We start from the raw sequence: 104,011 nt of genomic DNA on the forward strand, positions 1-104,011 counted from the left end.
GGCGACGGGTCGGTTTTACTTCAGCACTCTCTTCCATGATGTACACGTGTCCATTTCGTTCGTTAGTGGACACGATCCTCGCCGATCAGCGCGTTTCGTTTCAAGGTGCCTTCGCCGAGCGCTTACGGTAATTCGGCCGCCCCTTGCGGCCCTTCGATATCGTCTCTGTTGCCAAAGTAGTCTCCGCCAAATAGTAGTGGGCACTACTTGGGCGTCTTCAGCAAATTGCGTCCCTACGTCGTTGCCGTCACGCTTACTGCTGGTGCATGACTGGCCACAGGATGCAATTGCTCAAGCGGTACCCTACGGCGTCTATGAAGACTCCTCAAACAGAGGCTGTATGTATATCGGGGTCTGCTTCGACGCACCTCGCTTTGCTGTCGATGCCATTACCGACTGGTGGTTTGGTAATGGGCAAAAGCGCTATCGCGATGCTCATCGGTTGCTGATTCTGGCTGACGCGGGTGGGTCTAATAGTTGTCGGTCCAGGGTATGGAAAGCACAATTGCAGGAATTGAGTGATATCTCCGAGCTCTGCATCACGGTATGCCACTACCCGCCAGGCTGTTCGAAATGGAATCCCATTGAACATCGTCTGTTCAGCCATATCAGCATCAACTGGGCAGGCATCCCGTTACGCTCGTTCGATACGATGCTTCGATATATCGAGGGAACCGAGACTGAAAAAGGATTGCAAGTGAAGGCGTACTTGAAACGCGGCGGTAATGAGACAGGCGAACGTGTCTCTAATGAGGAGATGGCAAGGTTAAGCACTACTCCCCATGACGTTTGCTCGGCATGGAGTTATACAATCCATCTTCGCCCTTGCACGATCGATGAATACGACCAGGTTGTTTACTGCTGAGCCCTAATCTGAACAAATCACCAGGTTGTTGTAGGACAAGCCGAAATAGCGACGCACCAGGGCGATCGTATCGGAGAAGGTTGCGACCTGCTTTTCATACCAGGCCGCCGTGCGGATAGCGACCAAGCCTTGTTCGAACAATGGCTTGGCCAGCAATGTCACCACCGAGTACAGGGCCAGTATCGGCGGGGTAGTACGGGAAATCGCCGGGGACGACCACTGTCGCTGCCTTTCCATGCCCAGGTGTGCACGCGTTTCTTAAAACGTTACCTCAACCTGCCAGCGCCGCACGAACCAGCCGAGAATTTGGGACGGCGTCATATCCTGGTCGGTGCACAGCAATGCCTGTGGCGGGTAATTGGAAGCTTCGTCAGATGCTTACACATCAACGGACCGGTTGCTCTATGAGCATCTCGCGCACGCACGGAAAAGCCGGCCGAAAAAAGCGCGGTCGCCCGCGCTGAAGTACCTTGATGATCAATCAATGGGATGACGGCGTCAGAACAAATGACGCACGCCGACGTTGAACGCGCGGTCGCCCGTGCCCTGGCTAGAGCCGTTGCCGACGGTGTAGAAGCGCACCGAGTCAACTGGCGCGTCGTTCTTGATACGCGCGACCGACGCATACAGATCGGTGCGCTTGGAGAGGCGATGCGAGATACCGAGTGCCAGCTGACGCGCGTCGCCATCAGCGGCACTGCGGTCATCCTTGTGAGTATAGGACACGAGCAGACTGTTGGCCCCGAACGGTACGGTGGCGCCGATGATCAGGTCACGGGTATCCGTATCGGCGATCGGGCGGCCGTTGATGATCACGAGGCCCTTGTTCGCTTGCATACCCAGATGTGCCTTGGCGACCTTGAAGTCGTAGGTGCCGCCGATCATCGCGCTGCGGCCGTCGTCGGTGCCGTCGGCGTTGTTGTTACGGTGGTAGCCGAACCGGACATCCACAGGTCCGCTCTTGTAGCCCAGCATTGCACCCATGTTGCGGTTGGCGCTGCTGTCGCCCGGGGTTTCGCCGAAGCCGTACGCCACCTCTGCGACCAGGGGGCCGGTTCCGACTGCGGCAACCTTGACGGTGTTGTTCATGCGAATGCCGCCTTCAGCAAGCATGTTGTTGCCGGACCCGGCCATGCTCGCACCGCCGAAGGGGTCAATTGCATTGACGGTGTTGAACAACGGGGTGTACTGACGGCCGAGCATCACGTTGCCGACACCGTTTTGCTGCAGACCGACCCATGCCTGACGGCCGAAGAGCGCGCCCTGTCCCGAGACGCCGGTGTCGATGTTGAATCCCATTTCGAGTACGAAGGTGGCTGCCAGGCCGCCACCAAGGTCTTCCACACCGCGGAAGCCGAGACGCGACCCGGCGGCAATGCCGCTGCCCAACAGCGTAACGCTGTCGGTTACGCCGCCGCGTTCATGCACGATGCCAGCGTCCACCAGGCCGTAAATCGACACGTTGGTCTGCGCGATCGCGCTGCCGGCCAGTGTACTGGCTCCCAATAGCAAAAGTAGTGCCTTTTTCACCGCATCTCCTTGAATTGTCTGCTCCTGTTATGGTCGCCCTTATTCAATGCTAGGCGACCTCTGTTCGGCAATGCGCGCACTGCCGGGCGCGGATCGCGGCACGCGATCCTCCGCTGCGTAAAGTTTCTACTGAAGCCATGCATCCAACAAGCCACGGAGTGGAATAGCAGTTATTCCGTTGCAGAACAGGTCCTGCGATGCGTGCGAACAGCGCACCGTACGCTGCCGGAGATCGGACGTGTCAGAAGATGGCGACGGTACCGGGCCGCCATCACAGTTCGTACCTGATCGTCGATCTCGGCCGCAATGCGCGCATGGCGGTGCGCTATTGCGCTTCGATATTGGCGCGCTTTAGTACCTTGCTCCAGCGTTGTTTCTCCGCCTGGATGTAGCTAGTCGCCTCGTCCACGCTGCCTGTCTGCGGATAGGTCGCGAAGTCCTTGAGGCGTGCAGTGATCTCGGGCAGTGCAAGCACCTGGTTCACGTCGGCATTGATCTTTCCCGTCACCGCCTTCGGCATGCCGGCCGGACCCATCATTGCAAACCACCCGTGCATCACCATGCCCGCTGTGGATGACTTTGCTAGCGTCGTGCCCTCCAGTCCATCCGGCACCTTATCGGAGAACACCGTCAGCAGCCGCACGCGGTTACTGCGGATCATGGGCATCAGGGGCGCCAGTCCGTCTATGTAATACTGGATGTCGCCGGCGAGGACGCCCTTGAGGCCGTTGGCTGCACTGCCCATGTTGGCGAGGAATATCTTCGCACCCGCCTCTTGGCCGAGTAGCTCCGCCGACAGGTGTGCCATCGTGGCATGCCCGGGATGGCCCATTGCGAGCTTGTCGGGATTCTGACGCGACGCTTCGATCAGTTCCGCGAGGTCCTTCTCCCTGGATTGGACGGAGGCGACGATCGCCATGGGCGTATAACCGATCACCGCTATTGGAGTGAAATCCTTTTCGACGTCGTACTTTGCCGCGCGGTAGACATAGGGCGTGACTACAGCGGCCGATGTGTGGGTGAGCGTGAGCGTGTGGCCGTCGGGTGCAGCCGACGCCGTGGCCCGCATCGCGATCAGCCCCCCGGCGCCGGGGCGATTTTCGATCACCACCGGATGTCCCCAGATGGGCGACAGCTTGTTGGCCAGGAGACGCGCCACGATGTCCCCGGACGAGCCAGGCGCAGTGGGCACGATCAGTTTGACGGTCTCGGTCGGCCATGCGTGCGCCGGCTTGCCGCTCTGGGCGGATGTAAGGTCCGGTGCCGCGGTGGCGGCCAGCATGACGGCCCCCGCAGCCAGCCAGGACCGTTTCAGGCCTTTGAGTCTTTGTATGGAATGTGCCAGCATGGTGGTGTCTCCTCCGTTGATGATGCGTTAGTGTTGACCTGTTGACCGGCCGTCGGGCTCCGCCCGTATCGAGGGCGTCCCGGCCTAACCCGGCACGGCGTTCTGTCCCGCTGTCTCGCTCGCGTGTGCAGTCATCCGTGTCAATCCCGGACCAGGAGCACGATCTTTCCCACGTGGGTGCCGCTTTCCATTAGCCGATGCGCAGCGGCAGCCTCCTCGAGAGGGAAGCAGGCATGGACCACTTGCTTGATCGCTCCTGCTTCCAGAAGCGGCCAGACATGGCGGCGGAGGCTGACGGCAATTGCCGCCTTGACCGGGGCGGCGCGCGCACGCAGCATCGAGCCGGAGACCGTCAGCCGGCGGCGCATGAGTTGCGCGAGATCGATGCTGCCGGCCGGGCCGCCCAGCATCGAGATCAGCACGACGCGGCCATCATCGGCCAAGCAGTCGACATCACGTTGGAGATAGTCGCCGCCGACCATGTCGAGGATCACGTCCACGCCGCTCCCGCCGGTGCCCTCTCTCACCACCTGCCCGAAATCCTCGGTGCGGTAATTGATTCCGCGCACCGCGCCGAGTGCTTCGCATGCGCGACATTTCTCGTCGCTGCTGGCCGTCGCCCACACGCGGCTGCCGAGCGCCGTGGCGATCTGTATGGCGGCCACGCCAATACCCGATGCGCCGCCATGTACGAGCAGCGTCTCTCCGCGCTTCAGGTGCGCGCGGTCGTAGACGTTGCTCCATACCGTAAAGAAGGTCTCGGGAAGGGACGCGGCCTCGGCCATCGACAGGCCTTCCGGAACCGGCAGGCACTGACCCAGCGGCACGGTGCAGTATTCGGCGTAGCCGCCTCCCGGCAGCAGCGCGCAGACGGCGTCTCCCGGCGCGAACCGGCTACCGGCGAGGTCGCCGGCGACTATGGTGCCCGCCACTTCCAGCCCGGGGATGTCGGTCACGCCCGGAGGGGGCATATGCTTGCCCATGCGTTGCGAGAGGTCCGGCCGGTTGATGCCCGCCGCATGCACCCTGATCAGCACCTCGCCCCGTGCGCACGTGGGCACCGGCCGTACGCATGGCCGGAGCACGTCGGGAGGACCGGATGCTTTGATCTCGATCGCTTTCATCGCGTCCGCACAAGGCAGGTCCTGCGCTGCGGTCACAGCCCACCCCGCGCATCCAGCAGGGCGCCGGTCACGTAGGATGCGGCCGGGGAAGCCAGCCACAGAACGGTTTGCGCCATCTCTTCAGCAGTACCCATCCTCCCCATTGGAATCGCCGCCACCATCTGCGCCAGCAGTTGCGGCGGGCGGTCGCGCTGGATCTCGGTATCGATCAGGCCCGGGCGTACCGCATTGACGCGGATGCCTTCCCGCGCGACTTCCCTGGCCAGCCCGATGGTCATCGTGTCCATCGCACCCTTGCTGGCCGCGTAGTGGACCCAGGTATGCGCCGAGCCGAGCACTGACGCGGCCGACGACACGTTGACGATCACGCCGCCGGCGCCACCGCGTGCGGTCGACATGCGCCGCACCGCTTCTCGCGCGGCAATGAACGCGCCGGTGACGTTGACCCGCCAGACCTCGGCCAGCGTCTCGGCGCGCACCTCGTCCACCCGCGCGGTGCCGCCGGTGACGCCGGCATTGTTGACCAGCACCGCGATCGAGCCCAGCGCATCGATTTGCGCAAACGCGTCCGTCATCGCCGCCTCGTCGCCGACATCCGCGCAGATTGCCCATGCCTGCCCGCCGGCAGCCTCGATGTCCCGCACTAGCTTCGTGGCCTCGTCGGCCCGACTGCGGTAAGTGATCACGACCGGATAGTGGCGGGCGGCCTGGCGCGCAATCTGCGCGCCAATCCCGCGGCTACCGCCGGTCACCACGAACAGATTTTGCATTGTCCAACTCCTTCTCTGCGCCGTCCGGTCAGACGCTCAGATGCGTCGAGAGCACCGCGTCATTGCCGCGCAGCGAGTCGCTGGTGCCGGTGAAGCAGACCTCGCCCTTGGATAGTACGTAGTGCATGTCGCCCAGGTCCAGCGCCGCCTTCAGGTTTTGCTCAATCAACAGGATCGCCAGTCCCTCGTTCTTCATCTTACGCAGGATCTCGACAATCTCATCGACGATCAGCGGCGCAAGACCCTCGGACGGCTCGTCCAGGATGATGACCGACGGATTGAGCAACAGTGCGCGCGCAATCGACACCATCTGCTGCTCGCCGCCGGAGAGCTGGAAGCCGCGGTTGTTGCGGCGCTCCTTCAGGCGCGGGAACAGTTCATAGATCCGGTCCAGCGTCCAGCGCCCGTCGCGGCCCGGACGCGCCGCGACCGTCAGGTTTTCCTCGACCGATAGGCTCGGGAACACGCCGCGCTCCTGCGGCACGAAGCCCAGGCCCATGCGCGAGATCCGGTGCGACGGCAGTCCATTGATCGGTTTCCCGTCGTATACGACCGTGCCATGGCGCGGCTTCAGGTAGCCCATGATGGACAGTACGGTTGTGGTCTTACCGGCCCCGTTGCGGCCGAGGATCGAGGTGACCTCGCCCGGCTTGACCTGCAGCGAAACGCCGCGCAACACGTGGCTGTCGCCATAGTAGCTGTGTATGTTGTCGACTTCGAGCATTTAGTGTTTCCCCCCAAGATAGACCTCTCGTACGCGCGGATGGCCCTGAATTTCGGCCGGCGAACCGGAGGCCAGCACCTCGCCGTAGTACAGCACCGTGATCCGGTCGGCCAGCGAGAACACCACCTTCATGTCGTGCTCGATCATCAACACGCCGAGATGCTTCGGCAAGCCGCGCACAAGATCGATCATGCGGTCGGTCTCGGCCGGCGACATGCCCGACGTCGGCTCATCCAGCAGCAGCAGTGTCGGCTCGGCCGCCAGCGCAATTGCCACCTCCAGCTGGCGTTGCTCACCGTAGGACAGCGCCGACACTGCACGGTCGTAACTGCCGACCAGTTGCACCTGCTCGAGGATCTGGTCAGCACGCTCCCACTGTTTGCCCCGCGATGCGACACTTCGGATCGCCTCGTACCAGCCACCCTGCTTGGCCTGCACCGCCAGCCGCACGTTCTCGCGCACCGACAGCGACAGGAACAGGTTGTTCTTTTGGAAAGTGCGGCCCACGCCCATCTGGCAGATCGCCTCGGGCGCCGCGCCGGTAATATCCGCCCCGTTAAACAGCACCCGACCCGAGGTCGGGCGCAACTGGCCGGTCAACTGGTGCACGAGACTAGTCTTGCCGGCCCCGTTCGGCCCGATGATCACGTGTTTCTGCCCGACCTCGACCGCGAGGTCGACGTCCTTAGTCACGACCAGGCTGCCAAACGCCTTATGCAGCTTTTCCGTCTGGAGTAGTGTCGTCATTTCACTTCTCCTGCCGAGCCATTGGCTCGCGGCGCCGGTGCCGCTCCGCCGAGCGCCCTCGCCACGGCGAACTTGCCCGCCACGAATCCCCATACGCCTTGGCGCAGGAACATCACGCACAGGATGAAGATCACGCCGACCCATAGTGACCAGTACTCGTTGTAGGAACTGATGAAGTTCTTAAGCAGCAGGAAGATCGCTGCCCCAACCGCCGGCCCGATCACCGTGCCGCCACCACCCAGCACCACCATGATCAGCGCATCGCCGGATAGGTGCCAGTGCAGGATGTCGGTGGACACGTAGGCATTGAACAGTGCGTACAGTGCGCCGCCCACGCCGGCGAGGCCCCCGGCGATCGTGAAGGCGATCAGCTTGAAGCGCTGCACCGGGTAGCCGACCGCGCGCATGCGCTGCTCGTTGTCGCGAATGCCGATGAAGATCGATCCCAGCGGCGAACGCACCAGCGCCCACAGGAACGCCAGCACTAGCACGAAGCCGATCGCGACCACTGCATAGCGTGCGGTCGCCGAAGCGCCCAGCGACACGCCGAACAGTTCTGGCGGAGTGAAGCCGATCAGGCCGTCTGTGCCGCCGGTGACGCTGCGCCATTTCAAGGCCGCGGCAAACAGCAGCTGCGAGAACGCCATCGTCAGCATCAGGAACGGGATCCCGGAAACCCTAATGCAGAACACGCCAACAATCGCTGCCAGTAGGGTCGAGGCCGCAATGCCGGCCAGAGCTCCCCACCAGCCTGACAGGCCAAGGTGCACGCCGAGCGCGATGACCGTATAGGTCGCCATCCCGAAGAACGCGGAATGCCCGAACGACATCAGTCCGGTGTAACCGACCAGCAGGTTTAGGCTCATCGCGAAGATTGCGAAGATCAGTATCTCGGAGACGATCCCGAGCACGTAGTCTGAGGCCAGCGGTACGATCGCCAGCACCACGCAAAGCAGGACGAACAGGACCGGTTTATTTGAGAGTTTCATGGTTACCCTTTCGTCAACCCAAACAATCCCTGCGGACGCGCCAGCAGCACCACTACCATCAACAGGTACACCAGGAACAGCGCGTAGTCCGGGAAGTACGCCTTGCCGAACGTGTCGATCAGCCCTACCAGCAGGCCCGCGACCAGCGCCCCACGCAGGCTGCCCATGCCACCAACCACAACCACGATGAACGCCGGGATCAGGATCTCGATATCCATCCCTAGGTAGATGCCCATGATCGGGCTGGCTACGATACCGCCGATGGCCGCCAGCGCCGCGCCCAGCGCGAAGATGCAGCCAAACAGCAGCGGCACGTTAATGCCGATGCCAGACGCGGTTGCCGCATCATCGACGCCGGCGCGCACCATCGCGCCTACCCGGCTACGCTCGAGGAACCACCACAGGCCTGCGGCGACCACACCGCCGAAGAAGACCAGGAACAGCCGATACTTAGGCAGAATCGCGCCGGCCACTTGAAGGCTGCCGTCGAGAATTTCAGGCGGTGCAACGTTGCGGATATCGGCGCCCCACAGGTACTTGGCCAGGTCGCCGAACACGAAAATGAAACCGAAAGTCAGGAGCACTTGGTCGAGGTGTCCGCGGTTGTACAACGGTCGGATGAAAATGCGCTCCATCAGGATAGCGCAGGCAACCGCCGGTACCCAGCCGATGGCCAACGCCAGCCAAAAATTGCCGAACATCTGGACCAGGGTAAAGGCAGTGAACGCGCCGATCATGAAAAACGAGCCGTGGGCGATATTGACCACGTTCATGAGCCCGAAGATCAGCGACAGACCCGCTGACATCATGAACAGCAGAACGCCCAGCGCCAGACTGTTGAGTAATTGGGAAAAGATGAAATCCATAACGACTTTCTATGCGCGTGAGATCGCCCGGCACAGTGTCCGCCGTGCCGGGTCAAGCCTGGAGCGTCAGATTGGCTGCTTGTCCGGCTCCGCCACTTCTTTGATCGAATGCAACACCTTGTTCGTGATGCGGCCGTTGACCTCCGCGACTTCGCGAATATAGATGTTGTGGATCGGGCTCTGAGTGACCGGGTTGAAGCTGAACGGGCCGCGTGGGGCCTCGAACTTCACGCGGCGCATAGCCTCGCGCAGCTTAGCCTTGTCGCTTGCGTTGCCGTCAACCGCTTCCAGTGCAGCATGAATGACCCGTGCGGCGACGTAACCGTACTCGGTGTACACGCTCGGGAACTCCTTGTGCTTAGCCTGGTATTCGGCAACAAACTGCTTGTTGGCTGGGTTGTCCAGCGTGTCCGCATAGTGCAGCGAGTTAATCGCGCCGAGCGCGGCACGGCCCTGTGCGGGTAGCGTGTCGGAGTCGAGCATGAAGCCCGAGCCGGTCAGGCGGCACTTGCCTTTCAGTCCATACTCGTCGTATTGCTTGATGAAGCGCACTGCGTCGGTGCCGGCATAGAAGCTGAAAGTGGCCGGCGCGTTGCTGTTGCGGATGTCGGCCAAATAGGGGCTGAAGTCACTATTACCGAGCGGCGGGTAAATTTCCTTGATAATCTTGCCGCCTTTCTTCGTAAAACCGGCCTTGAACTCGGCCAGCGAGCCACGGCCGCCGGCGAAGTCTGAGGCGGTCAGCAGCACTTCCTTCGCGATATTGTCGTAAAACCATTCACCCATCGCGGAGTGGGTGGTGTAGGTGGTAGTCGAACAGCGGAAGAAGTACGGCAGACCGGTGTAAGACAGGTTCGAAATACCGGCGCCCGAGCACAGCATGAACGCGCCGCTCTGGCGCAGGTATTGCACCGCTGCCATTGCGACGTTGCTGCCTTGGATGCCGGTGATCAGGTCGCACTTGTCCGATTCGACCAGTTTCTTGAGCTTTTGCAGGCCCACCTGCGGGTTGAGCTCATCATCCTCGCGCACGATCTCAATCTTGCGACCGGCGATGGTGTTGCCGATCTGGTCGAAATACATCTGCATGCCGTTCAGGTTGCCATTGCCGAGCGCCGCGTACACCTTCGAATAGGTGTTGAGGGCGCCGATCTTCAACGGCGCCTTCGACTGCGCCAGCACCCCCGGCGCGACGCCAAACAGTGCACCGGCACCGGCCGCGCCAGCGCCCTTGATGAAGTTGCGGCGCGATAGGCCGGGTCCGGTGGTTTTACTTTGCTTGTCCATTGTCTCTTCCTGTTTGGATAAAGTGATGCGTGGCGGTGAGCCGCCCCTGTTTCTACGTGCCCTTGCGGGTGCTCAGTACAACTTCACAATCTGTTTGCCGAGGTTCTTTCCCTCTATGAGTCCGATACAGGCCGCCGGAGCCGACGCGATGCCCTCGCTGACGGTTTCCAGCACCTTCAGTCGCCCGGCACACACCAGGGCCGCAAGCTCCGCGCGGGCCTGGGGCCACAGCGGGCGGTGGTCGTACACGATAAAACCCTGCGCGCGCAGGCGCGACAGCAGCAGAAAGCCGTGGTTGGAAAGGGTCATCGGTTGCTGTCCGTAGCGGGCGATCATCCCGCACAGCGCGATGCGGCCGAACGGCTTCATTAGCGGCAGCACCGCGTCCAGCGTCATGCCATTGACGTTGTCGAAAAAGGCATCGACGCCATTGGGCGCGAGGTGGGCGATAGCCCCTTGTAGCGCTGCAGCATCGGGCGCGCCCCGGTAGTCCACACAAGCGGCTACGCCGAACTCGCGGATTACTGTGTCACACTTCAGACGGCCGCCGGCAATTCCGATCACCCGGCAGCCCCGCTCCCGGGCCAGCTGCACCGCGACGCTGCCCACAGCGCCGGCCGCACCGCTGACCACCACGGTTTCCCCCGGCCGCGGCTCGCAGATCTGGTGCATCCCGTACCAGGCGGTAATCCCGGTCATGCCGATCGCGCCCAGGTAGGTTGACAGGCCGATATCGGCGTCGTTGATCTTGTCCAGGTTGCCGCCGTCGGAAACTGCGAGCTCCTGCCAGCCCAGCGGACCCACCACGGTGTCGCCTACCACCAAGCGCGGGTGGCGCGTGGCGACAATCTTGCCGACCGTCTCCCCGATCATCGCCTCGCCCAACGGGTGTGGGGTCGCATACGATCGGGCGTCGAACATCCGGCCCAGCATGTAAGGGTCGATCGACAGGTATCGGTTGCGCACCAGAACCTGCCCGTCCGCAATGGAGGGCGTCTCCACCGTTTCAACGCGGAAATGCTCGACCGACGGGCGCGACAGGGGGCGGGATGCCAGCACCACCCGCTGGAAACTCTCGGGTACCACGGGAGCCTGGCGCAAGACCTCGCTCATATGTCCATCATCTCTCGGTAGTGCTTGTAGAAGGCGCGGATCAGCACCTCGGTCACCATGTGGTCCTGCTTGTCCACTTCCCGTCCGCCCATCTCGACCACCGCGCGGCGGTGCCCGTAGTGGTGCGCACCCAGTTGCGACTCCGACAGCACTTCGCCATCCTCCATCGCGACGAAACCGGCGGGGCCGTACAGGTTCGCGTGGCGAACGCGCAGCCGAGTCATCTCCTCGTCATCGTCCTCATAGCCGAAGAAGGTCCAGGCCAGCTCAAACGAGCCGGCACCCTTCGGGATCACGTGGCGCATGCCAAAGGTGTTGGCCTGCTGGTGGATCACGCAGCTTGGGAAATGGGTGATCGCGACCACCTTGCCGTCCTCGAATTCCGGGCGTGGAGTCACCGTATCGAGGTCGTGCAGCTCCAGCGCTTCCTTGAAGCGCGCGATTTCCGCGGCCGCCTCCGACTTCTTCTTGCCGACGTTGCGGGAAATCATGATGCTGTGTCCGGACTCGGCCGGGATCGACTCGCTCTGGGTATCGGCGCGCCAAAGGCCGAAGGTAATCAGGAACGAATGCAGCAGCGTCGCGTGGTACGGATCCTTCAGGTTCTCGAAATACAGCTTCCAGTTGCCCGGGATCCGCTGCCGGTTGTAGCCCAGCAGCTTGAGCTTCTTGCCCGGGAACTGGCGGCGCAGGTTCGTGATCACTTCCTCGCCGCAGTACTCGGCGAACGGCAGCGGGTCCGGCGAGAAACTTGCCCAGATCGAACCGCCCTCGACATGCACTGACAGCGCCTTCAACCCGTGCTTGCTGTTGTCGAAGTCGGACGGCATGCCGCCCTTTTTCAGCACGCCGCGCTTCAACGGCACGCCCTGCAGCGAGCCGTCCAGGCCGAAGTTCCATTGGTGGTACGGGCAGGTAAAGGATTCTTCCTTGCCCTTGTTTTTCCAGCACACGCGCGCGCCGCGGTGCGCGCAGCGGTTTTCCCAGACGTGAATCTGGTCATTCTCGCCACGCACCACCACTACTTGGCGCTCGCCGATCCAGCTGCGCTTGAACGAGCCCTTTTCCGGGATCTCGCATTCCAGCGCCACGTAGTTCCAAGTGCGCCCGTAGAAGAAAGTATCCAGCTCGCGCTGGTAGATATCAGGGTCGGTATAGACCCAGAACGGCACGCGGGTCCAGCCTTCCTGCGGCCACTCACGCTTGGCGACGCGAAGCGCGGCCAAGGATACTGTCTGTTCCATATTGTCTCCTGTGTTAGACCGGCACGATTAGCGAACGGTGGACGTGGTGGTTGTCGTAGACCGCCAGCCGCTGCCTGAACTTGAGCCGCTCGCCGTCGCGCACCAGCACGTCGAGGTACTGGCCAACCAAAAACAGCGTCGGGTCGGCGTCCGACATCGCTTCAGTCAGCATGAAGTTCGCGCGCACGTGGACTGCGCCGTCATCGATCGCGGTGATCCGGATCCCGCTGATGAAATGGCGCCAAGTCCGGGGCACGTAGACCTGGGTTTCGCGCAGCGCGATCACCCGGTCACGCACCATGCCGATGCCGTCGCAGTAGATCGCCGCCTGCGGCAGGTTCTCCGAGTAGTTCTCGCGCGACACGACCTGGTAGACGCAATCGTCGATGAAGTAGTCGGGAAAGCGCTCGACCTCGTCTTGGTCGAGCAGGTCTGCCACCTCATCGTACAGCCGACGGATTTCCTGCTCCAACGCGGCGGTCTCGACGCTGGGCGCCACCGGCGCGACGATCAGTTCGATGCGGTTGTTCATCGGCTTACTCCGCGACCGTCGCTAGGTTGGTCTGGATCCCATAGTCGGTGCCCAGTTTGAGGATCGGCGACTTCATCGTCTCCTGCCACAGCAGCGACTCGTTGGCGATGTGGAGCGGATGGTCCTGGATCGTCAGCGCCATGAAGCCCTGCTCGCGCGAGGCGTGGTTGTGGATCGACCAGCCGGGGGCGGAGAAGTGCAGGTCGCCTTCCTGCCATTCGATCTTCTGGCCATTGACCGCGCTCTTGCCGTGCCCCCACATGATGTAGTTGATCGCCGCCGACGTGTGGCGGTGCGGCTTGTCGACTTTACCGGGTGGCAGCTTGGCGATCGTCGCGAAGAAGCTCGGCGATGTGCCGATACGGCGCTCAGTGGCCGGGTTGTACAGCACGTACAGGTGGCGGCCGGTGTAACCGAGGTCCATGCTGTAGACATTGCCCAGGTGCGGCTCGACTTCCTTCCATGGCCAGTGCAGCGCTTTGGAGTCGATCGTGTCGATGTCGACCAGCCATTCGTAGCCCAGCATCTGCGCCCCATCGCTACCGATCGGAATCGGTTTCGACGCTTCGCGCGCGCGGCGCTGGTTGGCCGCCAGCTCACGACCTTCATCGCTCTGGCCCGCGATCTGCGGATTCTCGTTCACATAGTGCACCTCCAGCCGCTCCAGCAGCGGCGCATTGCTGTAGGACAGGCGCACCATCAGGTCCTGGCCGTCATTTCGCACTACCTGCGGCTGCATCGACGGCGTGTTCCAGACGTCATACTTCTCCACGCGGAATTCCTTGTTGCCGGTCTTGACGACGCCGGTGCCGCGGATGCATATGTCGACGCGGCTTGAATTGCGCAGGTCGGGGGTGGTTTCCTCGCCCGGCTTCAACACCATGATGGCTACGTCGATCCCGGGCGCAAAGCACGGCACCGGACCGGTATTCATCGGGTGATTGACCGAGGCAGCGCGGCGGCCGTTGGCCGGCCGTGCGATCGAGGCCAGCCGCTCGACCTCGGCCTCGATGGCCGCGCGCGGGAGTACCACGGTCTGCCAGAACGCCTGTTCACGCGGCGACTGGTAGCTTATATCTACGAGGGTGATGCCATTGTCCATTGCTGTCTCCATCGGTTGTGTGGGGGGCGGGTCGCCCAAGATTACTTGTCGGTCCAGCGGACCGGTGCTTTGGCCACCAGCGGTATTGGCTCGCCGATGCCACGTTCGTTTGCCCGGCGGTAGGCCAGCGCGGCGACCGTCAGGTCGGAAATGCCCATACCCATCGACTTAAACAGCGTGATGTCGCAGCCAGCCGGCGCTTTTTCACCATTGGCAATTATCTTGCCCAACGGGCGCACGCGGTCCCAGTTGCCGGCGCCGGCTCCCTTGTCGAAGTACTCGATCAGCTCGCGCGAAGCCTTCTTCGCATTTGGCACGTCGTCGACGCCGATGAAACCCACACGCTCGAACACTTCCTGCTCGAACTCGGCGCTGTGCGGCAAGATCGCGCCGACCGCGTTCAGGTGGGCGCCGTGGGCGAGCATCGATGATTTCAGGAACGGCTCGCGGGCGCGGGTTACCGTGGTGACGATCGGTGCGCCCTCGGTCGCCTCTTCCAGCGTCTTCGACTCGATCACCTCGATATCGAACTGCGAGGCTACTTCCTTGCAGAACGCCTGACGTTTTTCGGCGGTCGGGCTCCAAATCCGGATCTGCTTCAGGTTCTGCACCAGGTGCACCGCGGCGACTTGCGCCAGCGCTTGGCGGCCAGTGCCGATCAACGTCATCTCGCGCACGTCCGGGTTCGTCATCCACCTGGTGCCCAGACCCGTCATCGCCGCGGTGCGCATCTGGCCCAGGCAGTTCGCCTCCATCATTGCCAGCAGCCGTCCCTCGTTGGCGTCGAACAGGATGAACAGCGCTTTGGCACCCTGCGGCGTGTTGATCCAGTTCTTGAAACCGCAGACGCCTGCGCCCAGCATGACCGAGCCCAGCGAATGCAGCGACGACGCGTCATGGAAATTGGCCAACGCCTTCGGGATGTTGAATGCGGTGTCCTCGCCCAACTCGCGCACGCCGGCCTCCAGCACGCCCAGCGTGTCCTTCAGTGACACCAGCGATGCGACGTCGGCTTCGCTTAGCCAGATCGCAGATTGACTCATAATTACTCCTGTAAAAATTACGATTCGTTGTGGACGGGGTTGCGCAGCACGCCCAAGCCCGTGATCTCGACCTCAAACACGTCGCCGTTGCGCAGGTAGCACGGCGGCTTCTTCGACATACCCACGCCGGCGGGCGTCCCGGTAGCAATGATGTCTCCGGGCAACAACTCAGTGAAGGTGGACAGGTAGGCGATGATCTGCGCGACCGTGAAAATCATGTTGGAGGCGCTGTCGTCCTGCACTACCTCACCGTTCAGTCGTCCGACGACTTGCATCTCGTCCGGGCCGGGCGCTTCGTCGGCGGTGACTAGGCAAGGCCCGAGCGCACCGGAATGCATGAAGTTCTTCCCAGCAGTGGCTTGCGTGGCGTGCTTTTGCCAGTCGCGGATCGAGTTCTCGGCCATGCACATATACCCGGCCACATACTGCATTGCGTCGGCTTCGGTCACGCGCCGCGCGGGACGTCCGATGACGACCGCCAGCTCGGCCTCGTAGTCGAACTGCTCCGACTCAAGCGGGCGCAGCACCGGCTGATCGGGCCCGGCGAACGATGACGCAAAGCGCACGAACACCGACGGGCGAGCCGGGATTGGCATGTTTGCCTCTTTCGCGTGCAGGTGGTAGTTCAGGCCAACGCAGAGGATCTTGTCGGGATTGGTCACCGGGGGCAGCAGCGTCGCATGTTCCAGGGGCACGGCAGATTTGTCTTTGCCGCGCTGCGCCTCCAGTTGTTCGGCCAGCGTCGACAGAGAGCCGAACGTCAGCGCGTCGCGCACGGTGCTAATGTCGGTCGTGGACAGATCGATGATGCTGGCGCCCACCAGCGCGCCGAACGAGGGCGCCGGGTCAACCTTGCGGCGGTCGATATAGCTGACCAGTTTCATGTGAAGTCTCCTGCTTGCGGTGCGGTCGTTCGTATTTTTATTTCGTTCAGTGTGCGCCAGGAGATCGGGTGCGGCAATGCCGGCGCCGGAACAGCACCTGTTCCGAATCCGATCAGGCGGCGGCCTACGCCGGCATGATGTTAAGCAACACCCGGTCGCCGTCAGTTTTAGCCGGGTAGATCCGGATATCAGCGGTCAGCGGTGCGCACATCGCGCGGCCGTTGCGCACGTCAAAGCGCCCCTGGTGCAGCGGGCACTCGATCTCGTGGCCTTCCAGGTAGCCGTCGCAAAGCCGCGCGTTGCCGTGGCTGCACAGGTTGTCGGTCGCATAGATCTGGCTGTCGATCCGGTACAGCGCGATTTCACGGCCGTCCACCGACACGGCCAGCGGCACCTCTTCGTCAATTGCTTCCACTGCGCACACGTCGCGCCATTGTTCGCTCATGTCGGTCTCCTTTGTTATTCGCCATGCGGCCTGCACGGCTATGGTTGCCGCCATCGTGCAAGAAGCGCCGCGGCCGGACAAGGCACCTCACGGAAAAAGAGCTTTTCCGTAACGGAACGGTGGACGCGGCTCGCCGATGTCATAATTGCAGGCGGAGACTGGTGGGCCGGATGCAGGCCTCCCAACAAGAAAAGGACTCAACGTGACACCTTCAACTTGGCATCCCACCACGCGGGCCGCACTCTGGATGGGCGGCGCCCTGCTCTCGTTGGTAGCCATGGCGCTAGCCGCCCGCCACCTTTCGGCAACCCTCTCGGTCTTTCAGATCCTGTTTTTCCGCAGCGTTCTGGGGCTGATGATCATCTCGCTACTGCTGAACAAGTACGGCTGGCACCAGATTAGAACGGCCCACCTCGGCGAGCACCTAATGCGTAACATCAGCCATTTTGGCGGCCAGTACGGCTGGATCTATGGCATCGCCTTCATCCCGATGGCGCAGGTGTTTGCGATCGAGTTCACCGCGCCGGTCTGGTCGGCGCTGCTGGCCGCGGTGATCCTCGGCGAGCGCCTGACCCTGCCGCGCATCGTGTCGGTGGTGCTGGGCTTAACCGGCGTGTTCATCATCGTGCGCCCGGACACCGGTGCCGTGCATCCGGCGGCCCTCGCGGTCCTCATGGGCTCAGTGGCGTTCTCGCTGTCGTACGTGATGACCAAGAAGCTGTCGCCGGTGTCGACGCCGCTGAGCATCCTGTTCTACATGTCGCTGATCCAACTCCCGCTGGGTCTGGTGCCGTCGGTCATGCACTGGGTGACGCCCACGTTGGTGCAGGTCCCGCTAATCTTGCTGGCCGGCAGCATGGGGCTGATCACGCATTACTGCCTGGCGCGGGCGATGAAACTGGCCGATGCAACCGTGGTGATCCCGATGGATTTTCTGCGCCTGCCCTTGATCGCGGTCGTTGGCGCGGCGTTCTACGGTGAGCCGCTGCAGGGACTGCTCTTCGTAGGTGCGGCCTGCATTTTGGGCGGCAATCTCTACAGCATCGTCGCGGAACGCCGCCGGGCAGCCGACAAGGCCACGCAGGCTTAGGCGCGGATCGGGCGTTATGATTGCGACGCGTCGTCAAGGGCCGGTGGCAGCGCCTTCGGACGCGCCGGCAATGTGCGTGGCAACCAGGCTGTGGCCTTGCCCCGCGCCCGTCGTCGAGACGAGATGGGGCCATGAACCTGGTTTACCGCTAGCGCATGCCGGCGAAGCAGTTCTTGAGGAAGTCGACTGCGGTTTGCAGTTTGGCGGAGGTGCCGGTGCGCTGCAGCAGCACCGCGTAGACGGCGCGGTTGTCCGGCAGGTAGTCTGCCAGTATCTCGACCAGAGTGCCACGCTTTAAGTCATCCTCGGCCATCCAGCGCGGGCACATCATGACGCCCAGTCCGGCACGGCAGACGAGCAGGCCGGCTTGGCCGTTGTCGGTCGTGAAGTTACCCTTTACATGAACGTGGCCAATCTCGTCCTCGCGCTTGACCGGCCAGCGCGTATTCAGACTCGAACCGCGGGTGATCAGGCAGCTATGGTTCATCAGGTCTTCCGGGACCAACGGCACGCCATACTGGCGAAGGTAGTCCGGCGACGCGCAAAACGCCCGGCTGTACGGCGCCAGCTTGATGGCGATCATTCCTGGGTCGATGACATCGGCGATGCGCACCGCCACGTCGATGCGTCCCTTGTACAGGTCAAGCTTCTCCATCGAGAAGTTGATGTCGACCGACAGCAGCGGGTTGTCGCGCAAGAACCGGGGCAGTTGCGGCGCGATCACCGCCTGCCCGAGCATCGCGGGCGCGGTCAGCCGCAGGTGGCCGGTCGCGGTATCCTGAATCGACGACATCTCCTCAGCCGCCAAGTCCAGTTCGAGCAGCGCCCGCATTGCGCGCTCGTAGAGCATCTGGCCCACCTCAGTGACCATCAGGTGCCGGGTGTCGCGGTTGAACAGGCGCTGCCCCGCCTTGGCCTCGAACGCGGCCATGCGCTTGCTGACCATCGCGGGCGTGACATCCATGCGCCGGGCGACCTCCGAAAAATTACCAACCTGGACCGTGCGCACAAAAATGCGCAGCGTGGTCAAGTCCTCGAAAATGCTAGCGCTTTGCGCCGTCGCTTCCATGAACTGGGTCATCACGCTGGCCATCTCCTGCTGTCTCCTTCAATCCTTGCGGTGTATCTTTGCATAAATCCTGTTGGGTCGGAGCAAAGTTGTCGGAGGCTGTTGCAATCAGTCGATGCGGGCACCGGACTTTTCGACCGCTGGTTTCCACATCTGCAACTCCTTTTCGATGTAGGCCGCATGCTCTTCCGGGGTGCCCGCCATCGGCTCCGACCCGCGCTCGATCAGGTTCTTGCGCAGCTCCGGCTCCTTCAGCACCTTGATGATCGATGCATTCAGCCGGTCGACGATCGGGCGTGGGGTGCCGGCCGGGGCGTAGATGCCGTCCCAGGCGACGACGTCGAAGCCGGCGATCCCGGACTCGGCGATCGTCGGCAAATCCGGGTGGCTTTCCAGCCGCTTGGCTGACGACACCGCCAGTGGCCGCACGCGGCCGGCCTTGGCCTGCGGCGCGGTATTGGGCATCACGTCCAGCATCATGTCGATGCGCCCGCCCATCAGGTCGGCGAGCGCCTGCGCGCCGCCGCGGTACGGGATGTGCTGGATGTCGAGGCCTGCGGTCTGCTTCAGGATTTCCATCGACAGGTGCGAGGTCGTGCCGTTGCCGGCGGAGGCGAACGTATACTTGCCGGGGTTGGCTTTCACCAGCGCCAGCAGTTCGGCCATCGTTTTCGCGGGAAAGTCGTTACGCACGACCATCATCGCCGCGATCCGGGTCATCTTGGTTACCGGCTGGAAGTCCTTCTGCGGATCATAGCCGATCTGCTTGTACAGCCACTTGTTGATGCCGTGCGTGCCATTGGTACCGTAGAGCAGCGTGTAGCCGTCGGCCGCGCTCTTGGCGACGATCTGCGCCCCCAGGTTGCCACCTGCGCCGGGGCGGTTGTCGATCACGATGTTCTGTCCGAGATCGACCGACACGCGCTGCATCACCAGGCGCGCCAGGGTATCGGCGCCGCCGCCCGGCGGAAAGGGTACCACCAGGCGGATCGGCTTGTCCGGATAAGACTGCGCGAACGCGCCCAGCGGGGCCGCGGCCAGCACGGCGGTCGCGGCGATAGCGGCGATCACGCCACGGCGGGTAGTACTCATCATTGCTTTGCTCCTCTTGGATTGGGGTGACCGGTCTGTGCCGGCCTGTTTTTAATATCGGTTACACGGCCAGGCAGACGTACTTCAACTCCAGGTAGTCGTCGATCCCGTAGTGCGAGCCTTCGCGGCCCAACCCGGATTCCTTGATCCCGCCGAATGGCGCGACCTCGGTCGAGATCAGCCCGGTATTGACGCCGACGATTCCGTACTCGAGGCCTTCGGCGACCCGGTAGATGCGGCTGATGTCGCGCCCGTAGAAGTACGAGGCCAGTCCGAACTCGGTGTCGTTGGCCATCGCGATCGCCTCGGCGTCGGTGGTGAACCGGAACAGCGCGGCGACCGGGCCGAAGGTTTCCTCGTGGGCGATCTTCATGTCCGGGGTGGCGCCGGTGATCACCGCCGGCTCGACGAAATTGCCGCCGAGCGCATGGCGCTGGCCGCCCAGCACCAGCTGGCCGCCCTTTTGTACCGCGTCTTCGACATGCTCCAGCACCTTTGCGACGGAATTGTCGTCGATCAGCGGGCCGATCGTCACGCCCTGCTCCAGGCCGTAACCAACTCGCAACGCCTTGACGCGTTCAACCAGGCGCCGCGCGAATTCGTCGTAGACGCCGTCCTGCACCAGCAGCCGGTTCGCGCAGACGCAGGTCTGGCCGGCATTGCGGTATTTCGACGCGATCGCGCCCTCCACCGCTGCGTCCAGGTCGGCATCGTCGAACACGATGAACGGCGCGTTGCCGCCCAATTCCATCGAGGTCTTCTTGACCGTTTCCGCGCACTGGCGCAGCAGGATCTTGCCAACCTCGGTCGAGCCGGTGAAGGTCAGCTTGCGCACTAGCGGGTTGGACGTCATCTCGCCGCCGATCCCCGAGGCACTGCCGGTCACCACCGAGAACACGCCGGCCGGCACGCCGGCGCGCTCGGCCAGTTCCGCGAGCGCGAACGCCGAATACGGGGTCGCGGTCGCGGGTTTCAGGACCATCGTGCAGCCGGCGGCCAGCGCTGGTCCAGCCTTTCGGGTGATCATCGCCGCCGGGAAGTTCCACGGCGTGATCGCCGCGCAAACCCCGATCGGCTCCTTGGTGACGTGAATGCGCTTATCGGCCTGGTGGCCAGGAATCGTGTCGCCATAGACGCGCCTCGCCTCTTCCGCGAACCACTCGAGAAACGATGCCGCGTAGCCGATTTCGCCGCGCGACTCGGCCAGCGGCTTGCCCTGCTCGAGCGTCATCAGGATTGCCAAGTCTTCTTGGTGCGCCAGCATCAGCTCATACCAGCGGCGCAGGATCGTTCCGCGTTCCTTGGCGGTCTTGGCGCGCCAGGACGGCCAGGCGGCGTTCGCGGCAGCAATTGCGCGGCGGGTCTCGTCGGCACCCATCGCGGGCACGGTGCCGATCGTCTTGCCGGTGGCGGGATTGGTGACGGGGATCGTCTTGCCGCTGTCGGCGGCGCACCATTGGCCGTTGATGTAGCAGGCCTGCCTGAACAGCGTTGGGTCGTGCAGCGGCGGGGCTGCGGTGTCGTTTGCCATCATGTCTCTACTCTTTATCAATGCGGATCAATAGACGGAGGGGCCGTCGCTTTTCGGCGGGGCCGGGGCTTCCTCACCCTTGAAGCGGCGCGCCAGCGCCTCGGCACTTTTAACCAGGAGCGTGGTGTCCACGCCGACCGCGGTGAAGGTGGTGCCCAGTTCGATGTAACGGCGCGCGAGCGCCTCGTCGGCGATCAGGATGCCGGCAGCCTTGCCCGATGCGACGATCCGGCGGATGCCATCCTCGACCGCACGCTGCACATCCGGGTGGCCGGGGTCGCCCAGGTGCCCCATGTCGGCGGCCAGGTCGGACGGGCCGATGAACACGCCGTCGACGCCATCAACCGCGCAGATCGCTTCGATCTCGGCCATCGCCGAAACGGTTTCGACCTGCACCAGCACGCAGATCTGGTCATTGGCCCGCTTCAGGTAGTTCGGCGTGCGGTTCCATTGCGACGCGCGCGCCAGTGCCGCGCCGACACCGCGCACGCCCTGCGGCGGATAGCGGGTCGACGCCACCGCGCGCTGCGCTTCGTTGGCGTTCTGCACCATCGGGATCAGCAAGGTGGTGGCGCCGACGTCGAGCAGGCGCTTGATTTCGACTATGTCGTTCCAGGCGCTGCGCACCACCGGGTGCGCCGGGTGCGGGGCCAGTGCTTGCAGTTGCGCCAGTACCGAATCCAGCGTGTTGGGCGCGTGTTCGGCGTCGATCAAGAGCCAGTCAAAGCCGGCGCCGGCCACCATCTCGGCGGCGTAGCCGCTGCACATTCCGAGCCACAGGCCGATCTGGGATTGCTTTTGCGCGAGCGCGCGCTTGAAGGTGTTTTCCATGGCCATCATCCGAAATGGCAGGACACGGCGCCCAGCGGGCCGTAATCGACGAACAGGGTGTCGCTCTTTTTGGCGAACACCGGGCGGGTGAAGGAGCCGCCGAGGATCACCTGGCCCTTTTCTAGCGCTACGCCGTGCTCGGCCAACCGGTTGGCCAGCCAGACGACGCCATTCGCCGGGTGGTTCAGCACGCCGGCGGCCACCCCGGTCTCCTCAATAACCGCATTTTGAGAAAGGATCGCCGATACCCAGCGCAAGTCGACCTCGTTGACGCGCACAGGGCGTCCGCCCAGCACCACGCCAGCATTGGCGGCGTTGTCGGCGATCGTGTCGAACACCTTGCGCGTGCGCTTGGTCTCCGGGTCTACCATGTGCGAGCGCGAATCAATGATTTCCAGCGCCGGCGTGACATATCGCACCGCGTCCAGCACATCGAACAGCGTGATGTTCGGGCCTTCGAGGCGCCGGTCCATGATGAACGCCAGTTCCACTTCCACACGGGGAGCGATGAAGCGGTCGGTCGGGATAGTGTCGCCGTCATGGAAGAACATGTCTTCCAGCAGCGCGCCGAAATCAGGCTCGTTGATGCCGACCGCCTGCTGCATCGCTCGGGAGGTCAGACCGATTTTGTGACCCTTCAAGGGGTTACCGGCGTCGATCTTCTTCTGCACCCAGGCTTTCTGGATTGCGTAGGCGTCGGCGATGGTGATATCGGGATGGCGCAGCGAGATCTGTCTTATCTGGGTGCGGGTCTGTTCGGCCTGCAGGAATTCGCTGGCCAGTTGCTCGATGATGTCGGGGGTAAGCAAAACGGTCTCCTTGGGGGGCGCAGGGGCGCTTACTCGGCGGGCAGGAAGCGGTGGCTGGTCTTGGACTGGATCCGCCACTGTCCGTCCTCCATCACCAGCTCATCGATGCAGGCGCGCACGCCCAAAAACTGGGGCGCGCCCGGCTTGCCGTCCTCGCTGTTGTGGGTCTCGTAGGCGCTCATGTAAAAGCGGACGCGCGCGGTGGTTTCGGTCGCGTCCTCCAAGAACAGGTTGGTCACGATATGCGCGGTCTGGCGCTTCGGATCACGCTTGTCCAGCGCGGCCAGCACCCCATCTGGGCCGGTCAGTTCGATGCCGGCGCGGTTCCAGACGCCGTCTCTGGCGATCAGGCCGGCCGAGATTGCATGCTGGCGGGTGTCCAGACCGGCGAAGAACCGGTAGACCACGGCAGCGATGTTGTTGTATTCGTGGGAAGTCATTGCAGCGTCTCCTTCACGGGGCGCTAGCCCCTAGTTAGTTCGAATAAACGAGCGCAAACGAGCGCACACGCCCGCCGTTGATCGTGCCTTATTGCCGTACCGCCAACAACCGCCGCACTGGAACAACACTTATTCCGGGCAGCAGAAGATCCGGGCGGCGATCAGGCGGCGATCGCGAGCTTGGCCAACGGCATGGCCGGATCAGCGAAGCGTCCGGCATCGATCCGGGTGCCGTCGGACACGAACTTGCGCAGCGTCCTAAAATCACGCGGATTGTTGGCGACGATCGCCGACAGCACCCGTCCGTCCGCCGTCAGATCGACGACCATCATCCGGCTGGCGTCGCCGCGCGTCACCTGAATCGCCCCCGGCGCGCTGCGGCCGGCCAGCTGCACCATCGTGTCGTACTGCTGGGACCAGAAGTACGGCACCGGCCGATAGTCGACCGCCTGCCCCAGTACCGCACGCGCGGCGGCAATGCCCTGGTCCTGGGCGTTCTGCCAGGACTCCAGCCGCAGCAGTCCCTGGTCCTCGCGCATCGCGGTAACATCCCCGGCGGCGAAGATGTCGGGGTCCGAGGTGCGGCACTGGCGATCGACGATTACGCCATGGTCGCACTCCAGCCCCGCCTGGGACGCCACCGCATCGTTTTGGATCAGGCCGATCCCGACCACCACGAGGTGAACGTTCACGCTGCTGCCATCCGCCAGCACGGCTCTGCAGCCGGCGCTGCTGGTGTTTTCCAGGGCGGCGACGCCGGATGACAGGCGCAGATCGACGCCGTGCGACGCGTGCAGGTCCGTCAGATAGGCCGACAGCGCGGGTGATCCTGTGCGCCCGCACAAGGTTGCGCCGGATTCGACCAGCGTCACATTGCATCCCAGCTGACGCGCCGAGGCGGCCACCTCCAGCCCTATCCAGCCACCGCCAATGACCAGCAGGTGCGCGCCGGGCTTCAGGGCCGAGCGCAGGCGCTGGGCATCGTCCAGCGTGCGCAGCGTATGGACGCAGGGGGCATCGATGCCGGGCAGTGGTGGGACGCGCGCGATGCCACCGGTAGCCAGGATCAGCTTGTCGTAGCCGATCGTCTCGTCGTTGGACAGGACGATCTGACGGGCGACACGATCGATGCGTACACAGGCGAGCGACGGCAGCCAGTCGATGTCCAGATCGGCCATCTCGGCCGCCGACAACAAGCTGTCCATTTGGGTCGGATCGGGTTGCAGTTGCTCCTTTGACAACGGCGGGCGTTCGTACGGCGGGTGCGCCTCGTACCCGACCAGCACCACGTGCCCGGCGAAGCCCTCGTTGCGCAGCGTGCGGGCCGCCCAAGCACCGGCCTGGCCGGCACCGACAACCACAATTGTTTGCTGGCTCATCGCGCGCCCTCTTCCAAGTAAATCACCCCGTCCTCCACCTTGACTGGATAGGTCGTCAGGTTGACCGTGCACGGCGGCGTCTTGACGACCCCGGTGGCGATGTCAAACATCCCCTGGTGCAGCGGGCACTCGATCATGCCATCGACGATATAGCCCTCGGCCAGGCTCGCATTGCCGTGCGGGCACCGATCCTGGGTTGCGCAAACCTTATCGCCGAGCAGATACAGGCAGACCGCCTCGGTGCCGTGGATCACCCGCATCGTACCGGTTTCTTCCGGCACGTCGGCGACCTTTGCAATCGGAATCCAATGGCCGCTCATCTCACAGCCCCATCGCATCGCGGTAGTACTGATAAAACGCGCGGATCAGCACTTCGGTGACCATGTAATCGGTCGGTTCAGTGTCGCGCCCGCCCATCTCGACGATGCCCTTGGCTTCCGGGTAGCCGGTCACGCCGATCTGCATCTGGTTCAGCATCTCGCTGTCGTCCATCGACACGAAGCCGGCCGGTCCCAGCAGGTTCGCGTGTTTCAGCCGCAGGCGCTGCATTTCCTCGTCATCGTCGGCGTAGCCGTAGTAGGTGAACACGAGTTCGTGCTCGGTCGGGCTACGCGGGATCACGTGGCGGGTCTTGAGCGAATTGGCCTGGATGCCCATCTGCGCGGCCGGGAAGATCCACGCGCCGCCGACGCGGCCGCGATTGAACTCGCGGCGCGGTGTGACCGTTTCCTTGTCCAGCAGCTCGAGGTCGGACCGGAAGCGCCCCATCTCTGACGTCGCCTCGGTCACCTTCTTGCCCTCGTTATGCGAGATCATCACGCTGTGCTTGCCGCCGCCGGTCGGGATGTTCTCCGACTTCGAGTCCGCGCGCCACAGGCCGAAGGTGATGTAGAACGTGTGCAGCAGCGTCGCGTGGTACGGATCTTTCAGGTTTTCCAGGTACATTTTCCAGTTGCTGGGGATGAGCTGGCGGCTGTAGCCCAGCAGCGTGAGCTTCTTGCCCGGGAACATGTGGTCGATCTCGGCCAGCACTTCGGGGCCGCAGTATTCCTCGAAGCTCGGCGCGTCGTCCGAAAACGTGGCCCAGATCGAGCCGCCGCGGTTGACCGAGCGCAGCTTCTTGAGGCTGTTTTCCTCGTTGCTGAAATCCTTGGGCATCCCGCCCTTGCCGAGCGCGCCGCGTTTGAACGGCAGCCCTTGCAAGTTGCCGTCGAGGTCGTAGTTCCACTGGTGATACGGGCAGGTGAAATCCTTTACGGTGCCGGTGTTCTTCCAGCAGATCTGCGCTCCGCGGTGCGCGCAGCGATTCTCGATCACGTTGATCTCGCCGTTTTCCTTGCGCACCATGATCACCGGGCGGGTGCCGATCCACTGGCGCTTGAAATTGCCCGGCTCGGGCACCTCGCACTCGAGGCCGATGTAGTTCCAGGTCTTGCCGGCGAAGAAGACGTCCATCTCCTTCTGAAAAATCGCCGGGTCGGTATAGATCCAGTTCGGGATCCGGGTGAAGCCCTCTTCCGGCCAGCGGCGGTGGATCGTGATTGGGGCCTGGGCCGCCGGCTTGGCGGCGTGGTCGTGGTCGTGTTCACACATGATACGGTTCTCCGGGGCGGCAGTTAGACGGGGATGATCAGCGAGGTGCGCACGCGATAGTTGTCGCAAACGCAGTCGCGGTCCTTGAACAGGAAGCCGTCGGTGGTGCGCACGACGGTGTCGATGTAGCGGCCGACCATGTTGACCACCGGCTCGCGGTCCGACAGCGATTCGAGGATCGTGAAATTGGACTGGGTCTCGATCGTGTCGCCGTCAATGCGCTTGATGCGCACGCCGCTGATAAAGTGCCGCAGCGAGCGCGGCTCGTACATCGTGGTCTGGCGCAGCGCCAGCACGCGGTCCTTGATCATGTCCTTGTTGATGCAGTAGATCAGGCCGTACGGCAGCTTCTGGTCGTAGTTCTCGCGCGCGGTGACCCGATAGCGGCAGTCCTCGGTAAAGAAGTCGGGCCAGCGCTCGAGCTCTTCCTCATCGAGGCAGGCGGCATACTCTTCATAGAAGTCGCGCAGGTCGGCGCGCAGCGCCGCGTGTTCACGGGAATAAGTCATGGTGATGAAGTCTCGTTCGGGTGACGGGTGTGGGTCAGAGCGACGCGCGGTTGCTCTGGAAGCCAGGCTGGCTGCCCAGCGCAATGATCGGCTCGTACGAGCGCTCCTGCCAGATCAGCGACTCGATGCCGATATGGAACGGGTGGTCCTGCACAGTCAGCGCCGACACAGTCTCGGTGCCGGAGTTATGGGCGTGCATCGCCCATCCCGGGGCGGACAGCAGCAAGTCGCCGGCCTTCCAGTCGTAGCGGTGGCCTTCGACCATGCTGTGGCCATTGCCGCGCAGGTAGTAGTTGATCGCCGACGAGCTGTGGCGGTGCGGCACGTGGGTGTTGTTCGGCGGCGACGACGAAATGGTCGCAAAGAAGCTGTGGGTGGTGCCGTTGCGGCGCTCGGTTGCCGGGTTGTAAAGCACAAACAGGCGGCGTCCGTTGTAGCCCTTGGCCAGGTCCTCGACCGTCGGCAGGTGCTCGGCGACCTTTGCGTACGGCCAGTGCAGCGGCTTGGATTCGACCACGTCGATATCGATCAGCCATTCATAGCCCAGCAGGTGAGCGCCATCCTCGCCGATCTGCTTCCTGAGCGCCAGGTCGCGAGCGCGCGCCAGGTCGGGATTGACCTGCGAGGGCTTAGAGTTGCGGTCGGCCGGCGGCACCGATCCCTCGAACTCTTCGACGAAGTGCACCTCCAGCTTTTCCAGCACCGGCGCATTCGAATACGACAGGCGCACCCACGGCGTTTTGCCCGTGTTGCGGTACGAATGAATGTTCATCGCCGGCGTGTTCCAGACGTCCCACTTCGAGACCGCGATCTCACGCTGGCCGACCATGGCGACGCCCTCCCCTGCTAGGCAGATCTCCAGCATGTTGGAATTCTTGCGCAGGTTGAGCGTGCTTTCGCCGGGGTTGATCACGTTGATCGTGACATCGGTCGACGGCGCAAAGCCGAGGCCGGGCGCGATCGCCTCGGGATGGGTAATCAGCGTCGCGCGGCGGCCGTTGGCCGGGCGCGGCAGATCGATCAGGCGCTCGATTTCCAGGTCGATCGCTTCCTTCGGGACGACGATGGAGCGCCACTTGTTTTGCTCGCGCGGCGCGGCGCCGCTCACGTCGACGAATTTGTGCTGGAGGTCAGTCATGGTCAGGTCTTGAAGGTCTAGGAAAGTTCAGGGTATGCGCCCTAGCCCGGGGCTTGCCTGGGCCGGGTGGCGGACCGTGGGGTGGAAGAAGGTTAGGCCGCATAGGCCTGCGTTTCGTGGATCACCGGGTTGCGCAGCACGCCGATGCCGGAAATCTCGATCTCCAGCACGTCGCCCAGCTTCATCCAGACCGGTGGCGTGCGGCCGGCGCCAACACCGTCAGGGGTGCCGGTGGCGATCACGTCGCCGGCACGCAGGGTGGTGAAGGTCGACACGTAGGACACGATGCGCGCGACCGAAAACAGCATGTCGGAGGTCTGGCCGTTTTGCATCTCGGTGCCGTTCAACCGGCTCATCACGGTCAACTGTTGCGGGTCGGGGATCTCGTCGGCGGTCACGATCCAGGGACCAATGCTGCCGCTGTGCTCCCAGTTCTTGCCGGGGGTGACTTGGGCTGCGTGCTTCTGGAAGTCGCGCACCGAGTTGTCGCCCAGGCAGGTATAGCCGCCGACATAGTCGAGCGCGCGCTCCGGCGTCGCGTGGCGGCAGGTGCGGCCGATCACAATCGCCAGTTCGGCCTCGAAATCGAACTTGTTGGACGCGGCCGGGCAGACGATCGGCTGGCCATGGCCGACGAAGGAATCAGCAAAGCGCACGAACACCGACGGGTTGGCCGGCACTTCGCGCCTCATCTCGGCGATATGCAGCCCGTAGTTGATGCCCACACACAGGATCTTGGTGGCCGGCGCGACCGGCGCGGTGAAGACGACATCGTCCAGCGCAATCCGCTGCGACTGTTTCGCCAGTGCCGCGGCCAAGGCGGCGCTGCCCGCGGCCAGCCCCTCGCCAATCGTCGGCCAGCTCTCGAACAACGGCGCGATGCCGGTCTCGGTGACGACGCCCCAGCCAGGCAACTGATTGCGAGTGTAATTGGCCAACTTCATTCAGGTCTCCTACCGTTGATCGCATTGTTTTTATTGTTGTCTGCAAATTGTACGCATTTTGCTGGGGAAACAGCGCTTTATCAAACTTTTTATTAATTATTGCATGCAATCTGGTCTACGGCAACTGGTATTTATCAATTTAACTGCTAGAATTGCATGCAATCAATCTCACTGCGCGCACCACTTATGGCCACCCAAATTGATCATGTTGTCTCCCGCCTGCGGGACATGGTGCTCTCCGGCGAACTCGCGCCGGGCGAACGCATCGTTGAAATCCCGTTTGCCGCCCGTCTCGGGGTCTCGCGCACGCCACTGCGTCTGGCGCTGATCGAACTCGAATCCGAGGGTTTGCTGGAGCGTCTGCCGACGCGCGGCTACCGGGTGCGCGCCTTCTCCTTGGACGACATCGCTGATGCTGTGGATGTGCGGGGTGTGCTGGAGGGGATGGCCGCACGCATCGTGGCCGAGCGCGGCGTGTCCGAGGCTGAACTGGTGAACATGACGGAAGCGGTCACGCGCGGGCGCGAATTGCTCGACGTCGCTGCCTGCACCGGGCGGGTGCTAGATGCCGAAGCTTGGCGCGCGGTCAACGAGCAGTTTCACCGCGTACTGGTTGCGGCGGCGAACAACCGCGCCCTGGCCTCGGCTCTGGCACACAACAACAAGATCCCGATGGCGGGTCCCGGCGCACTGTCCCTGCCGGAGACACCTACCGATCTGGAGATTACCTTCGTGCGTCGTGCACAGGACGACCATGAAGATCTGCTGTCGGCCATCATGCAGCGGGAAGGCGCACGCGCCGAGGCCGTCATGCGTGAGCATGCCTACCGCAGCCGCGAAAACAAGCGGATCCTGATCGCACGGATACAGGATGAGGCGGCCAACAACAACACCGCGCCACACACACGCAGGCGCGAAGCGTCATTGCAGGAGTAATCGCCGGTCGGCAGGAGGAACGGCGCCCGCACCGCAGACGGGGCTCACGCCTTCGATCAGCGCGTCGGCTCCCTCGATCAAGTGCAGCACGGTGAAGAGCAATCAAAACCAGAGGCACCGCTAGGCAACACATTGCCAATGATCGTCATGCTTTTACTCTGCGAGGATTCGCCGCCGATCAGGCATGTCGCCCATTTTAAGCGTGTTTCAGGTACATGGAGTCGGTCGTTCCGGTAATCAAGTCCTCAGAAGGAAGTTGCGTCGTAGTGAAATGCATCGCTTCTTTACTGCATTACCGCCTTGTTTGATTGGTATAGATGAGGTAGCCTGACATTTGTGGACACTCCCGTTTGATACACTGAGTAAATGGGAGAAAGCATGAAGAAAGAAATCAGAAGCTACACGCCCGAGTTTCGGGCCGAAGCAGTAAAGCTGGTGCTGGAGCAGGGATTGTCCCTGGAAGCGGCGGCGCAGCGGCTAAGCGTGCCCAAGGGAACGCTATCGAACTGGGTAATGGCTGCCAAGCGTGGAACTAGCGCAGGCACTGCAGCGCCAGGAAGCCGGAGCGTAGTCGAGCTGGAAGCCGAGGTCGCCAAGTTGCGCAAAGAATTGGCCACAGAACGCATGGAAAAAGAAGTGCTAAAAAAAGCGACAGCGTACTTTGCACGGGAGTCGCTGCCCGGTACGCGCAACTGAAACATCTGCGACTCGACTACCCCATTGCCTTGCTATGCCGGGTGTTTGGCGTATCACGCAGCGGCTTTTACGCCTGGCTCAACCGCAAACCCTGTGCACGCCAGCAGGCCGATGAGCGACTGAAGGTAGCGATCAGAGCAGTACATCGGCAGAGCCGGGAAACCTACGGCGTACGGCGGATGCAGCCGGAATTGAAAGCCCAGGGGTTTGCTGTCGGCCGCGACCGCGTTGACCGGTTGCGGCGGGAACTGGGACTACGCTGCAAGCAAAAGCGCCGGTTCAAGGCAACAACGAATTCCCGACATGACTTGCCGGTAGAAGCCAACTTGCTGGAGCAGCGGTTCGATCCGACAGCACCTAACCAGCAGTGGCTGGTGGATATTACTTATGTGCCGACCGAAGAGGGCTGGCTATACGTGGCCGAAGTCAAGGATGTGTTTACTTGCGAAATCGTTGGATATGCCATGAGCGAGCGAATGACGCAGGAACTGACCGCACAGGCTCTATGGCATGCGGTACGCAACAAGCGCCCCGCGGCCGGGCTGATTCACCATTCGGACCGCGGGTCGCAAGGCGGATTCAACCGGTCGTCGCAACACCTTTAATCGATGAGGTGTTTATGGGACGACCAGCGGGGTGGATGCAGAAGTTGACGGGGCGAGGAGCGATGCGCTCGCCGGGTGCACCGTCGCATCGGCGGGAAACCGAGCGGCGATTCTGGGAGCAAATCGCGACAGGCATTACAAGTGAGAAGGCTGCAGAGGCGGTTGGCGTGTCACAGGTAGTGGGGACTCGCTGGTTCCGGCATAATGGAGGCATGCCACTTTCCATGTTGAGCCCGATATCCGGGAGGTACCTGTCGTTTGTGGAGCGAGAAGAGATTGGACTACTTTCGTGCCAGGGCGTCGGGGTACGAGAGATTGCGCGCCGTATCGGACGCAGCCCATCAACGGTTTCGCGGGAACTAACACGTAACGCTGCAACTCGTGGCGGCCGACTTGAGTATCGCGCTTCGGTTGCGCAGTGGAAGGCGGAGCTGGTTGCCAAAAGACCCAAGCCATCCAAACTGACGACTAATCCACGGTTGCGCCACTACGTGCAAGACCGGCTGGAGGGCAAGGTTCGGGACGCTAAGGGCCGTAACGTTTCTGGACCTGTGCAAGCGCCGTTCATAGGAAGAAACAAGCCACATCGCGGTGACCGCAAATGGGTCAATGGTTGGTCGCCCGAACAGATTTCCAACCGACTGCAGACCGACTTCCCGGGTGACGAATCCATGCGCATTTCTCACGAAGCCATCTATCAGGCTCTCTACATCCAGGGCCGAGGGGCTCTCAAGCGTGAGCTGGTTAGCTGTCTGCGCACCGGACGGGCGTTGCGCGTGCCCAGGGCCAGGGCACAAGCTAAGGCCTGGGCACATGTTAGCGAGGATGTGATGATCTCTAACCGGCCTGCAGAAGCGCAGGATCGCGCTGTGCCGGGGCATTGGGAGGGTGACCTGATCATCGGCCTGAACAGGTCCGCGATTGGAACGCTGGTTGAGCGGTCAAGCCGATTCACTATGCTTGTTCACCTGCCTCGCGAGGAAGGCTACGGGCTCATTCCCAGGACAAAGAATGGTCCTGCGCTGGCTGGCTACGGAGCTATCACGATGGCCAACGCGCTCAAAAAGACCGTGACTGAGATGCCTGCCCGGTTGTGGCAGTCATTGACCTGGGATCGTGGCAAAGAACTCTCTGATCACGCCCGCTTTACGGTCGAGTCCGAGGTGAAGGTATTCTTCGCCGACCCGCACAGTCCATGGCAGCGCGGCACGAACGAGAATACGAACGGCCTCCTGCGGCAATACTTCCCAAAGGGTACAGACCTGTCTCGTTGGAGCGATCGAGAGATCCAGGCCGTGGCTAACACACTGAATTCCAGGCCCAGGAAAACGCTTGGCTGGAAGACACCGGCCGAAGCACTGGACAAGTACCTAAAATCTGTTCAACAATCTAATGTTGCGACGACCGGTTGAATCCGCCCAATATTGTGCGCATGCCTATCGCCAGTTGTTACGCCAGTTCGGCATGCGTGCGTCTATGTCACGCAAAGGAAACTGCCATGACAATGCCCCCATGGAGAGCTTCTGGGGCAGCCTGAAAAATGAATTGACGCACCATCAGCGCTATCCGACTCGAGCCCATGCCAAGGCAGCCATTCGTGAGTACATCGAGATCTTTTACAACCGCCAGCGGCGTCATTCTCGCCTTGGCTATGTAGCACCGGCAGTGTTTGCAGATGCCTTCAGGTATATGCAAGCCGCCTGAAACACGAGTGTCCATTATTGACAGGACACCTCAGGCCCAGCGGGTGTGTCCCGGGCAGACGCAGCAACTCCACCATTTCGTGTCGACATCGACCTGGTCCACTGCTCCGCTGGAACAGGTATTGCGCAAGACGGCTGACACCTTGGTGGGCAGCAAGGACGCCGCGCTGATCGTGGACGACACGGCGCTGCCCAAGCAGGGCAAGCACTCGGTCGGCGTCAAGCGTCAGCACTGCGGCGTGCTGGGCAAGCAGGCTAACTGCCAAGTGCTCGTCTCGCTTACCTTGGCGCGCAAGGAGGTGCCAGTGCCGATCGCCCTGCGGCTGTACCTGCCTGAGGATTGGGCACAGGACGAAGCACGTCGTGCAGCAGCCAAGGTGCCCGAGTCAATCACGTTCGAAACCAAGGGAGATATCGCGCTGGCGCAGATCGATGCCGCGCTGACGGACGGCGTGCGCTTTGGCATGGTGCTGGCCGACGCGGGCTATGGCAGTTCGGCAGGCTTTCGTGCCGGGCTTACGCAGCGAGGTCTACGATGGGCAGTAGCTGTGCAGCCGACACAAAAGGTCTATCCAGCAGATGTGACGCTGAATATGCCGGCGAATCCTCCGCTGGGACGCCCCGCCAAGTATGCAAAACCCTCTGTACCGAGCGTGTCGGTTGTGCAGATGATTGAAATGTTGGGTCCCAAGGCCCTGCGGCGCTGTTCGTGGCGCTGTGGCACTAAGGGCATGCTCAGTGCGCACTTCGCTGCGGTGCGGGTGTGCGTTGCAGACGGTGTGCTGGCTTCACATTGGCAGCATCTTCCTGGCCAAGTCGCATGGCTGGTGTGCGAAGCGCGTTGCAGCGGCGAGCGCAAATATTACTTCACCAACCACCCGCCTGACACGCCGCGTAGGACGCTGGTACGTGCGATTAAGGCCCGCTGGGCATGCGAGCAGGCGCATCAGCAACTCAAGGATGAACTTGGCCTGGACCATTACGAAGGCAGATCCTGGCTCGGGCTGCACCATCATGCGTTACTGACGATGATTGCGTTTGGCTTTCTGCAGCACCGACGCCTGGCCAGTGCCTTACAAACGGGGGAAAACCGGCAACCAATGCACCGGGTCCGCCACCCCAGCCATCATTGCCGGCGGTACGCCGCGCCCTTATCGCCGCGCTTCGCCCCGTAATTTGCATCCAGTGTCCCCAATGCAGCGCCACCATACACTTACATCGGCGTGAGTAACATGGCAGAGTAGTGTTAGTTGCGCAAGAAGAAAGGAACATGGTGTACCGGTCAGACCGGCGCTTTCAGATCCTGATGTATCCGTAGGCTGCGGTATGAAGCCTTAAGGCCGAAAAGGAGAAAGTGCACGGATTTCCATGTTGGCTCGATGCGGTGACTGCTGCATCAATCAGAAGCCGAATATACGGATGCAACTACGACCAGCACCACATTCTGAGTACCTCTTGCACAAAAGCGGGAGTCCATATACGGATACATTAAGGCAAACTGTTCACGTCAGAGAAAATGGGCCTTGCAAATAGGGACGGACCATACATTTTTTCGAAATCCGCTTGTCGGACTGGATCGGCGTACGGGCTTCTTGAGCGTGCCGAAATCCACACAGTCCCCAGGCGCTTGAGAAGTTCATATACACCGTTGAGGGAGTAGGCCACGTCAAACTGCTGCGCCAGCAATTGGCGGATGTCTTCGCCGCGGATACGCCCACCAGCACGTTCCTGCTGCAGCTGCTCGATGGCCAACCGAAACGCCTCTTCCTGTTGCCGTGGCAATCGCTGATTACACCAGTAGCGGGGCTTGCTACCCAAGCCCTTGAGGCCATCACGTTCGAACCATCTCTCCCAACGTGCGACGGTATGACGGGTGGTACGCAGAGCGGCGGCCACCTCGGTATAGCTCTTGCCTTCCTTCAAATGCGCCAGGGCGATATAGCGCAGCCGTCGTCGCCCGTTCGGTTCTTCCCTAGCAAGCAAGTCGAAGTTGTTCTGTTGCAGTCGCTGCAACGCTTCTGGCGTCAACATGGCCGCCTCCAGCACAGAACCGTGTCTTCTTCAGACCTCCACCGCCACACGCGGTTCGCTTAACCGTGGGCTTGGTATTATTTCTTAAACAGACGATGGCAACTGCTTCAAGTGGAGGTTGATCTCTAGTGGGTCATTTGGCAACTAGCTTGGCTTAAGTATTGTTGCAACTTGCTGGGCCCGGCGTCGTATAGGATGCCGAGTAAAGGCCCCCGATCCACCCAGGGCATGTTGCCGTTGACGATAGCGCATCCGGCGCGCATGCCGTTTGCCACCCCAATGAAATGGCGTGGGCGCCCGATTCCATCCATTGACCGTCGCTTCGAGCAACGCAATGATTTGCTCCGGCGTTTGCGGATACTGCCCGGCCAGCGCACGTCTAACAATAATGCGTTGCACTGACTCCGCCATATTTAGCCATGATCCACTCAACGGTGTAAATAACGGCATCACTCCATGAGAGAACAACCATCCGATCAAGTCAGGTGTCCAGTGTCCTCGCAGGTTGTCCCAAATCAGAAGCAGGCGTAATGCCGGAAGTACCGGTGGCAACGTAATGCGGATCTCCAATCCTTGTTGCCACGACTCCCACACAGCGTGGGTCACGTTCGCATCTGTAATCGGAGAAGGCTGAGGCAAGCCCTCCAGAATTGCGGCCAGTTCTTGCTGCAGCCACGGATGAAGCACCGCATTGGTGGCGTGGGTGACGCCGCATGCGCGTACCTCGCCACTGCCTGGACAGAACAAGGTCAATAGCTTGGCCGTACCGTTGCGTACGTACTCATGTGGCTGCTGTTTGGGCCGGCCTTGCTCAGCCCAGCTTTGCCCAGCATAGGGACGTGTTGAGTACGGACCGGCCTCATCTTCTGCCCAGACCGCCAGGCCCAATCCGGCTCCTTCACAATAGGCCCGCTCAATGAGATTTTTTTTTAGCTTCTGCATCGGGATCGCAGACCGTCACAGTACCGCTACAACGTACGCGTACCGCTTTACCGGTGTCACACCAACTGCGCGCCGCCACCCAGCGAAAGCCTGCCGCATGCAATACCTGAGCGATGGTATAAGTGCTGACATGGGGTAGCCCATCGGGAGCACGGCGCAGGGCGTTACGCAGTGTCATCAACGACCATGTTGCCGTGCCATCTTGTTGAGGATCGGGTGTGCGTCTGGCCTCAGCCAGAATCCGTTCGCGCGCAGCGGCGTCATAAGTCGGTTTGGGGCCGCCCTTACCATGGGGTTCAAGCGCAGCTAATCCATCCTGATTGAAGCGTGCTACCAACTTGCTGACCGCTTCGTCGGAACGCCGTCCGACTAGCGTGGCCGCCTCAACATAGGTCTTGGCCTCGGCAACCGCCAACAACTCTCGGGCCCATGTCACCACATCAGCGCGTTGACTACGCGCATGAACCAATTGCTCCAAAGCCTGCCGCTCCCTATCAGTTAGTGAGCGTAGTGGATGTTGCCGGATGCGACTCATAGTGGCCTCCTACAGTGATCTTAACGTTCGACCGTCTTATCCTGTTTTTGTTGCCAAATGACCCACTAGTCGAGCGACACACCAGTTTGCTTGACAATCTTGGACCAGCGAGCCAACTCCGCTTTTAAATATGCACTATATTCGTCCGGCGTCGAGCCAATTGCTATCGCCCCCTGGGCGCCCAGCTTCTTTTGTACATCGGGGCTTTGAAGCGCCTTCATCAACTCGCTGTTGAGCCGCTTGATGATGGGCTCAGGCGTCTTAGCCGGAACCATAAGCCCTTGCCAGGCACTGACTTCAAAGCCTGGCATGCCGGATTCCGCAACCGTCGGCACATCCGGAAATATGGCAATGCGCTTTGGTGTGGTCACCGCCAGCAGGCGCATGCGCTTGTCGCGCACAAAGCTTGCGACCGAATTGATCGTGTCGGTCATGAATTGAATCTGCCCGCCAACAAGATCGGCATCCGCCGGCGCGCTTCCCTTGTATGGAACATGCACTGCCTCAATACCGTTAGCTTGCAGGAACTGGAACGCGCCGAGATGGGTAATGTTGCCGCTGCCGGCAGAGCCATAGGACAGCTTGCCGGGATTGGCCTTGGCGTAGTCAATGAACTCCTTCATGGTATTGACCGGAAGCGACGGGTTCACCACGAGCGCGAGAGGTACCGTTGCCGTGAGGGCGACCGGGGCCAGATCGCGCTGCACATCATAGGACAGGCTTTTGTAGAGCGCGGGGCTCAGAACGATGGACGACGTGTTGTACAACACGGTGTAGCCATCGGCCGGCGCCTTTGCCACCAGCGCTGAACCGATATTACCGTTCGCGCCGCCCCGGTTGTCGACGATGATTTGCTGTCCCATCTGCTCTCCCATCTTCTGGGCGAGAACACGCGCAACGAGATCCGTCGGCCCGCCGGGTGGAAACGGTATGACCATCGTGATCGGCTTGCTGGGGTAAGCCGACTGCGCCTGTGCTGCAGGCACTGCGAGCACAGTAACGCCGAGGGCCGTCACGGCGAATGTTTGCATCAAGCGTGACCGAAATTGGCCGAAGCTGGGTAATTTCATGTTGTCTCTCCTTGGATTGGCATGCGTCGCCCGCAAATGCGGAGTGTTACTTTGGTGCGCCGTGGCAGCGCTTAGGTTATCGTTTCGGGCCTGTTCCTCATGCCACGTGGCCGCGTCCTGCCAGCATTCGCCGCGCGGTATAAGTCATGACTAGTTCTTCCCGCTGATTATGGACCGTGATGGTGGAGTCGACGATTGCCCTGCCCCCTTTCGAGGTCGGACGAATATTGTCGATCTCAACTACGGCGTAAATACGGTCGCCCACCAGAACGGGAGCATGGATCTTCTGCGTCAGCTCAAGCATTGCAAGGCCGGTTCCCTGGATCATGGTTTGGAGGAGCAAGCCTTCGATCAGCGTGTATGTGAGCGCGGCAGGCACTGGCCGGCCGGCAATGCCCCCTGGAAGAGGTTCGCTGTCGATGAACATGACTTCCAGCATGCCGGTGACACCGATGAAGCCGACCAGATCGGCTTCAGTCACAGCACGGCGGAATGTCTTGAACCGCTGGCCCAATTCCAGATCTTGCCAGTAGTAGCCTTGTCCAAGTTGCTGCATTGGTTTTGTGTCACTCATGTCATCCTTTCAGTCGTCAGCAATGTGTGGCTTGGCGATGCCAAGTTCCGTCATGATCTGCTCGGTATGTTCGCCCAGCCGCGGCGCCATTCGGACCGGCGGTCGCTCATGGTCGAATTTCACAGGAACACCGGGAAAAGCAAGTTTCCCCATTTGGGGATCGCTCAAGGTTTCGAAAAAGCCTGTCTCTCTCAAATGCTCGTCCTGTTGCAACTCATCCAGCCGCCGCATGGGGGATGCGGGTATTTCAAGCCTGTTGAAGGTCGCCAGCCATTCCTTCGTACTTCTGCCGGCGATGACATCCGCCGCTATCTCGTACAGGTCCACGATATGGGTAGTGCGGGCAGCAATGTTGGTGAAACGCTCATCGCCCACAAGTTCAGATCTACCGGACTCCAGGAAGAACCGCTTCCAGTGCACGTCGGTATATGGCATTGCGCAAATATATCCATCGGTCGTTCGATAAGGACGCCGCCATTGGTTTAATACGCGTGGGTAGCCTGCCTTAGCGAGCGGTGGTTCGAAATGCTGGCCATAGAAATGCTCGACCAGATTGAAAGCCACCATGGATTCCAGCATCGGTACTTCAACGTAGGAGCCTGTACCCGTACGTTCGCGCTTGAACAGTGCGGCGAGGATCGCATGCGCGGCGACCAGCGCGCAGGTTTTGTCGCCGGCGATGGTCGGGAAATACTGAGGCGTTCCGGTTTGCATTTCCATCAGCGCGGCGCAGCCGGAAAGCCCTTGGATAATGTCGTCGTACGCCGGCATGCCGCCGTAGGGACCGCCCTCGGAAAAGCCGAGCAGGCCGACATAGACAAGGCGCGGGTTGCGCTGACGGAGAGTCTCGGGGTCCAGCCCGATCGCGGCAAGTTTTTGCGGGCGAATGCTATGCATCAGCACATCCGCTGTATCGACTAGTTTAAGCAGTGCGTCTCGTGCCGCCGGCGTTTTCAGATCCAGTACGATGCTTCGTTTTCCTCGATTCACGCCAAGGAAGATAGCACTCATGCCGGCCTCGGTTGTCGGTCCGGTCTTGCGGGTAGAATCGCCTTCCGGCGCTTCGATCTTGATGACGTCCGCACCGTAGTCCGCTAGAACTTGGCTGGCATACGGACCGAACACGACAGTGCTCAGATCGAGTACACGAATGCCGTTCAAAGGAAGCATCAGTTCTCCTTAATAAGGCTGATTTTGGCCGAGATCGGGCCCACATTGTCTTTGGCAGGTAGCTATGTCTCCAGCACGACCTTGCCGATGGTATTCCCTGCTTCGACCAGTGCATGGGCCTGCCGAAGGTTAGTCGCGTTGACACCTGCAAAACATTCTTTCACGATGCTGCGCAACCGACCCGCATCTACCAATTCTGCGACACGGTTCAATATGCGGTGCTGTTCAATCATGTCTGGTGTCGCGTGGAGTGAACGGGTGAACATGCCTTCCCAGCTGAAGGAAACGCTCTTCCCTCGCAGTTCATTCATGGGCAGCGGCGACATGCTTTCCACCAGACAGCAGATATGCCCGTGAGGCTTGATCAGCGTAGCCATGGTCGAAAAATACCGGTCCGTGTCTGACAGGCAAAGAATGAAGTCAACCGCTCTTATTTCGCTCGCATGCAGCTGTGCCGCAAGATCACCACGATGGTCGACGACAAGATCGGCGCCGAGATGCCTGCACCAAGCCTGCGATTGCAGCCGGGATGCAGTCGCAATGACATGGAGTTGTCCAACTGTCTTCGCCAGCTGAATTGCCACCGATCCAACCCCGCCTGCGCCACCGATGACCAGCAGGGATTTTCCGGCGTCGCTGCCATCGTCCGAAATATGCATGCGTTCGAATAAGGCTTCCCATCCGGCCAGTGACGCGACCGGGAGAGCTGCGGCTTCCGCAAAACTCATTGAAGTCGGCATGGCGCCAGCCAGACGCTCGTCCACCAGGTGCAATTCCGCGTTGCAGCCGGGGCGCACGATGCTGCCTGCATAAAAGACACGGTCGCCCGGAGCGAACAGCGTTGTTTGAGGCCCGACATCTACCACGGTACCAGCAGCGTCCCAACCGAGAATGCGCGGCTGGCCGTCGCGATGCGGCCGTGCGCTGCGCATTTTTATGTCGATCGGATTGACCGACACCGCCTCGATTCGGACCAGGAGATCTCGTGCGCCGGCTACCGGACACGCGAGGTCGAGGTCGACCAGTGAATCGGCACCGTGGCTGTAGAGGTCGGCAGGAGTTCCGATTGCCTTCATGTCGGCTTGCCGCTTATTGCTGCTCGACTTTGGCCTTGACCACGATCTTTTTCCACAGCTCGATCTCCGCAGCCTGGAATCGGCGCATTTCCTCCGCCCCGCCGCTCATTGCCTCCGCGCCCTGCCGTTCATAGAACTCGCGCGTTTCCGGCATCCGGGCGATTTGTGTCAGGAGCGACGCTAGCTTCTCGGTTTCGGCTTTCGGTGTCTTCGCCGATACCATTGCCCCTACCCAGACATAAGCCTGATATCCGGGCAAACCCTCCTCCGCTGCGGTTGGCAGGTCAGGCAGCGCCGGCGCGCGTCGTTCGGAGGCGACCGCAAGCGCACGTACCTTGCCACCCTTGACCAGTCCTTGTGTCGCGGTGATGTCCGAAAAGGTCAGGTCGACTGTGCCGGCCGCAACCCCGGCAAGAGCTTCCGAAGCGCCCTTGTAAGGCACGTGTACGGTACTGACGCCGGCGACGTCATTGAACAGTTCAGCCATCAGCTGATAGCCGGCTGAACCCGACGCATAGTTTAGCTTTCCCGGCTGTGCCTTGGCGGCCTTGACGAGGTCGGACACCGTTTTGTAAGGCGAATTTGGCGGTACCGCGAGAACCGCCGGCGCGCGCATCATCATTGTTAGCGGGGCGAAATCGGTCTGCGGGTTGTATGGCAGCTTTTTGAACAGAGCGACGTTGACCGCCAGCGTGGAGTTACTTCCGACGAACACCGTATAGCCGTCGGCAGGTGCAGCCAATACGTTCTGGACGCCGATGAAACCGTTTCCACCAGGTCGGTTTTCAACGACCACCGGCTGTCCCGTCAGTTCGGACAGCTTCTTGCCGAAGTAACGTGCCGACGTATCCGTTCCACTGCCTGGAGGAAAAGGCACAACCAACTTGATGACGCGGGAGGGAAATTCCTGGGCGATCGCATGCAGTGCGGGCATCAGAATTGTGGCGCATCCGATTGCAGCCGATATTACCATCCTGCGATAAGGTTTTTTCAACATCTCTGGTCTCCTCCGGCATTGTTGCCGTGTCGGTTATAAATGATATTTACACGCTGGCTGTACGAATGAAATCAACGATCCGCTCTTGGCCTGACTGCAATACGCGCTGCCCCACGACCTGGTTCCAATGGGCTTCGGAACCATGCGCAATCCGCCATTCATGCAGACGGCGCGTCAGTAGTTGCAGGTCATATTCTTCGGTTACGCCAATGGCGCCGTGTACCGCATGCGCAATCGATGCAACTAGTACGGCGGCCTCGCTGGTACGCGATTTTGCGATGGCGCTCGCCAGCGGTGCAGGCATGCGAGCATCGCCCTGGAATGCCGCCTCGGCCGCAATCAGCGCAGCCGCGACGTGTTCAGCCATGACGCTGATCTGGTGCTGTATCGCCTGGAATTTGCCGATCGACTTGCCGAATTGCGTCCGGTCGTTGGCATACTGCAGTGTCATGTCGAATACGCGGCGCATGGCGCCGGCCAGCAGTGCGGCGTGCAATGCCGCGCCCAGTTCGGCCAAGCCGCCCGCGGCCAAGGTCGTCTGCGCAGTTTGGCTCTCTGGCTGCCAGGTCATGGTCGCAACCAGGCTGCCATGTACGCCCGTTAGCGTCCGTACCGCACTGGCTCCCGGCAGCACCAGCACCTGGTCCTCATTCTGGACGACGACATGATCGGCGATAGCGCCATACGGTACCAGCGGACAGGTCAGACTGCCATCTTCCGCGCAGCGTAAAGCCGGTGCAAGCGTGAGCATGCCGGCCGGGATCTCGGTACGTCCTGCCAGTACTGTGCGGGCGGCGATGCTCTGCGCCAGCGGCAAGGGCATCGCATAAGCACCCAGCGCGGTCAGGACCGGAAACAGGTCCGGCAACGGCAGCATGGCGCCGCCGAGATCTTCCGGAGCGAGCAGTTCGAGAAAGCCCGCATCCGCTATTGCATCCCATAATGCTTCGGCCGAGCCGCCGGCTTGTATGGCGCGCACGGCTGCCGGAGTGCACTGGTCCTTCAGAATCTCTTCAATGGCTTCTGCAAACATTGCTGGTTCCTTTAACGCAAGCCGAGCCCGCGGGCAATCATGCCGCGCAGGATTTCGCGAGTGCCACCTCGCAGGGAGTAAGTCGGCGCAACCTGGCTAACATATGCCACCGTCCGGTACAAATCCGCATCCACGATCTCCTGCGGATCGGCCGAGATCGCTGCCTCGATCACCGCAGGAAGCGTTTGCTCGAATTCCGTCCCGATATCCTTGACCAGTGCAGCCTCGACAACCGGACTGGCGCCCTTGACCAGCTGGCTGGTAACAGTCACCGACATGTTGCGCAGCGTCGCCAGGTGGGTGGCAAACCGGCCGATGGTAGCGGCATGTGCGGCGGCATTGCCGCTTCGCCGCAGGCAGGCTATCCAGTGATCGAGCAGCACGATGCTGGAATACAGCCTTTCAGGCCCGCTTCGCTCGAATGCAAGTTCCGCGGTGACCTGCTCCCAGCCGCCGCCTTCCTGGCCGATCAGCGCATCGTCGGACAGCTCGACGTCGTCGAAGAACACCTCCGAAAAATGTGCGTCGCCGGCCAGGTCTCGGATTGGACGCACAGTGACGCCGGGCAGCGAGAGATCGACGATGAATTGCGACAGTCCGCGCTGGCGATCTTCCGGGGTGCCCGAAGTTCTTACCAAGGCAATCATGTACTGGCACCGCGGTGCGTTGGTCGTCCAGATCTTGCGCCCGGTAAGTCGCCAGCCTTTTTCAGTGCGCGTGGCTCGGGTGCCGACGCTGGCAAGGTCCGATCCGGAATTCGGTTCGCTCATGCCGATACAAAAGAACGCTTCCGCCGCACAGATTTTCGGCAGGTAAAAGCGGCGCTGTGCCTCGGTGCCATATTTCAGGATCAGCGGCCCGCTCTGTCGATCGGCAATCCAGTGCGCGGAGACAGGAGCACCGGCGATCAAGAGTTCCTCGACCAGTACGAAGCGCGAAAACGCATCCAGGTTGGCGCCACCGTATTCACGCGGCAATGTCATGCCTACCCACCCGCGCTTGGCCATCTCGCAGCTGAACTCGGCGGAAAAGCCCATCCAGGAACGTGCGCGGACATCCGGCGCCGAATCCGGCATGCTGGTCCGGAGGAATTCCTTCACTTCAGCCCGAAAGGCTTCTGCTTCGGCAGGAAGCGCGGCAAAACGGAAGTGGTTGAGCAGCGCGGTCATTACGGTGCTTCCTTGTATCGGTCAGTAACTTGCATGGAATTTCCTTGTTTGAGACAGTAACTCATACGACCCCCTGCGCTTTCAGCGCAGCGATGCGCTCCTCCGATATGCCAAGACGCTCTGCGAGCACTTCAGTCGTGTGCTCGCCCAGCGTGGGAGCGGCATGCGTATAGCGAATCGGCGTATCCGAGAAGCGTATCGGATTGGCCAGGCTCGGAATTTCTCCGCCGACGGAATGCGGCAGCGACAGCTTCATCCGACGGTGCTGCACTTGCGGATCTTCAAATACCTGCCGCATGTTGTTGATCGGCCCGCAGGGAACGTTCGCAGCTTCCATCTTCGCGACCCATTCCTTCATGGTGCGGGTCAGCATAGTCTCGGCGATCTGCGGAATCAGGGCGTCGCGATTGATGTTGCGCAGCCCTACCGTGACAAAGCGCGGATCAACAGCCAGATCATTGCGTCCAATGACATGGCAAAACGCGGCATACTGAGAATCGTTGCCGACGGCGACAATGACCTCACCTTCCTTGCAGCGAAAGACCTGGTAGGGCACCATATTCGGATGCATGTTTCCCATCCGCTGAGGTATCTTGCCGGACATGAAATGGTTCATCGCTTGATAACCGTTGATCGCAACGATGCAGTCCAACAGGGCCATGTCGATGTACTGCCCTTCGCCGCTCACGTGGCGATGCTCTAGTGCAGCAAGTATGGCCGTCGTTGCGTACATGCCGGTCAGCAGGTCCGAAATGGCGACTCCACTCTTGATTGGACCGCCGCCGGGTTCGCTGTCGGCATGTCCGGTAATGCTCATCAACCCACCCATGCCCTGAAATACGAAGTCGTAGCCTGGAAGCGCAGCGTAAGGGCCATCTTGCCCAAATCCAGTGATCGAGCAATACACCAGGCGCGGGTTCAAAGGTCGGAGATCGTTATACGAAAGGCCATAACGCGCAAGCGTACCGACCTTGTAATTTTCGACCAGTACATCGGCATCGCGCACCAGTTCGCGAATGATTTCCTGACCTGTTTCCGATGCCAGATCGATGGTGATCGACTTCTTTCCGCGATTGGTGCTCAAATAATATGCGGCGTCGGTGGTGTCGTGACCCTCCGCATCTTTCAGGAACGGCGGCCCCCAGCTCCGGGTGTCGTCGCCAGCACCCGGTCGCTCCACCTTAATCACCTCGGCACCCATATCGGCAAAATTCTGTGTTGCCCATGGACCGGCAAGAACGCGTGTCAGGTCAAGCACTTTCAAGTGTCCCAATGCCGTCTTCATTCCTCTTTCCTGTCTAGTTGCAATGTCACTTGCCGTTTAGGCACGAGACAAAGAATAGTTTGAGCGAGCACCAGCAGTCCAATATTAAATTTTCCTTCTACGATACTCAACTCGTATCACCTCCACATTTATATTGCGCTGCAATATGCATAAAATCTGCTAGAAGGATTTTCCTCTCATACGAATCCGGTATCGTTTTCTATAAATATGATATTGGACATCAGTTACCGTTTTGAATATCCTTGAACAGCTTTCAAACCATGCCCAAAGGATATGCAGATGGCTGACTTTCTACTCTACGAACAAGACGGACACATAGTCACACTGACCATGAACGAGCCGGAGCGCCGTAACCCTCTGACAGGAAACAGCGCAGTCCAGGAGTTCATCGCTGCGATACAACGGATTGAGAATGACCGCAGCGTGCGCGCCGTTATCCTTACTGGCGCCGGGAATGCGTTCTCATCGGGCGGTAACATCAAGGATATGGAGAGGCAGGCATCCGGTGAAGTCACAGGCATGCAGATCCGGCAGGAATACCGGCAAGGTATCCAGAAACTGCCCTTAGCCTTATTCAATCTGGAAGTGCCTGTCATCGCAGCAGTTAACGGGGCAGCCATCGGTGCGGGCCTGGATTTGACTTGCATGTGCGATATACGGATTGCCTCACGGCATGCGAAGTTTGCAGAAAGCTTCGTCAAGTTGGGAATCGTCCCGGGCGACGGTGGCGCCTGGCTGTTGCCTCGCGTCATCGGTCTGTCGCGAGCTGCGGAAATGTCCTTTACAGGCCAGATAATCGACGCTGAACAGGCGCTTGCGTGGAACCTGGTGTCGCGGGTGGTTGAGCCCGAAGAACTACTTCCAACCGCCCGCGCGTTGGCGGAGCAGATCGCTGCGAATCCCCCTCACGCAGTACGGTTGGCCAAACGCCTTCTGCGCGAAGGCATACATTCACGTCTCGATACACTGCTCGAGCTCTCTGCTGCATACCAGGCGCTTTCTCACCAGACTCCCGACCATAGTGAAGCCGTCACTGCCTTCCTTGAGAAACGCGAACCGGTCTTTAAAGGCTGACAGCCGCCAGTTGCCTGGGAACTCGATGCGGGGCAAAGCAGGTATACTGCTGCCCTACGAAAATGTTCCCACCATGGACCTGCGCCGAATTCGTCATTTTGTCGTCCTAGCCGAGACGCTGAACTTTCGCCGTGCGGCAGAACGGCTGCATATGGCGCAACCGCCCCTATCAGTCTCGATCCAGAAGCTGGAAGCCGAGCTTGGCACCAAGCTATTTGTCCGTTCTCCTAATGGTGTTAGCCTGACTCCAAGCGGGGAAGCCGCATTGACAGAGGCGAAGCGGCTGTTATTTCATGGCAGCCAGTTTGCTCAAATTGCTCAAAGCGCCTCTGATGGGACCGGCGGTACGCTACAAGTGGGATTTGTCGGTTCGACTACCTTCGGTATGTTGCAAAAGCTTGTACCTTTGTTTCGCACCGAATATCCCGGTGTTGAATTAATCCTGCGCGAGGCAACCTCAGCACGGATCGTCCAGATGGTCGAGGAAGATTCGCTAGACGTAGGGCTTGTGCGTACGCCATTGTTACGGAGTTCAACCGCAGCGCTGGTGCCGCTCGAACGTGATCAGTTTATTGTCGCCCTACCTCGTGGAAACCGTCTTGTAACGAAAGGATTGCTTTCGCTGGCTGATCTCGCGGATGAATCGTTTATTATGTACACCCGCACGGAAGCTGCGGGTTTGCACAATGCGGTGATGCTTGCCTGTCAACGAGGCGGTTTTCTGCCGCGGATCACGCAAGAAGCGGTGCAGGTGCAAACTGTGCTCGCTCTTGTAGAAAGCGGATTGGGCGTTGCACTTGTGCCATCGGTGATGCAACGGTTCGTCAATGAAAAAATCGTCTACCGGGCACTTATGGATTTTCCGGCAGCAGCGGAGATCGGCCTTGCCCTGATTTACTTGCCTCAACGTGAAAGTGCTGCTGCACGGCGCTTCCGTACCCTTGCCTGCCGTGAGTTTCAATTACCGATGTAGGGCTTCGCTGAATTACAGAGTCTATCAAAATGAACGAAATGCTGCCATAAGCCTCGGTAGAGCGTATCGATGGTGAGGCAACATGGCACGTGAACTGGTTGACGATGAACTATGGGAAATAGTCCAGCCACTGCTGCCGGTCAAACGACGGCGCAAGACCCATCCCGGCCGCAAGCCGCTGGACGACTGGCGGGTATTGACTGGCATTCTGTTCCTGTTGCAGTCTGGGATTCCATGGGAAATGCTGCCGCAGGAGATGGGATGCGGCTCGGGCATGACTTGCCGGCGTCGGCTACGGGCCTGGCAAAAAGCTGGCGTATGGAAGAAGCTACATGGTGTGCTGCTGGACAAACTGCGCGCCGCCGACAAGATCGATTTCTCCCGTGCGGTGGCCGACAGTTCGTCGGTCAGGTCCGTGCATGGCGGAAAAAAACTGGACCGAACCCAACCGATCGCCGTAAGAAGGGCAGCAAGCACCACCTTCTCGTCGATGCGCAAGGCATCCCGGTCAATGTCATTCTGACCAAGGCCAACCGGCATGACGTTACGCAGCTGGTGCCGCTGGTTGATGGTGTACCGCCGATGCGAGGCAAACGCGGACGGCCGTTGAAAAAGCCCAAATGTGTTCAGACTGATCGTGCCTACGACAGTTGTGCTCACCGCCTGGCGCTGGAGCAGCGTGGCATCCTGCATCAAATTGCCAGACGCCGTACCAAGCATGGCAGGAATCTGGGCAAGACCCGATGGGTGGTTGAACGCACCATCGCCTGGCTGCATCAATTCCGCCGTCTGCGGGTGCGCTATGAGCGACTGCCGTCGATTCATGAAGCGTTCCTTCGCTTAGGATGCGCCATCATTTGTTGGCGCATCCTTAAAAAATCATTTTGTTAGACGCTGTTAATACTGCAGTCGTATTTGATGTTTAGGGCGGCAGGCCTAGAATTGTTCAGGATGATGAGCGATTCTAGGAGTAATCATCATGGAAGACTCTGCTCGACAGTATGTACGTGCCGCATCAGATTGGCACAAGTCACTGAACGATCTCGTCAACCGCCTGCCACCCCGGTTTGGGCGTAAGGAAATGCAGCAGCGTGCCCAGGAGTATCTCGAAGGCCTGCTCAAGCCAATCGAACGGAAGAACGGTTGGCAGTTGGCAGTTGGCCGAAGCAATCGGTCAGCCGTCACCGTACAGCGTTCAGCATTTTCTGGATCGTGCACATTGGAGTGCTGATGACGTGCGCGACGATCTGCGTTCCTATGTCGTTGATCACTTGGGGCAACAAGATGCCATTCTGGTGATCGATGAAACCGGATTTCTAAAAAAGGGTATGCATTCGGCAGGTGTGCAGCGTCAATACAGCGGCACCGCAGGCAGAATTGAGAACTGCCAAATCGGCGTGTTCATGGCGTACGTGAGCGATCTTGGCCATACCTTGGTTGACCGCGAACTCTATCTGCCCAAGGAGTGGGCGAGCGACGCAGACCGGTGCAAGGCTGCAAAGATACCGGATGACGTAAGCTTTGCTACCAAGCCAGTCATAGCGGGCAAGATGCTTGAGCGCGCTCTCCAGGCTGGTGTGCCCTTTAGCTGGATAACCGCCGATGAGGTCTATGGCAACTAACGGGCGCTGCGTGTATGGCTGGAGCAAAGTGATTTGCATTATGTGATGGCCGTGGCATCGAATCAGCATGTCTGGAATAACGATCTTCGTCAAATCACCGTTACGGCACTAGCAGCACGGGTGCAGGAGGAACAATGGACTACGCTGTCTGCGGGCGACGGTGCAAAGGGGCCAAGACTGTATGACTGGATCAGAATCCCGGTACTGAGTTGGCAGATGCCAGGCCAGCGTTGGGTGTTATTGCGTCGAAGCCGCAGCGGCGACGGGGAAACCACTTACTACGTCGCTTACACGCCAAAAGACTGTGATCTGCAAACAATGGTAAAGGTAGCGGGATCTCGCTGGGCGGTCGAGGAGTGCTTTGAAAGCGCTAAAGGCGAAGTTGGTCTGGACCAGTATGAAGTACGCAGCTGGCATGGATGGTATCGGCATATTACCTTGGCCATGGCAGCACATGCCTACTTGACAGTTCTTCATGCCTGGGAAATGCCCCGGCCCGCCTATAAAAAAAAGGTTACCGTTCACCCCGCTCGAAGCTTGCGGAAGTCAAGAGCAACACAGAACATCGCTGAGCGGCAGCAATAAACAGTGAGTAAGTGCAGGAAGCGAACAACTCGCAAGCAGTTTGGCGATTCTTACGTTCATGAGTATCGACCTGTCGCAACCAGCGCCGCGTGCGCGCACCCTGGAAGAAGCGCAAGCGCTCATCGATGAGCTGTGGCTGGTGTTGCGTGCGCAAGCGCAACAGATTGAAGACCAGAACCGGCGCATCCAGATTCTGGAAGAACGGTTGCGCATGAACTCGCGCAATTCCTCCACACCTCCCTCGGCCGATCCACAGCGGCCTTCCAGTGGCAAATCACCGTCCGGCAAGAAGCGTGGCGGCCAGCCTGGTCATTCCGGTAAGGCGCGCGCCTTGCTGCCGCCTGACCAAATTACGCACACGCACGACTGCGTGCCCGGCCCGTGCCCGACTTGCGGCGGTGCCGTGCGCATTACCGGTTTGTGTGCACGGCATCAAGTCATTGAACTGCCGCCGATTCGGCCCGTGGTGACCGAGTACCGGCTCCTGGCCGGTGCCTGCTGCGCCTGCGGCCAAGTCTGTGAAGCCGGCTTGCCGCCCGGCGTTTCCCGTCGCGTCACAGGCCCGCGCCTGCTGGCCACCGTCGGCACCCTTACCGGCAGCTATCACTTTGCGAATTCAACCGATCGACGCAACAGATTGGTGAAATCGTTCAGCGGGCGTTTCATAGTTGAGTGTTTTTCTTGGACGCGCATTTAACTGCCTCGCTACCGTATTAAGTTTCGCCTGCGAGTAGCCTGACAGGTCGATACCTTTAGGGAAATACTGTCTTAACAATCCGTTCGTGTTCTCATTTGAACCACGCTGCCAAGGATGATGAGGGTCGCAGAAATAAACTTGTATGTCAGTTGCCAACGTAAAGCGTTTGTGTCCGGCCATTTCCTTACCCCGGTCCCAAGTCAGTGATTGGTAGAGTTGCTCTGGTAGCTTTCTGGCCTGCCTGATCAGGTCATTGATTACCGTCTCGGTATCTTTGCTCGGTACCTTCACCAGCATGACATAGCGTGTCTGCCGTTCTACCAGAGTCGCAATCTGGCTACTCTTGCCACCGCACAGCAAGTCGCCTTCCCAGTGTCCAGGAACCGCTCGATCTTCCACTGCAGCTGGGCGCTCGCTGATCGATACTGTGTCAAGAATTCTGCCGTGATTGAGCGTCTTCTGGGTGTAATGGCGTGAACGGCGCATGACGCGTGTACGCCGCAGATGGGCCAGCAGTTCCTTCTTCAGCGCACCACGGGCCTGAATGTAGAGGCTGCGATAGATAGTCTCGTGTGACACGCGGTGACGCTCATCGTTGGGATACGTATGTTTAAGCCATCCGGCAATCTGCTGCGGCGACCACAGCAATTGCAGCTTGGCAGCCACAATGTGCGCCAATGGCCGGTTCTCCACTAGTCTACAGGTCTTGGGCCGACGTGCTCGATCCCAAGCCGCTTGCTCGGCCTGGGCTGCCCGGTAGGATTCATAGCCGCCGTTGCGCTTAATCTCACGACTGATAGTCGATGGCGCTCGCCCTAGCAAGGTCGCCATCGACCGGATTGAATTACCTGCTGCCAGTGCACGCGATATCTCTTCCCGCTCCGGCAACGTCAGCGCCAGTGCACAACGGCATCGTTGTCGCGGACGTATCCCGCCTGTCTCTGCCAGAATACCTTCTATCGAGGAGTGGTTCCGATTAAACAACTGGGCTATCTGCTGGAGCGACTCGCCCTTCCGCCAGTGTTCCCACATCACTGCCTTCTGGCTTTCCGAGTAGTAAATCCGTGGTCTCTGCTTCATATGCAACACTCCTTCTGCTTGCGCAGTCTTTAGTATGTTGCATCCACCGGTTGAATCCATCCTTGAGCAAGCGGCAGGTACAAGGCGTGCTGGCCGACTTGTTCGGCATCGAGCTGTCGGTGGGCGCCATCAGCGAAGGCGAAGCCGAGATCGGTGCGGCACTGCAGGACATCGTCCAGCAGGCACACGTCCATGTGCAGCAAGCCGGCGTCGTACATGCCGACGAGACCGGCCATAAGCAAGGCGGCTGCCGACACTGGCTGTGGCTGGTGGTGGCCGGCACCGTAGCCGTGTTTCAGACGGCGGCTACGCGCAGTGCGCAAGCGGCCAGGGCGGCACTGGGCGAGCGCTTTGCCGGCATTCTGGTGTCGGATCGCTATGGCGCCTATGCCTGGGTCGAGACAGCGCGCCGGCAACTGTGTTGGGCGCATCTGCTGCGCGACTTCACGAAGATAGCCGAGCGCAGTGGGGAGTCAGGACGCATTGGAGACGAGCTGGTCGCCTGTACGCAGCGCATGTTCCGCTTCTGGCATTGGGCGCGGGACGGCACCTTGAGCCGCAGTATGTTTACTTGCCACATGCGGTTCTTGCGTCATCGCATCGAGGCGCTGTTGCAGCAAGGCGCGCAGGGCCGGCATGCCGAGACGGCGCGTACTTGCCAGCACATCCTGCGACTGCGTCAGGCGTTGTGGAGCTTCGTCGATACACCGGGAGTCGAGCCCACTAACAATCTGGCCGAGCGCACCCTTCGCAGCTTCGTGATCTGGCGGAAAATCAGCTTCGGGACGCAGTCGGTGCGTGGCTCACACTATGTCGAGCGCATCATGACGGTCGTCGGCAGTTGCAAGCTGCAAGGTCGCAATCCGCTTACCTTCCTCACACAGGCCATTCAAGCACATTGGGGAGATGGCGTTGCTCCTTCCTTAATCCAAGACAGCTTCGCCGCAGGGTGAACGGTTACAAAAAAAGAAACCTCAGTCAGCGATGAAATACTGGAAGCAGCTAAGAATGTACTCATCCCACTGACTGTTCCGGAAATCCGCAAACTGCTCTGGCAGCTGGTATGGCGGATGCCACCACCGGTGACGTTCATTATTGCTTGGTCCTTCTGGCGCCGACGACATCAGGCCATTGCTATGCTCTGCCAATATCGCCGACGCGCTAAGGATAAACTCCAACTGTAGTATTAACATCCCGACTAATTTGCATATGGTTCTATTGCCTTGGCGTCCTGATCTCCTTCAGTACTTGCTCCGTATGCTCGCCGACTTTCGGAATCGGCCGCCCAGCGGCGGCCGGTGAGTTTGAAAAGCGCGGCGCCGGATGTGCCTGCAGCAGCCCGTCCTCCACGCTGTAAATGCCGCGCGCGGCGATGTGCGGATGACGAGCCGCCTCCGACGGCGCCAGCACCGGCGCAAAGCAGGCGTCGCTGCCTTCGAGCAGCGCACACCATGCATCGCGCGGCCGAGTCGCAAACAGTGCCGCCAGTTGCTGTTTCTGCTCGGGCCATTGCGATACCTTGTTTTGATTCGCAAAACGCGGATCGTCTTCCAGGCCGAGCTTTTCCAGCAACAGTCGATAGAATTTCGGTTCCAGGGCGCCTACCGTGATGTCGCGCCCGTCGGCACAGCGGTAGCTGGTATACCAGTGTGGGCCGTCCAGCAGTGACGTGCCGCGCTTCTCGCTGCCCAGGCCGCCGCCGATCAAGTCCAGCATCAGGTTCATCAGGTGCGCCGAGCCATCGACGATTGCGGCATCGACCACCTGCCCTTGCCCGCCGCTGCGCGCATTCAGGATGCCGGCCAAGACGCCGACGGCAAGATAGAGCGCGCCACCGCCCAGGTCGCCAACCAGTGTCGGCGGCGCGACAGGCGGCTGGCCGGCTTCACTCGCGTACCAGAGCGCACCCGACAGCGCGATGTAGTTGGCGTCGTGGCCGGCCGTCTGCGCCAGCGGCCCGTCCTGGCCCCAGCCGGTCATGCGGCCGTACACCAGGCGCGGGTTGTGCGCCATGCATACGTCGGGCCCGAGGCCCAGGCGCTCCATCACGCCCGGGCGCATGCCTTCGATCAGCGCGTCGGCGCCCTCGATCAAGCGCAGCACGGTGTCGATTGACGCCGGCGATTTCAGGTCGAGCGCGACCGAGCGCTTGCCGCGCCGCGTGATTGCCGCCGGCAGGTCGCCGCCGCCCGGCCGTTCGATGACGATGACGTCGGCGCCGAGGTCGGCCAGCAGCATGCCGCAGAACGGACCGGGGCCGATACCGGCGATCTCAATGATTTTTACGCCTTTGAGTACGCTCATAGGAATGGTTTCGCTTTTCGGATAAGGCGCCTCCTCCTTAGGGAGGAGGGGGTGTCGTTACTTGTAAAACGTCTCGTCTTTCTCTGCCATCGTTTTCAGTAAAGCGGGGGGCGCGAAACGCTCGCCGTACTGTTTCGCCAGACGTTCGCACTGTTCGACGAACTGCGTGACGCCAACGGTATGCACCCATGAGAGTGGCCCGCCTCGGAACACCGGGAAGCCCCAGGCGAGGATAGCGCCGACGTCGGCATCGCGCGCCGTGGTGAGCACACCCTCTTCCATGCAGTGTACGGTCTCTACCGCCTGCACTGTGACCAGGCGCTCGATCAACTGCTGCACCTCGGGCTGCGCCTTCGCTGGCGGAAACAATTCGCCTAGTCCAGGCCAGAGGTGCTTCTTGCCGCCCTGCGGATAATCATAGTAACCCGTTCCGGCCTTCTTGCCGATGCGGCCGAGTTCCACCATCTGCGCCGCCACTTCGTGGCCAGGGCGCGGCTGGTAGGCGGCGCCGAGGTCGGCACGGGTCTGCTGGTCGATCTTGCAGATCAGCTCGCTCGACACTTCGTCGGTCAGCGCGAGAGGGCCGACCGGCATGCCGGCCATGAGACCGGCGTTTTCAATCAGGGCCGGCGCGACACCTTCCTTGAGCATCGTGAGGCCTTCCAGCACGTAGGTCGAGAACACGCGGCTGGTGTAAAAGCCACGCGAGTCGTTCACTACGATAGGCGTCATGCCGAGTGCCTTGACCAGGTCGAGCGAGCGCGCCAGCGTGTCCTGGCTAGTCTGCTTGCCGACGATAATTTCGACCAGCGGCATCTTGTCGACCGGCGAGAAGAAATGCAGGCCGATGAAATTTGCCGGACGCCCGCTCGCTTCGGCCAGGCCTGTGATCGGTAACGTCGAGGTGTTGGACGCGAAGATCGCGTCGGCGGCGATCACCGCTTCGCTCTTGTTCGTCACGTCGGCCTTGATTGCGCGATCTTCGAACACGGCTTCGATCACGATCTCGGCGCCTTGCAGCAGCGCGTAGTCGGTAGTCGGCACGATGCGGTCGAGCAGGGCCTGCGCCTTGCCTTGCGTAAGCTGGCCGCGTTCAACCTGTTTGGCGAGCAGCGCCTGCGAATACGCCTTGCCCTTTTCGGCCGCTTCCTGCGTCATGTCGATCAGCACCACCTGCAGGCCTGCCTTGGCCGCGACGTAGGCCACGCCCGCGCCCATCATGCCGGCGCCAAGCACCCCGATCTTGTTGTAGCGCTGCACCGGCACGCCGGCCGGGCGCCCCGCCAGTTTGTTCGCCTCGCCCATGCTGAAGAACAGTGTGCGGATCATGTTCTTCGCTTCCGGCCTCATCACCGTTTCCACGAAATAGCGCGCTTCGGTCTGCAAGCCGGTGTCGATGTCGGTGATCAGGCCTTCATACACGCAGGACAGGATGTTGAGCGGTGCCGGATAGTTGCCGAAGGTCTTGGCACGCAGCATCGCGTTGCCGGCCATGAAAACTTGCTGCACCGCCGGCGACGAAACCGCGCCGCCGGGAATCTTGTAGCCCTTGATGTCCCACGGCTGCAGCTTTTTCTCCTGTTGCGCTAGCAGCCATTCGCGCGCTGCCTGCACTTCGCTTCCAGCCGCGACTACCGCGTCGATGATACCGAGCTTCAACGCATCAGCCACCTTCAGGCGTTTTCCTTCCAGCAACAGCGGCAGCGCTTTCTGGATGCCGATCAGGCGCGGCAGGCGTTGTGTGCCGCCGCCTCCCGGCAAGAGACCGAGCGTGACTTCGGGCAGACCAAAGCGCGCTTTCGGATTGTCAGCGGCGACGCGGTAATGGCCGGTCAGTGCCACTTCGAGGCCGCCGCCCAAAGTCGTGCCAGGCAGTGCCATCGCGACCGGCTTGCCGCAGGTTTCAAGCTGACGCAGCGCGCGGTTCAGGCGCATTACGCGGTTGAACAGTTCGCCGGCTTCATCGGCCGACAGCAGCCATTCGAGATCGCCTCCGGCGATAAAGTCGGGTTTGCCGGAAGTCATCAGGATACCCTTGACTGCGGCGTCGGCCACCGCGCGCCCGAGCGCGGCGAACAGTGCGTCGCAGCTTTCGCCGTTCAATACGTTCTGGCTGCGGCCAGACATGTTCCAGGTCAGCGTGGCGATGCCTTGTTGGTCGAGCGTGAAGTCGATCATGTCTAACCTTTCAAATACGTTCGATGATGGTGGCGGTGCCCATGCCGGCGCCTACGCACAAGGTGGCCAGGCCGGTGGAGACGTTGCGCCTTTCCATTTCGTCGAGCAGGATGCCGAGGATCATCGCACCGGTTGCGCCGAGCGGATGGCCCATCGCGATCGCGCCGCCGTTGACGTTGATCCTGTCGTGCGAGACGGACAGCGCCTCCATGAAGCGCAGCACTACCGCCGCGAAGGCTTCGTTCAGTTCCCACAGGTCGATATCAGCGACCGACATGCCGGCGCGCTTCATGGCCTTTTCGGCGGCGTAGCTGGGACCGGTCAGCATGATCGACGGTTCCGAACCGATCGACGCGAACGAGCGGATGCGCGCACGCGGCTTGAGACCTGTACGTTCAGCGACGGCACGGTTTCCGATCAGGACAGCAGCGGCGCCGTCGACGATGCCCGAGCTGTTGCCGGCGTGGTGCACATGTTGCACCTGCTCAATCTGCGGATAACGCTGCTTGATTACGGCGTCGAAACCGAACTGCTCGCCCATATCGGCGAACGAAGCTTTCAACTGGCCGAGCGACTCGATGGTGGTCTCCGGGCGTATCAGTTCGTCGCGGTCGAGGATGGTCAGGCCGTTGCGGTCGGCCACCGGCACCACGGTCTTCGCGAAGTGGCCGGCGTCCCACGCGCGCTGCGCGCGCTGCTGGCTTTCGACCGCATACGCATCGACGTCGCGGCGACTGTAGCCCCAGATGGTCGCGATGGCATCGGCCGACACCCCTTGCGGCACGAAATAGCGCCTGAATGCGCTCTGTGGATCGACCGGCCAGGCGCCGCCGGACGAGCCCATCGGCACGCGCGACATCGCTTCGACGCCGCCACCGACCACCAAGTCGGACTGGCCCGACATCACTTGTGCGGCCGCCATGTTGCAGGCTTCCAGGCCGGAAGCGCAGAAGCGGTTGATCTGGACACCGGCCACGCTCTCGGCGTAGTCGGCGGCCAGCGCTGCGATACGGCCGATGCACGCGCCTTGCTCGCCGACCGGCTCGACGCAACCGAGCACGACATCGTCGATCAATCCGGTGTCGAGGTGGTTACGCGTGCCGAGCGCCCGCAATGCGGTTTCGGCCAGCCGCAGGGGCGTTACGCCATGCAGCGCCCCGTCTTTCTTGCCCTTGCCGCGCGGGGTGCGGACGGCATCGTAGATATAGGCTTCCATTTGCTCTCCTAATTGACTTCCCTCCCCAGCAAGCGGGAGAACGTGATTACAGATTGCGGCTGATGAGTTCCTTCATGATTTCATTGGTGCCGCCATAGATGCGCTGCACGCGTGAATCGGCCCAGGCGCGGGTGATCGGGTATTCCCACATGAAGCCGTAGCCGCCATGCAGTTGCACACAGCGATCGAGCGTGCGGAATTGCATCTCGGTGGTCCAATACTTGGCCATCGACGCGGTCGCCGCGTCGAGCTTGCCTTCCATCAGCAGTTGCAGGCATCGATCGACGAATACGCGCCCCAGTTCCAGGTCGGTGCGGATTTCCGCGAGCGCGTGGGCGACGGTCTGGAATTCGCCGATTGGGCGCTTGAACGCCTTGCGGTCGCGTGTGTACGCGAGCGTCCATTCGAGGCCGGCTTCGACGCTGGCGATCGAGGTGACCGAAATCTGCAGACGCTCCCACGGCAGTTCCTGCATCAGGTATTTGAAACCGTGCCCTTCTTCGCCGAGCAGGTTGGCCGCAGGTACACGCACGTTGTCGAAGAACAGTTCGGACGTATCCTGCGCCTTCAAGCCGGCTTTTTTCAGGCGCTTGCCCTTGGAGAAGCCCGGCATCGAGGTGTCGACCACGAACAGGCTGATGCCTTTCGAACCGGCTTCGGGATCCGTCTTGGCGACCACGATTACGAGGTCGGCGTGCCAGCCATTGGTGATGAAGGTCTTGGAGCCGTTCAGGAGATAGTGGCCGCCATCGCGCACGGCGGTTGTCTTGACGCCTTGCAAATCGGAGCCGGCGCCCGGTTCGGTCATCGCGATTGCACCGATCATCTCGCCGGTGGCCATTTTCGGCAGATAGGTCGATTTCAGATATTCGCTGCCGTAATGCTCGATGTAGGGGGCGACGATTTCCGAGTGCAGGCCGAAACCGAGGCCGGTACAGCCGATGCGTGCCTGCTCTTCCATCAGCACCACGCTGTACAGCTTGTCACCGCCGGCGCCACCGTACTGCTCCGGCATGCTGGCGCACAGGAAGCCGGCTGCGCCGGCCTTGAGCCAGACCTTGCGGTCGACATAACCCTGCTCTTCCCAGCGTTCGTTATGTGGTGCAACCTCGGTTTCCATGAACCGGCGCGCGGCCTCGCGCAGCATCTCATGTTCTTCGGCAAATAGCGTGCGGGGAATCATGCAATGTCTCCTGTCGTGTTATCGAGAAAAGGGCGCTGCAGCAGGAGCGCATCCAGCCATGTACTTCATGGATATCCGCAACCATTGCAAACTAGAAACGCCATTCTCGATTATTTATTGCGGAATCTGCCTACGTCGCGCGCCGCTTCACTCCCCTTTCTGCGGGGTTTTGGGCGACTTCAAATCATTGAAGCAACGGGCATTCTCTCCTGTCGGCTCTGAAAATGTGATAGCGTAAGCTGCCATTGTTATTGCGAAAAATGCCATGCCAGCCAAATCAAGTGCGATGACGGTCCCAATGCGCAGCGCTCGCCGTCTGATCGATGCGGTAACGGCGCGGGGAATAGCGCCCGACGAACTCTTGAGCCGAGCCGCGATCGACCGCAGCCTGCTTGACAGTCCAAGAGTCCGTCTGAGCCTTAAACAGTTTTCCAAGCTCTACGCCGGTATCGTCGGCGCACTGGAGGACGAGCATCTCGGCCTTCATGGCGAACCGACGCGGCCAGGGGCGCTAGAGACGCTCTGCCGTATCGGTGCTACCACGTCGACCTTTGCCGACTGCGTGCAGGTCATCGCCAAGGGATGCAATACAGTGCTTCGCGACTTCAAAGTGGATTGTGTCGCTGGGGGCGGGGAGCTGCAAATCACGTTCCGGGAGCGCCGGAGAGATCTTGAAAAAAGCCTACTCGCTTATGAAATATCCCTGCTGACGATCTACGCAATCCTGTCCTGGCTCGTCGGACAGCGGTTGCCCCTCGTCCTCGCCGACTTTCCCTGCCCGGCTCCCCGCCATCGGCCCGAAATGCGGGCCTTGCTGGCGGGGCCGATACGATTCAATCAGCCACACGCCGCCTTGCGGTTCCCGGAGCGAGTCAACAGTCTCCATATCATCCGCAACGCCGAAGAAATACCCAGGTACATTCGGCGGACGCCCGGCAGCCTTATCGAGACCTTGCTGGTGGGTGACTCTCTTGCCTCTGAAGTCAGGCGCGTGCTTCAGCAAGCCTTGCCCTCGCTCTTGTCACTGCCGCAGGTCGCCGAACGTCTCGCCGTGTCGCCGCGCACCTTGCATCGCAAGCTCGAAGCCGCAGGGGCAGGCTTTCAGCGCATCAAGGATGATTTGCGTCGCGATATGGCGCTTCGTTTTCTGATCCGTGGGGGAACTCCGCTCAAGCAAATAGCGACCCATCTCGGCTTTTCGGATCAATCGACGTTTCAGCGGGCGTTTGCACAATGGACCGGCCTTTCACCGGGCGAATATCGCAAGCGCGCTCAACCGCAAAGGGCAGAAAAAGGCACTGTCACGTTAATGATGGACGCTGGTAAAGTTGGTTGAAGAAGATACCCACTGCCCTTTACCATCGCCGCCGGGTTCCTGGTACTGTCATCAGTTGTGCTGTGCGCCGGTATTTCCGTTTCCAGCTCAGCCTGCGGGACATCGAAGAGCTACTTCTGGAGCGTGGCGAGGTGGTCAGCTATAAGACGATCTGCCGGTGGTGTGACAAGTTCGGCAAGCAGTTCGTCCAGCGCGTCAAGCAGGCGCGGCCGGTGCCCGGTACGACCTGGCATCTGGACGAAGTCTTCGTCAATGTCGTTGGTGAACCTTACCTGCTGTGGCACGCTGTCGATCAGCATGGTGCCGAGCTCGACATCCTGCTACAAAAACGCCGTGACACTGCGGCTGCCAGCGCTTCTTCCAGCGGCTGCTGGCTCAGTATCTGAATGGGCCGCGCAAGATTATCACCGACCAGTTGCGCAACTATCCAGCCGCGAAAGCCGAAATACCGGACCTCGCCAACGTCAAGCATGTATTTGTGAAAGCAGCGGCACGAGTCAACGACCGGGCCGGCATAGCCATCAGCCGACGCGGGAACGAGAGTGGCGTATGAAGGGCTTCGGCTCACTTGGGCGTACCCAGCAATTCTTGTCCAGCTTCGGACCGATCCGGCAGCATTTTGCGATCAGGCGTGAGCATCTGGGCGCCGCGCAACATCGCACTCAGCTGACCAGACGCTTCGCTGCCTGGAACCACATCACCGGAGCCACCCAAAATCCGCCCACCGCAGGATGAGCACCGGTCGACCAGCCCTCACTCCGGTTCCGCGACGTTACTCATGAGTCAGAAATATAGGCGACACTTGGGTGCTTGAAGAACGAGCGTACAAGCGACGGCCTGTTTGCAATATCGGTGAGCTGGGCAGTCACGCGCTGTTCGAGTCTTTCCCCAGCTTGCAGGGCCCGGCGTGCGACACCGGTGCGCTTGGCATGGCTCCATACCAGTTCGTCCGGATTCAGGTCCGACGCGTAGCCCGGCAAATAATGCAGTGTCAGTTTGCCTTTCTTGCTCGCGACATAGTCTTTGACGGCAGCCGTCTTATGCGCTGGCAGCGAATCGAGAATCAGATGCAGTGGCTTTTTGCGCCGATGCATCAACCTCTCGAGCAAGGCCACAAACGACTCTCCCGTCAAGCCGCCTTCATAGGTGGTAAACCAGAATGCGCCCCAGGTCGTGCCTTGCACCGCATCGGCACGAAAGCCGGATTCATCCCAGAAGTAGATGTCGGCCCGTTCTGCCTTTGCGCGCCGCGCAATGGCCGGATAGGTGTCGCGCTGCCAGCGTTCGATTGCCTCGGGATCGCGTTGGTAGGCACGCTGCAGCAGCTTTTGCGGGGTCAGGTTCAGCCACGCGAGCAGCGCCCCAATCGATGCCAGGCTCAGCCTGTGGCCAAATCCCGCTGCACCAGGTCCCGCACAATCTGCCGTGTCCACAGGCCGAAGTCCAAGCCGTACTGCATCGGATTGTTGCCATTGATCCAGCGGAAAACTCGTCGCTCCTGACGCACAGTCAGGGTACGTGGTCGGCCCGTTGCCTTGCGCGCCTGCAGCCGACGCATCCCCGCTCCCCGGCCGTTGGCCTGCTTGAGCCATTTATGAATCGTGGTGCGATTCATGCCATAGCTGACAATCACCGCGCTCACACTTTCGCCTTCGCGCGCCCGCTGTACCGCTATCAGCCGTATCGCTTCCTGCGCCTTGCGATCCAGTTTGCGTCCATCTTTCTTCATGCAAAATCTGACAACACCTGAAACTTTAGATTCCCCTACATGTCGACTTATTTACTGATCAATGAGTAAGTTGACAGTGTCGCTTGTCGTCCAGGTCATTCCTGGAATCGTGACGCGCGTTCCACTTCGCCAGGCAACTGTGAATGACATTTTCCAGTTCGCTCTTCGTCATGTGCTTCACTTCTTTCACTACTCCCATTGCTAGGAATCTCGTCGTTCCCAGCTTTATCTTTTGGTTTAGATAGGGCTCGAAAACGCAACGCTGTCAGTCCATTCCGGGCATGCCGGATGAGCGAAAACGCACGCACGGATATGTCGGCGGAAAGAGAGGCGGCGGTTCTTGATCTATGCCGCGGCGCCTTGCCATCAGTTGTCGGTCCGGGCTTCCTGCTGAAAATCGGCGCCGCCTGCGCCGTCGTCATCGATGAAGGCGCGCGGGTAGAGCTCGGCCCAGGCGGCCAGGATGTCGTCTCGCGGCACGTCCGCGAACACGCCGCGCCCGCGGACATACTCCATGTGTCGGCGACCGGAGGCGTCCAGCGGGTGGAAGATTGAGTCGTTGCGGCCGTCGAATTCCAGTGGCAGGATGCCCACCTTCTGGCACAGCGTCAGGTTGAATGCCGGCGTCGCCTTGACCCAGCGGCCGTCCAGATAGAGATCGGTATAGCCATGGAATGCGAACACATCGGTCTTCATCGCTTCCTTCAGGCGCGCGCTGGTCATATGGTTACGCACGTCGGCAAACCCCAGGCGCGCCGGTATGCCAGCCGCGCGGGCCACCGCCGCCAGCAGCGCAGCCTTGGTGATGCAGAAGCCGCGTCCGGACTCCAGACACCGGCTCGCCTTGAAACCGGCTTCCGAATGATCGATGCGGTAGGGGTCATACAGAAAACCGTCGCGCACCGCGTAATACAGGGCGATCGCCTGACCGGACTGCGAGTCATGCCCCGTTCCGTGTTGTCGAGCAAAATCGATAATTGCAGGATGGTTGCTGTCGACGAATCGGCCTGGCTGCAGGTATTCGGCCTCGACAGGCTGCGATTGAGGCTGCTTATTCATGGTGTTCCTTCTCAAGAATTCGGTTCCGACAGACATTTCGGCGTGACATACAGCGGAAAGCCATTGTAGGGACGGGAGCGGTCATGCGGCACGAGTTTCCAGGCCGGGCGCGCATTGGGCGCGCCACCGTCCACGCGCAGGCAGGAGCCGGTAATGAACGCCGCCGCTTCAGACAACAGGAAAACAATTGCCGCGGAAGTTTCCGATTCGGTGCCAAAGCGATGCAGCGGAACCTTGTCCCGGTAGGAATGCAGCTCGGCCTGCATTTCCGGGCTATAGTGTCAAAGCCGCTGCTGGCGATGAAGCCGGGCGCCACCGCGTTGATCCGCACGCCGGAATGCGCCCATTCGCAGGCCGCCGTTTCGGTGAACGGCAGCATGCCGGCGCGGGCCGCGCCGCTATGTCCTATGGTTGGCATGCCGCCCCAGATGTCGGCAATGATATTGACGATTGCCCCGCCGTGCGCCTCCATCCACTGGTTATAGCATTCGCGCGCGAACAGGAAGCCACCGGTCAGATTGTTGCGTACCACTGCCTCCCATCCATTAAAGGAGATATTCTTCAATGGCGCCGGAAACTGCCCGCCGGCGTTATTCACCAAACCGTGGATGGCGCCATGCGCATCGAGGATCGCCCGGACGCTTGCCTTCACGGCCGCCTCGTCGCGGATATCGCAGGCATGGATGCTGCATTGGCCTCCAGCGTCGGCGACTTCGGCCTGCACGCTTGCGAGCTTGCCGGGATTCCTGCCGATGATGGCCACCGTTGCGCCAAGGCTAACCAGTTCGTGGGCGGTGCAGCGCCCGATCCCGCTGCCGCCGCCGGTCACGATGATGGTCTGGTTTCGGAACAGGTGCGGGCGGAACACCGATCGGCAACTCATTTTGATCTCCTTGCTGCCTGTGTGCCGCTCATCTGCGCAGGATTCTTGCGCGTGGCCCATCGTGGCCTGCTGCCCGAGCAACGCTTTTACCAGTCGCCGACTTCCATCCTCTCTTCAATCCCATTTTCTGACATCCTCGATCACTTTGTCGCTCTGGCGAAAGATAGCCTCCTCCACCACCTCGACGTTGCCGCGCAGCTTGGTGACGCCGCGCACCGACTCTTCCAGCGTGGACAGGTCGGCGGGTACGGCTGCGCCGGCCTTTGGCAGCACCAGCACGCGCATGCGATCGCTTTCTCCTTCGCGCTCAACCCGGATCCGCACCGATGCGACCCAGTCGTGGGCCTGCGCGATCTGCTGCGCGAACGCGGGATAGACGAACATGCCGCGCACCTTCACTGTCTGATTGGTCCGGCCCAGCACACCCATGAGGCGAATGCCGGGCCGCCCGCAGGCACAGCGTGCGGATTCGATGCGCGACAGATCGCCGGTGGCAAAGCGCACCAGCGGATAGAATTCGCGAGCCAGCGTGGCTACCACCTCGCCGATCTCGGCGTTTCCGAGTGGGATCCCGCTGTCCGGCTCGCAGATCTGGACAATGAGGTCATCGTCGACATGCCAGCCATCGTGCGATTCGCATTCGTAGCCGACGATGCCCAGGTCGGCGGTGCCGTAGACGGTGAACAGTTCGATGCCGAAATCCTGCTCGAAGCGGCGGCGTGCGGAGACCGATATCGGCTCGGCGCCGACGATCGCCCGGGTCAGCCTGAACTCCTTCTTCCAGTCAAGACCTTGCGCAATGGCGGCATCGATCAGCATGTTCAGGAAACTCGGCAACCCGACAAAGGCAGTCACCCCCAGCCGCCGCATGATGTCGAGCTGGATGGGGATTTGTCCCGGGCCGGACGGCACGACGACCGCCCCAGCTGCGATCGCGCTGTCTTCGAACATCCTGGCCGCCGGCGTCATATGATAGGAAAACGTGTTGAGCAGAATGTCGCCCGCTCCAATCCGCGCAGCCCGCACCGCTTGGTCCGCACGCCAGTGCCGGCCCTGTCGGGCTTCGAAATCGAAGATGCCCGCCGGCGAATAGAAAACGCGGGATGCGCTGGCCAGACCGCCGAAGGGCAAGGCCCGCGCGAGCGCGCTCTCCTGGCGCTGCAATAACGGCAGATCTTCTTTTTTCAAGATCGGTATGCGCGCCAGATCGTCCAAAGCATTGATATCGGCGGGTTGTATTCCTGCCCGCTGCATCCGCTTTGCCACTTCGCTGTCGGCGGGTAGCCTCTCCAGGAGGCGTCGTACCTGGGCAATCAGGTCAGTCATCCTATTCTCCCTGGGCCATGATTACGGCCAGCACTGCGCTGCGTTCGACCATGTCCCCGGGCTTGCAACGCAACTCGCTCACCACGCCGTCGTACGGCGCGGTGACCCGTAACTCCATTTTCATCGACTCGAGTACGAGCACGACCTGCCCCTGCGTCACCCGGTCGCCCGGCTCTGCCTTGACCGCCACCACCCTGCCCATCATCGGTGCGGCCAATTGGCCGGTCGATTGCGCATCGGCAGCGACGCCTTCCAGATAAGGCGCATGCTCGAAGGAGCCGGTACCCAGCGGGCTGGAAAGCTCGACCCGGTGTTGATTCCAGACCATGGTCAGTTCCAGGCTGCGTCCCTCGCACTGGAGCAGATAACGGTTGGTGCCGGTTTCACGCAACGTCGCCCGCAGTCGGTGCTCAGCGCCTGTTTTACCCGTATAAGCAACCAGCAGCGAACCATCCGCGTCCAGCCGCGAGTAACGCATCGGCCATTTTCCGTTCGGGTTCTGCAGGACGATGGCCGGCATTGCCGTTGCCGTATGCTCGCCGGCCGACAGCCGCCATCCAGTGAAGCCGCCCCATTGCGACCAGCATCCCAGACGGGCCTGCGCACGGCTGCGCATCAGGCACAGCAAGGCTGCCGCGCACAGGTGTTCGGGCGGCGGTTCCTGCCTTGCCGGCGCGCTGCCTTCACCGCTCCAGCGTTCGTCGATCAGACGCGTATGGAAAGTACTGTCGCGCGTTTCATCCAGGCACAGCAACTGCTGAAGCAAACTGAGATTCGTGGTCAGGCCCACTACAGTCGTCTCCCGCAACCCACAGAGCAGTGCCGCGATAGCTTGTTCACGGTCGTCTGCGCGCGCGATCAGCTTGGCGATCATCGAGTCGTAGTAGGGCGAAATCTCGTCACCGCTCTCGACACCGCTTTCCACCCGGATCGGCGTGCCGGGGAAACTGGCCAGCGTGATGCGCCCGGTGGCCGGGAGGAACCCGGCATCGGGATCTTCGGCACAAAGTCGCGCCTCCATCGCATGGCCTTGCAATCGCACATCCCGTTGATCCAGCGGCAAGCGCCCTTCGTCGGCAATGCGCAGCTGCAATTCGACCAGGTCCAGGCCTGTCACTTCTTCCGTCACCGGATGTTCGACTTGCAGGCGTGGATTGACCTCCAGGAAGAAATACTGGTCGCCTGATACGATGAACTCCACGGTGCCCAGCCCACGGTAATGCAGCCCGGCAGCCAGCCGGACTGCATCGTCGAGCAGGGCCTGGCGCAACCCGGCCGGCAAGCCTGCCGACGGTGCCTCTTCGATGACCTTCTGGTGGCGCCGCTGCAGCGAGCATTCGCGTTCGAACAGGTGAATGGCCTGCCCATGGCCATCGCCGGCAATCTGCACTTCAATGTGCCGCACCTTTGGCAGGTAGCGTTCGACGATCAGCTCGCCGTTTCCAAACGCCTTCTCTGCCTCTCGCATGGCGCTTTCGGTGCGCGCCTCGAGATCATCGAGCGAATCCAACACCGCCATGCCGCGCCCGCCGCCCCCGGCCACTGCCTTGAGCAGTACCGGCAGTGTCATCTCCCGCACCAGATGGCTGACGGCTTTTGGATCGCGCAACCCGCCTTCGCTGCCTGGCACGACCGGCACCCCCAAGCGGGCAGCTTCGCGCTTGGCACTGGCTTTGCCCCCCAGGCGCTCGATGGTTTCGGCCGACGGACCGATGAAGATCAGGCCGGCCTCTTCCAGTGCGCGGGCGAAATCTGGGTTTTCGGAGACGAAGCCGTAGCCAGGATGGACTGCGTCGGCGCCCACGCGTCTGGCGGCATCGATGATTGCCGTGATATTCAGATAGCTGTCGGCCGGCGCAGGTCCGCCAAGCTCGATTGATTCGCCAACCTCACGTACATGACGTGCCCAGCGGTCGGCGCTGGAATGTACCGTGGCAATACGGATACCGAGGCGGCGACAGGTGCGCGCGATACGGCAGGCAATCTCGCCGCGGTTGGCAATGAGGACTTTCTGGATCCGTTGCATGATCAGACCCTGAAGACGCCAAAGTTGGTCGGTTTGGCCGGCACCCGCGCGGCGAGATCGAGCATCAGGCCCATCACGTCGCGGGTTTCCACCGGATCGAGAATGCCGTCTACCCAAAGGTTCGACGAAAAATTGTAGGCGACCTGGAAAGCCTCGTACTCGCGGCGGATCGGCGCCTTGAAGGCCTCCTCCTCTTCCGCACTCCAGGCCTTGCCCTCGCTGCTGAGGATCTGTCCGCGAACCAGCGCCAGGACGGTCGCCGCCTGCTCCGGCCCCATGATGGCCGCGCGCCCGGTGGGCCAGGCAAACATGGCAGTCGGATTGAACGGGCGACCGCACATGGCCAGATAACCCGCACCGTAGGACGCGCCGATCATGATGGTATATTTCGGCACGTTGGCCGACGCCATGGCCGTGATCATCTTGGCACCTGCCTTGGCAATGCCACCCTGTTCTGCCGTGCGCCCGACCATGAAGCCGGTGACATCGCTCATGAAAACGAGCGGAATATCGCGCTGGCAGCACAGTTCGATGAAGTGCGTGGCCTTCATCGCGCTTTCGGAAAACAGCACGCCCTGGTTGGCGAGAATGCCGACTTCGTAGCCATGGATGCGAGCAAACCCGGTCAGCAAGGTATCGCCATACAGCGGTTTGAACTCCTGAAAGCGGCTGTCGTCCACGAAACGGGTGAGGATTTCACGGGTATTGGTTGGTATCCTGGGATCGCGGCTGATGATGCCGTAGATTTCCTGCGGATCGTGGCGCGGCGGCAGCGATTCGCCCTGCGTCCAGCGGGGCGACGACTGTTCGCCAAGGTCAAGCACGATTTCCCGCGCGATCGCTAGCGCATGCCGGTCGTCCTCGGCAATATGATCGGTCACGCCCGAGACCGAGCAGTGCATCTGCGCGCCGCCCAGGGATTCGTTATCCACCTCCTCGCCGGTGGCCGCGAACGTCAATTCCGGGCCACCCAGGTACATGTAGCCCTGGCCCCGCACGATCACCACTTCGTCGCACAGCGAGGGAATGTAAGCGCCCCCGGCCGTGCAAGGCCCCATCACGACCGCGATCTGCGGAATCCCTTCGGCGGACATCCGAACCAGGTTGTTGAAGATGGTGCCGAACTGCCCGGTGTCGGGAAAGATATTGGCCTGATCCGGCAGGAACGCTCCACCGCTGTCGACCAGCGTGATCGACGGCAGGCGGTGTTCCCATGCGATGCGCTGGGCCCGGACATGCTTCTTGCAGGTCATCCCGTAGTAGGTGCCTCCTTTGACGGTGGCATCGTTGGCAATGATCATGCACGGCCGTCCAGAGACTAGGCCGATGCCGGTGATGATGCTGGCACCGGGCGGGACACCTTCATATTTATCTTCACCAGCCAGCTGCGCCACCTCCAGGAAAGGCGAGCCTGGGTCGAGCAGCGCGTCGATACGGTCGCGCGGCAACAGCTTGTCACGCGCGACGTGACGGGCCCGCGCCTTGGGCGGACCGCCTTCACGGGCGCGTCTACGACGGGCATGGAGGTCGGCAACCACCTGGTCATATGCCTGGCGGTTTAGCAGGAATTCCTCGTCGGCAGTGGAGATGCGCGTGTCAAGAATCGTCATCTGGGACAGGTCCCTTCAGTCATGTCGGATTTGATTTGGTCAATCTGAGCGGTTGGATAGTTCAGGCTTTGGATTGGCCGGGGCAGTATGTTGTGGTGTGCTCGGCACCCCAGCCGCCGAACTCTGGCTTGCGCCGCTGCTCGAACGCGGCCAGTCCTTCGCCGACGTCGTCGCCCAGCAGTGCGGCGGTCGCCTGCGTTTCTTCGAGCTTCAATGCAGTGTCTAGAGGCTGTTCCAGCCCGGCGCGGGCCAGCCGTTTCATCGCCGCCAAGCCATTGCAGCTGCGCTCGGCCATTGCGGCGCAATAGTCGAAAGCCTGTTGACGCAGCGCGTCGTCCTCACATACGGCATTGACGAGACCCCACTGCAAGGCGGTCTGGGCGTCGATCCAGCGGGCGCTCAGGAACAAGTCCATGCTCCGCCGCAGGCCGATTGCGCGTGGCAGACGCTGGCTGCCGCCCCATCCTGGCACCAGGCCGAACTGGGCATGTTGATCGCCAAAGCGCGCACTCGATGCGGCAAAGACGACGTCGCAAGCCAACATCAGCTCCAGCCCCCCGGCCAGGCACATGCCCTGGACCGCTGCCACGACAGGCAGCGGACTGGCCTCCAGGCGGCGCAGGACGGCATGCCCTTGCCGGATGAAGCTGGACATGGCGTCCGGATCGGCGCGCAGGCGCTTGACTTCGTCAAGATCGGCCCCAGTGCAGAAATGCTTGCCGTTCGCGCGCACCAGCACGGCGCGCACGCCCGAGTCGCGATGCTCGAAGGCTGACAGGGCAGCATCGATCGCTGCATGCGCGGCGGTCGACAGGCAATTGAATTTTTCGGGCCGGGCCAGTTCCAAAATGCCTACCCTGCCGTGCGTCGATACGACCACCGGTCCGCTGCTCGGGTCCACGTTCATTTGCCACCCTCCTGCTTTAGATATTGCACCGCGACCCGCCCAAGGCGTTCCCGCGCGATGATTAGTTTCATAATCTGTGCCGTGCCGTCGCCGATTTCCAGGCCCATCACATCGCGCATCCTCTGCTGATGCGGTAGGTCCTTCGACCAGCCGTAGTGACCAAACGTAAGCAGGCATTGATGGATGACGTCGAACGCGGTTTTCGGCGCCATCCACTTGACCATGGCCGCTTCGGCGGTATGCGGCAATCCGGCGTCACGCAGCGCCAGCGCGTGGTAGCACAGCTGGCGTGCGGCGGCGATGACGGTCTCGCCTTCGGCAATCGGAAAGGTCACGCCCTGGTATTGCGCCAGCGGCACTCCAAAAGTATGGCGCTCCTTGACGTATTCCCAAGTCTCGTCGATGGATGCCTGGGCGGCGGCGATGCATTGCAGGGCGATCAGCACGCGGCTGTAATCGAAGCCTTGCATCACCTGGGTGAATCCCTTGCCTTCTTCGCCGAGCCGGTAGGCCGCGGGAATGCGCACGTCATCAAAGAACAGCGACCCGCGGCCCACGATCTTGCTGCCCAGGTCATCGAAGCGGGTGCACGTCACGCCGGGCAGATCCATCGGGACCATGAAGGCGCTCACGCCGCGCGCTCCGTCTTCGGGTTTTCCGGTCCGCGCAAACAGCACGACAGCGTCGGCCTGGTCGGCGCAGCTGATGGAGGTTTTTTCACCGTTAAGGATGTAATTGTCGCCGTCTCGTCGGGCGCGCAGCGCAAGGTTGGCGGCGTCCGAGCCGCCGCGCGGTTCGGACAGGCCGAGGCCGACGAGAACCTCGCCGCTTACCATCCGGGGTACCCACTGGCCTGCGAGTTCGGCGCTGGCATTGCGCGCCAGGATGGTTCCCATCAGGGAGGCAAGCAGCTGGACATAGCTGACATTGAAATCACCATAGGCGATCTCTTCCATGATGATGCCGGTAGTGACGCCATCCGCGCCCATGCCGCCGAATCGTTCGGGCAGATCGGTCCCGATCAGGCCCAATGAACCCATTTGCCGCATCAGGTCGCGGTCGATTTGCTCGGACTGCTCGCGTTTCTGATAGTCCGGTCGCAGACGCTCCCTGGCGAACCGCCGCGCAACATCGCGCAGCGCCTGTTGGTCTTCGCTCAAAATCATCCGGCTGCCTCCTGTCATCGTTGGGCCGCGTGCGGCGATGCCTCGGACGGCAATGCCGATGTCATTGCCCGGTCCAATGCCCTGAACGCCCTTGCGGGCGAGGTAAGCCGGCGTCCCGGCGTTGCAAGTGTAGCGCAGTTCGCATAGACTATCAAACAAACGTTAGTTTCATAGAAGCCGTCACTCACCTTTTATTGGCCGGGATCAACTTATGGACGCACAGGGAAGCGGGTTTCGTTCAGAACACCAGGCGTACCGGACGTTGTTGTCACCGCTGGCGGTGGGTCGCCACACGCTCCCCAACCGGGTCATCATGGGGTCGATGCATACCCGGCTCGAACACATGGATCGTCCTCTCGAGCGACAGGCGGCGTTCTATGCCGCACGGGCACGCGGGGGCGTTGGCCTGATGGTGACCGGCGGCTTTGCGCCTAACCATGACGGACTGATGGAGGAAGGCGGCCCCATCCTCGTAGATCTGGCGGCGGCAGAGGCCCTGCGCCCGATTCCGCAGGCAGTGCATGCCGAGGGCTCAAAGATCCTGTTGCAGATATTGCATGCGGGCCGCTACGGAAAACACCGCTCGCCGGTGGGCGCATCAGCAATACCTTCCCCGATCAATCCGCGCCTGCCCCGGCCGCTGACCGCTGCTGAAGTGGAAAGCACCATAGAGGACTATGTACACTGCGCCGAACTGGCGGCACACGCCGGCTTCGACGGCGTGGAGATCATGGGTTCGGAGGGCTACCTGATCAACCAGTTCACGGTGGAGCGCACCAATAACCGGGACGACGGATGGGGTGGCAGCGTCGAGAAACGGCACCGTTTCGCGGTCGAGATCGTTCGCCGTACCCGCGAGCGGCTGGGTTCAGACTTTCTCCTGATGTACCGCATCTCGGCTGTGGACCTGGTCGAGGGCGGAGCCGATGGCAACGAGATCCTCCAGTTGGCGCGTGCCGTGGAGGCGGCCGGCGCGGACATCCTCAATACTGGGATCGGATGGCATGAGGCTCGCATTCCGACGATCGCCTATATGGTCCCGCGCTCGACATGGCGTTATGCCCCGGCTCGCCTGAAGGATGTGGTAAGCATCCCGGTGGTGGCATCCAACCGCATCAACACGCCCGAGGTTGCCGAAGAAATTCTCGCCAGCGGCCAGGCCGACCTGATCTCGATGGCGCGCCCTTTCCTGGCCGATCCGCTTTTCATACGCAAGGCCGCTGAAGGCCGCGCCGACCAGATCAATACCTGCATCGCCTGCAACCAGGCATGCCTGGACTACATCTTCCGGGAGCGGCCTGCGACCTGCCTGGTCAACCCGCGCGCGGGACGGGAACTCGATTTTGATGCATTTTCCCCGCCTGCCGCCAGACTACGTTTGGCGGTGGTCGGCGCCGGCGCGGCGGGACTGGCCTGCGCGGTTGCCGCCGCCGAACGCAGGCATGCCGTGACGCTGTTTGAAGCGGCTCCCGAAATCGGCGGTCAGATGAATTACGCACGCCAGATTCCCGGCAAACAAGAGTTCAATGAAATGCTGCGGTACTTTTCGCGCCAGCTCGCCCTGCACAAGGTCGATGTGCGCTGTGGTCAGCATCCGACCGCAGCGCAGCTCGCCAGCGAAGGCTATGACCAGATCGTGATGGCGACCGGCGTGCGACCGCGCCGCCCCGACATCCCAGGGATCGGACATCCCAAGGTGGTGTTTTACCCCGACTTGCTTTCCGGCCGCGTGCAGGCTGGCAAGCGCGTTGCCATCATCGGTGCGGGCGGCATTGGGTTCGATGTGGCCGAATATCTCACTCAAGGCGGTCCGGCACACCCGGACATGGCGAGTTTCCGGCAAAAATGGGGCGTGGATGAATCCATCTCGTCCAAGGGCGGACTCAAGCCGGCCGAACTGGAGCAGCCAGCCCGTCAAGTTACGCTTTTGCAGCGAAAGCCGGAAAAGCCCGGCCGCACGCTCGGCCTGACGACCGGCTGGGCGCTCAAGTCATCGCTCGCGCAGAGCCACGTTGAGATGCTGTCTGGATGTGAATACCTGCAGATCGACGACGCAGGGCTGCACCTCACCGTCAACGGCAAGCCCAGGCTGCTGGAGGTTGACAACATCATTATTTGCGCAGGGCAGGAATCCGAACGCGGCCTGGCGGATGAACTCAGTGCGCTGGGTATCAAATTGAGCATTATCGGCGGCGCTGAACTGGCGGCTGAACTGGATGCCCTGCGCGCCATCGATCAGGGAACCCGTCTTGCCATGACCTTCTAGCACAAAGCGATGGCCCATTGCCTACCAGCACCCATGCACACCGGGGCACGCGCTTTCGCGCATCACCGCCCATTAGGCCGGTTTGCCGATGTTGGCAGGCAATGGCCGCATTATCCATCCAAGACACTGGTCCGTCACACCACTCCGTTTCGCAACACTTACCCACTTTTTACGAGGAGACACCATGAATTATTCAGACTTCCAGTTTCTGCTGTTTGACCACAAGCCCAATGGCGTGCTGCTGATCACCATCAATCGGCCGGATGTGTTCAATGCAACCAATGCACGCTTGCATTGGGAGCTGACCAAGATCTGGGATGTGGTCAACGATGACGAGAAAACCAAGGTCGCGATCATCACCGGCGCGGGGGACAAGGCATTCTCGGCTGGAGGCGATCTGGACTGGATCACATCCATGGTAGGCAACCCGAAGATGATCCAGGGCGTGATGAAGGAAGCCTCCGACATCGTCTACAAGATGCTCGACTGCGACAAGCCGATCATTTCGGCAATCAATGGTGTTGCGGTGGGCGCCGGACTCGCTGTGGCGATGCTCGCTGATATCAGCATCATGTCCGAAAGCGCGCGCATCACCGACGGCCACGTCAAGCTCGGTGTGGGCGCGGGCGACCATGCCGCCATCTTGTGGCCGCTGCTATGCGGGATGGCCAAGGCCAAGTATTACCTGCTGACGGCCGACTTCATCGACGGCAAGGAGGCCGAGCGCATTGGACTAGTCAGCTTGTGCACACCCCAAGACAAGCTGATGGAGAAAGCGATGGAGGTCGCCAACAAGCTGGCCAGCGGAAGCCAGATGGCCATTCGCGTCACCAAGAAGTCGCTCAACAACTGGGCTCGCCTCGCAGGTCCTACCTTCGATAATTCGCTGGCGCTGGAAATGCTGTGCTTCCTTAACGAGGATGCGCCCGAAGGCGTGAAAGCGGTGCGCGAAAAGCGTTCGCCGAAGTTCCCTTCGGCTCAATGACGCAGTGACGCTATCACCCGCTCTGCCCTGTGCCTCAACGGACGCAGGGCAAGGCCGGCCACGCGCAGGCGACGCGACTGCGCGCCATTTCAATCTGACTCCGCACATTCACGCATACGGACGAAACATGGACTTCACTCTCACGCAAGAACAACGCATGATCTACGAGTACGGGGACCGTGTCTCGCGTACGTTCGATCGCCGGTACTGGATGCAATATGCCGACAGGCACGAACCTCCCAAGGAACTGTATGCGCAGATTGCCAGCGACGGCTTCCTCGGCCTGATGGTGCCCGAAGAGTACGGCGGTGCCGGACAGGGTATGACCGAAATGACGCTATTCATGGAAGGCCTGGCCAATAACGGCATCCCCCTGCTCAACCTGGTGGTCGGTCCGACCATGACGATGGGGTTGATCGCCAAGCACGGTTCGGAAGCACTCAAGCGCAGATTCCTACCCGATGGCTGTTCCGGCAAGCTCAAATTCTGCTTTGCCATTACCGAGCCGAACGCCGGGTCCAATACGATGATGATCACGACGATCGCCAGGCCGGACGGCAACGGCTATCGTCTCAACGGGCAGAAGGTGTTCATCACCGACGCCGGGGATGCCGATTATGCACTGGTCGTCTCGCGCACCACACCCGCCCAGGAAGTGAGCAGAAAAAGCGAAGGCTTCACGCTGTTCATGGTCGATATGAAACATAAAGGGGTGCAGAAAACCCTGATCCCGGTCAGCTTCTCGGTTCCGGAGACACAGTGGCAGCTGTTCTTCGACGATGTGCCGCTGTCGGCCGACGATGTAGTCGGGCAAGTAGGATCCGGGTTCGAGATCCTGTTCGACACACTCAATCCGGAACGGATCATCCTTGCCGGCCTGTGTACCGGGCTGGGCCGCTATGCGCTCAATCGTGCAGTGGAATATGCCTCCGAGCGGAAGGTGTTCAACAATACGCCGATCGGGGCCTACCAGGGTGTGTCGCATCCGCTGGCCGTGGCCAAGACCGAAATCGAATTGGCATCGCTCATGACGCTCAAGGCCGCATGGGCCTTCGACAAGGGTCTACCGGCCGGCGAGTACGCCAACATGGCGAAATATTTTGCCGCCGAGGCCGGCATACGGGCCGTCGACAGCGCGATCCAGGCCTTCGGCGGCAACGGCTTCACCAAGGAATACGGCATCTTCGATCTTTACCCCCTGGTCCGCCTGCTGCGTACCGCACCGCTCAACCGGGAAATGGTGCTGAATTACATTGCCGAAAAAGTTATGGGTTTGCCGCGTTCGTATTAACGGACTGCAGCTCTCTTGCATTCCGTATCGGACTGAAGGCCGGTTTGGCCGACAGAAGGCCTGCTGCCGAGTTCACGACGCAAGCAGCCGGCCGGACATGCCGTGTGCTCTGCGAGACAAGGCGGGCCGGCACCCGCGTCGGTTTTCCGATGCTGGGCCGTCCGTGCTGACTCTGCGGCGGGCGAACGGCGATCGCGTTGCTTAGCAATGGCTTTTTGTCCATGCGCCGCGCAGCATGCTATCTGCCCCGGCGCTTTTTTGCTATGCTTATGCAGACGAAAGATATACCTTCCAAACGATAGTTAGAAACCAACATGTCGCCCGAGAACACCACTGCCTTGATAAATCCGACGCCGGGCACCCAGACACCCGTCCAGAGTGGCGATCAGACGCGGGACCAAATTTTGCATGCGGCCGCTAGCCTGTTCCGCAACCAGGGGTATGCCGCGACGACGCTGCGGCAGATCGCGGATGCTGCAGGTATTAAAGCGGGCAGCATCTACTACCATTTCTCGTCCAAGGACGAGATTCTTGGCGTGGTGCTTGATGCCGGGATCGACGTGGTGATGAAGACGGTCCGGGAGAAGATCGAAGCCCTGCCACCCACCGCTACCTATCGCGAAAAGATCGCCACTGGCATCGAAGGACATCTGTACGGCCTGCTGCACCATGGCGACTTCACTTCCGCCAATATCCGGGTCTACGGCCAAATTCCTCACGCTGCCAAGAACAAGCACCGCATCATCCGCCGGGCTTATGCCGATTATTGGGACAAGTTGTTCGCCGAGGCGTTGACCAGCGGCGAGCTACGCTCCGATACCAGCGTGGCCGTGGTCCGACTGTTCGTCATTGGCGCGCTGAACTGGACCGTCGAGTGGTATAACCCACAGCGGGGATCTTTTAAGGCGTTTGCCCAGCAGATCACCGGCATCGTCTTCGACGGCATTCTCAACCAAGACAATCGCTGACGTCTAGGTGGCCATCCCGGCCGACTTTTCTGCCATCGCGCGGACTCTCTGCAGGCTTACCTGCTGCGTCGGGGGCTCTGCGCTCGCCGCCCACCTTGCCTCATCAGGCCAACACGGCCATCCCGGCTAAGGTCTTGATCGGCGCGGCCCGGTCCGCGCCAATTCTGAACTCCCTAGTGGCATGACTGGCCTGGCACTAATGCCAAGTGCATTGTCGTTTCACCGGCGCAAGATAGTACAGATCCACGGCCGCAAAAAACCCATGGCGATCGAAGTCCCGCTCTTCCAGACACGCTCATTGTTTAACCGCGGACATGAAGGAAAAAGTGCCTTCCTAACTAATGTTAGACTTTGTCAACAAGGTGATGTTAAACTTTGAACACGCAGGTTTATTGCTAACAAGGTTACCAGCGACGCGCATCACTTAGTTCGCCGGCAGTGCATTGTGAAAGGCGCTTTTTGTGAACGACATCGTCAGTATCACGAAGCATGGAAGCGTTCCCGTGAACACGCTCCAAAACGCAGTCGCATCCATTTTGGAATGTCGTGGACTGGAACGGCGATTCGGCGGCCTGGTTGCGTTGACCGGTGTCGATCTGCATATCGCCCAAGGCGAAATCTTCGGCCTCGTCGGTCCTAATGGCAGCGGTAAAACTACCCTGACCAATGCCATCACCGGATTCTTTCCACCCCAGAAAGGAAAGATCCTGCTTCAGGGACGCGATATCACCGGCCTGGCGCCACATAAGGTCGCTGCGCTGGGGGTTGCCCGCACGTTCCAGAACCTGGCGCTCTTTAACGGCATGAGCGTGCTCGACAACATCCTGCTCGGACGCCATATCCACATGAAGCCCGGCGTGGCCAAGACATGCCTATACTGGTGGCTAGGCCGCAAGGAAGAAATCACCCACCGGGTGAAGGCTGAGGAGATCATCGACTTTATGCAGCTGCAAACCGTGCGCGATGAACTCGTGGACAGCATCCCGATCGGGCTGAAGAAACGCGTCGAGCTTGCGCGCGCCCTGGTGTCCGAGCCAAACTTTCTCATTCTCGATGAACCGATGGCCGGGATGAATCAGGAAGAAAAGGAGTACATGGCGCGCTTTATCCTGGATGCGCGCGACGAGCGCAATGTGACCGTGCTGCTGATCGAGCACCACATGGATGTCATCACCGGCATATGCGATCGCATGATGGTCCTGAGCTATGGCGAGACGATCGGAACCGGGATTCCGCATGAGGTCATTAAGGATGAGCGAGTGATTAAGGCTTATCTTGGAGGAACGCATGCAGCGCGATGAGATAAGCATGTTCCAGTCGGAAAATGCCAGCGGAGGCTCTGCCTCGGCCTGGAATCTCGACCCCGATACCACCCTCGTCCGCATCCTCGACCTCAATGCCCGGCAGCTGGGCAAGCGGATCGCGATGCGGGAGAAATACCTGGGAATCTGGCAGGAGACCACCTGGTCCGAAGTGCTCGACACCGTCATCAAATGCGCAGCGGGCATGGAGCAACTGGGCTTTGCTCCCGGAGATGCTGTTCTGGTGTTGGGAGACAACCGGACGAGACTCTACATGGGTATGGTCTCCGCAGGAGTGTTGTGCGGCTACGCGATGCCGGTCTATCCGGATGCGACCCTCGATGAGATCCGTAATTTCCTCGAGGAAGCGAAGATCCGCTTCGTCCTGGCCGAGGACCAAGAGCAGGTCGACAAGATTCTCAATCTGCAGGATCCGAACTCGCCCTTCAAGAGCATCATCTATGATGACCCGCGCGGCCTAGCGTCTTACCCCGATGCCGAACTGATCTCGTGGGACAAGATGCAGGCCATCGGACACGAGCGGCTGCGCGCCGAGCCGGGCCTGCGGCAGGCCCTGATCGAACGGGCCTCGCCAGACGGGCCCGCCGTGTTCGTGCATTCTTCTGGAACCACCGGCAAGCCCAAGGGCGTGGTGCTCAGCCACAGGAACCTGCTTTCCGGTGTGCGCAACGCCTATCGCGGCGGCGCATTCAAGTTCGGGGAAGAAATTCTCGCCTATCTGCCCATGGCATGGGTAGGAGATTTTGCCATCACGGTAGGCGCCGGCATTGCCCTGCACTTTACGATCAACATCCCTGAACGCCAGGAGACGGTATTGCGCGACATGCGCGAATCCGCGCCGACCTTCTACCTTGCCGCGCCGCGCAGCTGGGATAACATCCTGACGGCCATCCAGGTGCGCATGGAGGATTCGACGCCGCTCAAGTCATGGATCTATCGCCTGTTCATGGATGCCGCTCTTGCCGCTGAGCGCCGCAAGCTTGAAGGTGGCCAGCCGACCTTTAAGGAACGCCTGATGCGGCCGTTCGGCGAAGTCCTGGTATTCGGACCCATCAAGGACCAGTTCGGCCTGACTCGGCTGCGCAATGCATTTACCGGCGGCGAAGCGATCGGCGAGGATACGTTCATCTTCTACCGCGCCATCGGCGTCAAATTGCGCCAGTTCTACGGCCAGACGGAGAGCAGCGCATTCAATGCGTTGCAAGAGCCGGAAGAAGTGCGCCTGCACACCGTTGGCAAGCCGCTACCGGGCGTCGAAGTGAGAATTTCCGACCGTGGAGAGATCTTGCTGCGCTCAGGCAGCATCTTCTCCGGTTACTTCGAACTCGAAGACGCCACGCGCGAAACCCTTGAAGACGGGTGGCTGCATACGGGTGACGCCGGCTATGTGGAGCCGGACGGCCATCTGGTCGTGCTCGGGCGGCTGTCGGACGTCGTGCACACCGCCAAGGGTGAACGCTATATTCCGAATTACATCGAGAACCGCCTCAAGTTCAGCCCGTACATCAAAGATGTGGCCGTGCTCGGCAGTGGACGGGCATTTCTGGCGGCCATCCTGTGCATTGACATGGAAGCGGTCGGACACTGGGCCGAAGTACGAGGCATTTCCTACATGTCGTATGCAGATCTGTCGCAGAAAACCGAAGTATCCGAACTGCTTGCGCAGGCGGTCAAGCGCGTCAACAAGGCGCTGCCGGATGGACTGAAGATTCGTCATTTCGTCTCGCTGCACAAGGAATTCGACCCCGATGACGGTGAGGTCACGCGCACGCGCAAGCTGCGCCGCAACGTGGTGGAACAACGCTACGCGCCGATCATCAATGCAATCTACGGCGGCCAAGATGCGGTTCTCATGAAAGCGCAGATCACTTACGAGTCCGGTGAAGTCGGCACCATCGAGCGCCGGCTCCTGATACGGGAGGTTTGACCATGGAATTCATGCTGCTGGCCGAACTGGCTATCAACGGCGCTTTGTCGGGTCTGATGTATTCTCTGGTGGCCATGGGCATCGTGCTGATCTACAAATCGTCTTCGGTGCCCAATCTGGCCCAAGGCGCGATGACCATGCTTGGAGCCTATTTCGTACTGGCAATCGCCGGCGGACTTGGCCTGCCGATCTGGGTAGCAATTCCACTAGCCATGGTGGCCATGTTCATCGTTGGCGTCGGCATTGAACGCGTCGCGCTGCGCCGCCTGGCAGGACGGCCGATCATCATGATCCTGATGATGACGCTCGGACTGGACATCTTTATCCGCGCCACTTCCATGGCGGTCTGGGGCAGCGCCGGCCGCCCATTATCGATCGGAATTTCCGACGAGCCGTTGTACTTGGGTCCGCTTCTGATCAACCGCGCCTATGTGATTGGGGCCGGGATTGCGCTGGTATTGTTCGCCATCTTCGTGTTCTTTTTCCATACCCGGCGCGGTATCGTCCTGCGCGCCATCTCCGACGACTATATCGCCTCCTGGTCGGTCGGCATTTCGGTGGAACGCGGTGTGGCGTTTTCCTGGGCCATGTCGGCGGTGGTCGCCACCACGGCTGGTGTGCTGTGGGGATCGATCCAGGGCGTGCATCAGGGTTTGGCGCTGCTGCTGCTCAATGGCCTGACGGTGGCAGTGCTGGGCGGCATGGACAGCATCGGCGGCGCCATCCTGGCCGGCATCCTGCTCGGACTGATCGAAGGTGTTGCTTCCGGTTTCCTCGATCCCCTGGTAGGCGGCAGTAGCCGTGAACTGGTGGTTGCCGCGACGCTTGTTCTGACCATCTTGATCCGGCCGCACGGCCTTTTCGGACGGCATGACATCGAAAGGATCTGACCGCCATGCTATTTCGCCAATCCGGGATTCTCCATACTAGCTACGCCAGCGCGCAGTCTCTGTTTCCGCTGTCGGCAGACCGCTGGATGATCAGCGCGCTGCTGGCGCTGGCACTGTCCGCGCCATTTACGATGAGCTCGCTGACCGTCAGCACCGTGCTTCTGCCGTGGCTGGTCTGGACTGCGGCGGCGCTCGGCCTTAACCTGATCCTGGGCTGGGCTGGGCAGTTTCACTTCGGCTATGCGGCCATCATGGGCATCGGCGCTTACACCGCGGTGCATGGGGCGCGCAACGGCATTCCCTGGGAAGTCGCGGTGATCCTCGGCGGCGTAATGGCGGCTGTCATCGGCATCGTCTTCGCCTTCGCCGCACTGCGCGTCAAGGGGCTGTATCTGGCGCTGAGCACGCTGGCGCTGCAATTCGTGATGGACTGGGTGATCGCCCACGTGCCAGCCATCAGCGGCGGATCGCAGGCTACGCTGCAGGCCCCGTCCATGCAACTGCTGGGCCAGGCGATCACTTCGGAACGCGGCTTGTACTACGTGGCCCTGGGATGGTGCCTGTTAGTTACCATGTTCATGCTGAACCTGCGTCGTACCGGCCTGGGCCGCGCCCTGGTGGCCGTGCGCGAGAAGGACTTCGCCGCAGCAGTGATCGGGGTGCACAGCCTCTATTACAAGCTGATCGCCTTCGCTACATCGTCGTTCATTGGCGGCGTCACCGGAGCGATCCTGATCTTCACGTTCTATCGCGCGGCCACACCGGAGCAGTTCGCGGTGAACGTTTCCATCGAGATTCTTGCCATGGTAATTGTCGGCGGACTGGGCAGCATCATCGGCAGCTACTTCGGCGCCGCATTCATCCTGCTCATGCCCGGGATGATGAACAGCTTCATCACCTGGGTCGCTCAGCTGGCCGGCGTGTCGCTCGGCGTGGAAACCCTGGCGCATATCCCGCACGCGGTCTATGGGGCGCTGATTATCCTGTTCCTGCTGATCGAACCGATGGGACTGGGGAAGTTGTACGGAAACATACGCAACTACCTGCTGGTATGGCCATTCGGCTATGCACGGAAATAGAGGCGACATCATGCTGACCACCGAACAATCCGCATCACCAGTAGTGGCGCCCTCGCAGGGCAGCGAGCCGGGCGGCATGGTGCTGTCGCTCAACAATGTCGAAGTCATCTACGACCATGTTTCACTGGCGATCAAAGGGGTCTCGATAGAGGTGCCGCAGTCCGGTATGGTCGCCTTGCTGGGAGCCAATGGCGCAGGCAAGAGCACGACCCTCAAATCGGTCAGCGGCCTGCTGCGCCCGGAGCGTGGGCTGGTCACGCGCGGCGAGGTGCGTTTTCTCGGACACAACATCGATGCGTTGCTGCCCCAGCAGCGGGTGAAGATGGGTATCGCGCATGTCCTGGAAGGCCGCCGCGTGTTCGAGCACATGACGCCCGACGAAAACCTGGTGGCAGCGTCTGCGGTGCGTGGCAGCCGACAGGACATGCTGCGCCACAAGGACATGGTCTACACCTATTTCCCGCGCCTGTTTGAGCGTCGGACCGCGCAAGCTGGCTATCTGTCCGGTGGCGAACAGCAGATGCTGGCCATCGGCCGCGCGCTGATGACTCAGCCCAAGCTGCTGATGCTGGACGAACCGAGCCTGGGCCTCGCGCCTTTTCTGGTGGCGGAGATCTTCGATATTGTCCGCCGCATCAACAAGGAAGAAGGCTTGTCGGTGCTGCTGGTGGAACAGAATGCGATTGCCGCGCTCGAAGTGGTGTCGCACGCTTACCTGATCGAGAACGGGCGCGTGGTGATGCACGACGGCGCTGAGGCCATGAAGAAGAACCCCGATATCCAGGAGTTCTACCTGGGCGGCACGGAAGGCCGTAGCTTCCACGACATCAAGCATTACCGGCGCCGCAAGCGGTGGCTGACCTGAATTCTGGCCGAGCGCGGGGCGCATCCGGCTGCCCCGAAGCTCGGTCCGACGCATAGTCCTGGGTTGTACCGTACGGGGTGCCCGATGGACTCTTATAAACCCGTACGCGTTAAAGGAGACAACGATGACATCGAAGTTACTTTCCGTCGTGGCGGGTCTGGGGCTGGCGCTTGCAGGCCTGCATGCTGCACACGCACAGCAGGCCCAGCCGATCAAGTTTGCGCTGTGTTATGACCTGAGCAAATCTTATGGCTTCGTCACGCCGCAAATCTCCCAGGCGGCGACCGATTATGCGAACCTGCTCAATCAGACGGGCGGCATCGAGGGCCACCCGGTCGAAATCCTGGTCCAGGACCATGGCAACGAGCCGCAACGCGGGATCGAATGCTATGAAAAGATGAAGCGCGAAGGCGCGCTGACTTTCGATTTCCTCTCCACGCCGGTTTCCCGCGCTGTCCTGCCGCGCGCCATGGAAGACGGCAACGTCATGATCCAGTCTTTCGTCGGGCGCGGTGATGCGATCGACGGCGAAGTGTTCAAGTGGGTGTTCCCGATCGGGCCGACCTACTGGGGCCAGATGGCCAACAACGTGCACTACATCAAGACCAAGCACAATAATTCGCTCAAGGGCGTCAAGATCGCCTTCATTTATCCAGACTATCCATTCGGGCAGGAGCCCATCGGCGTGCTCAAAACCCTGGCCGCTCGCGAAGGCTTCGAGCTGCAGCTCGTTCCCTACCCGATGCCTGGCAACAACCAGACCTCCGCTTGGAGCCAGATGCGGCGAGTCAACCCCGACTGGGTGATCAGCTGGGGCTTATCCAATATGCATGTGGTCAGTTCACGCGAAATGAAACGCAACGGCATTCCCATGGACAAGTACATCTCGGTCAACTGGCTCAACGAAGTCGATATCGCCAACATCGGCCCGGAGGCGGCCAAGGGCCTCAAACGCGGCACCAATGTGACCGGCGGGCAGAACCACCCGCTCATCCAGCAGATCTCGAAGGAGCTCTATGACAAAAACAAAGGTGCCGGCGACCGCAAGCATCTGAACGACATTTACTACAACACCGGCCTGGCCATGTATGCCAGCGTGTTTGAAGGTGCGCGCCAGGCGATCCGCCAGGGAGGCTGGCCGCTGAACCCGGAGAAGATGAAGCGCGGTTTGGAAAGCCTGAAGAACTTCGATGGCAACGGCCTTATCGCTCCAGTGACCGTGACCGCCAAGGACCATGGCGGCGGCGGCAAGACCCGCATCGACATGTGGGACGGCGCAAAGTGGGTGCCGCAGACCGACTGGTTCTCCGCCTATGACGATGTGATCCAGGAAATCGTCAAGAAGGAATCGTCCGAGTTCGCGAGAAACAAGAAGTAGTCGGCGACACGGCACGAAAAGGCGAACAGAACGATACGCCTGTTTGCCTTTTTTCATTTCACATTGCGGTGGGCATGCCATCACTCAAAGGTAAAGCAATGAGCAACGAGGTTCTCTTCGACCAACAGGACGGCGTGGCAACCATCACTCTGAATCGTCCCGAAGCGCGCAATGCGCTCTCGGTATCCGCCTCCAACCGGCTCCTCGAATTATGGGACCTGATCGACGGCTCGAACACGATCCGTGCGGTCATCCTGACTTCGGCCGACTGCGGCACGTTCTGCGCCGGCATGGATCTCAAGGAAGCAGCGCGCATCAAGGCCAAACAGGGCAAGGATATCCTCAGCATGATCAAAGACCCGATGCACCAGCGTATGCGCCGCGTGCGCCAGCCTGTGATCGCGGCGATGACCGGTCATGCCACCGCCGGCGGCATGCTGCTGTCCCTGAACGCCGACCTGCGGGTCGGGCTGGCCGGCACCCGCATGGGCATCACCGAAGTCAAGATCGGACGCGGCTCGCCGTGGGCGGTGCCGCTGGTATCGATGCTGCCGCAGCCGTTGGTGATGGAAATGGTACTGACCGGCGAACTCGTTCCCATCGAGCGACTGCAAGCGCTAGGCTTCGTCAATCATGTGGAAGCGACGCCCGATGCGGTGCGCGAACGCGCCGCGTCACTTGCCCGAATCATCCGCGACAATGCTCCCCTCTCGGTGATGGCGGGCAAACAGTCCGTGCTGGCCGCAATGAGCAAGGGTTGCGAGGAGGGATTCAAAGCCGCGTTGGAAATCCATCAGCCGGTGTATGCCAGCGCCGATGCGGTGGAAGGCCCGCGCGCCTTTGCCGAAAAAAGGAAGCCGGTCTGGCAGGGAAAGTAGCCGGCGGCGTCCACTTTCCCGGAGCCTGAACCGGGCGCCGGGTGCCTGCCCGCCTGCCCTTTTCCGCTCTCGTGACGGAGCTCCTTTAAACCGCCCCTTCGAGCGCCCTTTTACCCGGCAGACAACACAGATATCGAGCGATTCGCGGCGGCGCCTGACGCAATGAGAGCGATTCTGCTCAGGCCCGCCGAAAGCACGGCAGCGCCATGCCGTCGCCGACTGGCTCGCAGACCAGTTCCACCGCCATGTCGAATTCGACCTTCTCCGGATCGCCCCCTACCAGCGAGCTGATCATGCGCGGTCCCTCCTCCAGCTCGACCAGCAGCACGGCGTAGGGAGTGTCGCCCTTGAAGGCCGGGCCCGGCGCACGATAGACCACGCTAAAAGAGTGCACCTTGCCGCGCCCGCTGGCGGCACGGTGTTCCAGCCGGGACGAGCCGCAATCGCGGCAAATCCCCTGCTGGTAATAATGGACGCGGTGACAAGCCAGGCAGTGCTGCAGCAGCAGCTTGCCATCGGCGATCCCTTCCCAGAAGACGGCAGAATCGGCGTCGGGAAGCGGCAACGGTTTTTTCAACGCGTCTTCGGGCCTGATCATAATGTGCTCTCCGTGCCGAGAATGGTGGTGGCGTTGGTTGCAAATCCCGCCCCGAGGCTGTGCACCAGGCCAAGAGCAGCGTTTGCGACCTGACGTTCCGCGCACTCCCCGCGCAGCTGGCGGATGACTTCGTAAAAATGAAACAGCCCGCCCGGCATGCCCGAATGCGCGAATGCCAGCAGGCCGCCATGCGTGTTGGTGGGGATCGCACCGCCGTAGGTCATCTGGCCATCCTCGACGAAACGCCCGCCCTCGCCCTTCGGGCAGAAACCCAGGTCCTCCAGCATCATGATGACGGTGCCGGTGAAGCAATCGTAGATGCCCGCCACATCGATGTCGGAGGGGCCGCAGCCTGCCATCGCATAGGCCTTGTGGCCAGACTGCAGCGCGCCGGTCGTGGTCAGCGAAGGCATGAGGAAGATGTGTTCATGGGTATAGCATTCCCCGGCGCCCAAGATGTAGACCGGCGTCTTCACGCCCAGGGAGCGTGCGCGCTCGGCCGAGGTGACAACGAAAGCCGCGCCGCCATCGGAGATCAGCGAGCAGTCCAATTTGTGATACGGCGTGGTGACCATTCCCGAGTTCAATACGTCCTCGACGGTGATCGGCGTGGTCATCTGGGCGCCGGGCGTGCGCCGCGCATGCTCGCGCTGTGTGACCGCGACCATGGCCAGTTGTTCGGCCGTCGTGCCGTACTCCTTCATGTGACGGTGCGCAGTCATGGCAAAGGTATTGGCAACAGGAATGCCGAAGGGCATCTCATATTGCTGGTCGCGGCTCTCCGTCATCGAACGCAAGGCAAGATCGGGAGAGAGGCCGCTGAGCAGGCTGTCCCCGCCAACTACCAGGATGGTATCGGCCAACCCGCCGGCAATGGCTGCGGCCGCGACGTTGAACAGAGTGGCGGCTGTCGCTCCGGATACCTGCAGGGTATTGGAGAACGTAGGCTGGATACCCAGGTACTCACTGAACGCTACGCTGAAACGGTGAAACGGCGAGGCGAAAGCAGAACAGGCCAGCACGCCGTCGATCTGCTGTTTGCCGATGCCGGCGTCTTCCAGCGCCCTGCCTGCTGCCTGGGCGGCGAGCAGCAACGGACTCTTGCCGGGCACCTTTCCCACTTCGGACAGCCCTGCGCCAATGATGGCAGTCTTGCCGCGCAGGCTGGATCGATGCGTGTTCATCATGTGTTGTGCTCCCTCATTGCGCCGACCCGGTAACCGCGCGCAGTTCAGCCACCGCTTCCGGATTCACCAGCGCGGTCAGGTCGCCCGGCTCGTTGCCTTGAAAAACGGCGCGCACGACCCGGCGCATCACTTTCATATTGCGGGTTTTCGGCAAATCACTAACAAATACTACCTGCTGCGGCCGGTAGGAAGCGCCCATTCCCGTCACAACCGCGCGGGACAGTACAGCGGCGCTGTCCTCGTCGGGCGCCACGCCCGGCATGGCCACGCAGACACAGACAATCGCCGAGCCCTTGAGTGGATCGGGCACGCCGATGACTGCAGCTTCGGAAATCAGGCCGGTCGCCATGAGCAGACTTTCTATCTCGGAAGGCCCGGTACGCTTGCCCGATACTTTGATCGTGTCGTCCGACCGGCCGAGGATGAAGTAAAGGCCGTCCTCATCCTGCATCGCGAAGTCGCCATGCACCCAGATGCCCGGGATGGTGTTCCAGTAGCTTTCCAGGTAACGCGCGTCGTCCTTCCAAAGGCTCTTGGTCATGCCGATCGAGGCCTGGCGCAGCACCACCTCGCCCACCTGTCCAGGCGGCACCTGTCTGCCGGTGTCGTCGACGATGTCCGTGCCCATGCCCAGCCCGCGCCCGCCGAAGGAGCCCGGCTTCATTGGATGATGAACGGTGCCCGTGAAGATGCAGCCGCCGACCTCGGTCCCGCCCGAGACATTGATGATCGGCAGTGCCGACTTGCCCACGCGCTCGAAGAACCAGCGCCACGGTGCTTCGGTCCAGGCCTCGCCCCCCGAGCACAGGATGCGCAGCGCGGACAAATCATAACTGTCGACCTCATCGCCATGCCGCATCAGGCCGCGGATCAGCGTCGGCGAGACGCCCAGGTAAGTCACCTTATGGTCCTGGATCAGGCGCCAGAATCGCCCGGTATCGGGATAATCCGGCGTGCCCTCGGCAACCAACAGGCTGCCACCAAACATACTCGGGATGCAGGCGCACATCGCGCCGACCATCCATCCCATGTCGCTCATGAAGAAGAACCGGTCACTTTGCTTGAAGTCGCCGCAGATATGCATGTCCCTCGTCACCATCGAACCGAGAAAGCCGACATGGGTCCAGACGCAACCTTTGGGCTTGCCGGTCGTACCGGAGGTGTACAGCAGGATCGCGGGCGCCTCCGCTTCCATTTCTTCCGTGGGAAAGTCGTCGGGCTGTCCGTCGATGACCTCGCTCCACCAGCGATCGCGTCCGGCCTGCATCGGTGTCGCCAGCGTGTCCCCCATGCGTTTGAGCACGATCACGTGCTTCACATCCCTTGCCTCAAGCAGGGCTTCATCGAGCACAGGCTTGAGCGCGGCTGTGGTGCCGCGCCGCCAGGTGCCATCCGCCGTGATGACGGCCTTCGCACCGCCATCCTTCAGGCGCGTGGCCACAGGATGGGCGCCGAACCCGGAAAACAGCGGCATGAGGATGGCGCCGATCTTGATCACCGCGAAAAAAGCGACGTAGGTTTCCGGCAGATTCGGCATGAAGATGCCGACCGTGTCACCGCGGCCGATACCCAGCGCCTTGAGGCCGGCGGCAAAACGGCATACCTCGGCATCGAATTCGCGGTAACTCAGACTACGTCTTTCCTCCGACCGCTCGCCTTCCCACGTCAGGAAGGTGCGATCCCATGCCGGTGTGCCGCGGTGCTTGTCCAGGCAGTTCAGCACCAGGTTAGTGGTGCCGCCGACGCACCAGCGTGCCCAGGCAATACCGCCCGATGCATCGAGCATCTGGTCATAGTTCCGGTAGAACCGTATGCCGCAAAAGCGGAACACGTGTCCCATGAGCCATGCGGGATCGGCGTCGGCCTTCTGCACCAGGGACTCGTAGTCAGGCATGCCGGTGAGCGCGAGAAATGCGCGCAGATTGCTCTGCTCGACGAGTTGCCGGGAAGGCATCCAAGAGAATTGTCCTGTCCGTTCTTGTTTTTCCATGCTGATCATGTTCCTTCGCAGGATGCTAGCCAGGTCTTAGCGGTCAGCCACATCCTTTCGACTTCATGCCGTTGGATCTTTCCGGTGCTGCTGCGCGGAAAATCGGTCTCGACCACAAACCGTATTTCCTTGGGCTGCTTATAGCTGGCGAGGCGTTCGCTGCACCATTGCGCCAGGGCGGCGCTCGACACCTCTGGACAGCGCGGCGCAACGAATGCCACCGGGACTTCGCCCCATTTCTCGTGGCGCTGGCGAACCACGACGGCATCCATCACGTCGGGATGCGCGAGCAGCACGCGCTCGATTTCCGCCGGATAAATGTTCTCTCCTCCGGACTTGATCAAGTATTTCACCCGGTCCACGAAATCGAGCGTGCCGTCCGGCTGCCGCACGAACATGTCTCCCATGTGGAACCAGCCGCCGCGGAAATCCTCGGAATTCGTCTGGTCGGCCCGCCAGTAGCCGCTAAACAACGTCGGCCCACGGATGATGAGTTCACCGGGCATCCCGTCAGGTACGTCGTTCCCATCAGCGTCCACCAACCGGATGCGGCAAAAGCCAGATTCCCGCTTGGACAAGCTGGCGGGAATCTGGCCGATCGGCAGCATGGCGGCAGAAGCCGGCGGCAGGCCGGTTTCGGTGCTGCCAAAAGTGTTGAGGTAAGGCGCGTTCATCAGCGTGGTCAGCTCGGCGATCTGCTGCAGCGGAACCAGGTCGGCCATGGCGCCGACCATCCTGACGGACCTGATCTGGGCGTCGCGCCGCTTGATCGCGCTAATCAGGTTTTCGATCATCCCTGGCATCGCGACCAGCCAGCCGATGGGCTCGCGTTCGAGCACCGTGATCATGCGATCGACCTGCAGCCCGTCCTGCACGATTACTTTGCCGCCCAGCATCAGCGTCGCCAGGCTGAAATCGGTAGCGGCCATGTGAAAGAGCGGTGACCACGCAAGGTAATTATCGTAGCGAGTAATCCCGTAATCCGCAGCGAATGTCGCGGCGCGGGCAATCATCGCGCGGTGGCTGATCAGTGCGCCCTTTGGCAGGCCAGTAGTGCCGCTGGTATAGAGGATGACCAGTCCGTCCCCGCCCGCCACGTCGATGGCAGGCTCGCCCTCTGTGGCGTTGGCCAAGAGGGTCTCATATTCGCGCTCGATGACAACCGTACCGGGCACGCCATGATCAATGCGCGCGAGCTGCATCACATAGCGCTCGGAAACCAGGATCAGGGACGGCTCGGTCAGGCGGATGCAATGCAGCAGCTCGGCATCGGACAGCCGCCAATTCAAGCAAGGCACGATGACTCCCAGCTTGGCAGCGGCCAGCTCCAGTTCCAGGTAGGGCAGGCAGTTTTCGGAAAGGATCGCCACCCGATCGCCGTGGCGGATACCTCTTGAAAGCAGAACCTGCGCCAAGCGATTGACACGTCGGTTAAGCCCAAGGTAAGTCAGACTGCGCTCTGCACTCTCCAGGGCGATTGCATGCGGCTGAACAACCGCATGCTTGCGGACAATATCACCGACCGCGAGATCAAAAGCTGAATCGAAAGCATTCAATCCATTCTCCTTCTCCCAGCTTCCGCCATTCCTAGTCCGTTAGAGGAAGTAGACAAACCTTTGTTTGGCATGGTGATTACAGTCGTATTCCAATCCTCTATTGTTTGCAATCAGACGAACACAGTCTACCTAACGGTTGACAGGTATGCAAGCGGAAGGGTAAGCTGCTTTAACAAAGCAGCGCAATATATCTCTCCTTCGTTATCATAGGGCCGAGTTTGCGCAATGCTTTGCAGGATCAGCCTTTTTGCGTGTGTTCTAAATCCCGGCTCCGCGCTCCACGGCAGCCGTGAACGCACGTGGGAGGTTGCTATTGATTGCGTTCCGTCCATCGCGCACAGGCCTATGAATGCTGCGGCAGACTTCGTCCTCCTGATCTGCCATCTTTCCTCGTCCTGAAAGGAAGAATCGATGATGTTGAAAAACTCGCCGCTGCCTTGTCCTCTCTCGCTCTCTGTTCCATTGCAACCCAATCGCCCGTACAGGTTTCCAGCGATGTGGTGAAGACAGGGTTAGCTGTCGATCTATCCAGCCTGGATGCAAATGTTACAGGGCAAGGCGTGATCCACTCCGTAAGACGGGCGAATGTCGACATGGGAGGATCCGTCGATACCAAGAAGATCGAACTGGTTTTTGCGGATTACCAGAACGAGGCCGACGTCGCGGCGAATAAGGCCAGGGAATGAGTAGAACGACCAAGGCCGAATCTAATTGCGCGCTCTGGAAATAGCCGGAACCACCCGCCCGATGGCTTTATTGTAGATGATCGGACGGAGTACCCGCAGCAGACGGCGCACAATTGACCACATGTGACCATTCAGGATAGAAGGGCGCCATGCAGACAGATGACATCTCCATCGTTGCTCTGGGCTTATATTCTAAATACCTGCCGTCGGCAGGAGACTCAAGACCGTCGGGCGGACGTGCAGGACCGACATTTGCATTTTCCTTAATACTATTCACATGACTGAAGTGTTGTCCACTGCTCTGCGGTTCGTGAACAATGAATCGGACATCAAAGGATTGCTCGTATCGGGTTCCTTTGTGTATGGCATTGCCGAAAGCCTGCTGGCGCAATCGACCACGATAAAGACCGAGTATGATTTCCTGAACATAAAACTGACTGTCCACAGCACGGTCCCCTGTTCCCGTGTAATACAGAGCATGTCGAATACAAAGTCGTCGAAGCCCGGCCGTCGCAAAGCCGGTCCGCCTGGGGCCTGGTGCACACCCTCAACTAAGTGGTCAGGCAGTATGGCAACGCTACACCGACCTACAGCCGGCTTCGCATGATCAAATGCAGAACCGAACCTGGTTGACACCCTCATTCCGGTGGCTAGCCGGATGACACTATTGACTACACTATCGGACCGTTTGAAACTTTGCATCAATCGTACCAATGGCATCACGAAGGCTACCGAATCATGAAATCGACTGGAGGAGGCAACATGAAAGGCTTGAAAGATAAGGTTGTAATCGTTACAGGCGGCGCGGGCGGCATAGGCACGGCCATATGCAAGCGTTTTGCGGCCGAGGGCTCCGCAGTCGCTATCTTCGATCTGAACCGTGCAGCGGCCGACAAGCTTGCCGACGAACTGCGCGGCGGCGGAGCAAGGGCATCCAGCCATGGCTTCGATATCAGCGATCATGCGGCAGTCGCCGCCGAGGTCGCTCGCGCCGAGTCGGAACTTGGCCCGATCGATGTGCTGGTTAACAATGCCGGATGGGACCATGCAGCCCGTTTCATCGATACCACGCCTGAATTGTGGCAGAAACTAATTGCCATCAATCTCGTCGGCCCACTCAACCTGCACCACGCCGTGGTCAAGGGCATGGCGACGCGCGGGCGAGGACGGATCGTCAATGTGGCATCAGATGCCGGCCGGGTTGGGTCTTCGGGCGAGTCGGTGTACTCTGCTTGCAAGGGCGGAATCATTTCGTTTTCCAAAACGCTGGCACGTGAGCTGGCGAGAAAGCGCATCAACGTCAATGTCGTCTGCCCTGGCCCGACCGATACCGCTCTGTTCCGTGACTTTGCCGGCGAGGGCGAGAGCGGAGAAAAGTTGCGCAGCGCACTAGAAAAGGCGATCCCCTTCGGCCGGCTCGGGCAGCCGGAGGATGTGGTCGGTGCCATTTGTTTCCTGGCTTCCGATGACGCCGCTTTCATCACCGGTCAGGTGCTGTCTGCATCCGGAGGTCTGACCATGGCTGGCTGATGGGAGGTATACGGTACGTAACTCCGGCTATGTACCAGCGCGCGTAGCAGTCTCGCGTGACCTTGCCCTGGCGTGTCATCAATTGACAAGACGTTATGGATTACGGGACGACCAGTGGGAACCGAACAAGGATTGGCTGCCCGGTCGAGACGGCGTTTGCCATACTGGACGCTCCGGTGCTGCTGCCGCTGCCGATGCAGCACTACGAGATGGCGCGCTTCAAGACCGTGAAGGTCAACATCGACTACCACGTCGAGATCGAGGCTCATCGCTACAGCATGCCGCATGCATTGGTCGGGCAGGAACTCGATGCGCGCATCACCGGCCATGCAGTGGAACTGCCGCATCGCGGCCAGCGTGTCGCCTGCCACGCCCGTAGCGAACGGCGCGGTGCGTTCACCACCGTGCCCGAGCACATGCCAGCAGCGCACCGCGCTCATCTGGAATGGACCCCGCAGCGCCTGATCGACTGGGGGGAGTGTATCGGCATGGCCACCGGCGCCATCGTCACGCGGCCGCTGTCGGCCAACAAGCACCCGGAACACGGCTACCGTGCCTGTCTAAGCCTGCTGTCGCTGGCCAAGCGCTACGGCGAACCACGGGTGGAAGCAGCGTGCACGGTCGCGTTGTCGATTGGTGCTTGCTGCTATCGCAACGTACGCGACATCCTGGCCAACAAGCGCGACCAGGTCGCTCCTGGCGCGGCGGGCGACTGGGTTAGTCCGGACCATCCGGATGTGCGCGGCGCCGGTTATTACCAATAACGTGAAGGACATCCCATGATGATGCATACGACCATGGCGCAATTGCGCACCCTGAAATTGGATGGCCTGCCCAGTGCGCTTGAGGAGCAGCTACGCCAGCCCGGGGCGGCCGCCATGAGCTTCGAGGAACGTCTGATCTTGCTGGTGGATCGGGAAGTCCATTACCGAAACGACCGCAGACAGGAACGCCTGCTCAAGCAAGCAAAACTGAAGTATCCCCAGGCGGCCATCGAAGACTTGTACGCACGTACAGCGCGCGGTATCGATCGCCGCACGGTCATGAGCGTGGCGTTGGGCGACTGGGTAACGGCGGGCCACAGCATTCTGATCAGCGGTCCGACCGGCGCCGGGAAATCGTGGCTGGCTTGCGCGCTGACACAGTACGCGTGTCGGCGCGGGCACTCGGCGCTGTACCAGCGGATGCCACGTCTGCCGGAAGAATTGCGGATGCGGCATGGCAGCGGTGCCTTCGGCAGATGGTTGATCCAACTTGCCAAAACCGACGTCCTTGTATTGGGCGATTGGGGTATGGGCGCACTCGACAGTAGCGTGCGCTCGGACCTGCTGGAGATCATTGATGGCCGGGCCGCAAACAAGGCCACGATCATTACCAGCCAGATTACGATCGAGCACTGGCACGCCTGGATTGGGGACGCCACCATCGCCGATGCGATATTGGACCGCGTCATGCAACGCCATCAGCGATTCACACTGACCGGTGACTCGCTACGGCAATCGAAGCCAATAGCTGTGAAGGACGCTGCATAGCCAGCATGGTGGCGCTAGACCGACTTACCCACGGCGGCGAACGTTCATGGTCTTTACACTGACCACGCCCGCCGCCGTGGATAAGTCTGCATCGTCAGACCAGCAAAAGCCGCCCCGTAGTTCATAAAAAAGGAGGAATAATGGACGCATCGTGACCGCACCCCTTACAATTTGAGCACGCAACACCGCTCTACTGCGCAGTGGTCATGTTCAGCCGAAATAGCCGGTTATCTTCGCCGAAATACGCATTAGGTTGAATGTCGAAGTTTAGGTAGTCAATGGTGCCTTCTGAGAACGCTTTTCCTGATGTTATTATGGTTTCTAAACGCGGGAAAATAGGAGTAATGCATAGAACTGGCTTTGACAGAATCTGTCACCCTGTAAAATCAATGGTTTAGGTGATACATAACGCACCATCGACTTATCAAAGTCCCGACTAATCGCACTCCGCTTGGCTAGCTGATGTCACAAGCTTACGATTGATTTCACAGCCGGTCCTTATTGATGGTTCTACTGCTTGCCACACTTGCAGCATGACCGTGCCTGGGTGAAGCACTACATGCGTTTCACGCTGTCGGCTTTAGTCTGATCCTTGATGGCGTGGTGTTGACAGGTATGCAGAATGTCGAACTTCCTATGGCAATCTTTTTCTCTGGGCTTCCGACATTGATTGACAAGGGATCGCTGATCTCGACGAGCCAGCCGACAGGATTAAATGCGACCTGGTTCACGGACGCAGCGGGACAAAAACATCTACTGGCAGTCCACTATCACGCAATCATGCATCGCAAGATAAAGGTGGCGTCTTCTGGCGGCGGCGCTCGCGCTCTGCAGACGCAGTAGACACGCCTTTTATTACACAGAAACCCACGTGCAGGTTATGGATCTGCAATTGTGTCGCCGGGTATGGAGCGTTACCAACCTAATCGAATTGCTTTATCAAGCGGTAGCATCGAGCGCTATCACAGCACCCAAAAGTACTGCCGCCCCGATCCGCGCTGTAGGTTTGCCCCAATTTCCAGATGAGCGTCAAGGTGGCTTTTGCTTAACTCAAATCTCGCTGGAACTGGCTATGCAAGGGCTTTTATTGGTCTATAACGAAGACGTATGTTTAAGGAGTGCCAAGGATCGAACGTCCACGCCTCGGTTTTGTTGTGGCGCGCCTGCCTAACGTGCGGCATGCGAATGCCTAGCAGCCCAAGCAGAATTGCCAGAGGCGGCAATCATCATAATTAAATGACGATGGTTACAAAGATCAATCAAACGGTGGTCGAAGACATCTGGCGGCGAACTGAGGGTGATGCTCGTCTGCCAAACACGGTTCTGCAAAACGCAGACCAGCTAGTGCTGTGCTCGGTTGTCATCCGATGCCTCCGCTTCAGCGCCGCCCTCGCCACCTTGCTTGACGAGCACCATGGCGACGTAAACGATATCGCCATGTTAGAAAAAGAGCTGCCCTGGATCGACGGGTGCATCGCACATTTTCCTCATTTCCGGAATTTGCCAGCCACAGACCTGATTCGCAGCTGGATAGCGCGGTCCACGATGCTTCATCTGATCGAAGAAGGCAGGAAGAACACCGCCAATCAGTGCCCCGGACAACTGTAGGATTCTCGCATGCTGATCCAATCATTCACCCGAAACACGCGCGGCCGCGACCTTATCGTCGGTGATGTCCACGGCTGCTTTAGCGCGCTGCAAGCGCATCTGGATGTGCTCGGCTTCGACCCGGAGGTCGAAAGGCTGTTCTGTACCGGTGATCTCGTTGACCGCGGCGCTGAGTCCGACTTGGCAAAAGAATGGCTTTCCAACAAGCCTTGGTTTTACACGGTGCGCGGCAATCACGAGGCAATGTGCATTGACGTCTTCGACGGCGAAATGGAACCGTCGGTTCACGCGTGGAATGGTGGCGACTGGTTCGTCGGCATGACGCGGACCGAGCAGGCAGAATTTGTCGCGCTGTTTCGTAACTTGCCGATTGCACTTGAGCTTGAAACGTCTTCTGGCACGGTTGGCATCGTGCATGCGGAATGTCCAGTCGCCGACTGGAACGACTTACCGATCGCATTCGAGCATGAAAACGCGGACGCCTACATTGCCGCGTGCCTGTGGTCACGCAGCCGCTACGATAGCAAGTGCGTGCGGCCGGTGGAAAACGTGCGCGCGGTCGTGGTTGGTCATTACTCGCTCGACAGGTGGACGACATTGGGGAATCACCTTTACATCGACACTGGTGCTGTCTATGACGGACGGTTCACTGTCCTTGACGCGGAAACCTTGCGCCCTGCCCGTTCGAAAGCCTGGGTGTACTGACGGCGCGTCGAAGGCCTAACCAAGTCAATAATTTTGAGGCAGAAGTTAAAATTCTCACTATACCCACACCCGCACTGCTGCTCTAACCAGCGCTTGCTCAATTGCCGTTCAAATTGCATCGCGCTCGGTTCTGCCTTCTGTAAGAACCTCGTGACGTGCTGCCCCTTCATGGGCGGAAAAGCAGGCTGGTTCGCCGCGTTTCGTTATTGCTGTTTTGGTACAAATGCGATCTGCAGCCCGAGCGCGTTGACGACTTTTAGGACAGTATCTACCTCGGGATTCCCATGATCGGATAACGATTTGTACAGGCTCTCGCGCCCGACGCCGATCTCGCGGGCGATTTTAGTCATGCCCTTCGCGCGGGCAACCTGACCGAGACCGGCAATAAATGCTTGCGGATCGCCTTGTCCCGCCAGCCGTTCGAGATAAGCCGCAACGTCCTGATGACTTTCAAGCCGCACTTCCGGCGACGGAGCGCTTTCCTTATTCGCTTTGCTCATTGGCACCATCCTCCTCCAACGTGTCAAAGTCCTCTCCGACCTGTCCTGCGTAAATTGAATACAGCAGTTCGGAGAATTCGTGGTGCTCAAGCGTTCCTTCGGCCACATCAACCATCATGTCTTCGAGTTTCTCGTCACGGTCAATGTCGATGCCTTGGATCGACAGATAGGCCAAGGCCGTAACCAGTGCGGTACGCTTGTTTGCATCCACAAAAACATGTCCACGCCCGATAGCGACGGCATACATGGCTGCGATATCGAACACGTCCTCCATGCCTTCGTACACCACCTTATTGGTCACGCGCCCCAGCGCGCCTTCCAGTCTGCCGGGGCCATAGTCCCCCGACAGACCTTCCTCGGTCGAAAGGATCAGATCGTGAATCTCGATGACCTTTTCAGCGAGGATTAATGACTCGATCATCGCTTGGCGAGCGCCTTGATCACATCAGCATGCGTGACGAGCACGCGTCGCACCGCACTACGGATCACTCGCGATCCTTCTTTATTTGCGAGCGACACCTGGATGGCGCGTTGCACCGTCTTTTTCGGCACGACTTTGACGCCGTAGGTTTTTTTGGGCTTTTCCATAGTCATCTCCGAATACTTACGCTATGCGTTAATTGTATTCCAAAGGATACATGGACACAACCAAGATACTCAAGCCCGCTTGTTATCATTCATCGCAAATCCTGCTGTTATTTATGGGAATCCTTTGATGCTTTCGAAAAAGAGATTTGCAATCAAGCATTTACAATGAGATTTGAACGATGGGGATTGCCGAATTTCATAGCGCCATCCGCGTGTGCGTTCTCCTATTTTTGCCGACCGAGCCGCCTCATGGCGGCTAACGATTGCGGCAGAGCCGCCTGCGGTTAGTACGGATCGGCCAGCGGTTCGGATCATTGGTCCTTCGTGACACGGCAAGCTGCTCTCGTCCTGAGCGTCTAACCCATTTTCACGCTACGCTCACAATGAAGAAGGTCATCTCGCTTGATCGGCGACGCCAGTGTCGCTAAGCGTTATTCGATTTGCGTGAATTATCGGCACCGCGTGGCGAGTACTCGGTCTAGTCCGTCTTCATTGACGCGCCAAAACGCGGCAGGCTTGAATCACGCTACTGGAACGACGAACTAAGACGCTTCCGCGACATATAGGTTGGGAAACCGCCCCGCCCATGTTATGGAACAGTCCCATGCGATGCTTGGGAGTGACGAGCGTGCTTCCATACCATGTACTTGGACAAACGTGGTTACCTCACTTACACCATCGCAGTCGGCGCCACACCACAAGGACACGATCGTGCATGTGTTGTTTGACAGCCACCAAGCTCGCGACCAGTCAGGTCGACTCTGACCTTCGTTCGATGCCGGCTCTAGCTGCGACTGCTCTTCTGTTCCGTACGACCGGTCGAACTCATGTAATGGGGAAGGGAACGCCTTACAACAAAACCTGATGCAATCACTTCAGTAGCTGAGGCCGTGCGGCAAGATTCGCGCTTTGGGAAATCGCTTGAAAGGTCATTACGTGATCCGGTTGTGGTTCACCGCTTTCCTTGGCACCGCCCTGCTCTACTCGACTATCTGTTTAATCTCTACATCGGCGCGACTAATGCGCCGCGATAATTCGACGCATGTAGGTCTACTCATGACAATCAGCAACATAATCACAAGGGCCGCCGATGCTAAGTCAACGAAATTGGAGGGTCTAAAGGATGCGCTACAAAAGGTCAGGATAAAGACGGGAAGCAGGCGCAAAAATCGTTCGATACCAATGCTGCGATGCGAACTGACACGGCGCTCCCAAGCAGAATCCGAATTACCGCCATCGTCTCTAGTAGCTTTGTGGCAGACGCATTCGCTCATTGTGCCGGCGTCGATTACGACCTGCTGCGAGAAACACCGAGCATCCTGGTCGAACTTCAAAACATCTATGTGCCTTTGTCGACGGCGCCGAAGAGATAATGGAGCACGCTAGGCGAATGCAAGCCGATGCGGCGACCACCCAATGTTTTACCAGACTCATCGGCAAGGAGAGGCCATGAAGCGCCGCTCGTTGAGCGGATATCAACAGCGCTGTCCTGTCGCTACGGCGGGGGTGCATTAAATCAAAGGTGCGGGAGACCATGGCTGATGAAGTTAACCGCGCCATTGATTACGCTCGGATGGCCGTATCGAAGACGCTTACTCACATCAGAGCGCGTAGGTAACTACCCCGATGGCATTCTGCTGCTCTTGTGTAAAAAAGGTGGGAGCTACGAACGTATTCTGCGTTCCTGACTTCAGCCAGGACGATGATGGGTGCAAGAAGCCAAGCAATGCAGTGATCAGAAATATTAGACTCTAATATTTTAGAAGTTTGATTATTAGACTCTAATAACGGCGCCCATTTCATACTGATAAAAGTTATGTCTTACCGCCCCGTGGAACAATTGAAATCTTTTTCGATTACTTACTGACCGAAATAAGTCATTGTAAATATTCAGCTTTTTTAGCTTTTTTTCAGAGTCTCAGCAATTGTTTCACGCTACTCTGATCACTCCGACACGCGAACACGCGAACACGCGGGGTAATCTCGCGGAAAAATTGCGTTTGCAGCTAAGCTGTTGATTTATAGGAGCTTGGCCAGAACGTGCATGCGTTCAATACCGCATACAAACATCACGCACTTGGATTTTGCCCCGGTTTTCGTTCTTAACCTATTGATTTCAAAACGTTCTTTCCCGATCGGAAATGAACTTGTTGTAACCGACGGTGCAACATTAAATGCTATCACCGTGATAATTTTTCAACGGGATGCCGTTATTAGACTCTAATATCTTAACCGCAGGTGATATTAGGGTCTAATAACCTTCTGAGTAAGGATCCCATGCGCTAGTAGAAACAAATATTAGACTCTAATATTTACCGGCGGGCTTCCTGCGTTACGGTTGTCATCGAGGCCTGCCATTGTTTTTATGTGCCTGTCAGCGCTCGATACCCAATTTGATCAATCGCACTTGCTGGTCAATCAATACCTGCATCGCAGCCACGCAAAAATGCCTGATCGGCATGACATTCGAAAAGCGTCCGAAGTTATGGCGCCCGGTGACTTGTACCAAATCATGTTAGAGGCAGTCGGCCTACTCTATCCTGCCACCGCGCTCAGCGATGATTACTTTGCCATAAACGACCCTAAGATACTTCGCTTGGACAACGCGCAGCGCGTTGCCGGCCGCCTTGGCTGCATCCTTAGCATACTTACGTAAAAGCTCTGGGTTAAGGCGCCAGCCCTGTCCACCACGTGGACCGGAACCTGGTTCGAGGATCAGGTCGGCGCAGACCCGGTCCCGCATCGTCCGTGCCTACTCACGGTCTCGCCAACGGAATGACGAGGTGCCGTAGTTATGCCATACATCGCGGACGGTAAAGCGGCCATCTTTGAAGGCGTCCCAGAAAATCAGTTCGTGATTGGTCACCGCCATGAGTTGAAATTAACTGGTGAAGGGGAGGGCGGCGAGGTATGTTTCCATCCCGATCGCTTGACTTGCCGGCGGGACCCAACGATCTTCAACTAACCGGTAGCAACGTGCATGGTGCTGCTTTGCCGCAGCCTCAACCAATCGTTCGGCCTCTTCCAAACCCGAAATGGTGGGCAAACGTGTTCCTCCCCGCCGGCTCGTCAAGCTTCGCCAAGTATGCAACACGACCACATCACCCAGCAAATCGGTGTAGACCTTGACCGCGTAAAAGCGGTGGTCTGACTCCCTTTGGACCAAGCGTAGCATTAATGTCTCCTCGTGCGGTTATCACACACCCTTCGCCGCATTCGCCGCTTTCATGGCCGCCACCTGAGCTATCAGTTCAGCGACGTAAGGACGGCCCCTAAGCTTTTCCGCGGGGACTTCGGTCGGTATTGTTTTCACTCTCGGTGAGGGCTTCGCGCCGCGCAGGGCCAGACAATCGGCCGGCCTTGCAACCTTGCTGGCAGTAAGCTGCTTAGCAACTTCTGTAAGCTCATAATCCGGGTCGACCTCGCTTGGCCGAACCGGGGCAGGGGCGGCATCTGATGCTCTGATTTCGGTCAGCTTGCCGGCCTCAAGGTCAGCGTACAACCTTCTGCGATCCTCTAAGACAACAGCTTTCGTATCAAGCCCGATGTGCTTGACGATGTCGCCAAGCATCATGCTGCTGAACTCGATAACGAACATGGTGCCGTCTGGTTCGACTCCTGAGAACTTGCGCCCTTTGTAGCGCTGCTCCAGCTCCCGAACGTTTTGGATCGCTTTCTGTTCGACCTTACGCACGACGGCTTTGCTGAGCTTCCTCCTGAAATCCATGGATTTGCCCGTTTTTGCAAAGTATTTTTTCGCGCCTTCAAGCGTCGTAATCATGTACCCGAAGAACTGCTTGCCTCGGTAGGTTTCGTTATGGATGGCAAACTCGCGAGCATAGGCAAACGCGTCAAAGAGATTCACGTCGGCCCTACTGTAGATCCCCCTAAGCGTAAGGACCATCTTTGGCTCGACATTGAACACCGTTACCATATCGGCTAGCTCAGAAATCTTTGCGACGGCCTCCTCTGGGGTGTCGTTGTAGCCTTGCTCTTGAGAAAGTTTTCTGAGATCTTTTAGAATAAAAGTACGGTCTGTATACACCAAGTAGCGAGCTTGCTCCATGGCGGCCTCCGCGGCGGTCAAGGGCGCGCGACTAGGCGTTTCAGAAGCATAGTTTTCCTGATGATGTTCAGACTCTGCAGAGGTTTCCGTGGGTGCTGGAGGCGTGGCGGTGCGCGGGTGTGACGCAAGATGCGCAGTCAACGCAGCGTCGCCTTTTGCCGTCATGTCCTGCTCCAGCTCCGCCTGCAATTCAGCATGCAGGTTGGACGGCGGGATGCCTACAGATTCATCCTCAACCATCCGCGCGTACTCCCGGGCTTGCTCAACGACGATCTGCCCTGCGTGAGTCATGTCATCCATCTGAGCCAGGCGAGCCTTTTTTTTCTGACCGGAGTAGGGCAGGCCGACGAGCTCGCAGGTCTCTTTGCTTAACTTGGCGTAGTAATGGGAGAACTGCCCTCGGTTCTTGCGACGCTCCAGAAAACTGAAAACGCCGTTCGCTAACGCATCTTGCCGCACGCGATTGATCGTCCAGCGACTCACGTCCAACGTTGTTGCAATTCTATCAACTCCAAACCAGAGTTCCTTCGTCGCGTCGTTCTTGTCAGCACGGCTTATCATTTCCGCAAGAAAACGCTTGTAAATTTCCGGTGCGAACGTCAGCTCCGCGCAAACAAAAACGCGGTGAATCGCCCGGAAAATATTGGGCGGCAGATGCCAGTATGCGTCCAGCAAGGACCGTAGCGTCTGCTCATTGTAAGTTTTAGGCACAGCTTCCCCCGATGCGCGCGATTTTTAAGTCGCGAACTTCTTGACAGGGGTGCGTGAGGGAAGTAGAGTGAGAAGTGTCGAAGTTCTCTGGACTCTGCCTCTCTCAAGGCACCAGACAAGTTGTAGGTAGTACCCCACCTAAACACGCAGCGGCCCCACTTTGGCGAGTGGGGCCTTTGCGTTTCTAGGCGGTCTAAAATGTTATGGGTCCATAATATTAGAGCCTAATAATGTTGGAAAAATCGGGGCTATTAGAGTCTAATAATCCCGAAATCACATTAAGAATCACTAGTAAGCTGTTGATTCTTTGGGTTTTCTTCCTTTTCCCGTACCGCTTTTTGCAAAGCGTCACGGATAATCCGTTCGACTTCTTCCACATCCAACCGTTTGTCTTCGCACTTCACCAGGATCGTGCGATCTTTGGGTTTGGCATGCGTCGAAAAAACGGCAGCTCCCGCGTCGCTGATAACAAGTCTTGGCGTTGAGCTTGTCGTGACAGCGGGCCCGGCAGGCGGGGGGGTAATCAAAAATTCTACCGAGCTACGTAACTGTTGTTGCAATAATTTGCCGTCAACAATGTCGCTTACAACGGTGAGTAAGGCTTTTTCTCCAAGCTCACCCGGATATTTCTTCAACAGCTCCCGCGCTACCTTAGCGGTCCCGCTGCTAAAACGCTTTGGATTGCGCGCAATTACGGCTTGAATCGATGCCGGCAGTTCCAGCATGTTTAAGCACAGAGACACGGTCGCCTGGCTGACGCCCAAAATTGCGATCATCTGCATTTGCTTCAGGCCGGCGGCGGCGAGCTTTTGTAAAGCAAGGGCGCGCTCGTAATCTGTCAGGTTGACACGGTTCTCGTTCTCCGTGATCGTGTCGAGCAAGGCATCATGCGCGTCTCGAATATGTACGTACGCGGGGATGGTTTTCTTGCCCGTTTTCTTGCTCGCCTCAATTGCAGCGGCAAAGCGACGATGGCCGGCGAGAATTTCGAAACGACCCGATTCAAGGATCCGAACCGAGATTGGAAAGCGAACGCCGGTCATGGCAATACTCTCCGTCAACGCCTTCAATTCCTCGTCATCCGAGTAGACGCGCGGCTGGTTCGGACTCACGTCAATCATATCCAGCTGCAACTCGACGGCCTGCGTGCCTTGCGGCGGTGCTGGCTCGTTCGCTGCGGCCGAGGGTGATTGCACAATAGCTGCAGCGGCGGGCGCGGGAGGCACAACGACATCCTCCGGCGCCGGCGAGACCGCTTGTACCGCCTGTTGAATCAGGCTTGGAGTAGCATTCTCCGGTGGTTTGACCGTGCCGGAATTGATCATCCCGGAGAACTTGAATCCTGGCTTTGTCATGCTGCGATCCTCATTCCAAGAACTGCTTCCGCTTGGTGCCCGGCGAGGCGTATGTCAAACACCTTGACCAGCTCGCGGGCCAGATCAAGAACGTCACGGCTGCCAGGGGCACCAAGATCATTCTCAAACAACGGCCCGCAGTGCTCTGGATCGTCCTTGTTTTCCTTGAGAAAGCCGACATGCTGGCGAACGATTACGTCGCTGAGCATGCCTTGGCATTTGCTCGCAATCGTGCTCAGCAATTCCACGTGGGGTTTCTTTGTCTGGTCAAAGCGGTTGACCACAACGTGAGTGCCGAGCGGGCCGATCGCCCGATTCGGGAAGTTGTAGTTGATCTCCGCGATCGAGCTCGCCAGCACATCAAGAGCAGCTACTGGCTTGGGTTCGGGCGTGACGACCGAAAGCAGCTTTTTCGATGCCATCATGAAACTTGTGGTGAGAAACGAGGCGCCGGGTGCCGAGTCAATGATGATTACGTCATATTGACTAAAAAACTCGGTTTCCGCGTCCAGTAACCGCTGAAATGCATATTCCCGCGACATTGCATTGAGCAACCAGTTCTCGTTTTCCATGGTAATGTCGGCGGCAACGAGATCCAGCATGCCATCGGGGTAAATCGGAATGATGGCATTCTGAATGCCTGACGGGCCTTTGCCGACCCGGCTCATCACTTCCGAGATATGCGTGATCTTCTGGGTGGTCCAGTCCACGCCGAACACATCAGTGGCTGACGATTGCGGGTCGCCGTCGATAAACAGGCAGCGATACCCCAAGTGGGCGAGACAGACCGCAAGGTTTGTAGCTAAGGTGGTCTTGCCGACGCCGCCCTTGGACATCCTGACGTTAATGACCGGAGGCATACCCGGATAGGCAACAGCGCCCGCCAGAGAGAGCAAGTACAGCCGGATCAGACGAATTTCAGCCGGAGTGTAATCACGGTGCTGATACGGCTTCTCCGGGGTTTTGTCACCGCCAAGAACCTTGTTGCAGCGGTCGCGGAAAACCTTGGGAGTGCCATCGAATCCCGTCAGCGCTATCGCGTGACGGGGTTTTATTTTCGGAACCTTTCTGGCGGTACTCATTGCTTCTCCCAAGTGGTGAACTTCTATATAACAGTGTACCAACCTTTAGAACTTTTTGAGCACCGTCGGTAGAAAAAAGTGCCGTTTCATTTAAATTTTCCTAGGATTTTTTATCTTCCGGTCCGTGATGCGAATGACGTTTTCTTGGGTATCGCCGCCGGTTTTCCGTTAATTCCTTGAAAAGCAGGCTTGTATCCCCATTATTTCGATATCAAAATATCAACCTATCGCGTTTTACACGTCCTAGAGTCTTGCGGTAAGTGAGCACCCAAATGCCAAGTCGTCCTAGCAGCCGCCGTGCTTGGCGAACGGCCCAAACAATGAATGCATAACTCCTCCGCAGGAATTCCGCCAACGCAGCAGCACCCATCGAGCCGGTGGTCACGATCGCGGCGATGATTGCGTCTCGCGTTGGGGGTGTTGCGTAATATCAACATGATCATATCCGTTGAGATTACTTCTCTGACACTTATGATCATACCCAACCGGAACGCTGTGCTGACAGTATTTGCCCACCGGATCGCAGATTAGAAATGGTATGGACGCCGCCTTCTAGAATTAACGAGGCTTAAGGACATGGAGGTTGGAGGGACTCCTGCGCCGACGGCATCGATGTGCCAAAGTGGAAGTGTTGACCAACCACTTGAGGCGAGG

General features: G+C 60.1%; 88 protein-coding genes and 7 pseudogenes. 32 read left to right on the forward strand and 63 right to left on the reverse strand.

Features of this window, described 5'->3' with window-relative positions; translation table 11 throughout:
* The first annotated feature begins 262 nt into the window (after window positions 1–262).
* Complete coding sequence (locus FH061_RS22805; RefSeq protein WP_192805210.1) at window positions 263–865, forward strand: ISAzo13 family transposase; 603 nt, start codon at window positions 263–265, stop codon at window positions 863–865.
* Between the two features lie 3 nt (window positions 866–868).
* On the opposite strand, the gene FH061_RS22810 is transcribed toward FH061_RS22805, so the two are convergent.
* From FH061_RS22810 to FH061_RS22890, 17 genes are all read right to left on the reverse strand, one after another.
* Entirely contained in the window at window positions 869–1,102 is a 234-nt protein-coding gene (locus FH061_RS22810; RefSeq protein ID WP_151638142.1) for a hypothetical protein, read from the reverse strand.
* Window positions 1,103–1,363: 261 nt separating this feature from the next.
* On the reverse strand, window positions 1,364–2,395 hold the full coding sequence (locus tag FH061_RS22815; RefSeq protein WP_151638143.1) for a porin: 1,032 nt from the start codon (window positions 2,393–2,395) through the stop codon (window positions 1,364–1,366).
* 325 nt (window positions 2,396–2,720) lie between these two features.
* Window positions 2,721–3,743: a Bug family tripartite tricarboxylate transporter substrate binding protein gene (locus FH061_RS22820; RefSeq protein ID WP_151638144.1), complete on the reverse strand. Its 1,023-nt coding sequence runs from the start codon at window positions 3,741–3,743 to the stop codon at window positions 2,721–2,723.
* 140 nt (window positions 3,744–3,883) lie between these two features.
* Window positions 3,884–4,867, reverse strand: a complete 984-nt coding sequence (locus tag FH061_RS22825; protein ID WP_151638145.1) for an NAD(P)H-quinone oxidoreductase — start codon at window positions 4,865–4,867, stop codon at window positions 3,884–3,886.
* Window positions 4,868–4,899: 32 nt separating this feature from the next.
* Complete coding sequence (locus FH061_RS22830; protein ID WP_151638146.1) at window positions 4,900–5,637, reverse strand: SDR family oxidoreductase; 738 nt, start codon at window positions 5,635–5,637, stop codon at window positions 4,900–4,902.
* A 28-nt stretch (window positions 5,638–5,665) separates the two neighbouring features.
* Window positions 5,666–6,361, reverse strand: a complete 696-nt coding sequence (locus FH061_RS22835) for an ABC transporter ATP-binding protein (protein ID WP_151638147.1) — start codon at window positions 6,359–6,361, stop codon at window positions 5,666–5,668.
* Window positions 6,362–7,108: an ABC transporter ATP-binding protein gene (locus tag FH061_RS22840; RefSeq protein WP_151638148.1), complete on the reverse strand. Its 747-nt coding sequence runs from the start codon at window positions 7,106–7,108 to the stop codon at window positions 6,362–6,364.
* A complete protein-coding gene (locus tag FH061_RS22845; protein WP_151638149.1) occupies window positions 7,105–8,097 on the reverse strand; it encodes a branched-chain amino acid ABC transporter permease in 993 nt (330 codons plus the stop codon). Before FH061_RS22845 ends, FH061_RS22840 begins: the two co-directional genes overlap by 4 nt.
* Window positions 8,098–8,099: 2 nt before the next feature.
* Window positions 8,100–8,963, reverse strand: coding sequence for a branched-chain amino acid ABC transporter permease (locus tag FH061_RS22850; protein ID WP_151638150.1), 864 nt, complete (start codon window positions 8,961–8,963; stop codon window positions 8,100–8,102).
* A gap of 66 nt (window positions 8,964–9,029) precedes the next feature.
* On the reverse strand, window positions 9,030–10,250 hold the full coding sequence (locus tag FH061_RS22855) for an ABC transporter substrate-binding protein (protein WP_151638151.1): 1,221 nt from the start codon (window positions 10,248–10,250) through the stop codon (window positions 9,030–9,032).
* A 72-nt stretch (window positions 10,251–10,322) separates the two neighbouring features.
* Window positions 10,323–11,363, reverse strand: a complete 1,041-nt coding sequence (locus FH061_RS22860; protein ID WP_151638152.1) for an NADP-dependent oxidoreductase — start codon at window positions 11,361–11,363, stop codon at window positions 10,323–10,325.
* Window positions 11,360–12,607, reverse strand: a complete 1,248-nt coding sequence (locus FH061_RS22865; RefSeq protein WP_151638153.1) for an aromatic ring-hydroxylating dioxygenase subunit alpha — start codon at window positions 12,605–12,607, stop codon at window positions 11,360–11,362. Before FH061_RS22865 ends, FH061_RS22860 begins: the two co-directional genes overlap by 4 nt.
* 13 nt (window positions 12,608–12,620) lie before the next feature.
* The gene (locus FH061_RS22870) at window positions 12,621–13,118 is read right to left on the reverse strand and encodes an aromatic-ring-hydroxylating dioxygenase subunit beta (RefSeq protein ID WP_404822499.1); all 498 of its coding nucleotides are present in this window, start codon (window positions 13,116–13,118) and stop codon (window positions 12,621–12,623) included.
* 25 nt (window positions 13,119–13,143) lie between these two features.
* Window positions 13,144–14,241 carry a cupin domain-containing protein gene (locus FH061_RS22875; RefSeq protein ID WP_192805211.1) on the reverse strand — a complete coding sequence of 366 codons (1,098 nt, stop codon included), beginning with the start codon at window positions 14,239–14,241 and terminating at the stop codon, window positions 13,144–13,146.
* Window positions 14,242–14,282: 41 nt separating this feature from the next.
* Window positions 14,283–15,284: an ornithine cyclodeaminase family protein gene (locus FH061_RS22880; protein ID WP_151638156.1), complete on the reverse strand. Its 1,002-nt coding sequence runs from the start codon at window positions 15,282–15,284 to the stop codon at window positions 14,283–14,285.
* 17 nt (window positions 15,285–15,301) lie between these two features.
* A complete protein-coding gene (locus FH061_RS22885) occupies window positions 15,302–16,168 on the reverse strand; it encodes a fumarylacetoacetate hydrolase family protein (protein WP_151638157.1) in 867 nt (288 codons plus the stop codon).
* Window positions 16,169–16,292: 124 nt separating this feature from the next.
* Complete coding sequence (locus FH061_RS22890; protein ID WP_151638158.1) at window positions 16,293–16,613, reverse strand: non-heme iron oxygenase ferredoxin subunit; 321 nt, start codon at window positions 16,611–16,613, stop codon at window positions 16,293–16,295.
* Window positions 16,614–16,815: 202 nt separating this feature from the next.
* On the opposite strand from FH061_RS22890, the gene FH061_RS22895 reads away from it, so the two are divergent.
* Window positions 16,816–17,703, forward strand: coding sequence for a DMT family transporter (locus FH061_RS22895; RefSeq protein WP_151638159.1), 888 nt, complete (start codon window positions 16,816–16,818; stop codon window positions 17,701–17,703).
* 148 nt (window positions 17,704–17,851) lie between these two features.
* On the opposite strand, the gene FH061_RS22900 is transcribed toward FH061_RS22895, so the two are convergent.
* The 12 genes from FH061_RS22900 to FH061_RS22955 all read right to left on the reverse strand — a co-directional run bounded on the left by FH061_RS22900 (window position 17,852) and on the right by FH061_RS22955 (window position 29,038).
* Complete coding sequence (locus FH061_RS22900; protein ID WP_225984832.1) at window positions 17,852–18,784, reverse strand: LysR family transcriptional regulator; 933 nt, start codon at window positions 18,782–18,784, stop codon at window positions 17,852–17,854.
* A 96-nt stretch (window positions 18,785–18,880) separates the two neighbouring features.
* On the reverse strand, window positions 18,881–19,867 hold the full coding sequence (locus FH061_RS22905) for a Bug family tripartite tricarboxylate transporter substrate binding protein (RefSeq protein ID WP_151638161.1): 987 nt from the start codon (window positions 19,865–19,867) through the stop codon (window positions 18,881–18,883).
* A 58-nt stretch (window positions 19,868–19,925) separates the two neighbouring features.
* Window positions 19,926–21,398 carry an NADP-dependent succinate-semialdehyde dehydrogenase gene (gene gabD, locus FH061_RS22910; RefSeq protein WP_404822498.1) on the reverse strand — a complete coding sequence of 491 codons (1,473 nt, stop codon included), beginning with the start codon at window positions 21,396–21,398 and terminating at the stop codon, window positions 19,926–19,928.
* 24 nt (window positions 21,399–21,422) lie between these two features.
* Window positions 21,423–22,235, reverse strand: a complete 813-nt coding sequence (gene hpaI, locus FH061_RS22915) for a 4-hydroxy-2-oxoheptanedioate aldolase (RefSeq protein ID WP_151638162.1) — start codon at window positions 22,233–22,235, stop codon at window positions 21,423–21,425.
* Window positions 22,232–23,035: a 2-oxo-hept-4-ene-1,7-dioate hydratase gene (gene hpaH / locus FH061_RS22920; RefSeq protein ID WP_151638163.1), complete on the reverse strand. Its 804-nt coding sequence runs from the start codon at window positions 23,033–23,035 to the stop codon at window positions 22,232–22,234. The genes hpaI and hpaH overlap by 4 nt, the downstream gene beginning before the upstream one ends.
* Before the next feature lie 29 nt (window positions 23,036–23,064).
* The gene (locus FH061_RS22925; RefSeq protein WP_151638164.1) at window positions 23,065–23,475 is read right to left on the reverse strand and encodes a nuclear transport factor 2 family protein; all 411 of its coding nucleotides are present in this window, start codon (window positions 23,473–23,475) and stop codon (window positions 23,065–23,067) included.
* A gap of 161 nt (window positions 23,476–23,636) precedes the next feature.
* The gene (locus FH061_RS22930) at window positions 23,637–24,854 is read right to left on the reverse strand and encodes an NAD(P)/FAD-dependent oxidoreductase (RefSeq protein WP_151638165.1); all 1,218 of its coding nucleotides are present in this window, start codon (window positions 24,852–24,854) and stop codon (window positions 23,637–23,639) included.
* Window positions 24,851–25,174, reverse strand: a complete 324-nt coding sequence (locus FH061_RS22935; protein ID WP_151638166.1) for a non-heme iron oxygenase ferredoxin subunit — start codon at window positions 25,172–25,174, stop codon at window positions 24,851–24,853. The genes FH061_RS22930 and FH061_RS22935 overlap by 4 nt, the downstream gene beginning before the upstream one ends.
* A 1-nt stretch (window position 25,175) precedes the next feature.
* A complete protein-coding gene (locus FH061_RS22940) occupies window positions 25,176–26,447 on the reverse strand; it encodes an aromatic ring-hydroxylating dioxygenase subunit alpha (protein WP_151638167.1) in 1,272 nt (423 codons plus the stop codon).
* Window positions 26,448–26,470: 23 nt separating this feature from the next.
* On the reverse strand, window positions 26,471–26,956 hold the full coding sequence (locus FH061_RS22945; RefSeq protein WP_151638168.1) for an aromatic-ring-hydroxylating dioxygenase subunit beta: 486 nt from the start codon (window positions 26,954–26,956) through the stop codon (window positions 26,471–26,473).
* 34 nt (window positions 26,957–26,990) lie between these two features.
* Entirely contained in the window at window positions 26,991–28,094 is a 1,104-nt protein-coding gene (locus tag FH061_RS22950; RefSeq protein WP_151638169.1) for a cupin domain-containing protein, read from the reverse strand.
* Between the two features lie 92 nt (window positions 28,095–28,186).
* Window positions 28,187–29,038: a fumarylacetoacetate hydrolase family protein gene (locus tag FH061_RS22955; RefSeq protein ID WP_151638170.1), complete on the reverse strand. Its 852-nt coding sequence runs from the start codon at window positions 29,036–29,038 to the stop codon at window positions 28,187–28,189.
* 186 nt (window positions 29,039–29,224) lie between these two features.
* On the opposite strand from FH061_RS22955, the gene FH061_RS22960 reads away from it, so the two are divergent.
* The 5 genes and pseudogenes from FH061_RS22960 (at window position 29,225) to FH061_RS22985 (ending at window position 34,153) form a co-directional block, all read left to right on the forward strand.
* Window positions 29,225–29,974 carry a GntR family transcriptional regulator gene (locus FH061_RS22960; protein WP_151638171.1) on the forward strand — a complete coding sequence of 250 codons (750 nt, stop codon included), beginning with the start codon at window positions 29,225–29,227 and terminating at the stop codon, window positions 29,972–29,974.
* 378 nt (window positions 29,975–30,352) lie between these two features.
* Window positions 30,353–31,242, forward strand: a pseudogene (locus FH061_RS22970) (IS3 family transposase); the annotation flags it as partial.
* A gap of 68 nt (window positions 31,243–31,310) precedes the next feature.
* Complete coding sequence (locus FH061_RS22975; protein WP_151638174.1) at window positions 31,311–32,687, forward strand: IS30 family transposase; 1,377 nt, start codon at window positions 31,311–31,313, stop codon at window positions 32,685–32,687.
* A gap of 4 nt (window positions 32,688–32,691) precedes the next feature.
* Window positions 32,692–32,979: pseudogene (locus FH061_RS22980) on the forward strand (IS3 family transposase); the annotation flags it as partial.
* 7 nt (window positions 32,980–32,986) lie between these two features.
* Window positions 32,987–34,153: an IS701 family transposase gene (locus FH061_RS22985; protein WP_225984827.1), complete on the forward strand. Its 1,167-nt coding sequence runs from the start codon at window positions 32,987–32,989 to the stop codon at window positions 34,151–34,153.
* 313 nt (window positions 34,154–34,466) lie between these two features.
* On the opposite strand, the gene FH061_RS22990 is transcribed toward FH061_RS22985, so the two are convergent.
* The 11 genes from FH061_RS22990 to FH061_RS23040 all read right to left on the reverse strand — a co-directional run bounded on the left by FH061_RS22990 (window position 34,467) and on the right by FH061_RS23040 (window position 44,860).
* Entirely contained in the window at window positions 34,467–35,009 is a 543-nt protein-coding gene (locus FH061_RS22990; protein WP_151638175.1) for a helix-turn-helix domain-containing protein, read from the reverse strand.
* Between the two features lie 144 nt (window positions 35,010–35,153).
* A complete protein-coding gene (locus tag FH061_RS22995) occupies window positions 35,154–35,951 on the reverse strand; it encodes a transposase (RefSeq protein ID WP_225984828.1) in 798 nt (265 codons plus the stop codon).
* Window positions 35,923–36,486, reverse strand: coding sequence for a helix-turn-helix domain-containing protein (locus tag FH061_RS23000; protein ID WP_151638176.1), 564 nt, complete (start codon window positions 36,484–36,486; stop codon window positions 35,923–35,925). The genes FH061_RS22995 and FH061_RS23000 overlap by 29 nt, the downstream gene beginning before the upstream one ends.
* A 65-nt stretch (window positions 36,487–36,551) precedes the next feature.
* Entirely contained in the window at window positions 36,552–37,517 is a 966-nt protein-coding gene (locus FH061_RS23005) for a Bug family tripartite tricarboxylate transporter substrate binding protein (protein WP_192805216.1), read from the reverse strand.
* Between the two features lie 136 nt (window positions 37,518–37,653).
* Window positions 37,654–38,130 (reverse strand): MaoC family dehydratase, encoded by a 477-nt coding sequence (locus FH061_RS23010; protein ID WP_151638178.1) that lies wholly within the window; start codon window positions 38,128–38,130, stop codon window positions 37,654–37,656.
* A 9-nt stretch (window positions 38,131–38,139) separates the two neighbouring features.
* Entirely contained in the window at window positions 38,140–39,300 is a 1,161-nt protein-coding gene (locus tag FH061_RS23015; protein ID WP_151638179.1) for a CaiB/BaiF CoA transferase family protein, read from the reverse strand.
* A 62-nt stretch (window positions 39,301–39,362) separates the two neighbouring features.
* Window positions 39,363–40,376: a zinc-binding alcohol dehydrogenase family protein gene (locus FH061_RS23020; protein WP_151638180.1), complete on the reverse strand. Its 1,014-nt coding sequence runs from the start codon at window positions 40,374–40,376 to the stop codon at window positions 39,363–39,365.
* A 13-nt stretch (window positions 40,377–40,389) separates the two neighbouring features.
* Complete coding sequence (locus FH061_RS23025; protein ID WP_225984829.1) at window positions 40,390–41,310, reverse strand: Bug family tripartite tricarboxylate transporter substrate binding protein; 921 nt, start codon at window positions 41,308–41,310, stop codon at window positions 40,390–40,392.
* Window positions 41,311–41,419: 109 nt separating this feature from the next.
* A complete protein-coding gene (locus tag FH061_RS23030) occupies window positions 41,420–42,406 on the reverse strand; it encodes an acyl-CoA dehydrogenase family protein (RefSeq protein WP_151638182.1) in 987 nt (328 codons plus the stop codon).
* A gap of 11 nt (window positions 42,407–42,417) precedes the next feature.
* Window positions 42,418–43,575, reverse strand: coding sequence for an acyl-CoA dehydrogenase family protein (locus FH061_RS23035; protein ID WP_151638183.1), 1,158 nt, complete (start codon window positions 43,573–43,575; stop codon window positions 42,418–42,420).
* 61 nt (window positions 43,576–43,636) lie between these two features.
* Window positions 43,637–44,860 (reverse strand): CaiB/BaiF CoA transferase family protein, encoded by a 1,224-nt coding sequence (locus tag FH061_RS23040; protein WP_151638184.1) that lies wholly within the window; start codon window positions 44,858–44,860, stop codon window positions 43,637–43,639.
* A gap of 279 nt (window positions 44,861–45,139) precedes the next feature.
* Here FH061_RS23040 and FH061_RS23045 point away from each other — a divergent pair, with 279 nt between their 5' ends.
* From FH061_RS23045 to FH061_RS23065, 5 genes and pseudogenes are all read left to right on the forward strand, one after another.
* On the forward strand, window positions 45,140–45,934 hold the full coding sequence (locus tag FH061_RS23045; RefSeq protein ID WP_151638185.1) for a crotonase/enoyl-CoA hydratase family protein: 795 nt from the start codon (window positions 45,140–45,142) through the stop codon (window positions 45,932–45,934).
* A gap of 73 nt (window positions 45,935–46,007) precedes the next feature.
* Window positions 46,008–46,907 (forward strand): LysR family transcriptional regulator, encoded by a 900-nt coding sequence (locus tag FH061_RS23050; protein ID WP_151638186.1) that lies wholly within the window; start codon window positions 46,008–46,010, stop codon window positions 46,905–46,907.
* Window positions 46,908–46,989: 82 nt separating this feature from the next.
* Window positions 46,990–47,798, forward strand: a protein-coding gene (locus FH061_RS23055) for an IS5 family transposase (protein ID WP_151638187.1) whose coding sequence is annotated in 2 segments (ribosomal slippage) — window positions 46,990–47,335 and window positions 47,335–47,798 — 810 coding nt in all. Because the reading frame shifts where the segments join, the coding sequence is not laid out codon by codon here.
* Window positions 47,799–47,886: 88 nt separating this feature from the next.
* Window positions 47,887–49,114: pseudogene (locus FH061_RS23060) on the forward strand (IS701 family transposase).
* A 58-nt stretch (window positions 49,115–49,172) separates the two neighbouring features.
* Window positions 49,173–49,811, forward strand: a complete 639-nt coding sequence (locus tag FH061_RS23065; protein ID WP_151638188.1) for a DUF6444 domain-containing protein — start codon at window positions 49,173–49,175, stop codon at window positions 49,809–49,811.
* Here the strand turns inward: FH061_RS23065 and FH061_RS23070 are convergent.
* On the reverse strand, window positions 49,731–50,891 hold the full coding sequence (locus tag FH061_RS23070) for an IS30 family transposase (protein WP_151638189.1): 1,161 nt from the start codon (window positions 50,889–50,891) through the stop codon (window positions 49,731–49,733). The two genes, FH061_RS23065 and FH061_RS23070, sit on opposite strands and share 81 nt — an antisense overlap.
* Here FH061_RS23070 and tnpC point away from each other — a divergent pair.
* On the forward strand, window positions 50,876–51,844 hold the full coding sequence (gene tnpC / locus FH061_RS23075; RefSeq protein ID WP_192805213.1) for an IS66 family transposase: 969 nt from the start codon (window positions 50,876–50,878) through the stop codon (window positions 51,842–51,844). The genes FH061_RS23070 and tnpC overlap by 16 nt on opposite strands.
* Window positions 51,845–52,106: 262 nt before the next feature.
* Here tnpC and FH061_RS23085 read toward each other — a convergent pair whose 3' ends face one another.
* From FH061_RS23085 to FH061_RS23100, 4 genes are read right to left on the reverse strand one after another with little or no spacing between them, the layout of a single operon-like run.
* Entirely contained in the window at window positions 52,107–53,195 is a 1,089-nt protein-coding gene (locus tag FH061_RS23085) for a CaiB/BaiF CoA transferase family protein (protein WP_151638191.1), read from the reverse strand.
* Between the two features lie 57 nt (window positions 53,196–53,252).
* Window positions 53,253–55,373, reverse strand: a complete 2,121-nt coding sequence (locus tag FH061_RS23090) for a 3-hydroxyacyl-CoA dehydrogenase NAD-binding domain-containing protein (RefSeq protein WP_151638192.1) — start codon at window positions 55,371–55,373, stop codon at window positions 53,253–53,255.
* Window positions 55,374–55,383: 10 nt separating this feature from the next.
* On the reverse strand, window positions 55,384–56,589 hold the full coding sequence (locus tag FH061_RS23095) for an acetyl-CoA C-acetyltransferase (RefSeq protein ID WP_151638193.1): 1,206 nt from the start codon (window positions 56,587–56,589) through the stop codon (window positions 55,384–55,386).
* A 46-nt stretch (window positions 56,590–56,635) separates the two neighbouring features.
* Window positions 56,636–57,772: an acyl-CoA dehydrogenase family protein gene (locus FH061_RS23100; protein ID WP_151638194.1), complete on the reverse strand. Its 1,137-nt coding sequence runs from the start codon at window positions 57,770–57,772 to the stop codon at window positions 56,636–56,638.
* Window positions 57,773–58,037: 265 nt separating this feature from the next.
* On the opposite strand from FH061_RS23100, the gene FH061_RS23105 reads away from it, so the two are divergent.
* Window positions 58,038–59,108, forward strand: coding sequence for an AraC family transcriptional regulator (locus tag FH061_RS23105; RefSeq protein WP_151638195.1), 1,071 nt, complete (start codon window positions 58,038–58,040; stop codon window positions 59,106–59,108).
* Window positions 59,105–59,843, forward strand: a pseudogene (locus FH061_RS23110) (IS6 family transposase). Before FH061_RS23105 ends, FH061_RS23110 begins: the two are co-directional and overlap by 4 nt.
* A gap of 41 nt (window positions 59,844–59,884) precedes the next feature.
* Here FH061_RS23110 and FH061_RS23115 read toward each other — a convergent pair.
* From FH061_RS23115 to FH061_RS23150, 8 genes and pseudogenes are all read right to left on the reverse strand, one after another.
* A pseudogene (locus tag FH061_RS23115) lies at window positions 59,885–60,837 on the reverse strand (transposase).
* 366 nt (window positions 60,838–61,203) lie between these two features.
* Complete coding sequence (locus FH061_RS23120) at window positions 61,204–61,896, reverse strand: transglutaminase-like domain-containing protein (protein WP_151638197.1); 693 nt, start codon at window positions 61,894–61,896, stop codon at window positions 61,204–61,206.
* Between the two features lie 11 nt (window positions 61,897–61,907).
* Window positions 61,908–62,779, reverse strand: a pseudogene (locus FH061_RS23125) (SDR family oxidoreductase).
* Between the two features lie 114 nt (window positions 62,780–62,893).
* Window positions 62,894–64,105, reverse strand: coding sequence for a phenylacetate--CoA ligase family protein (locus tag FH061_RS23130; protein WP_151638198.1), 1,212 nt, complete (start codon window positions 64,103–64,105; stop codon window positions 62,894–62,896).
* Between the two features lies 1 nt (window position 64,106).
* Window positions 64,107–66,131, reverse strand: coding sequence for an acetyl/propionyl/methylcrotonyl-CoA carboxylase subunit alpha (locus FH061_RS23135; RefSeq protein WP_151638199.1), 2,025 nt, complete (start codon window positions 66,129–66,131; stop codon window positions 64,107–64,109).
* A 2-nt stretch (window positions 66,132–66,133) separates the two neighbouring features.
* Entirely contained in the window at window positions 66,134–67,741 is a 1,608-nt protein-coding gene (locus tag FH061_RS23140; RefSeq protein ID WP_151638200.1) for a carboxyl transferase domain-containing protein, read from the reverse strand.
* Between the two features lie 61 nt (window positions 67,742–67,802).
* The gene (locus FH061_RS23145) at window positions 67,803–68,648 is read right to left on the reverse strand and encodes an enoyl-CoA hydratase/isomerase family protein (protein WP_151638201.1); all 846 of its coding nucleotides are present in this window, start codon (window positions 68,646–68,648) and stop codon (window positions 67,803–67,805) included.
* Window positions 68,645–69,814, reverse strand: coding sequence for an acyl-CoA dehydrogenase family protein (locus FH061_RS23150; RefSeq protein WP_151638229.1), 1,170 nt, complete (start codon window positions 69,812–69,814; stop codon window positions 68,645–68,647). The genes FH061_RS23145 and FH061_RS23150 overlap by 4 nt, the downstream gene beginning before the upstream one ends.
* A 211-nt stretch (window positions 69,815–70,025) precedes the next feature.
* Here FH061_RS23150 and FH061_RS23155 point away from each other — a divergent pair, with 211 nt between their 5' ends.
* The 11 genes from FH061_RS23155 (at window position 70,026) to FH061_RS23205 (ending at window position 83,663) form a co-directional block, all read left to right on the forward strand.
* Window positions 70,026–72,080 (forward strand): NADPH-dependent 2,4-dienoyl-CoA reductase, encoded by a 2,055-nt coding sequence (locus tag FH061_RS23155; protein ID WP_151638202.1) that lies wholly within the window; start codon window positions 70,026–70,028, stop codon window positions 72,078–72,080.
* Between the two features lie 184 nt (window positions 72,081–72,264).
* Entirely contained in the window at window positions 72,265–73,065 is an 801-nt protein-coding gene (locus tag FH061_RS23160) for an enoyl-CoA hydratase/isomerase family protein (protein WP_151638203.1), read from the forward strand.
* 127 nt (window positions 73,066–73,192) lie between these two features.
* Window positions 73,193–74,356: an acyl-CoA dehydrogenase family protein gene (locus FH061_RS23165; RefSeq protein ID WP_151638204.1), complete on the forward strand. Its 1,164-nt coding sequence runs from the start codon at window positions 73,193–73,195 to the stop codon at window positions 74,354–74,356.
* Between the two features lie 314 nt (window positions 74,357–74,670).
* Window positions 74,671–75,324, forward strand: coding sequence for a TetR/AcrR family transcriptional regulator (locus tag FH061_RS23170; protein ID WP_151638205.1), 654 nt, complete (start codon window positions 74,671–74,673; stop codon window positions 75,322–75,324).
* Window positions 75,325–75,785: 461 nt separating this feature from the next.
* Entirely contained in the window at window positions 75,786–76,625 is an 840-nt protein-coding gene (locus tag FH061_RS23175) for an ABC transporter ATP-binding protein (protein ID WP_225984830.1), read from the forward strand.
* A gap of 7 nt (window positions 76,626–76,632) precedes the next feature.
* Entirely contained in the window at window positions 76,633–78,573 is a 1,941-nt protein-coding gene (locus tag FH061_RS23180; protein ID WP_151638206.1) for an AMP-dependent synthetase/ligase, read from the forward strand.
* Window positions 78,574–78,575: 2 nt separating this feature from the next.
* Window positions 78,576–79,463 carry a branched-chain amino acid ABC transporter permease gene (locus tag FH061_RS23185; RefSeq protein ID WP_151638207.1) on the forward strand — a complete coding sequence of 296 codons (888 nt, stop codon included), beginning with the start codon at window positions 78,576–78,578 and terminating at the stop codon, window positions 79,461–79,463.
* Window positions 79,464–79,468: 5 nt separating this feature from the next.
* Window positions 79,469–80,542: a branched-chain amino acid ABC transporter permease gene (locus tag FH061_RS23190; RefSeq protein ID WP_151638208.1), complete on the forward strand. Its 1,074-nt coding sequence runs from the start codon at window positions 79,469–79,471 to the stop codon at window positions 80,540–80,542.
* 76 nt (window positions 80,543–80,618) lie between these two features.
* Window positions 80,619–81,407, forward strand: coding sequence for an ABC transporter ATP-binding protein (locus FH061_RS23195; RefSeq protein WP_192805217.1), 789 nt, complete (start codon window positions 80,619–80,621; stop codon window positions 81,405–81,407).
* Window positions 81,408–81,531: 124 nt separating this feature from the next.
* Window positions 81,532–82,785, forward strand: a complete 1,254-nt coding sequence (locus FH061_RS23200; protein ID WP_151638210.1) for an ABC transporter substrate-binding protein — start codon at window positions 81,532–81,534, stop codon at window positions 82,783–82,785.
* Window positions 82,786–82,883: 98 nt separating this feature from the next.
* The gene (locus tag FH061_RS23205) at window positions 82,884–83,663 is read left to right on the forward strand and encodes an enoyl-CoA hydratase/isomerase family protein (RefSeq protein ID WP_151638211.1); all 780 of its coding nucleotides are present in this window, start codon (window positions 82,884–82,886) and stop codon (window positions 83,661–83,663) included.
* 178 nt (window positions 83,664–83,841) lie between these two features.
* On the opposite strand, the gene FH061_RS23210 is transcribed toward FH061_RS23205, so the two are convergent.
* The 4 genes from FH061_RS23210 to FH061_RS23225 are packed head-to-tail and all read right to left on the reverse strand — an operon-like array spanning window position 83,842 to window position 88,994.
* Window positions 83,842–84,261 (reverse strand): Zn-ribbon domain-containing OB-fold protein, encoded by a 420-nt coding sequence (locus FH061_RS23210; RefSeq protein ID WP_192805214.1) that lies wholly within the window; start codon window positions 84,259–84,261, stop codon window positions 83,842–83,844.
* Window positions 84,258–85,448 (reverse strand): thiolase C-terminal domain-containing protein, encoded by a 1,191-nt coding sequence (locus tag FH061_RS23215; RefSeq protein ID WP_151638212.1) that lies wholly within the window; start codon window positions 85,446–85,448, stop codon window positions 84,258–84,260. The genes FH061_RS23210 and FH061_RS23215 overlap by 4 nt, the downstream gene beginning before the upstream one ends.
* A gap of 13 nt (window positions 85,449–85,461) precedes the next feature.
* Window positions 85,462–87,402, reverse strand: coding sequence for an AMP-binding protein (locus tag FH061_RS23220; RefSeq protein WP_225984831.1), 1,941 nt, complete (start codon window positions 87,400–87,402; stop codon window positions 85,462–85,464).
* Between the two features lie 41 nt (window positions 87,403–87,443).
* Complete coding sequence (locus FH061_RS23225; protein WP_151638214.1) at window positions 87,444–88,994, reverse strand: class I adenylate-forming enzyme family protein; 1,551 nt, start codon at window positions 88,992–88,994, stop codon at window positions 87,444–87,446.
* A gap of 317 nt (window positions 88,995–89,311) precedes the next feature.
* On the opposite strand from FH061_RS23225, the gene FH061_RS23230 reads away from it, so the two are divergent.
* The 6 genes and pseudogenes from FH061_RS23230 to FH061_RS23260 all read left to right on the forward strand — a co-directional run bounded on the left by FH061_RS23230 (window position 89,312) and on the right by FH061_RS23260 (window position 95,055).
* Window positions 89,312–89,680 carry a hypothetical protein gene (locus tag FH061_RS23230; protein WP_151638215.1) on the forward strand — a complete coding sequence of 123 codons (369 nt, stop codon included), beginning with the start codon at window positions 89,312–89,314 and terminating at the stop codon, window positions 89,678–89,680.
* Window positions 89,681–90,442: 762 nt separating this feature from the next.
* Window positions 90,443–91,210, forward strand: a complete 768-nt coding sequence (locus FH061_RS23240; RefSeq protein ID WP_151638216.1) for a glucose 1-dehydrogenase — start codon at window positions 90,443–90,445, stop codon at window positions 91,208–91,210.
* A gap of 155 nt (window positions 91,211–91,365) precedes the next feature.
* Window positions 91,366–91,974, forward strand: a pseudogene (locus FH061_RS23245) (Mu transposase domain-containing protein); the annotation flags it as partial.
* A gap of 15 nt (window positions 91,975–91,989) precedes the next feature.
* Window positions 91,990–92,742: an IS21-like element helper ATPase IstB gene (gene istB / locus FH061_RS23250; protein ID WP_151638218.1), complete on the forward strand. Its 753-nt coding sequence runs from the start codon at window positions 91,990–91,992 to the stop codon at window positions 92,740–92,742.
* Between the two features lie 1,236 nt (window positions 92,743–93,978).
* Window positions 93,979–94,350 (forward strand): hypothetical protein, encoded by a 372-nt coding sequence (locus FH061_RS23255; protein WP_151638219.1) that lies wholly within the window; start codon window positions 93,979–93,981, stop codon window positions 94,348–94,350.
* 9 nt (window positions 94,351–94,359) lie between these two features.
* Complete coding sequence (locus FH061_RS23260; RefSeq protein WP_151638220.1) at window positions 94,360–95,055, forward strand: metallophosphoesterase; 696 nt, start codon at window positions 94,360–94,362, stop codon at window positions 95,053–95,055.
* A 203-nt stretch (window positions 95,056–95,258) separates the two neighbouring features.
* On the opposite strand, the gene FH061_RS23265 is transcribed toward FH061_RS23260, so the two are convergent.
* The 6 genes from FH061_RS23265 to FH061_RS23285 all read right to left on the reverse strand — a co-directional run bounded on the left by FH061_RS23265 (window position 95,259) and on the right by FH061_RS23285 (window position 103,357).
* A complete protein-coding gene (locus FH061_RS23265; RefSeq protein WP_151638221.1) occupies window positions 95,259–95,555 on the reverse strand; it encodes an addiction module antidote protein in 297 nt (98 codons plus the stop codon).
* Entirely contained in the window at window positions 95,539–95,976 is a 438-nt protein-coding gene (locus FH061_RS23270) for a type II toxin-antitoxin system death-on-curing family toxin (protein WP_151638222.1), read from the reverse strand. The genes FH061_RS23265 and FH061_RS23270 overlap by 17 nt, the downstream gene beginning before the upstream one ends.
* Window positions 95,973–96,143 (reverse strand): hypothetical protein, encoded by a 171-nt coding sequence (locus tag FH061_RS30665; RefSeq protein ID WP_192805215.1) that lies wholly within the window; start codon window positions 96,141–96,143, stop codon window positions 95,973–95,975. The genes FH061_RS23270 and FH061_RS30665 overlap by 4 nt, the downstream gene beginning before the upstream one ends.
* A gap of 3,196 nt (window positions 96,144–99,339) precedes the next feature.
* The gene (locus FH061_RS23275) at window positions 99,340–100,884 is read right to left on the reverse strand and encodes a hypothetical protein (protein WP_151638223.1); all 1,545 of its coding nucleotides are present in this window, start codon (window positions 100,882–100,884) and stop codon (window positions 99,340–99,342) included.
* Window positions 100,885–101,198: 314 nt separating this feature from the next.
* A complete protein-coding gene (locus FH061_RS23280; RefSeq protein WP_151638224.1) occupies window positions 101,199–102,275 on the reverse strand; it encodes a ParB/RepB/Spo0J family partition protein in 1,077 nt (358 codons plus the stop codon).
* Window positions 102,272–103,357 carry a ParA family protein gene (locus tag FH061_RS23285; RefSeq protein WP_151638225.1) on the reverse strand — a complete coding sequence of 362 codons (1,086 nt, stop codon included), beginning with the start codon at window positions 103,355–103,357 and terminating at the stop codon, window positions 102,272–102,274. Before FH061_RS23285 ends, FH061_RS23280 begins: the two co-directional genes overlap by 4 nt.
* Window positions 103,358–104,011: the final 654 nt, after the last annotated feature.

The sequence above is a fragment of the Noviherbaspirillum aerium genome (genome assembly GCF_008929045.1).
GTDB classification, from domain to species: Bacteria; Pseudomonadota; Gammaproteobacteria; order Burkholderiales; family Burkholderiaceae_D; genus Noviherbaspirillum; species Noviherbaspirillum aerium.

Coding starts and splice junctions, on each gene's coding strand:
- FH061_RS22890 (WP_151638158.1), bottom strand. CDS start 16,613: ATGAGCGAACAATGGCGCGACGTGTGCGCAGTGGAAGCAATTGACGAA.
- FH061_RS23165 (WP_151638204.1), top strand. CDS start 73,193: ATGGACTTCACTCTCACGCAAGAACAACGCATGATCTACGAGTACGGG.
- FH061_RS22875 (WP_192805211.1), bottom strand. CDS start 14,241: ATGGACAATGGCATCACCCTCGTAGATATAAGCTACCAGTCGCCGCGT.
- FH061_RS22865 (WP_151638153.1), bottom strand. CDS start 12,607: ATGGAACAGACAGTATCCTTGGCCGCGCTTCGCGTCGCCAAGCGTGAG.
- FH061_RS22840 (WP_151638148.1), bottom strand. CDS start 7,108: ATGACGACACTACTCCAGACGGAAAAGCTGCATAAGGCGTTTGGCAGC.
- FH061_RS23180 (WP_151638206.1), top strand. CDS start 76,633: ATGTTCCAGTCGGAAAATGCCAGCGGAGGCTCTGCCTCGGCCTGGAAT.
- FH061_RS23140 (WP_151638200.1), bottom strand. CDS start 67,741: ATGACGATTCTTGACACGCGCATCTCCACTGCCGACGAGGAATTCCTG.
- FH061_RS23045 (WP_151638185.1), top strand. CDS start 45,140: ATGGCTGACTTTCTACTCTACGAACAAGACGGACACATAGTCACACTG.
- FH061_RS23150 (WP_151638229.1), bottom strand. CDS start 69,814: ATGATTTTGAGCGAAGACCAACAGGCGCTGCGCGATGTTGCGCGGCGG.
- FH061_RS22860 (WP_151638152.1), bottom strand. CDS start 11,363: ATGAGCGAGGTCTTGCGCCAGGCTCCCGTGGTACCCGAGAGTTTCCAG.
- FH061_RS22850 (WP_151638150.1), bottom strand. CDS start 8,963: ATGGATTTCATCTTTTCCCAATTACTCAACAGTCTGGCGCTGGGCGTT.
- FH061_RS22825 (WP_151638145.1), bottom strand. CDS start 4,867: ATGAAAGCGATCGAGATCAAAGCATCCGGTCCTCCCGACGTGCTCCGG.
- FH061_RS23200 (WP_151638210.1), top strand. CDS start 81,532: ATGACATCGAAGTTACTTTCCGTCGTGGCGGGTCTGGGGCTGGCGCTT.
- FH061_RS23025 (WP_225984829.1), bottom strand. CDS start 41,310: ATGCCCGCACTGCATGCGATCGCCCAGGAATTTCCCTCCCGCGTCATC.
- FH061_RS23005 (WP_192805216.1), bottom strand. CDS start 37,517: ATGCAAACATTCGCCGTGACGGCCCTCGGCGTTACTGTGCTCGCAGTG.
- FH061_RS22900 (WP_225984832.1), bottom strand. CDS start 18,784: ATGACCCAGTTCATGGAAGCGACGGCGCAAAGCGCTAGCATTTTCGAG.
- FH061_RS23160 (WP_151638203.1), top strand. CDS start 72,265: ATGAATTATTCAGACTTCCAGTTTCTGCTGTTTGACCACAAGCCCAAT.
- FH061_RS23255 (WP_151638219.1), top strand. CDS start 93,979: ATGACGATGGTTACAAAGATCAATCAAACGGTGGTCGAAGACATCTGG.
- FH061_RS22930 (WP_151638165.1), bottom strand. CDS start 24,854: ATGAGCCAGCAAACAATTGTGGTTGTCGGTGCCGGCCAGGCCGGTGCT.
- FH061_RS23035 (WP_151638183.1), bottom strand. CDS start 43,575: ATGACCGCGCTGCTCAACCACTTCCGTTTTGCCGCGCTTCCTGCCGAA.
- FH061_RS23190 (WP_151638208.1), top strand. CDS start 79,469: ATGCTATTTCGCCAATCCGGGATTCTCCATACTAGCTACGCCAGCGCG.
- FH061_RS23280 (WP_151638224.1), bottom strand. CDS start 102,275: ATGACAAAGCCAGGATTCAAGTTCTCCGGGATGATCAATTCCGGCACG.
- FH061_RS23220 (WP_225984831.1), bottom strand. CDS start 87,402: ATGCCTTCCCGGCAACTCGTCGAGCAGAGCAATCTGCGCGCATTTCTC.
- FH061_RS23090 (WP_151638192.1), bottom strand. CDS start 55,373: ATGATCGACTTCACGCTCGACCAACAAGGCATCGCCACGCTGACCTGG.
- FH061_RS22940 (WP_151638167.1), bottom strand. CDS start 26,447: ATGTGTGAACACGACCACGACCACGCCGCCAAGCCGGCGGCCCAGGCC.
- FH061_RS22945 (WP_151638168.1), bottom strand. CDS start 26,956: ATGACTTATTCCCGTGAACACGCGGCGCTGCGCGCCGACCTGCGCGAC.
- FH061_RS22855 (WP_151638151.1), bottom strand. CDS start 10,250: ATGGACAAGCAAAGTAAAACCACCGGACCCGGCCTATCGCGCCGCAAC.
- FH061_RS23195 (WP_192805217.1), top strand. CDS start 80,619: ATGGTGCTGTCGCTCAACAATGTCGAAGTCATCTACGACCATGTTTCA.
- FH061_RS23270 (WP_151638222.1), bottom strand. CDS start 95,976: ATGATCGAGTCATTAATCCTCGCTGAAAAGGTCATCGAGATTCACGAT.
- FH061_RS22880 (WP_151638156.1), bottom strand. CDS start 15,284: ATGAGTCAATCTGCGATCTGGCTAAGCGAAGCCGACGTCGCATCGCTG.
- FH061_RS23185 (WP_151638207.1), top strand. CDS start 78,576: ATGGAATTCATGCTGCTGGCCGAACTGGCTATCAACGGCGCTTTGTCG.
- FH061_RS22975 (WP_151638174.1), top strand. CDS start 31,311: ATGCAGAAGTTGACGGGGCGAGGAGCGATGCGCTCGCCGGGTGCACCG.
- FH061_RS23000 (WP_151638176.1), bottom strand. CDS start 36,486: ATGAGTCGCATCCGGCAACATCCACTACGCTCACTAACTGATAGGGAG.
- FH061_RS23265 (WP_151638221.1), bottom strand. CDS start 95,555: ATGAGCAAAGCGAATAAGGAAAGCGCTCCGTCGCCGGAAGTGCGGCTT.
- FH061_RS23095 (WP_151638193.1), bottom strand. CDS start 56,589: ATGGAAGCCTATATCTACGATGCCGTCCGCACCCCGCGCGGCAAGGGC.
- istB (WP_151638218.1), top strand. CDS start 91,990: ATGATGATGCATACGACCATGGCGCAATTGCGCACCCTGAAATTGGAT.
- FH061_RS23260 (WP_151638220.1), top strand. CDS start 94,360: ATGCTGATCCAATCATTCACCCGAAACACGCGCGGCCGCGACCTTATC.
- FH061_RS23170 (WP_151638205.1), top strand. CDS start 74,671: ATGTCGCCCGAGAACACCACTGCCTTGATAAATCCGACGCCGGGCACC.
- FH061_RS22935 (WP_151638166.1), bottom strand. CDS start 25,174: ATGAGCGGCCATTGGATTCCGATTGCAAAGGTCGCCGACGTGCCGGAA.
- FH061_RS23070 (WP_151638189.1), bottom strand. CDS start 50,891: ATGAAGCAGAGACCACGGATTTACTACTCGGAAAGCCAGAAGGCAGTG.
- gabD (WP_404822498.1), bottom strand. CDS start 21,398: ATGATGGCAAACGACACCGCAGCCCCGCCGCTGCACGACCCAACGCTG.
- FH061_RS23040 (WP_151638184.1), bottom strand. CDS start 44,860: ATGAAGACGGCATTGGGACACTTGAAAGTGCTTGACCTGACACGCGTT.
- FH061_RS22955 (WP_151638170.1), bottom strand. CDS start 29,038: ATGAAGTTGGCCAATTACACTCGCAATCAGTTGCCTGGCTGGGGCGTC.
- FH061_RS22905 (WP_151638161.1), bottom strand. CDS start 19,867: ATGATGAGTACTACCCGCCGTGGCGTGATCGCCGCTATCGCCGCGACC.
- FH061_RS22835 (WP_151638147.1), bottom strand. CDS start 6,361: ATGCTCGAAGTCGACAACATACACAGCTACTATGGCGACAGCCACGTG.
- FH061_RS22845 (WP_151638149.1), bottom strand. CDS start 8,097: ATGAAACTCTCAAATAAACCGGTCCTGTTCGTCCTGCTTTGCGTGGTG.
- FH061_RS23015 (WP_151638179.1), bottom strand. CDS start 39,300: ATGCTTCCTTTGAACGGCATTCGTGTACTCGATCTGAGCACTGTCGTG.
- FH061_RS23285 (WP_151638225.1), bottom strand. CDS start 103,357: ATGAGTACCGCCAGAAAGGTTCCGAAAATAAAACCCCGTCACGCGATA.
- FH061_RS23010 (WP_151638178.1), bottom strand. CDS start 38,130: ATGAGTGACACAAAACCAATGCAGCAACTTGGACAAGGCTACTACTGG.
- FH061_RS23145 (WP_151638201.1), bottom strand. CDS start 68,648: ATGAACGTGGACCCGAGCAGCGGACCGGTGGTCGTATCGACGCACGGC.
- FH061_RS22950 (WP_151638169.1), bottom strand. CDS start 28,094: ATGACTGACCTCCAGCACAAATTCGTCGACGTGAGCGGCGCCGCGCCG.
- FH061_RS30665 (WP_192805215.1), bottom strand. CDS start 96,143: ATGGAAAAGCCCAAAAAAACCTACGGCGTCAAAGTCGTGCCGAAAAAG.
- FH061_RS23155 (WP_151638202.1), top strand. CDS start 70,026: ATGGACGCACAGGGAAGCGGGTTTCGTTCAGAACACCAGGCGTACCGG.
- FH061_RS23120 (WP_151638197.1), bottom strand. CDS start 61,896: ATGAATAAGCAGCCTCAATCGCAGCCTGTCGAGGCCGAATACCTGCAG.
- FH061_RS23050 (WP_151638186.1), top strand. CDS start 46,008: ATGGACCTGCGCCGAATTCGTCATTTTGTCGTCCTAGCCGAGACGCTG.
- FH061_RS23100 (WP_151638194.1), bottom strand. CDS start 57,772: ATGATTCCCCGCACGCTATTTGCCGAAGAACATGAGATGCTGCGCGAG.
- FH061_RS23210 (WP_192805214.1), bottom strand. CDS start 84,261: ATGATCAGGCCCGAAGACGCGTTGAAAAAACCGTTGCCGCTTCCCGAC.
- FH061_RS23065 (WP_151638188.1), top strand. CDS start 49,173: ATGAGTATCGACCTGTCGCAACCAGCGCCGCGTGCGCGCACCCTGGAA.
- FH061_RS23215 (WP_151638212.1), bottom strand. CDS start 85,448: ATGATGAACACGCATCGATCCAGCCTGCGCGGCAAGACTGCCATCATT.
- FH061_RS22995 (WP_225984828.1), bottom strand. CDS start 35,951: ATGCAGAAGCTAAAAAAAAATCTCATTGAGCGGGCCTATTGTGAAGGA.
- FH061_RS23105 (WP_151638195.1), top strand. CDS start 58,038: ATGCCAGCCAAATCAAGTGCGATGACGGTCCCAATGCGCAGCGCTCGC.
- FH061_RS23030 (WP_151638182.1), bottom strand. CDS start 42,406: ATGTTTGCAGAAGCCATTGAAGAGATTCTGAAGGACCAGTGCACTCCG.
- FH061_RS22820 (WP_151638144.1), bottom strand. CDS start 3,743: ATGCTGGCACATTCCATACAAAGACTCAAAGGCCTGAAACGGTCCTGG.
- FH061_RS22960 (WP_151638171.1), top strand. CDS start 29,225: ATGGCCACCCAAATTGATCATGTTGTCTCCCGCCTGCGGGACATGGTG.
- hpaI (WP_151638162.1), bottom strand. CDS start 22,235: ATGATGGCCATGGAAAACACCTTCAAGCGCGCGCTCGCGCAAAAGCAA.
- FH061_RS22810 (WP_151638142.1), bottom strand. CDS start 1,102: ATGGAAAGGCAGCGACAGTGGTCGTCCCCGGCGATTTCCCGTACTACC.
- FH061_RS22885 (WP_151638157.1), bottom strand. CDS start 16,168: ATGAAACTGGTCAGCTATATCGACCGCCGCAAGGTTGACCCGGCGCCC.
- FH061_RS23085 (WP_151638191.1), bottom strand. CDS start 53,195: ATGAGCGTACTCAAAGGCGTAAAAATCATTGAGATCGCCGGTATCGGC.
- FH061_RS23130 (WP_151638198.1), bottom strand. CDS start 64,105: ATGACTGACCTGATTGCCCAGGTACGACGCCTCCTGGAGAGGCTACCC.
- FH061_RS23020 (WP_151638180.1), bottom strand. CDS start 40,376: ATGAAGGCAATCGGAACTCCTGCCGACCTCTACAGCCACGGTGCCGAT.
- FH061_RS22925 (WP_151638164.1), bottom strand. CDS start 23,475: ATGACTTCCCACGAATACAACAACATCGCTGCCGTGGTCTACCGGTTC.
- FH061_RS23240 (WP_151638216.1), top strand. CDS start 90,443: ATGAAAGGCTTGAAAGATAAGGTTGTAATCGTTACAGGCGGCGCGGGC.
- FH061_RS23135 (WP_151638199.1), bottom strand. CDS start 66,131: ATGCAACGGATCCAGAAAGTCCTCATTGCCAACCGCGGCGAGATTGCC.
- FH061_RS22990 (WP_151638175.1), bottom strand. CDS start 35,009: ATGTTGACGCCAGAAGCGTTGCAGCGACTGCAACAGAACAACTTCGAC.
- FH061_RS23205 (WP_151638211.1), top strand. CDS start 82,884: ATGAGCAACGAGGTTCTCTTCGACCAACAGGACGGCGTGGCAACCATC.
- FH061_RS22830 (WP_151638146.1), bottom strand. CDS start 5,637: ATGCAAAATCTGTTCGTGGTGACCGGCGGTAGCCGCGGGATTGGCGCG.